Below are 115,343 nucleotides of genomic sequence, written 5' to 3'. Positions count from 1 at the left end.
AAATGCTCTACGGCCTGTTCACCCTGCCGATGATCGTGCCGTTGGTGATCATTGCGGTGGCGGTGTACGCGCTGTTTCTCAAACTCGGCTACACCGGGACGATGTTTGCCTTTGTGGTCAGCCACGTGATTGTTGCTTTGCCGTTCACCATCATCTCGATCATCAACTCGCTGAAGCTGTTCGATCAGTCGATTGAGGATGCCGCGGTGATCTGCGGCGCCTCACGCCTGCAAGCGGTATTCAAGGTGACCTTCCCGGCGATTCGTCCGGGCATGGTGGCCGGGGCCCTGTTTGCGTTCCTGGTGTCGTGGGACGAAGTGGTGCTGAGCGTGATGATGGCCAGCCCGACCCTGCAAACCCTTCCCGTGAAAATGTGGACCACCCTGCGCCAGGACCTGACGCCCGTGATCGCCGTCGCATCGACGCTGCTGATCGGCCTCTCGGTATTGGTCATGGTGATCGCCGCCGCCGTTCGCCGGCGCAATGAAATCAGCGCCTGAGCGCCAGGAGTACGACATGAGTGCCGTGATCAAAGATTCCGCCCAGCAGAACGACAAACCCCTGGTCAGCCTGCGCAACCTGAACAAGTACTACGGCGAATTTGCCGCCGTGGACAACATCTCGCTGGACATCAAGGACGGTGAATTCCTTACGTTCCTCGGCTCCAGCGGCTCCGGCAAAAGTACGACGCTGTCGATGCTCGCCGGCTTCGAAACCCCGAGCAGCGGCGAGATTCTCGTCAGCGGCCAATCGCTGGTCAACGTGCCGCCGCACAAGCGCGATATCGGCATGGTGTTCCAGCGCTACTCGCTGTTCCCGCACCTGTCGGTGCGCGACAACATCGCGTTCCCGTTGGCGATCCGCAAACTGGCGACCGCCGAGCGCGAACGCCGGGTCGATGCCATGCTCAAACTGGTGCAGCTTGAGCAGTTCGCTCATCGCCGCCCTTCGCAACTCTCCGGCGGCCAGCAACAGCGCGTCGCCATCGCACGAGCGCTGGTCTATGAGCCACGCATTCTGTTGATGGACGAGCCGCTTGGCGCCCTCGACAAGAAACTGCGTGAAGACTTGCAAGACGAACTGCGCCAGTTGCATCGGCGCCTCGGCATCACCATCGTCTACGTCACCCACGATCAGGAAGAAGCCATGCGTTTGTCTCAGCGCATTGCGATTTTCAGCCACGGCAAGATCGTCGGCCTGGGCAGCGGTTATGACCTGTATCAGAACCCGCCGAATGCGTTTGTCGCCTCGTTCCTGGGTAACTCGAACTTCCTCAAGCTCAAGGCTCAGGGCAATGCGGTGGCTTCGTTTGAAGGCCAGTCGCTGTCCATTCGACTGACCGCCGGCCTGCAAACCGATCAGGATGTGTTGCTGATGGTGCGCCCGGAAAAAGCCCTGGCGTTGAGTGTCGAGCAAGCCGCTCAGGAACCCTTGGCGGCCGGCTGGAATGAAGTGTCAGCCATCGTCGGCGAAGTGCTGTTCCTCGGTGAAAGCCAGACCTGCACCGTGAAAACCCTGGGCGGTACATCGATGACCGTCAAGGCACTCTCCGCCGCCGGCATGCCACTCAAGACGGGCGATCCGGTGCGCGTGCGCTGGGCAACTGCGGATGCGTGCGTGTACACGGAGTGGGCCGAAAGCGATCTGAACAAGGCCGCTGGCGCCCATTGATCCTCCATCGGCCGATGCCAGTGGGCCGCGAACCTCGAGTCACCCTCTGGTCGCTGCAGCGTCGGGCTGCGGCGGCCTTTTTTTGTCTTCGCGTTTCTTCGTTTATCTGAAACAGGCGCGTCAGTGAGGGCTCGGCGCGATGTAGCGCTAGACTCTGTCGACCTGATTCGTCGCAAACATTCCCGCGCTTGATTTGAGAGGAGACGCAACATGGACCGATTCACTGGCGGTTGCCTGTGCGGCAACGTCCGAATCGAGGCATCGGGCCTTCCCTACCGGGTAGGCCTTTGTCACTGTCTCGACTGTCGCAAGCACCACGGGGCGCTGTTTCACGCATCCGCGATATTCCCTCAGGATGCAGTGACGATCCAGGGCGAAACACGCGACTATGCCGGACGGTTTTTCTGCCCCCGCTGTGGCTCCTCCGTTTTTGCACGCACCGACGACGAGGTCGAAGTGAACCTCGGATCGCTGGATGCTCCCGACCAACTGATACCCACCTACGAAAGCTGGATCGTGCGTCGTGAGTCGTGGTTGCCGCCCTTCCCGCTCACCAGGCGATACGAGCACGATCGTGACGCCACGGGGCGCTCAGAGGAGTAAGTCGCATGAATCAGGTCAGGAGCCTTGCATGAAAGTCGGTGTGATCTCGGATACCCATGGCTTGCTGCGTGCCGAAGCCCTCGAGGCACTGCAGGGTTGTGAACGGATCATTCACGCTGGGGACATTGGCAAACCCGAGATTCTCGATCAACTGGCCGCCATTGCTCCGCTGCATGTGGTGCGCGGAAACAATGACCTGAACGTGCCCTGGCCAGCACCTCTCGCCGACCGCTTATGTTTCGACCTGAACGGATGGCAGACCTTGCTGGTACATGACATGGCCGATGTCCCGGCCGCGCTGGATGCCCGCATAAAACTGGTGATCACCGGCCATTCGCATAAGCCACGCATCGAATGGCGCGGCGACCAGCTGTTCCTCAATCCCGGCAGCGCGGGCCCGCGGCGCTTCAAGCTGCCGGTAACGCTGGCGCTGATCGAGGTGCTTGCGGGCTCGATCGAACCAAGGCTGGTCTCGCTACTGGAATGACCTGGTTACGTGACTGTCATAATTTGTCTCAGTTCAGCCCGATGAAGTGATTGAATTAGAGAGGGTCTGCCGGTATTGATAACTTTCAATCAACTACAAGGAAGTCATCATGTCAGGCGCAAAACAAAGCATTTTGTCCTCCGCCAGAGACATCAACTCCCGGTTCGGCAATCGCCTTATCGCTGTATCCGAGAAAATCCAACTGATTGCAGCCAGAGAGCGTAGTCCGGTCGACATATACCTTGAAGAAGAATCCAACAATCTTTCAAAGCACGCAAAACCAGCAAGAAATGACAAGTGAACGTGTAGGAGCAAGCTTGCTCGCGATGGATTTAAGGAGACCGCGTATAACCAGCAAACACGCGTTATCGTTGACGACCATCGTGAGCAAGCTCACTCCTACAATAGTTGCGGGTTAACTAATCAGCGTAACCAAGTCTGGTCGCCCTGCTCTCCTGCGCTTTGCCACGCGTAGCCAGGCAGTAATACAGCGGGCACGTCACCACCAGTCCGACCAGCCACGAAAGATCCGCGCCTTCCACCAGATTGGCATACGGCCCGACATATAACGACGTATTGGCAAACGGCAACTGCACGATGATGCCGATGAAGTACGCAACGATCGCATGCAGGTTGAATCGCCCGTAGATCCCGCCGTCAGCGCGAAAGATCGAGGCGATATCGTAATGGCCGTGCTTGATCACGTAGAAGTCGATCAGGTTGATTGAAGCCCATGGCACCAACACCAGCAACAGCGCCAGAATCAGGCCGATGAACTGCGAGATGAAGTCCGCCGAAGCGCTCAACGCGACCAGGCAGCAGCCCGCCAGGACGATGCTCGACAACACCACCCGCAGCCTGATGGTCGGCGTCCACTGGCTGGCGAACGTCTGGATCGAAGTGATGATCGACAGCACCGCACCATACAGATTCAACGCGTTGTGGCTGATGATGTTAAGCAAGAACAGCACCATCAGGATCGGCCCCAGCCAACCCGTCGATTGCTTCACCGCCGCCATCGCCTCGGTTCCTTCCGGGGTCGCCAACACCGCCACTGCGCCGAATGAGAACGACAGAATGGTGCCCAGCGTGGCGCCCAGGTACGTGGCGAAGAATGGCCGGGCAATGCCGATATCCGCCGGCAGGTAACGCGAGTAGTCCGACACGTACGGCGAGAAGCTGATCTGCCAGATGATGCCCAGCGATACCGTGGCCAGCCACCCGGACAGATTGAAGCCGCCGCGGGTAAAGAAGTCCGCCGGCAAGTCATGGGCAAAGATAAACAGGAAACCGGCGATCAGGGCGCTGCCCATGACCCACGTGCCGATACGGTTCAGCGTGTGAATGAATCGGTAACCGATCACCCCGATCGCGGTCGCGCTGAGGGCGCCGATGAGGATGCTTGCCGGCACTGGAACCGAAGGCGCGATGCCGACAATCGACTTGCCGGCGAGCACGATATTGGAAATGAAAAAGCCGATATAGATCAGTGCCGCAAAGAACACGATCAACAGCGCACCATAACGACCGAACTGACCACGACTCTGCACCATCTGCGGAATGCCCATGCGCGGCCCTTGGGCAGAGGCAAGCGCAATGACCAGACCGCCCACCATGTGCCCCAGCGCAATCGCCAACAAACCCCAGAACAGGCTGAGGTGAAACACCTGAACCACCATGGCTCCGGTGACGATGGGCAGCGGCGCAATGTTGGTGCTGAACCATAAGGTGAACAGATCACGGGCCTTCCCGTGGCGTTCCGCGAGTGGGACGTAATCGACCGTATGATTCTCGATCAGGGGGTCTTGCCGGGACATCTGGGACATGTGCATGAACTCGAGTTTGTCTGATCTTATAATTGTATGAAGCCAAACCGGGGGTGCGCTTGGCCTCCCCTCAGATGCCGATCATATTATGGTATTCCAGACATTTCACAAGACTGATCCGGCCTTTGAATGCCCATCTGATCCGTCATTTTGACCCATTAGCGCCCGTACTTTCTAGCCGAAAGCCCCGTAATCATTGAGCTAAAAACCAAATTCGTACGTTTATCGGGTGACTGAAAAAGCCCTTGCAAACGATGTATTACGGTATACCATCAGACCTACAAATTCATAAAAACCCGTTTCACCGCCAGAGGACCGTCCCATGATCGATGCCGCCATCTACAAACAAGTGATGGGTTCGTTTCCGTCCGGGGTCACTGTGATCACCACGCTCGATGACGACGGACAAATTGTCGGCCTGACCGCCAGCGCCTTCAGCTCGCTGTCCATGGACCCGGCCCTGGTGCTGTTCTGCCCCAACTACAGCTCCGACTCCTACCCCGTCCTGATCAAGAACAAACGTTTTGCCATTCACGTGTTGTCCGGCGGCCAGCAAAGTGAAGCCTATGCGTTCGCGCGCAAAGGCAAGGACAAGGCGCAAGGCATCGAATGGACGTTGAGCGAGCTGGGCAATCCGATTCTGGCCAATGCCACGGCGGTCATCGAATGCGAACTGTGGCGCGAATATGAAGGCGGCGACCACGCGATCATGGTCGGTGCGGTGAAGAACCTGATCGTGCCCCGCCAAGACGCCGGACCACTGGTGTATTGCCACGGCAAGATGGGCGCCCTGCCCGTTTTCGCCTGATTCGAAAACAAAAAAATCGCAGCCTTCGGCAGCTCCTCCAGGTGTACGCCGCCGGAATGTAGGAGCTGCCGCAGGCTGCGATCTTTTGATCTTTCAAAGACAAACATCTTGCAAATATGTCGTAATATGGCATACCAATAAAACAACAAAGCATTTCGAGGTAGCGTCATGAAGTTTTCACTGTTCGTGCACATGGAACGCTGGGACGAAAGCGTCAGCCACCGGCAGCTGTTCGAAGACTTGACCGAACTGACCCTGATGGCCGAGGCCGGCGGTTTCAGCACGGTCTGGATCGGTGAACACCACGCCATGGAATACACCATCTCGCCAAGTCCAATGCCGCTGCTGGCTTACCTGGCAGCCAAGACCACCACCATTCACCTCGGCGCCGGTACCATCATCGCGCCGTTCTGGCACCCGTTGCGGGTCGCCGGTGAATGCGCCTTGCTGGATGTGATCAGTAACGGCCGCATGGAAGTCGGCCTGGCGCGCGGCGCCTACCAGGTTGAATTTGACCGGATGGCCGGCGGCATGCCGGCCTCTTCCGGTGGCCAGGCGCTGCGGGAGATGGTTCCCGTGGTGCGTGCCCTGTGGCAAGGCGACTACGCCCACGACGGCGATATCTGGAAATTCCCCACCTCCACCAGCGTGCCGAAGCCGATCCAGAAGCCGAACCCGCCGATGTGGATCGCCGCTCGCGACCCGGACTCGCACAATTTCGCGGTCGCCAACGGCTGCAACGTGATGGTCACGCCACTGATGAAGGGCGACGAAGAAGTCCTCGACCTGAAAAACAAGTTCCAGACTGCGCTGGACAACAACCCGGACGTGCCGCGCCCGCAACTGATGGTGTTGCGTCACACCCACGTGCACGCCGTCGATGACCCTGAAGGCTGGAAAGTCGGGGCCAAGGCGATCTCGCGTTTCTATCGCACTTTCGACGCCTGGTTCGGCAACAAGGAAGTGCCGGTCAACGGCTTCCTGGCGCCTAGCCCGGAAGAGAAATTTGCCGCTCGCCCGGAGTTCGAACTGGAGAGCCTGCACAGGACCGCGATGATCGGCACCCCCGAAGAAATCATCCCGCGCATCAAGTATTACCAGGAACTGGGCGTCGACGAGTTCAGCTTCTGGTGCGATAACAGCCTGCCCCATGCGCAGAAGAAAAAATCCCTGGAGCTGTTTATCAAACACGTGGTGCCAGCGTTTCGCTGAGCCACACTTCCTGCCCCTTGGACTGTAGGAGCGGGCTTGCTCGCGATGGACGTTAACGATAACGCGTGACTATTCGTCAACGCGGCGTTCTTAAGTCCATCGCGAGCAAGCTCGCTCCTACAGTTTGGCGCCCGACATTGAACCCATTCACATCATCGGCGAGCTACTGACCACACGCAGCGCCAGGCCTTCGTAAGGGTCGAGCGTGATGGTGAACTCACCCTCGGCCGTCAGGTCTCCTTCGACCCGCTCATTGATGATGTCGACCACCGGCCCTGGCGCGATATCGGGCAGATGCAGCGTTTCGGTCAGCGGTTGCGCGCTGAAGTTCAGGGCGGTGATTTGCGTGCCTTTACCGGCGGGCAACTCGTGAACCATGATCAACAGGCCCGGGTGTTCGACGTCTGGAATCAAAATCTGCCGGCTGGCGGCGATATCGTAAGAACGGCGCACGGCCAGGATTTTTTTCAGTTGTGAGGCGAACGAGTCCGGGTCCTTCAATTGGCTGGGCAGACTGCCGTACAGAGATTTCGGGCGAGGCATACCGCCTGCGGACAGCGGCGCGTCGGGATTGAGGTCGACAAGGTCATAGGCGCCACGATGAATCCAGCGAGTATCGCCATCGAGCATCAGGTGCGCGACCTCCTCCGCCGGGAGCGGCAGCGCGCCCACCAGGTCCCACCCAGACAGCGCGAATACCCCGGGCTGCATGGCGTTGTACATGACCAGCAGCAAATGCACCTGGCGAATCTGCTGGATGTCCGCCGGCGTGATCGCTGCCAGATCGCGAATGCCCAACGCCGCGGTGATGATGCTCGCGGTGGTGCAGGACACGCCATTGGTCACGAATTTCAGGTTGTAGGGCGCGTGCTCTCCGGACAGACGCTCATACATCTGCTCGCGAATATGCTCGCGCAGGATGTTGCCGGGAAAAGTCTGGCCCTGATAAAGAAACGTGTCATGGGCATGCAGGGTCCAGAAATGCACCAGCTCCAACGTCAGTTCGTCATGGTTTTGCAGGGCGTGAATCAACGAAGCGGGATCGATGCCATAGTTGTGGACCTGACGCAGCATTAGCCGCAAAAACTCGGCATCGCCCATCAACAACGCATGCTGGTAGGCCGGCCGGGTGATGAAGTCGTAAGACAGGTCTGCACCGCCGTGGGACATCGAGGCGATGTCGTCGATGGTCAGGTTCAACTCCTGGAAGCTGAAACCGCCTGCCTTGCGGATCGCCCCGCCCAGCAACTGATTGCCGGTGATCGACAGCGGATGGCTTTCGGACCATGCCGTGCCGTCCAGTTTGCGCTCGACGCCCAGGAAGCCGTTGGCATCCAGGCGCAGGATTTTCGCGCCCATCACGTCAACCGCATGCAAGGCGTCGCCGATGATCATCTGCTGCGCCGCGAAACTCGGGTCGAGCCAGTTGAGCGAAGGCTGCCCTTCCTTGAAGTAATGCAAATACACCCAGCGTCGTGGCTTGCCGTCGACGCCGATCACTACCGGCGTCGCACTCCAGTCGGTTTCCTTCACGCCCGGCTCGAAGAAAATCACCCGCTGCAACTGGCCGACAATGTAGTGCTTGTCCCTCAGGGCATCGACCTGCAGTGGGCCGAGGTTCTGCGCGTCACGGCCTTCAAGGACCTCGGGCAGCAACGGCCAGTCTTCTTCGCGGATTTCCACCATGTGGTAGAGCCCCGGATAATCCTCATAGGCCATTTCAGCAAGACGAAAATCCGCGCCTTTGCCGGTGTGCGACGGAATCACATCGTCGATGATCACCGCATTGTGCGCCGCGGCCATTCTGCTCAAGCCTTGCAATTGCGCCTCGGTGCCCAGATCCGGATCAATGCCGAAACTGATGCGGTCGAAGTTGCCGTCAATGGTCGGCGTGCGTTCGCGGCCCTGCAAACCGCCGGAGGTTTTCAACGGTCCGTTATGAATGCCTTGAATACCGATTTCCGACAGTGCATGCCAAAGCGCTTCATCGCCCAGCGCCTGCAACACCGTCTCGCCTTCAGCGGTGATGATCGAGGCGGGATACGCGGTGAACCACACTGAGGCGAGCGCCGAGGCGTCACGCGGCCGGGTATGCGCATATGGCTGCTGCCACAGCCGCCCCTGTCCGGAATACAATTTTGCTCGCTGCCTGGCCGCGTTCAGCATCGATTGCTCAACCAGCCAGGCTACATAGTCCTTGTCCGCCATCGTCATAAGCACATTCACTCGCTGTCGCCATCCAACACATTGAACCGTCGTTTGCAGTGCCACACTGCGGCACGAACGGCGCGGGTAGTTTTCATATGAGCTCGCGAGCGGCCAATCGTTGCATACCGCCCTTCTGTGAGTGGACTTGGGATGGTAAAACCCATGGCGAAGTCTTCTGTTTGAATCGCCTCGAAAAAGGATCACATCGGTGAAGTCTCCCGCCACGCCAGGTTCCACCCTCTCAGCCGAGGCGCGGCTCAGCCTGCAGACACGTCTGATCGCGCTGGTGGTCGCGGTGACTTTTTTCATGGAAAACCTCGACGCGACAGTCATCGCGACAGCGCTGCCCACCATGGCGGCGGCATTCGGAATTACGCCGGTGGACATGAACGTGGGGATCACCGGCTACATTCTCGCGGTGGCGATCTTCATTCCGCTTTCCAGCTGGGTTGCCGACCGGTTTGGCGCTCGGCGGGTGTTTGCCGCTGCCATCGTCGTCTTCACCCTCGCCTCGCTCTTGTGCGGGCTTAGCCAGAATATCGAGATGTTCGTTCTGGCCCGCGTGCTCCAAGGCATCGGCGGCGCGCTGATGGTGCCGGTGGGACGCCTGGCGGTACTGCGCAACACCGACAAAAAAGACCTGGTGAAGATGATTGCGATCATTACCTGGCCCGGCCTGGTAGCACCCATCCTCGGGCCATTAGTCGGCGGCCTGATCGTGACCCACGCGTCATGGCCATGGATTTTTTACGTCAACTTGCCACTGGGTGTTTTGGCGTTGATTGCCGCGCTCTGGCTCGTGCCCGAAGGCCGTGAAGACAACGTACGCACGTTTGACGGCAAAGGTTTTGCCCTGCTGGCGGGCGCCTGCGCTTCGCTTCTTGGAGGTCTGGAATGGTTGGGTAGCCAGCACGGCAACGGGATGTTCTTGGGCTTCGGTGCCGTGCTTGCAGGTGTGCTGCTCGCGCTGTGGGCGGTGCATCACTGTCGGCATCACGCCAACCCGCTATTGCCCTTGCGCACCGTTGCGATCGACACGTTTCGAGTCAGCATCTTCGGCGGCTCGCTGTTTCGCCTGGCGATCAGTGCCTTGCCGTTTTTGCTCCCGCTGTTGTTCCAGGTCGGGTTCGGACTGTCCCCCGTCGACGCCGGTTTGCTGGTGTTAGCGGTGTTCGCCGGCAACCTCGCCATGAAACCGTTTACCACGGCAATCATGCAGCGCTACGGCTTTCGCAACGTGCTGCTCGTCAATGGCGTCATCGGTGTCCTGTCGATTGCGACCTGCGCGCTGTTCACGGCGCAAACGCCGTTTGCATTGATCGCCGTCGTGCTGTTCGCCGGTGGCCTGTCGCGATCCATGCAATTCACTTGCTACAACTCCATCGGCTTTGCCGACGTGCCCAAGGAGCGCATGAGCGAAGCCTCGGCGCTGTTCAGTATGTTTTTCCAACTGGCCATGGGCATGGGCGTGACAGTCGCCGCGCTGCTGTTACGCGCCTCCATGTCCGTGCAAAACCACGACCTGCAGGCCCAGGTCGCCGACTTTCGAGTGGCCTTCGTCGGCGTGGCGCTGTTCGGGTTATTGGCGTTGGTTGACGTGTACAGACTGCCCAACCATGCAGGGGAAAGCGTGTTGCAGCGCCCTTGATGGAGTGTGCCATTGACCTGTAGGAGCGAGCTTGCTCGCGATGGTCGTCAACGATCACGCGTGCTTGCTGGGTAAACACGGCGTTCTGCAGACCATCGCGAGCAAGCTCGCTCCTACAAACGGGGCCCTCTTCACGTCGGAGAGATCGTGGCCAGCGCACCGATCAAAATGGTCAGCACCAGAAATCCACCGAGAAAAATCGCCATCTTGCCCATTGAAGCCTCCTGACTGATGAGTTTGCAGTGCAGCGATTGCTGCGACTGCGGACTGTGCCGTCATTGTGAGCCGCAGGCTGGGTGCATTACAGAGGCAGATGACGCAGGAAAAACCATATCAGATGCGTTGCACTCAACAGTTATGGTTTGACTGCGTGACCATCGTCAATGTGAGGGGCGTCAGCTGTTTTCTTCTCCGGAACTATAAAACTCACTATCGTACTGGTAAGGATTTTGTGTGTCGGGTCGGCCACTTCAAGCAGAACTTTGTGAGTACCAGGTTCCAGTCCGACCAAGATAATCGGGTCTTCACTGGTATGCGCCCATGTACCCTTCCAGTTGTCGACGGTCACGTGAAGGTGACCGAGACGTGGTGATACATCAGCCGCCGCTTTACCAAATACCGGCATGATCCTAGCGTGCTCTGTTCGATATTGGATAATGACGACTCCGCGGGCGAGCGGCTCGGCAAGTGGCGGATAGGCAATGAGTTGTGGCACCGTCTCAGATTCCAATGGAAATATTGCCGGTGGGTGATTGGTGTCTGCTGCCCCTTGACCGCACGCTGCTGTGCAAAAGAAGACACCCAAAGCAAGGGCCAATAGATTTCTGAGAGCGAGGGACATGGAGTTTTTCTCCCGCGTGATTTCATATAAGCCTAGATCAAACCAGCATTAATTGAGCAAGGGTTATGGTGAAGTGGGGAATTCACAGAAAAAGTGGCCCGTCGCTTCCTGCGTTATCTTGGGTGCGCTTGGTTCGGGGCTACGCTAACTCCATGCGTGTCGTCGATCGACTGTGCCCCACTGCTCGCGCTGCATCCGCCCCTGGAGCGCCCAATGCCGCCCATCACCACGCGCCTGGTGGCGCTGTTTGTTCTTTGCCTGACACTTGAAGTGCCAGCCCAGACCAACGCCTGCCCCGCTGGCGAGAAACAAGTGTGCCTGGATGGCTGCATCTGCCTGCCAGACGTGGGTCCCCTGCTCGGCCCCCTGCCCGATGGCATCTACCAAATCGCGGCACCTGCCTTGGCTTTGTGGCTGACCCAAGCCCGCGCTGAAGCAGCCACCACCGGCGTCCAACCCATTCCACCGCACATCCGGGAGCAGCTGCTGCGCTGGTACGACCCCAGCGTCCTCGATACCGCGCGCTACAAAGTGAGCGACAACGGCCAATTCAGCGCCGCCACTGCCATGCTGCAAAACCCCGATGTCGGTGCCGTGACACTGATCGACATCATCCTCTTCCGGGACGCTCAAACCGCAGAACAAGACGTCGCACTCTGGGCTCACGAACTAAAGCATGTGCAGCAGTATCAGGAATGGGGGGTAGAAGGATTTGCCCAGCGGTATGCACAAGATTTCAATGCTGTGGAGGCGCCGGCTTATGCCTTACAGGTTGAGGTCAGGCGGTTGGTCCGGGGAGGGACTGACTAAAAGCTAACGAAACTGGCTGTCATTACAGGCACAAAACAGTGGAAAAATGGACACCCATTAATCATGGCGGTCTGCCGAAAATGCGAACGGAACCCGAGGCAATTCATTCAGATTGTTGGATTGCCCAGTGCCTCAACTCCTCGGCAATAAAGTGATTCACCAGGTCGCGGAACATGTTTTCGATTGCATCCGGCCTGGGTGCAGTTGCTGGGTCGCCGGGTCGGTGAAGCTCAGTTCCAATTCAGTGTGTCGCTGGATCTGCGATCTCGTCGAGCTCGGGCAACCGATGCACAAGCTCCGTGCTCTGGTGTCGATCGCTTCAGCCCTGCCTTTCACCACCTTCAGACTCCGTTAAGAAATGCCCTCGACACTCTTCCCAAACTGACTGGGGAGGCGTTTTTCAATGCCAAATTTCGACTGGCACATCCCATTACCGCTTCACTTTGGCCAAGCTGAAACCCCACAGATGAGTCTGGCCAGAGCCTTGCCGGACGACACTCGACGCCCCGTGTTCGAAACCTTTATTCAGCAACGCTTTCGCAAGGCCCACGGCGCCGACATTCGTCACTTCATGCCAGAACTGTTTGGCATGAGCAATGCGCTCGGCGAACTCTGCGCGGTAGCTGGCGTGCGTCTGGCCAGCACCGAACAACTGTTTCTGGAGCGTTACCTGGACGAGTCGATTGATCCGCTCATCAGTGCTGCGGCCGACCAACCGGTCGACCGCGCCTGCATCGTGGAGGTGGGTAATCTGGCCGCCAGTGATACCGGCAGTGCGCGCCTGAGCATCATTACCATCACATATCTACTGGCCATGGGCGGCCTGGAATGGGTGGCCTTTACTGGCAACATCGGGCTGGTCAATAGCTTCCACCGTCTCGGTTTGAAACCCGTGACCCTCTGCGCCGCCGACCCTGCGCGGCTGGGTGATGACCGGCACAGTTGGGGCAGTTACTACGACAGCAAGCCGTGGGTGCATGTCGGCAACATCCGCGCCGGCTTCATCCATTTGCACAACATCGGTTTGTTCAATCGCCTGGGGTTGCCAACGTCCATCGAGGAAGCCAGCCATGTCGCTTGAAATGGAGCGATTTAAAAAGGTCCTGCGCAGCCATGCCGAACGCAAGACCAACGCCATCGCCTTGTGGGGCGATCAGCTGAAAATCGACTACGCCACGCTCTACGCCGAGGTCATCTATCGCCAACAGCGACTGCACGGTGAGCGCGTCAAGGTGGTTGCACTGGCGTTGGACAATGGCGTTGAAGCGATGCTCTGGGACCTGGCCGCGTTGTTCGAAGGCCTGGCCTGCCTGACGCTGCCAGCGTTTTTCAGCCCGGCCCAACGCAAGCATTGCCTGGAACAGAGCCAGGCGGAACGGGTGATTGCAGGACCGGAACTGGAAGCAGAACTCCAAACGGCTGGGTACGAGAAACACGGCGAGTTCTGGTGCAAGACATTCAGCGGCCCGCCCCGAATGCCGGACGGTACCGCCAAACTGACGTTTACATCGGGAACTACGGGCACACCGAAAGGCGTATGCCTGAGCGCCGAGGGCATGTTGCGAGTCGCCCGCGAGCTGGATCAGGCCAGCCAACCCACCGAACCGCAGCATCACCTGGCGCTACTGCCGCTGTCGATCCTGCTCGAAAACCTCGGTTGTTATGCCGCGCTGTACGCCGGCGCAACCTTGAGCCTGCCGAGCCAGAAAACTCGCGGCATTCAGGGTGCCAGCGGCGTTGATGTGCCGAAATTGCTCGGTTGCCTGGCCACCCGCGCGCCCGAGAGTCTGATTCTTGTGCCGCAATTGCTGCTGATACTGGTCAGCGCTGCCGAACAGAAAGCCTTCAATCCGCAAACGTTGCGTTTTGCAGCCGTGGGCGGTGCACAGGTTTCAGAAGCATTGCTGCATCGCGCCCAGCGCATTGGCATCCCTGTTTATGAAGGTTACGGGCTGTCGGAGTGCGCGTCGGTGGTGTGCCTCAATCGACCAGGGGCACACCGCCCCGGCAGTGTCGGCAAACCACTGCCCCACGTGGAGATTCGCCTCGCTGACGACGGTGAAGTGCTGATCAAGGGGTCAACCTTGCTGGGCTATCTGGGAGCGCCGCCGCACATCATTGAATGGTGGCCCAGTGGCGATCTCGGCGAATTCGACCCCGAAGGTTTTCTGTACCTGAAGGGGCGCAAGAAGCATCAATTCATCACCAGTTTCGGTCGCAACGTGAACCCGGAATGGGTCGAAGCGCAATTGACCCAACGTCGTCATATCGCGCAGGCGTTCGTCTACGGCGAAGCCATGCCGAGCAACCATGCATTGCTCTGGCCCCACCGTCCGGACTGCACCGACGATGAATTGGCTGCCGCCGTGGCCGAGGCAAACGATGCGCTGCCCGATTACGCCCACATACATCACTGGACCCGTCTGGATCAACCCTTCACACCCGCCAATGGCCTGCTGACCGCCAATGGCCGGCCGCGTCGCGACGCTATCGTCGAGCGTTACCAGGTGCAGCTGACTGAATCGGCAATTTCCGAGGAATCCGCATCATGAGTTTTTTCGACACCCTTCAAGAAGCGACCCAGAAAGAACGCATCGCCTTGTTCAATCTTCCGGTCATCCGCGATGCACTCGAGGGCAAGGTCAGCCTGGAAAGCTACCGGGCCTTTCTGACTCAGGCCTACTACCACGTGCGTCACACCGTGCCATTGATGATGGCCTGCGGCGCTCGCCTGCCGTTGCGCCTGGAGTGGCTGCGTGAAGCGGTGTGCGAATACATCGAGGACGAATACGGTCACGAAAAATGGGTGCTCAACGACATCCAGGCCTGCGGCGGCGACAAGGATGCAGTGCGCGATGGTCGTCCGTCCTTGCCGATCGAACTGATGGTCAGTTTCCTCTACGACCTGATCGCCCGGGATAACCCGGTCGGCCTGTTCGGCATGGTCAACGTGCTGGAAGGCACCAGCATCGCTCTCGCCACCCACGCCGCTGCCAGCATTCGCGAACGCCTGGACCTGCCGGAAACTGCCTTCAGCTATCTCAGCTCGCATGGCTCACTGGATATCGAACACATGCAAACTTACCGGCGGTTGATGAACACGCTTGATGACCCGGCCGACCAGGCCGCCGTCATTCACGCCTCCAAGGTGGTGTACACACTTTACGCCGACATGTTCCGTAGCCTGCCGCGTGATGGGGAGAACCTGTATGCGCCTGTCTGAGGCTCGCGTGGTATTGACCGGGGCCAGCGGCGGCATCGGCCTGGCGATCACCGCCGCGCTGTGCGCCAGCGGTGCCCGCGTGCTGGCGGTGGCTCGGCATCGGGAGTTCCTGGAGCCGTTGCTCGAGCGCTATCCACAGCACCTGAGCTGGGTCGGTGCTGACCTGACGTTCCTCGCCGACCGGCGCAAAGTGCTGGCCGCCGCTGAAGCCATCGGCGGTATCAACTTGCTGATCAACGCCGCCGGGGTCAATCACTTCGCCATGCTGGAACAGCTGGATGACAGTGACATCGACGCGATGCTGGCAGTGAACATCAACGCCCCGATCTGCCTGACCAAAATATTGCTGCCGCTGCTCAAGCACGCCGAGAGCGCAATGGTGGTCAACGTCGGTTCGACTTACGGTTCGATCGGCTACCCCGGTTACGCCAGCTATTGCGCCACCAAGTTTGCCTTGCGCGGCTTTTCCGAAGCCCTGCGCCGGGAATTGGCGGACACCCGGGTCGGCGTTTTGTATGTTGCGCCTCGCGCCACCCGCACGAGCATGAACAGCCCGGCGGCGCAGGCCTTGAATGACGCGCTCAAATCCAGCGTCGACGACCCGCAAACCGTCGCCAGCGCTGTCATCCATGCGATTGCCGGCGACCGCCGTGACTTGTACCTGGGCTGGCCGGAGCGCTTTTTCGTGCGCCTCAACAGCCTGCTGCCCAATCTGGTGGACCGAGGCTTGCGCAAGCAATTGCCGCTGATCCGTCGCCTGAGTCGCAAGACCGACAACGAGAACCTCAAGCCATGAAAAAAATCGCCGCTTGCCTGCTACTGGGCGCCTTGAGCCAGAGCGTCTGGGCCTTGGATAACGCTGATCAGCAACGTCTCTCTGGCATCCAGCAAAGCTGGGCGCATATTCAATACGAACTGCCTGCGGATCAACGCACAACGGCATTCGAAAAACTCGCCAACCAGGCCTCGGCCTTCACTCAGGAACGCCAATCGGTGGCCGAAGCCTGGATCTGGTCCGGCATCGTCACCAGCAGCTGGGCGGGTGCACAGGGCGGGCTGGGTGCGCTGGGCAAGGCCAAGGAGGCGAAAACCGATCTGGAGAAAGCACTGGCCCTGGACCCCAAAGCCTTGCAAGGCTCGGCTTACACCAGCCTCGCCGCGCTGTACGACCGCGTACCCGGTTGGCCTATCGGCTTCGGCGACTCGGACAAAGCCGAGCAGTTACTTAAACAGGCCTTGCAACTCAACCCGAACGGCATCGATAGTCTGTACTTCTGGGGGGATCATCTCTACCGTCAAAAACGTTACGCCGAAGCTAAAACGGCGCTGCAAAAAGCACTGCAAGCCGCACCACGGCCAGGCCGGGAAACCGCCGACGCGGGACGGCGCAAAGAGATCGACGCGTTGCTGGTGGATGTGAACAAGAAACTCGACTGACAGGAGTCCGCGTGCGTTTATTACTGATCGAGGATGACGTGGCCCTTGGCGAAGGTATCCATCAGGCGCTTGGCCGCGAGGGTTACACGGTCGACTGGTTGCGCGATGGCCACAGTGCCCTGCATTCACTGCTTAGCGAAACCTTCGATTTGGCGGTGCTGGATCTTGGTCTGCCAAAAATGGACGGGCTCGAGGTGCTGCGCCGCCTGCGCGACAGCGGCTCGAATCTGCCGGTGCTGATTCTCACCGCCCGTGATGCCACGGAGGATCGTATCGCCGGACTGGATGCCGGGGCTGACGACTATCTGATCAAACCTTTCGACCTGGCTGAACTCAAGGCTCGCCTGCGCGCATTGTTGCGACGCAGCGCCGGCCGCGCCCAAGTGCTGATTGAGCATGCGGGCATCAGCTTGAACCCCAGTACGCAGCAAGTCAGCTATCAGGGCGAACCCGTCGCCCTGACACCCAAGGAGTATCAGCTGCTCCATGAGTTGCTTTCACCGCCGGGCCGCGTGATGACCCGCGATCATCTGATGCAGTTGCTCTACGGCTGGAGCGAAGAGGCGGAAAGCAACACCCTGGAAGTTCACATCCACCACTTGCGCAAAAAATTCTCGACCCAACTGATCCGAACGATCCGTGGTGTGGGTTACCTGGTGGAAGAGCGACCATGACCTCGATCAGACGCCGCACGCTAACGTTGATCCTGTGTCTTTTGTTCCTCGGGCTGTTGATCATGACGGCGTTCAATTTGTACGACAGCAATCATGAGATTGATGAAGTCTACGATGCTCAGCTGGCGCAAAACGCCCGTCTGTTGCAAGGCGTCATGCGCATGCCAATGGCCAGCAAGGAACACACCGAGTTGTATCGAGCGTTCAATCAGGCGTTGGGCCAAGCGGCACCGAAAGTCGATGGCCATCCGTATGAAAGCAAAATCGCTTTCCAGGTCTGGAACTCGCAAGGCAGTCTGTTGGTTCACACCACGAGTGCGCCGTCCTTAACTTCAGCACCGGTCAACCCTGGTTTCAGTGACGTTGTTGACCTCAACAATCGTAAATGGCGTGGTTTTTTGCTGGATGACACGCAGTATGGCCTGAGGATCTGGGTGGGTGAGCGCGACGATGTACGGGCCGATTTGGTGGGGCGCATCGTTCGTCATACCGTGGTGCCGAATCTGATCGGCAGCCTGTTGCTCGCCATCGTGATCTGGCTGGCGATCGGCTGGGGATTGAAGCCGCTGGTCAATATGGCTGAAACCCTGCGTGCACGGCATTCAGGCTCTCTCGATCCCCTGCAATTGACACCGCTGCCCACTGAACTCGAACCGATGCAGGCGGCCCTCAATCGTGTGTTGGCGCAGATTCAGGAGGTCATGGGCCGCGAGCGGCGCTTTATCGCGGACGCCGCCCATGAGATGCGCACGCCACTGGCGGTGCTCAGGGTACATGCACAGAACCTGATGGAGGCACGGAGCGAGGAGGATCGACGCGAATCGCTTGAATATCTAATCGTGGGTGTCGACCGTACCACTCGGCTGGTCAATCAACTGCTCACCATGGCCCGTATCGAACCGCAGCCCAAAACTCATGAGACTCCGAACATCGATCTGGTGGCCACGGTTCGAGAAAGTCTGGTGCAACTGACACCCTGGATATTGAACAAGGGACTTGAATTGGCGTTCGATACGGGCGACGACATCAGCCCGGTCAAAGTAGACGCGGGGGCTATCCATATTGCCGTGAACAATTTGGTGACCAATGCGGCAAACTTTTCCCCGCCTCACGGATTGATCAACGTGCGCCTGGTAAAAAAAGAAGAGCACTACGAATTAAGTATCGAAGACGAGGGGCCGGGAATTGACGAGACAGCGCGTGATCGCCTCTTCGAGCGATTCTACAGCCGTGGAAATGACCAGGGCGCGGGGTTGGGGTTGACCATCGTCCAGGCCATCGCCGCTCGCCTGGGTGGGCAAATTCGCTTGGAAAATCGTCAATCCGGCGGCTTGCGGGCCACTTTGGAGATTCGTCGTACTTAAGGCCCCCATCAAATTCCGAGTGACCGCCTTTGGCCTTCGGTGTAATAGATCCGAGGTCTCTGCTTCATCTGCAACACTCCTTCTGCTTACACAGAATTTAGTTGTGTTGCATCGACCGGTTGAATCCACAGCCGATAGCGGTCTCTTAGCTGTCCAGCGACATTGGCTTATCGCCACCTGGAGGTAAGCCAAACAACTTCCGTACCCCGTTAAGAAACGCTCCATAAGGTCGCCCCAGAAAGAGCATCATCAGGGCCGCGCCGAGAGTGCCGCGCACCAGGCCGCCTCCCGATGCACCACTGAAGGCAATGATCGCCGCATAGATCGGCACTTGGAAACTGACGAGGGCAATACTGTCCCATAGCAACAAGGAAACCCGGCTCTGACTGGCTCGCTTCATTAACCAATCCCGCCATATGCCGTAAGGTCTCGCGACTGGAATCATCAGGGTCGCTCCCAGAAGGCGAGCATGAAGGACCTGATCCCACGTCATGCCAGCAATGAAACGTTCATTGATGATGCCGGTGGCCGTGAAAAACAGGATCAGCGCCGTTGTGTCTGCAAAAAACGCAGTCCGACGCATTGGCTGTTGCAGGCGTTTAGGCAAATCACATCTCCTCTCATGGCTTGAACAAAAAACGCGTCCCGACCGAATGAAGGGCATAAAAATATAGCGTAATAGTGGTCTGCCCCACTGGCCATTTCTGGCCGATACCGGTCTGTGCCCGAGCGGCCACGAGTCAAATGCAAACCTATGGAGTTGAACGGTTCAAAGGAGCGAACAAAGGGGTAATGCCGATCAGTTAAGCCGTAATACGGTCCGTAGCAGCTGGCGAAGCCTGCGTCCGGCGGCGCAGCAGTCGTGAGATAAGGCAGTGTGCGGTTTGTCAGGTAATCCGTGTGCTCAGGTTTACGCCTGCTGCGCAGCCGGACGCAGGCTTCGCTGCTACATAAAGCGTGATTTGCCTGCTATTCCTTAACTGACTGGCATTTTAAGCAATGCACCCCTGCCAAATGGCCGACCACAGTGTCCAGGCAATGAACAGCAAATAGGCCATACCCGCCCACAAAAAAGCCCACTGACCGTCACCGGTGCAGTGGGCTTTGCGATGACGCTTCTACTTACAAAGCCATGTCACTGGCCGCATTAGCCTTCGGCGCCTTGGCCTTATCAGCATCAGCCGGAGCAGCAGCCGGAGCCGCCACCTGACCAATCACCGGCGGCGGAGTCAGCTGCAACACTTTGGCGGTATAGGCCCACTCTTCAGCCACTTTCGCTGGATCGTTGTTCAACTGAGTGCCATAGCTCGGCACGATCTGATGCAGCTTCTCCTGCCAGGCCGGACTGGCCACCTGATCCTTGAAGATCTTTTGCAGCACGGTCAGCATGATCGGCGCTGCAGTGGAGGCACCCGGCGATGCGCCCAGCAGGCCGGCGATGGTGCCGTCAGCCGAAGCAACGATTTCGGTACCCAGCTTCAGCACGCCACCGGCGGCTTCATCGCGCTTGATGATTTGCACGCGTTGGCCGGCTTGCCACAGGCGCCAGTCTTCGGCCTTGGCGTTCGGGAAGTATTCTTTCAGGGCGTTGAGGCGGTCTTCATCCGACAGCATCAGTTGGCCGGCAAGGTACTCGACCAGCGGGTATTCCTTGATGCCGACCTTGGTCATTGGCCACACGTTGTGCGTGGTGGTGGTGGTCAGCAGGTCCAGGTACGAGCCTTCCTTGAGGAACTTGGTGCTGAAGGTCGCGAATGGGCCAAACAGGATGACGCGCTTGCCGTCCAGGACGCGGGTGTCCAGGTGCGGAACCGACATTGGCGGTGCGCCGACGGAGGCTTTGCCGTAGGCCTTGGCCAGGTGTTGTTCGGCAATCGCCGGGTTTTCGGTGACCAGGAACGAGCCGCCTACCGGGAAGCCTGCGTATTCCTTGGCTTCAGGAATGCCGGACTTCTGCAGCAAATGCAGTGCACCGCCGCCTGCGCCGATGAACACGAACTTGGCGTCGGTGTCGGTTTTGCTGCCGTCTTTCAGGTTTTTGTAGCTGACGCGCCAGCTGCCGTCTTCGTTCTTGGTGATGTCCTGCACTTCGCTGGACAGTTTCAAGTCGAACTTCGGTGTGGTTTGCAGGTGCGCCACGAACTGGCGGGTGATCTCGCCGAAGTTGACGTCGGTGCCGATCGGCGTCCAGGTGGCCGCGATTTTCTGGTTCGGGTCACGCCCTTCCATCATCAGCGGAACCCACTTCTTGATCACAGCCGGATCTTCGGAATACTGCATGCCGGCGAACAGCGGGCTCGCTTGCAGGGCTTCGTAGCGCTTCTTCAGGAACTTGATGTTGTCATCGCCCCACACAAAGCTCATGTGCGGCGTGGAGTTGATGAACGAACGCGGATTCTTCAGCACGCCTTGCTGAACCTGCCAGGCCCAGAATTGGCGGGAGATCTGGAACGCTTCGTTGATTTCAACGGCTTTCGGGATCGAGACTTTGCCGTTCTCGTCTTCCGGGGTGTAGTTCAACTCGGCCAGGGCGGAGTGCCCGGTGCCGGCGTTGTTCCAGCCATTGGAGCTTTCCAGGGCGACGCCGTCGAGACGCTCGACCATTTCCATCGACAGGTCGGGTTGCAGCTCATTGAGCCAGACACCGAGGGTCGCGCTCATGATGCCGCCGCCGATCAGCAACACATCGACTTTCTTTGCCTCTTCCGAGTGAACGGACGTGATCCCCATCGACAAAGCTAGCCCCAACAGGGCCGTGTTCATTTTTTTAAACATCTGTAGCACCTTTGATAAAACGTCATCCGCCCTTCTCTCCTCACTCACGACGCCCCTTGGTTCACGACATTCAGGCTGCCTGTCGCGGGGTGTTCGCACATAAGGATTGCAGGGTGGGCACACAAGGCCGACGTGTCTCCATCGACCTCAGTTTAGTTGTCCCTTCTGAACTGACTTTTTATCTTTTTTGGCTTCAGCTACTTGAGCGACAGTGATTCTGTTGGCGCGTCTCGAGGACACGCAAACTGAATAGGTCAAACCAAGTTGTTGCGAAGAATATCACGACACGCTAAACCCGCGCGTCTGTTCCCGACTTGTCAGTCCGCCTGCGCCACTATACTCATCCTGCTTTTTATCGACGAGCCGCTGAGGAGACGTCATGACCGACAAAGATGATCTGCGCAAATATTCCTCCCAAGTGGTCGATGGCGTGGAGCGCGCGCCGGGACGCTCGATGCTGCGGGCCGTGGGTTTTACCGACGAAGACTTCAAGAAGCCGCAAATCGGCATCGCCTCGACCTGGGCGATGGTCACGCCGTGCAACATGCACATCGACAAGCTGGCCATTGAAGCCGAAAAAGGCGCGAATGCCGCCGGCGCCAAAGGCGTCATTTTCAACACCATTACCATTTCCGACGGCATCGCCAACGGCACCGAGGGCATGAAGTATTCGCTGGTGTCGCGGGAGGTGATCGCCGACTCCATCGAAGTGGTGGCCGGCTGCGAAGGCTTCGACGGCCTGGTGACGGTGGGCGGTTGTGACAAGAACATGCCGGGCTGCCTGATCGGCATGGCGCGGCTGAATCGGCCCTCAATCTTTGTGTATGGCGGCACCATCCGGCCCGGCGCCGGGCACACCGATATCATTTCCGTGTTCGAGGCCGTGGGCCAGCACGCACGGGGCGATATCAACGAGATTCAGGTCAAGCAGATCGAAGAAGTGGCGATTCCCGGCCCCGGCTCCTGCGGCGGCATGTACACCGCCAATACCATGGCGTCCGCCATCGAGGCGCTGGGCATGAGCCTGCCCGGTTCCAGCTCCCAGGACGCCGTCGGCAGCGACAAGGCTTCGGACAGTTTCCGTGCCGGCCAGCAGGTGATGGAGCTGCTGAAGCTGGACCTCAAACCGCGCGACATCATGACCCGCAAGGCTTTTGAAAATGCGATTCGGGTGGTGATCGCCCTCGCCGGCTCGACCAATGCCGTGTTGCACCTGCTGGCCATGGCGCATGCGGTGGATGTCGAGCTGACGCTGGATGATTTCGTCGAGCTGGGCAAGATTTCCCCGGTGGTCGCCGACCTGCGCCCCAGCGGCCGATACATGATGAGCGAGTTGGTCGCCATCGGTGGGATTCAACCGTTGATGAAGCGCATGCTGGCCGCTGGCATGTTGCATGGCGATGTGCTGACGGTCACGGGCAAGACGCTCGCGGAAAACCTGGCGGACGTGGCGGATTACCCCGCGGGTCAGGATGTGATTCTGCCGTTCGATCAGCCGATCAAAAAGGACTCGCACCTGGTGGTGCTGCGCGGCAACCTCTCGCCCACTGGCGCGGTGGCGAAGATCACGGGCAAGGAAGGCCTGCGTTTTGAAGGCACGGCCCGGGTCTATCACGGTGAAGAAGGTGCGCTGGCCGGCATTCTCAATGGCGAAGTCAAGGCCGGCGACGTGATTGTGATCCGCTACGAAGGCCCCAAGGGCGGCCCCGGCATGCGCGAAATGCTCTCGCCGACGTCGGCGGTCATGGGCAAAGGGTTGGGCAAGGAAGTGGCGTTGATCACCGATGGCCGATTCTCTGGCGGGTCCCATGGGTTTGTGGTGGGGCATATCACGCCCGAAGCCTTTGATGGCGGGCCGATTGCCCTCATTGAAGACGGCGACAAGATCACCATCGACGCGGAAACCCGGCAGATTTCGGTCGATATGTCCGATGCCGTGCTGGCTGAGCGCAAGACTCGCTGGGTGCGGCCACCCTCCAAATACAAGCGCGGGGTGTTGGCCAAGTACGCGAAGACCGTGTCCAGCGCCTCGGAAGGGGCTGTGACCGATAAGTATCTTTAGGGTCAAAAGATCGCAGCCTACGGCGGCTCCTACAAGGGTACGCATTCGAATGTAGGAGCTACCGAAGGCTGCGATCTTTTAGCGATACCTCAAAGCCTGAACCGATCCACCGATTGCGAGAGCTTCCCTGCCAGCGTCGACAACTCGTCGGTGGTCGAAGCCGTCTGGCCGATCACCTTGCTGTTGCCCTCGGACATACCGGCAATCATTTCCACCTGATGGGCGATTTCGTTACTGGCCAGGCTCTGCTCGCCGATGGTGCGGGTGATGTCATTCACCAGTTGTGTGGTGCTCAGCGTCGCTTCGAGGATTTCGCGGATGGCGCGCTCGACGTCGGCGGTCACGGCCATGCCTTTGTCGACCTGGGCCACGCCCGCCTCCATGCTGGTCACCGCCTCGCGGGTACTTTGCTGGATGCGCGAGACCATGTTGGCAATTTCCTGGGTGGAGGCGCTGGTACGCCCGGCCAGGCTGCGGACCTCGTCGGCCACCACGGCGAATCCACGCCCCTGCTCACCGGCGCGAGCCGCCTCGATGGCAGCGTTCAGCGCCAGCAGGTTGGTTTGATCGGCGATGCCCTTGATCACTTGAATGATGCTGAAAATCCCTTCGGATTCCTTGTCCAGCGTACGGATCACCTGCGCCGATTGCTGCGCCGAGCGGGCAATGCCGTCCATGTCGTTGACCACCTGATGGATCACCCGCCCACCATCCTTGGCCAGCGCCTCGGCCTGGTTCGCCATGTTCAGCGCACGCTCGGCGTGCCGGGTGATTTCTTCGATGCTCGCGGTCATTTCGCTGGCGGCCGCGGCCATGGTACTGGCGGCGGCGCTTTGCTGCTGGCTGCTGCCGGCGACTTCGTGGCAGCCATTGCTCAATTGCGCGCTCATGCCGCTCACGCCATGGGCGTTACTGCGCACCACCTCGATCATGCCGCGCAGGTCGCGCTGCATGGTCGCGAGGCTGCGAATCAACGCGCTGGCTTCGTCCTTGCGCGTGGGCTCGACAATCGGTTCGCTGAGGTTGCCATGGGCGATGCTCTCGGCGATACGGCTGGCGGTCTGCAACGGGCCCATGATGCTCAGAATCACCCAGCGTCCCTGGACAAGCAGCAATAACAGGCTGGCGATGAGCACGCCGCCAAGGGCGTAGTTAGCGTTGCTGATCGCTTGCTGAGTGCCGACGCTGGTTTGCTGAGTGTTGGTTTCGATCATTTCGCTGAGCGCGGCCATCTGGTCTTCCAGTTGGCTGAACGCGCTATTGAACGTGCCCAGTTCCTTTTGCGCGGCCTCCGGATTTTCCAGTGCCAGGCCGACAATGCGTTCGGCTGCGCTGATGTAGGTGTCGAGGCTCGGCTTGATCTTGTTCAACCCGGCCTTGATGGTGTCGTTGACCGGCAGCTTGAGGTTGTTACCCAGCACTTCGCGAAAATGCCCCGCATGCTCGTCGATAGAACTGCGCACCTCGGCTTTGCTGCTGGTGCTTTTGCCGAGCCCGACCAACATCGCCGACAACACATCGGCACGCAGGGCGTCGTGCATCATGTCGGCTTCGAGGTGATTGCGCAGCGCGGCCATGCTGACCTCGCTGTCATTCACGGCGTCGGCCATCCGGGTGTTTCCGACATAACTGACCAGGCTCATGATCAGTGCCGTCAGCAAACCGGTGCCTATCAGCAAGAGTAAACGTAATTTTATCGACACTCTGTGGATCCCCTGTCAGTTGGGTACAGCCACCCAGGGATGGCGTTGCTGAACAGGTTATCGACTGCACCCTTCGGGAATTTAAGGCTATTTTCCAGCAGACGGCTTTTTACGACATGCGGTAATTTTCGCCCAGCAGCGCCTGCAGGGTGAGTGCGTTCCCCACCGCAAAACCACTGGCGGTGTTATCAAAAATGCACCATGTGGTGATGCCCGCGTGCTGCGCACTCAGCACCTGCCGCGCCAGGGCATCGAGTTGGCTTCGGTCGTAATCACTGTAGTAAATGCGCGGCGAGCCGTGTAAGCGCCAGTAATGAATGCCCGGCCAGCCGCCCGGCGTTGATCCGTTGGTCATCGGCGATGGATCGGCAGCGACCCGCCCGATGCGCTGCTCGATCAACAAGGCGTCTGCGTCATGCCAGCTCTCATGCCGTGGTTCAAGCACTACCGGCCCGGGGTGACGTTTGCGCAACGCCATGAAAAATGCCGCAACAGTGCGTTCGTCGTATGCCAGCGACGGCGGCAATTGCACCAGAACGCACCCTAAACACTCACCTAGCGCGGTGCACTGGACCAGAAAATCGTCGAGCAGTGGTTCACAGTCCTTCAAGCGCTGAACATGGGTGATGAACTTGGGCATCTTCACCGAAAAACGAAACGACGCCGGCACCGATTGCGCCCAGCGCTGATACGTTTGCGGACGATGTGGCCGGTAAAACGAGCTGTTGATTTCAACGGCGGACAGTTGCGAGGCATAGCGCTGCAAGTGTGTGCCTTGGGCTGGAAACATCGGCCCATGTTCCCGAGGCAGGCTCCAGCCTGCGCAGCCAACGTGCGCGGCAGGCATTTGAATCAGCTCGTTCAAAAGAGACGACCGAGATCGCTGGCGCTGATTGTTTTGCTCATCTCAGGTTTCCTTCACTACCGGCGCGCGACCTCACGTCAAGCAAAGCCCGGCCTGCAAGTTAATACCATCAGTAAAGCCGCATCAGCAGCAACGCATACCTTGTAGCAGCTGGCGGAGCCTGCGTTCGGCTGCGCAGCAGTCGTAAACCCTGAGCACACGCTATTTCCTGACAAACCGCGTCGCCTGATTTCACGACTGCTGCGCAGCCGAACGCAGGCTTCGCCAGCTGCTACATACCGGATTACAGATTAATTGATCGGCATTTACGCCTGCGAGTTCGTTTTTTTCTCAACGCATGCTAGGTTGTACGACGACAGACGAGTCATTGTTTTACTGGCCAGTCCTTCCACCCACAACAACAAGGAAACACCCATGAAAAAAGTGAAATTGCTGATCGGTTTTCTGTGCCTGTTCAGCGGCTATGTAACAGCCACCGTCCCCTCCTCCGGGGATAAAGACGTCGCGCAAGCCGTCGACCATCTGACGCAAGCCATGCTCACCAAGAACATTCCTGAACTTCAGAAGTTGACCGCCGACAGCCTCACCTACGGCCATTCCAGCGGGAAGATCCAGGACAAAAAAGAATTCATCGCCGACATCGAAACCGGCAGAAGCGCCTTCAAAACCCTCGAGATGCAAAACCAGACCATCACCGTGTCAGGCGACGTCGCGCTGGTCCGCAATCACTTCTCGGCGCAGGCCCTCAAAGGCACCGAAGTGATTCCCACCGAAATCGAGAACTTCCAGATCTGGCAGAAACAGAAAGGCCAATGGCTGCTGGTAGGACGACAAGCGTTTAAATTCTGATTTTTACTCACCAAAAAAGGGCAGATTTTTTGGAGACGCCGTTCAGGCGTTTCTAAATAAATCTGCCCTTTTTTCATTGGTGTCTACCGTCGGGCCGGCTACCGGCGATCTTCCGATTGAGTCAACTTCAACGGCGCCAGGGAAAAAACCCCCGTGTCCGTCAACTTTTCCACCTCGATGCGATGCGGAAAAATCTTCTTTTCCACGAACAGATCGTCAACCTGCTGCAGCGCTTGAACATCACGCGGTTCAACCGGCAGCAGCGCCTCATCGCCCCAACTGCGCAGCCGCAGCGAGACATCGAGCGGGATATCGTTGACCTTGGCGAAGACCCGGGCGTACTCGCCGGGGTTTTGTCGGGCCCACTCGAACGCCTTGGCGAAGCGCCCCATCAGGTCGCTGAGGGCTTTGCGCTTGAGCGGGTCAGCCAGTGCTTCATCCGAAGCAGTGATAAACGTCAGCCCGGTATTGATTCCCTCGCCGCTGATCAGCACCCGTGCGCCCTGCTGTTCCGCGAACGCCTGATAGATACCGAACGTGGCCCACGCTTCGATCTTCCCGGCGTTGAATGCCGACAAGGCGTCGGTCGGCAGAACGAAGCCAACATTGACGTCCTTTTCATCGACCCCGGCGTTGGCCAATGCACGAATCAACAAGTACTGGGAAATGCTCCCTCGCGCTGAAGACACGACAACATTGCGACCTTTCAAATCCGCGACGCTATGAATAGCCGAATCGGCTGGAACCAGGATGGCAATGCCCCTCGATTGACTGCGCCGTACCGCGACGATGCGCAACGGCGTGCCACCGGTCGCCGCCGCAAGCACTGGCGTATCGCCGGCAGGCCCCAGATCGACGGCACCGGCGCGCAAGGCTTCAAACAGCGGCGCGGCGCCCTGAAAGTTTGCCCACTGAACCTTGTAATCAATCCCCTCCAAAGCGTTTGCCGCCTCGACCACCGTACGCAAACCCTTGGCTTGATCGCCGAGGATCAATGTCACGCCGGACACATCCGATCGGGCGGCGGACGAAGCCTTGCTCTCCACCGGTTCACCGCAGCCACTGAGCAGGAACGTGACGCCCGCCAGCAACATCGTCGCTTGCCAGGCACGTGTCGGACGGCTGACAACCCAGCCTGAATCAACCATGGGCAAACCGTCGGACGCTGCTGTTCAAGACCTGTCGCTGAACCACGGCAGCACTTTCCACCTCAACGCCTAACAAACTCAGCAAGCGCGCGCGGATGGCTTGAAAACCCTCCTGGCCAGTGTCGCGTGCGCGCGGCAGGTCGATCGTCAACTGTTCGGCGATTTTGCCGTCAGCCAGCACAATGACCCGATCGGCCAGCAGGATCGCTTCATCCACGTCATGGGTCACCAGCAATACGGCTGGCGTGTGTTTGCGCCAAAGCTCGATGATCAGTCGATGCATACGAATCCGGGTCAAAGCATCGAGTGCGGCAAACGGCTCGTCGAGCAGCAACAGCTTGGGCTCGCGGACCAGGCCACGGGCCAGCGCCACGCGCTGTGCTTCGCCGCCGGAGAGTGTGGCGGGATAAGCTTCAAGCCGATGCGCCAGCCCTACTTCCGTCAGGGCCTGCACCGCGCGCGCCTTGGCATCCGGGGTGTGCAGCCCGAGAATCACATTTTTCCAGGCGCGCTTCCACGGCATCAACCGAGGTTCCTGAAACACCGCCGCCCGTGCCTTGGGTACCAGCAGCTGGCCGCTGTCGATGCTGTCCAGTCCGGCCAGGCTGCGCAGCAACGTGGTTTTGCCTGAACCGCTGGCCCCCAGCAGCGCGACGAACTCGCCCGGCGCGATGTCCAGGTCCAGTCCATCGATGACCCGTTGCTGGCCAAACTGGCGCACGACATTGCGCAGTTGTACCGGCGCCGTTGAGTGTTGGGTTTTCTGTGCGTCCAAAAGATCGATGCTCGACATGTCAGTTCCTCACAAAAGATGGGCGCCAGGCCAGGGCAAAACGCTCCAGCGTGCGGATCAGTCCGTCGATCAATAAGCCGAGGACGCTGTAAATAAGCAGGCAGATCACGATCACATCGGTGCGCATGAAATCCCGCGCATCACTGGCCAGGAAACCGATGCCGGCGGTGGTGTTGATTTGCTCGACGAACACCAGTGCCAGCCAGGAAATCCCCAGGGAATAGCGCAAGCCGACAAAGAACGAAGGTAGGGAGCCGGGCAAAATCACGTGCCAGATCAGCTCGCGGCGATTCAGGCCCAGGGTGTTGGCGGCTTCGATCAGTTTGGGGTCGATGTTGCGAATGCCGGCGAACAGGTTCAGGTACACCGGGAACGTCGTGCCGGTGACGATCAGCGCGATCTTGGTGAACTCGCCGATGCCGAACCAGAGAATGAATAACGGCACGAGTGCCAGTGAAGGAATGGTGCGCAGCATCTGCATCGGCGAATCGAGTATCACCTCGCCCCGCTTCGACAGGCCGGTGATCAGGGCGGCGGCGACCCCGACGCTGACGCCAATACTCAAACCCAGCAACGCACGTTGCAGCGACACCAGCAAATGTTTGCCCAGTTCACCGGAAACGATCATGGCCCAGAGTGTGCCGCCGATCTGCGACGGCGCGGCGATGATCCGTTGCGGGATCAACCCGGCCTGCGACGCCAGTTCCCATAGCAGCAACAACGCGATCGGGCTGAGCAAACGCAGCAAGACTTCCGGTGTCCGCCAGTTTCGCAGCCAGTTGGGGATCAACCTCGATGCCCCCTGCAGATCACCGGTGTGGCGTGCAGCCTTGGTGACTGAAAACGAGCTACTGGCGCTCTGTGTATCGAGGGTCTTTTCGGTCATCAGGCTTCCTTCCTCATAAAGAACATGGCGAGAAGCGCCATGCGTCAGCTTCGGATTTCATGCTATTCGCATAAAAAACCTCAGTGAAATTCTTTTTAGGAATAACCTAATATGATTAGAAATAAGATATGAAAAGCAGCCTGATAAATTATTTGCATAATAAATACGCCGATGGCTGCTCGGCGCGGCCTGCATGGCAGCCACCGCTAAAAATGCACTTAGCTGATATTACTTAATATCAACATTCATTTATTTAATAATTAACTTAGAACCAAACGGCATTTCACAGGCGCCCCCGTTGCGCCTACTTTTGACCCCACAGACCGACCCCAACGCCAGGTGGAGGCTTTCATCACGCTTGTACAACGACAAGGAATCCACCATGAGTATTGAATTCATCGGCTACATCGGCGGTCACCATTCTTCAGAAATCCACCCTCGCAGCGGCCCCGTCTTGCAACCCGACTACGTGGAAAAAGTGGCTCGCGCGCATGACGAAGCCGGGTTTGACCGGGCCTTGGTGGCCTTCCACTCCAACAGCCCGGACAGCACCCTGATTGCCTCGCATGCCGCCAGCGTGACAAAAAACCTCAAGTTCCTGATTGCCCACCGACCGGGTTTTGCCGCACCGACCCTGGCCGCGCGCCAGTTCAATACCCTCGATGTGTTCAACGGCGGCCGCACCGCCGTGCACATCATTACCGGCGGTGATGATCGCGAGCTGCGGGCCGATGGCAGTTACATCGGCAAGGACGAGCGTTATGCCCGCACCGATGAATACCTCGATGTGCTGCGCCAGGAATGGACCAGTGAAAAACCCTTCGACTATGCAGGCACGTATTACCAGGTCGAAGGAGCGCATTCGGCGGTAAAGTCGCCGCAACAGCCGCACATTCCGCTGTACTTCGGCGGCTCGTCGACGGCGGCCATTGAAGTCGCGGGCAAGCATGCGGATGTGTACGCGCTGTGGGGCGAGACCTACGAGCAAGTGCGCGAAGTGGTTAAGCAGGTGCGTGCCGAGGCCGCCAAACATGGTCGTACTATTCGCTTCAGCTTGTCGTTGCGACCGATTCTGGCGGACACCGAAACGCAGGCCTGGGAACGTGCCGAGCGCATCCTCGAACAGGCGACCGCGCTGGCCGAGAAAAACGGCTTTGTGCGCCGAGAGCCACCGAACGAAGGCTCCCGGCGCCTGCTCGCCGCGGCGGCACAGGGTTCACGGCTGGACAAGCGCCTATGGACCGGCATCGCCGGCCTGCTGGGCGCACAAGGCAACTCGACCTCGCTGGTCGGCACCCCGGAACAAGTGGCCGAAGCCCTGCTCGACTACTACGACCTGGGCATCACCACCTTCCTGATCCGTGGCTTCGACCCACTCAACGACGCCATCGACTACGGCAAACGCCTGATCCCCCTGACCCGCCAACTGGTGGCAGAGCGTGAGCGGCAAGCGGCCGAAAAAGTCGCCTGACGCAAAAAAAATCGCAGGCTTCGGCAACCCCTGTAGGAGCTGCCGCAGGCTGCGATCTCTTGATCTTGCTCCCTATAACCCCGCATCACCGCGCTCTCGGTAAGCCTCAAAAGATCGCAGCCTTCGGCAGCTCCTACAGGGGAAAGCGTACTCTGTAGGAGCTGCCGCAGGCTGCGATCTTTTGATCTCGCTCCTCGTTACTCTTTGTAAGCCGTATCGGTCCGCTCCAACTGCCGGATCAGCGCATTCCAGTGCCGTGCAACACCCGGCCCGTCACCACTTTTAAACACTTCAGCCTGTTTCTCGACCTTGGCCACGACCTCGGCCGGCGGGAAGATCAACTCGGCGTTGCCACCGGCCTGTGCCGCGATTTGAATATTGCAGGCGCGTTCCAGGCCGTGCAGTTGCTGGAACGCATGTTCAACGCTGACGCCAGCGGTCAGCAGTCCGTGATTGCGCAGGATCAGCACGCTTTTATTCCCCAGATCCGCCACCAGTCGCTCACGCTCGTCGAGGTCCAGCGCCACGCCTTCGTAGCCGTGATACGCGACGCGACCGGAAAAACCGATGGAGTGTTGGGAAATCGGCAGCAATCCGTCGCGCTGCGCAGACACCGCAATGCCGTCACGTGTGTGAGTATGCAGGACCGCTTGCAGGTCGGGACGCGCACCGTGGATGGCGCTGTGGATCACATAACCGGCGTAGTTGATACCCAGCCCTGTCGGGTCATCGACGATAGTGCCGTCGATGTCGACTTTGACCAGGTTCGAGGCGGTGATTTCATCGAACAACAGGCCAAAGGCATTAATCAGGAAATGCTCATCCGGCCCCGGCACTCGCGCGGAAAAATGCGTGTAGATGTGATCGGTCCACTTGAACAAGGCCGCCAGCCGGTAGGCCGCGGCCAGTTTGACGCGCACCTCCCATTCTTCCGGGCTGACGCGCTGACGAACGTTTTTCGAGACGCTGGATAACGGACTGACGCTGCTCATGGCAAAACTTCCTGGATGGCCTTAAGGGTTCCAGCAAGCCTATGGCACAGCAAAAAATAATAAAAAGCACATTTTAATCTAAGCTAATTATCATATTTTTTTATGATAAATCTTCAGCTCATTACGCCGCACTCTTGATCTTCTGCAACGATCCGGCCACCAGTTCGCCAAAGGCGTCGACCGGCCCTTGCAGGTTGCCGAGAAAGCGCGGGTAGATCAGCCACAGGTCCATCACCGGTTTGAAATCCTTGAGCGGCATGACGGCCAACTGTTCGCGATGGGCGCTGCGTTCCAGCAGCGGTCGCGGCACCAGTCCGAGACCCAGACCATCGGCGACCAGCCCCAGTTGCAACTCGGTACCGAAGGTTTCCAGATTGATCCGAAGGGACAGGCCCTGGTCCGACAGGGTTCGCTGCAGTCCGGCGCGGAAGCCGCAACCATCGGGGTTGAGAATCCAGCCGCTCTGGTAACAATCGGCGAGGTTGCACGGGCGCTTGGGCAATTGCGCCTTGGCGCACACCACCACCAGTTCCATCTTGCCAATGGACTCACCGACAATGTTGTCCGGGAATATCTTGCCGGCCGGGAACAGCGCCGCCGCCGCGTCCAGTTCACCGCGCTCGATCTTGCCGACCAATTGACTGCCCCACCCCGTGGCGACCTGAGCGCGCAATTCAGGGTATTCGGTGCGCAAATGTTTGAGGGCATCGAGCAGCACCACGTCGCCGATGGTTTGCGGAACCCCCAGGCGCAACAGCCCCGTCGGTGGCGCATCGGTGGCAACCAGTTCGCGCAGCGCGTCCATTTCCCGCAGGATCAAACGGCACTGCTCATACACCCGCGTACCGATCAGCGTGGGCTTGAGCGGCTTGGTGTTGCGGTCGAACAACTCCACGCCCAACGCCTGCTCAAAGTTCTGCACGCGCCGCGTAATAGCCGGTTGGGTCAGCTGCAGCGATTCGGCGGCATGGCTGATGGACTGGCAACGAATCACTTCGACAAAGGCATCGATATCGTCAATTTTCATTTGGCCCGCACATAGAGAACAGTCAATAAGATGTCTGAAAAGCATAGTTCTATTGTTGGAATCTGGATAGCCCGAGACATATCAGATCACTCATCAATAGCGTCTAGCGCTATGAAGACGGGTTATAAATTCCTTTCAGCTATAACCTAACCATTAAACAATCGCATATTGATCTAAAACATTATGCTTAAATCAAAGGGTCAACTTTCACAACGAACGATGGAATCGCCATGACCCAGGCCCGACACCCGGAGAGACTCAGAGCATTCATAGGCGCCCTGGCGGAATTGATCGACAGCAACCCGCGCGAGGGTGACCTGTTGCATCGCGGTGGCAAGCTGCTCGGTCAGTTGGTCAGCCATGATGACTGGCTGCCAGAAGACTTTGCCCGCCCAGACCCGGAGCGCTATCAGCAATACCTGCTGCATGCCGATTCCCGGCAGCGTTTCAGTATCGTCAGTTTTGTCTGGGGGCCGGGGCAACGCACGCCGATCCATGATCATCGGGTCTGGGGGCTGATCGGCATGTTGCGCGGCGCCGAGTATTCGCAAGGTTTCGAGCGCAACACCGACGGCAGCTTGATCGCCGAGGGCAACCCGGTGCATCTGCAGCCCGGCCAGGTAGAAGCCGTGTCGCCAAAGGTCGGCGACATTCATCAGGTCAGCAACGCCTTTGCTGATCAGGTCTCGATCAGCATTCATGTCTATGGCGCCAACATCGGTGCCGTGCGCCGCGCGGTGTACCAGGCCGATGGCAGCGAAAAGCTGTTCATTTCCGGTTATTCCAACGCTTTTCTCCCCAATATCTGGGACCTGTCCAAAGAGAGCCAAGCCCTATGAGTACCGTACCGACTCGCTCTTTCGCCGAGATTCGCAAAGCACTGCTGAACCATGAAGAACTGGCGATCGTCGATGTGCGCGAAGAAGCGCCTTTCGCCGAATCGCATCCGCTGTTTGCGGCCAACATTGCGCTGTCCAAACTTGAGCTGGAGGTCTACTCGCGGATTCCACGGCGCGATACGCAGGTGACCGTCTACGACAATGGCGAAGGCCTGGCAGCTATCGCGGCGCAACGGCTGCAAGGCTTGGGCTACGTGAATGTCAGCCTGCTGGAAGGTGGCTTGGAGGGTTGGCGCCGGGCCGGTGGCGAACTGTTCATCGACGTCAATGTGCCGAGCAAAGCCTTTGGTGAACTGGTGGAAAGCCTGCGCCACACGCCGTCCCTCGCGGCGGAAGAAGTTCAGGCGTTGCTCGACAGCGAGGCCGACGTGGTGGTGCTCGATGCCCGGCGCTTCGATGAATACCAGACCATGAGCATTCCCACCGGCATCAGCGTGCCAGGCGCGGAACTGGTGCTGCGCGCCCGGGAGTTGGCACCGGATCCGGCCACGCGAATCATCGTCAACTGCGCGGGGCGCACCCGCAGCATTATCGGCACGCAGTCGCTGATCAACTCCGGCATCGCCAACCCCGTTTCAGCCTTGCGCAACGGCACCATCGGCTGGACCCTCGCCGGCCAGGCGTTGCAGCATGGCCAGGCGCGTCGGTTCGCCCCGACCAGCGAAGAGCATCGACAGATCGCTGCCCGCGATGCCCGTCGCGTTGCCGATAAGGCCCTGGTGGGCCGTGCGACCCTGGCGGATCTGACGCAATGGCAAGAGGAACCAGCGCGCAGCACGTACCTGTTCGATGTGCGCACGCCGGAAGAATTTGAAGCCGGTCACCTGCCCTCTGCGCGCTCGACGCCCGGCGGGCAACTGGTACAGGAAACCGACCACTTCGCCAGTGTGCGCGGTGCACGACTGGTGTTGCTCGACGACGATGGCGTGCGTGCCAACATGTCGGCTTCCTGGCTCGCGCAACTGGGCTGGGAAGTGCATGTGCTGGATGACCTGCAGCCTGCGCACTTCAGTGAAAAAGGCGCCTGGCAGGCGCCCGTCCCTGCGCCGCAGCAGGCCGAGGAAATCAGTCCTGACACGCTCGCCCAGTGGCTGGTCCATGGCGACACCGCCGTGCTGGATTTCACCAGCAGCGCCAACTACGTCAAGCGCCACATCCCCGGCGCGTGGTGGGCACTGCGCGGGCAACTGCGCGAAGCCCTGGCCAACGTGCCGTCGGCAGAGCGCTACGTGCTGACCTGTGGCAGCAGCCAGTTGGCGCGACTGGCCGTCGCCGAGGTCGAAGCGTTGACCGGCAAAACGGTATTCCTGCTGCGCGGCGGCACGGCCAGCTGGATCGCCGAACAACGGCCACTGGAGGAAGGCGACAGTCACCTGGCCTCGCCGCGAATCGACCGCTATCGCCGCCCTTACGAAGGCACCGACAACCCTCGCGAAGCCATGCAAGCCTATCTGGACTGGGAGTTCGGACTGGTGGACCAACTGGCCCGCGACGCAACACATGGCTTTTACGTGATCTAACAAGGCCCTGGCCCCGTGTAGGAGCTGCCGCAGGCTGCGATCTTTTGATCTTAAAAATCAAAATCAAAAGATCGCAGCCTGCGGCAGCTCCTACAGGGGGCCAGTGTTGGGCCACAAAAAATGCGTTGTGGTTGAAATTGGTTGACCCACTGAACATCCGACCCCTCTCCAGGCGGAGGCTGAACCCAATATCGAGAGGTTTTACATCATGTCCGCTGTCTTGCGCCCCACCGAAACACTGCACGTCACCCGCCTGGAACCGACCCTTGGTGCTGAAATTGCCGGCATCGATTTGCGCCAGCCGCTAACGCCAGCGCTGCGCGATGAACTGCGCAGCTTGTTGCTTGAGCACAAAGTGATTTTCTTCCGCGACCAGCTCATCAGCACCGAGCAACAGATTGCCTTCGCCCGCGAATTCGGCGAGCTCTATGTGCACCCGACTACCCAGCAAAACGACCCGGCACAACCGCAAGCGCACCTGATTCAAGCGCAGGACGAGCGCAAACTCTATGGCCCACGGATCAGCGGGCGTTGGCACACCGACACCAGTTGGCTGTTACAGCCAACCCTCGGCGCCGTCCTGCGCGCAGTCGACTTGCCTCCGGTTGGCGGCGATACCGTGTGGGCCGACACCGGCGCGGTCTATCGCGCCTTGCCCGACGAGCTGCGCGAAGAAATCGATAACCTGCATGTGGTCCATGACTTCAAGAAATCCCTGGATAAGGTCGGCTACGACTACCCGATTCTGGCTCACCCCCTGGTGCGCACTCACCCGGAAACCGGCGAGGACGGATTGTTCATCAACTTCTCGCAAAACCCGTCGGTCATCGGCTGGACGCCTGAGCGAAGCAAGCAACTGATTGACCGGCTGCTGCTGGAGTTCAACAAACCGGAACACCAGGTGCGCTTCAAATGGCGTAAACACTCGGTAGCGTTCTGGGACAACCGCTCGACGCTGCACTATCCGGTCTACAACTACGGCGATTATCCGCGCCGCATGGAGCGGGTGCTGATTGCGTATGACGACATTCCTCATCGGGTAAGGCGCGCAAACGCGGCCTGACCACCCTCCCCCCCCGTTTGCTGCCGTCCTTCAACCTGCCGGCGATCAACGGCGGCGGGACGTCCTGGTCAGTGCGCGGCGTGACCATGCGCGGTCTGTCGGGCGATCAGGTGCTGGTGCTGGTCAATGGCAAACGGCGGCACAACACCGCGCTGATCAACAACCTGGCACGCATCGGCACCGCCGCCGTGCCGGTCAACCTCGACCTGATACCCGTGTCGGCGATCGACCATATCGAAGTGCTGCGCGACGGTGCCTCGGCGCAGTATGGTTCGGACGCCATCGCCGGGGTGATCAACATCATCCTCAAGGAAAACGACAGTGGCGGCAGCGCCGAAACCTCGTTCGGCCGCTACGGCAGTGGTGACGGCGACACCGTGCACCAGACGTTCAACTACGGCCTGGCGCTGCCCAATGACGGCTTCGCCAACCTGTCACTGGACAGCAAGGAACAAGAACCTTTCGACCGCTCCGGCAGTGCCACGGGCAACCTTTACTCCTTGCCCGGTTTCCCTGACAGCCGCGACCAGACCGTCAATCGGCACGGCTGGAACCCCAGTTATGGCCTCGGTCGGGAGAAGGTCACCAACGCCAGCTACAACCTCGAGCTGCCGCTGCAGGACGACCTGACCTTCTATTCCTTTTCCACCGCCAGCTACATGGAAACCACCAAAGTTACCGGCAACTATCGACCCAACGACATCACGTCCCTGGCGGGCGATCCGAACACGCCCTACCCCGATGGTATCCATGCCCAGCGGCGCAACCGCACCAAAGACTTTCAGGTCGCGGGTGGCTTCAAGGGCGAAGTCGGTGGCTGGAACTATGACGCCAGCTCGACCTGGGGCGAAGACGACTCGACACTCAATGCCAACAACACACTCAATCCGTCCTGGGGACCGACCAGCCCCACTTCGTTCCACTTGGCCTCGCAGATTTTCGATCAGTGGACCAACAACCTCGACTTCAGCCGCGGCTACGACATCGGCCTGAAAAACCCGCTGCAAACCTCTTTCGGCTTTGAGTACCGCTGGGAGAAATATCAGATCGAACCCGGTGACTACGCTTCCTACACCCCGGGCACCTACGTCATTCCCAGCGGGCCGTATGCCGGCAGAACACCCCTTCCCGGCCTCGCCTCGTATAACGGCACCAGCCCTGCCGATTCCGGGGAAATCAGTCGCAGCAACGTCGCGAGCTATGTCGACCTGGGCCTGGACGTGACGGATAAATGGTATGTCGGCGCGGCGGCTCGCTACGAGCGCTACACCCAGGACATCGGCAGCACCTGGAGCGGCAAGTTTTCCACGCGCTATAAAATCACTGACGCCTTCGCCCTGCGTGGCACGGTCAACAACGGCTTCCGCGCACCGTCGCTGGCGCAGACCATTTATGCCTCGTCGACCTTCACCTCCGGTGGTGTGGTCAACGGCCAGCGTCTCGGTGCCGGTCAAGGTACTGCCGGTGGACACCCCAGAAGCCCAGGCCCTGGGCGCCGAAAAACTCAAGCCTGAAAAGTCCTTGAACTACAGCCTCGGCTTCACCTACGAACCGACGCAGAGCTATCGGCTGACCACCGACTTCTATCAAATCGGCATCCGCGACCGCATCGTTTCCACCAGCCTGCTGGGTGGCCCGGCCGTCTCGCAAATCCTCGTCGCCAATGGCTTGTCTCCCGGCCTGTTTGCCCAGTACTACACCAACGCGGTCGACACACGGACGCGCGGCGTCGACATCGTCAACGAGTTCCGCCAGCAACTGGAGGAGTACGGGCAAATCCGCTGGAGCGCGGCCTATAACTGGAACCAGACCAAGATTGAAAAAATCCAGGATAACCCGGCACAACTCACCAGCCTGGGCCCGAGCTACCAACTGTTCGACCGACGTTTGCAGAAGGACCTGACCGTCGCTACGCCGCAGTCGAAACTGATCCTTGCCGCGAACTGGAAAGTCACGGACTACAACCTGAACCTGGCGCTCACCCGCTTCGGCAGTTACATCGAGGGCGACAATAACCCGGTGAACGACCGCAAGTTCAGCGCCAAGTGGATCACCGACCTGGACGCCGCCTACGACCTGACCCAGCACCTGACCGTGGCACTCGGCGCGAACAACCTGTTCAACGTGTACCCCGACAAGAACGGTATCCAGGACTGGGCCGGCGGCTACAAATACGGCCAGTTCTCGCCGTTCGGTTTTGGCGGGGCCTATTACTACACGCGGTTGGCCTACAACTTCTGACGAACGCGGATCTGTAGGAGCGAGGCTTGCCCGCGAAGAACCATGACGCGGTTATTCAGATAATCCGCGTCGTCGTTCTTCGCGGGCAAGCCTCGCTCCTACTGGTTCTGCGTTGGTGTTGCAGATCTTACGCATCCTTTTAAATGCATTAACGTGATAATCATCAACATAATAATCAGCTTAATTAATAATTAGCATATAACCAAAAAGAACTTCACAGCGGCTTTTTATAGGAATAACTTTGATTCAAGGCCGACCCCTTTCTCCAGGCGGAGGTGAACCAACTTAGCAATAGCTGCCTGGAGCCTGCATTTCATGACAACCACCTCGGCACACGCCGCCTCCCGAACGACGCTCGATCTGGTCGCCGATGTGCTGGTCATCGGCGGCGGCCTGGCCGGCACGTGGGCAGCCGTTGCTGCCGCGCGTGAAGGCGCCCGGGTTATTCTGGTCGACAAAGGTTATTGCGGCACCAGCGGCGTGACCGCTACCGCCGGCCCTGGTCATTGGTGGGTGCCGCCCGTTCCCGGCGCGCGCGAAGCGGCCATCGACAAGCGTCTGGCCACGGCCCATGGCCTGGCCGATGCACGCTGGATGTCGCGCATCATCGACACCACCTGGCGCAGTCTGCCGACACTCGCCGGCTACTACGATTTCCCGCAGAACGAACAAGGCGTAACCCAATATCGCGGACTGCGCGGACCGGAATACCTGCGCGGCATGCGGCGTCTGGTGCTCGACAGTGGCGTGACCGTTCTCGATCACAGCCCGGCGCTGGAACTGCTGCGTAACGATCAAGGCGAAGTGGCCGGCGCCCGTGGCTGGCGTCGCCAAGCCGCCGGTGACTGGCAAGTTCGCGTGGGTGCGGTGGTGTTGGCCAGCGGCGGTTGTGCCTTCCTCTCGCGGTTGCTGGGTTGCCACACCAATACTGGCGACGGTTACCTGATGGCTGCCGAAGCGGGTGCCGAATTGTCCGGCATGGAGTTCTCGAGTTATTACTGCATTGCGGCGGCGGGCAGCAGCATGACCCGTTCGATGGTGTACAGCTTCGGCGAGTACTTCGACGCCGCCGACCGCCCGCTGAACATTTCCACCGGACCGGACTTCACCGATGCACTCGCCAAGGCATTGCTCAACGGTCCGGTGTACTGCCGCCTGAATCGCGTGCCGGCGCACATTCGCGCTCAGTTACCGACCATCCAGCCAAACCTGATGTTGCCGTTCGACCGACGCGGCATCGATCCCTATCGCGACAAATTCGCCGTCACGCTGCACGCCGAAGGCACCATCCGTGGCGTCGGCGGCCTGCGCGTGATTGACGACCACTGCCAGACCACCGTTCCCGGAGTCTTCGCCGCCGGTGATGCTGCCAGCCGTGAATTGATTGCCGGTGCCACCTCTGGTGGAGGCGCGCAGAACTCTGCCTGGGCTTTGTCTTCCGGCCAGTACGCCGGACGTGGCGCCGCTCGACTGGCCCATCTGCTCGGACAGTACCGCCGCGACTCGGGTTGGGATGAATGGGCGGCGGACCCGACATTCAACAATCAACACTGGCGCATGGACGGCATTTTTGCCTTGGCCCGCGGTGCTGTCGAGACCGCTGCCGTTCCCACCCAATCACAGTAAAAGGACGCCAACATGTCAACGCTACGACTGCCCTTCAAACGTCTGCTCTTAAGCGCCGTCCTCTCGCTGGGGCTGGGCGCGATGGCCCACGCTGCTGACCTTCAACCGCTGTTGGTGGCCAATCAAAAGTCCTCGATCAAGGTGCTGCTGGAGGTGTCCGGCGAACTGAAAAACGTGCCGTACGAGATCCAGTTCTCCGAGTTTCCGGCCGCCGCGCCTCTGGGTGAAGCGCTGAACGCCGGCGCCGTGGACATCGGCGCACTGGGCGATGCGCCCTACGTGTTCGCCCTCGGAGCCGGTGCGCCGATCAAAGTCGTCAGCATCATCCACGCCGAGGGTCGCTACACCACGGCCATCCTCGCGCCCAAGGATTCGCCGCTGAACACGGCCAGCGACCTCAAGGGCAAGCGCATCGTCACCACGCGCGGCTCCATCGGCCACTTCCTGGCGATCAAAGCCTTGCGCGATGCCGGCCTGACCACCCACGACGTGCAGTTCATCTACCTGCTGCCAAGCGAGTCACGAATCCTGCTGGATAACGGCAGCGCCGATGCCTGGTCGACCTGGGATCCCTACACCACCATTGCCACCAGCCAATATCAGGCCAAGGTACTGGCCAGCGGCGAAACCCTGCTGACCAACCATTTGTACCTGGCCGCCACCAGCCAGGCCATCGCCGGCAAACGCCAGCAACTGGACGATTTCGTCGCCCGGGTCGACCGCGCCTACCGCTGGACCAACGCGCATCCCGAGGACTTTGCCGCCGCCCAGGCCAAGGTCACCGGTTTGCCGCTGGCCGTGCACATCGCCGTCGCCAAAGGCACGCACATGGAACCCGTCGAGATTGACGACAAGGTAATCGCCGGCCTGCAAACCACCGCCGACATCTATCAGGAAGAAGCGATTCTCAGCAAACACATCGACGTCTCCCAAGGCTTCGACAAAAGCTTCAACGCCAAGCGCGCCCAACTCAACCAGGCATCCCGTTAACGATGCGACTGCTTCAGGAGTAGAACCATGAGCAAACAACGCCAACTGAAACTCGGTGCAATGGTCCACGGCGTCGGCCACGGATGGGGCGAATGGCGCCATCCGGATGCCGTGACCAACGCCAGCGTCAACTTCGATTTCTACAAGCAGCAGGCGCACCTGGCCGAAGCCGCGAAGTTCGATTTCGTGTTCATCGCCGACAGCCTGCACATCCATGAGAAGTCCAGCCCGCATTACCTCAACCGCTTCGAGCCGTTGACCATTCTCTCGGCCCTGGCTGCCACCACGCAGCACATTGGCCTGGTGGCGACCGTCACCGTCAGCTACACCGAACCGTTCCAGGTCGCTCGACAATTCGCCTCGCTGGACCACATCAGCGGCGGTCGCGCCGGATGGAACGTGGTGACCTCCTGGCTCAGCGGCACCGCCGATAATTTCGGTAAAACCGAACACCCGCCGCATGCCGTGCGCTACCGCATCGCCAAAGAGCATGTGGACGTGGTCAAGGGCCTGTGGGATTCCTGGGAGGACGACGCTTTCGCTTATGACAAGCAAAGCGGCGAGTTTTTCAGCCCCGGCAAGCTGCATGCACTGGAGCACAAGGGTGAGTTTTTCTCGGTGAAAGGTCCGCTCAATATCGCCCGTTCCGTGCAAGGTCAGCCGGTGATTTTCCAGGCCGGCACGTCTGAGGCCGGGCGCAATTTCGCCGCGGAAAATTCCGATGCGATTTTTGTCAGCCCCGAGAACTTCGAGGATGCACACGCCTACTATCAAGACTTGAAAAACCGCGCCAGCGCCTTCGGGCGCGATGCGCATCAGCTGTCCATTCTGCCGGGCATCCGCCCCATCGTGGGGCGCGATGAAGCCGAGGTGGAAAGTCGCTACGAGCAAGCCGTGGCGCTGGTGACCATTGAAGACGCGATTGTCGCCCTCGGCCGGCCGTTCAACGATCATGACTTCAGCCAGTACCCACTGGATGCACCGTTCCCCGAGTTGGGCGACCTGGGTGCCAACAGCCAGAAAGGCGGGTCGGACCGAATCAAGCAACTGGCCAAGGATCAAGGCCTGACCTTGCGCCAAGTGGCCCTGCGTTTCTCCCGTCCGCGTCGCGATTTCGTCGGCACGCCCGAGCAGGTCGCCGACGCGATTCAGACGTGGTTCGAAGAAGGTGCGGCGGACGGCTTCATCATCAACTCGCTGCTGCCGGACGGCCTGCAATATTTTACCGAGCTGGTGGTACCGGTGCTGCAACAGCGCGGGCTGTTTCGCGACGAGTACAGCGGCAAGACGCTGCGCGACAACCTCGGCCTGCAAGTCCCCGCCAATCGCCACACCGCGACCAAGGCCCAGGACAACATCGAGGAGCCAGCATGAGCGAACCCCTCAACCGATTGCTGGCCGATTTGCATGCGCAACGCGTGGCGACCTGGGAACCCGCGGCCCTGCAAGTCAACATCGATCAACGTCAACGCCTGGTGAATGAAGCCAGGACCGAAGACTTCGTCAGGGCCGGCGATTCACTGGAGCCCTTCACGTTGTTGAAGGTCGAAGGTGGCAGCCTGAGTCGCGACGAGTTGCTCGCCAACGGTCCCGCGGTGCTGATTTTCTTCCGCTTCGCCGGCTGCCCGGCCTGCAACATCGCCCTGCCCTATTACCAACGCCAGCTGTATCCACAATTGCACGCGCTGGGCGTGCCGCTGGTGGCGGTCAGCCCACAAGTGCCGGAACGCCTGGTGGAGATCAAGACGCGGCACACCCTTGAACTGCAAGTGGCCAGCGACCCGGACAACCAGCTTGGGCGACGCCTGGGCATTCTCTACAGTTTCGATGAAGCCTCGCGCAAAGCCGCACTGGCCAAGGGCAATGGCATCGGCGAAACCACCGGCACCGGTACTTGGGAATTGCCGCAGCCCACCATCGTGGTCATCGCCAGGGACGGCACAGTGGCCTTCGCCGAGGTCAGTCCCGACTGGCTGGTGCGCACCGAAGCCGAGCGGGTTTTATACGCCGTCGAACAATTGCTGGGGCAGACAGCCCTGCCAGTCGCCATCTGACAAGAGCCTGACCATGACGAAAAAGATCACACAGGGACAGTTCAATCGTCGCGGCTTCCTGACGGCCAGTTCGATCGCTCTCGGGGCGTTGGGGCTGTCCTCCCTGGGACTGGCCAGTCGCGCGTTCGCCCAGACCGGCAACCTCTCGGACCTGACCCTGGGCGTCGCCACCTACCGCGGCCAGGACTCGTACTTCACCCCTGACGCCGGCACCGCCAATACGCCGTACAAAGTCGACTATTCGGAATTCGCCGGCGGCAACCTGATTGTCGAAGCACTGGCCTCGGGCAGTCTGGACATTGGCGGGATGAGCGAAATTCCGCCGATTTTCTCGATTCAAAGCCATCGCCAGCCGCGATTGATCGCAGTGCTGCAAAGCGATGTGAACAATCAAGTGTTCCTGATTCCCAAAGAGTCGGACATCGAGTCGATCGGGCAGTTGCGCGGCAAACGGGTCGGCTACGTGCGCTCCACCACGTCGCACTACTTCCTGATCAAGGCGCTGAAGGAACAGGGCCTGACCCTGAAGGACATCACGCCGGTGGCGCTCACGCCGCAGGATGGCTTCACGGCTTTCCAGAGCGGACAGCTCGATGCCTGGGTCATTTATGGCGTGTTCATCCAACTGGCGAAATTCCGCAGTGGTGCCCGCGTACTGAAAACCGCGCTGGGTTATTTGTCCGGTAACTATTTGATCGCCGCCCGCCCCGCTGCACTGGAAGACCCGCTGCGCAAGCAAGCGATCCAGGATTACCTGCAACGCCAGGCGCGCACGCTCGAATGGATCAACAACAATCCCGAGCCGTGGGCCGACAAATCCGCACAGTTGCTGGGCGTGGACAAAGCGGTGTTTCTCGACATGCACAACAACCGCAGCCAGCCGTCGAAAATCATCCAGGTCAATGACCAGGCGATTGCTTCGCAGCAGGAAGTGGCCGACCTGTTCTTCGACGCAGGCGTGTTGAGCGAACGGCTCGATGTCAGCCCGTTGTGGGACAAAAACTTCCCGTTGTTGCCCCTGTAGGAGCTGCCGAAGGCTGCGATCTTTTGACGTTGATTTTTAAAAACAAGATCAAAAGATCGCAGCCTGCGGCAGCTCCTACAGGGATTGTCAGCGCTTACTTTTTCTGATCGAGTGAATTCACCATGAGTCTTTCTTCTCAACACCCGCCCGTGCTGCGCTCGGTCGAAGCGGCCAATTTCGAGGCGTTGCTTGAACGCATCGGTGCACAGTTGGGCGCCAGCGCCCACGTTTATGACGAAAGCGGCGCGTTCCCGCATGACAATTTCAAACTGTTGCATGAGCACGGCCTGGTCGCGCTGACGGTGCCCAAGGCCCTCGGCGGTGGCGGCGTGAACCTGGCCCAGGCGCGCAAGGCCATCAGCGCAATCGCCAAGGGCGAACCCTCGACGGCGTTGATTCTGGTGATGCAATACCTTCAGCATTCGCGCCTGCAAGACAGTAAAAACTGGCCGGAAGCGCTGCGTCTGCAGGTGGCCCGGGATGCCGTCGAGAACGGCGCGCTGATCAATGCGTTGCGCGTCGAGCCCGATCTTGGCACCCCGGCTCGCGGCGGTCTGCCGGCCACCATCGCCCGGCGCACCGCGGCCGGTTGGCGAATCAGCGGTCGCAAAATCTACTCCACCGGCAGTCATGGCCTGACGTGGTTCAGCGTCTGGGGGCGCAGCAATGACGAGGACCCGTTGGTGGGGACCTGGCTGGTGCACAAGGACACGTCCGGCATCAGCATCATCGACGATTGGGATCACCTGGGCATGCGCGCCACATGCAGTCATGAAGTGGTGTTCGACAATGTGCTGGTGCCGCTGGATCACGCGGTCAGCGTCAGCCCGTGGAGCGCGCCGCAAGCCGAACTCGATGGCGATGGCTTGCTGTGGATGTCGGTGTTGCTGTCAGCGGTCTACGACGGAGTCGCCCAAGCGGCCCGTGACTGGTTCGTCGGCTGGCTGGAACAACGCAAGCCATCCAACCTCGGCGCGTCGCTGTCGACCCTGCCGCGCTTTCAGGAAACCGTCGGCCACATCGACACCCTCCTGTTTGCCAACCGCAGCCTGCTGGACGCCGCCGCCGAGGGCAACACGCCGGCCAGTCATGCGGCGCAACTGAAATACCTGGTGACCGGCAATGCGATCCGCGCCGTCGAGCTGGCCATCGAAGCGTCTGGAAATCCTGGCCTGTCGCGCCACAATCCGCTGCAACGGCATTACCGCGACGTGTTGTGCAGTCGTGTCCATACACCGCAAAACGACGCCGTGCTGCAAGGCGTCGGCAGAGCCGTTTTCGCCCGACGCCAACAGAAGGACAGCCAATGAGCCAGCCCAACCATCCGCTGGTTATCGCCAGCCAACTGGATGAAGACTTCAACGAAGTCATCCGCCAGCGCCTAGCCCACACTCACCCCGGCGCCCAGGTGCTCAGCGTGCCGCCGGGGGTGCCCAGCGACTTGCCAGCGGAAGTCGGTATTTTGCTGGCGCGCCCGATCAATGTTCGCGGCTACCTGGCGCCGGATACTCCGCCTCCCGGCTGGCCCTATGGCTTGAAGTGGATTCAGGTGGTGTCCTCCGGCATCGACTTCTACCCCAAATGGCTGTTCAACGGCCCGCCGGTGAGTACCTCACGGGGCAGCGCCGCCGAAAACATCGCCGAATTCGCCCTGGCCGCCATTTTCGCGGCGGCCAAGCGCCTGCCAGACGTTTGGGTGCATGACTCGCAATGGAGTTTCACCGCGCTGACACCGCTCAAAGGTACGACCCTCGGCATCCTCGGTTTCGGCGCCATCGGCCGCAGCCTCGCGGCCAAGGCCCATGCGCTGGGCATTAACGTCCTCGCCCTGCGGCAGAGCCAGACACCGTTCGAGGTTGAAGGGGTGCAAGCGGCTCACGATATCCATGACTTGTTCGCCCGGTCCGATCATCTGGTGCTCGCCGCGCCCTTGACCGACGCGACCCGGCATATCGTCGACAGTGCTGTGCTCGGCAGCGCTAAACCCGGGCTGCACCTGATCAACATCGCCCGAGGTGGTTTGCTTGACCATGGCGCGCTGCTTGAAGCACTGGAAACCGGGCACATCGGCCTCGCCTCGCTCGACGTCACCGAGCCGGAACCGCTGCCGGACGGGCATCCGCTCTACGCTCATCCACGGGTGCGCCTGTCGCCCCATACCTCGGCGATCTCCAGCAACAGTCGCCACGAAATTGCTGACAGTTTCCTGGCCAACCTCGAACGTTTCCTCAACGGCCTGGCGCCGGAAAACCTGGCGAACGTACAGCGCGGGTATTGAAGCCCAGCACCACGCCCCTGCTGCTGCCGACGGCTCTGGCCGCGTTCGGACGTCCTGTAGCAGCTGCCGAGGCACGAGGCTGCGTTGCGTGTCCGCAGGACCGCCCTCGAGGGCCGCTGCGCAGCCCAACGCAGCCTCGTGCCTCGGCAGCTGCTACAGGTCGTTTGCGCCTGAAACTTATCTTATTAAATAATCAGCATTACGCATTTATTTCTCATATTAAATGTCTGTTTTTTTATAATTACCTTATAACTAATCGGACTTTTACAGTCGTCGCTTATATAAATATTGTTAGAACCATCACCGACCCCTGACCAGGTGGAGGCCCACGGAACCGCACGTTTTTCCGGCCGACACCACTCCACGGTCAACCGCTCCACCCAAACCTGAAACCGGCTCATGCCCATGCCGCCAAGGCTCTCAAACCCTGGCCCCGGCAACGCTTTGCCGAAAAAAACATAACGACGCCAACACAGCACTTACACACCCGGGGTCCACCATGCACAACATCTTCCATTCAAATCGCCTGACGCTGGCCATCTCGCTGGCACTGTTCGGCGTGTCGGCCCACGCCGAAGAAAGCACCACGGAGGGTGCCCTGCCTGTCGTGACCGTCACCGCTGAACACCACAGCGAAGACCTGCAAAAAACCCCGCTGGCCATTTCCGCGTTCGACGAAAAGGCCCTTGAAGACAAGCAGATCAAGAGCATTCGCGATCTCTCCGGGCAAGTGCCCAACCTGACGCTGAGTCGCCAGTCGATCTCCTACAGCGCTCAGACCTACGGGATTCGTGGCATCGGCGAGACCGATCCGATCCAGGAGTCGGCCGTCGCGGTCTACGCCGATGACCTGTACATCCCGCGGGCCATTTCCTCGATGCTCGACTTCAACGACGTCGAGCGCGTCGAAGTCCTGCGCGGCCCGCAAGGCACGTTGTACGGGCGTAACAGCAGCGCCGGCGCGATTCGCGTGATCACCCGTGATCCGACCCAGGAAACCCGCGGTTTCCTGGAGCTCGGTGCCGGCGACTACAACGCACAAAACGGCCGCCTGCTGATCAGTGGCCCGCTGGTGGACAATGCATTGTTTGGCAGTTTTTCGGCGATTCGCCTGACCCGTGACGGCACCGTTTCCGATCCGACGCGGGGCAAGGATGTGAACAACGTCGACATCCAGTCCTATCGCGGCAAGTTGCGCTACAACCCCGACGATTCGCCGTGGGATGTGCAACTGACCCTGGCCGGCACCTTCGACCGTGGCGACACCACCAGCTATACGCCGTTTGATGCCAACGGCCGCTACGACAAATTCAAGAGTTACAGCAGCCTCGATCCGAAAAACCGCCTGGACCAAGGCAGCTCGGTACTGCGCGCGATCTACGCCATCAACGACAACCTGAACTTCAAGTCGGTGACCGCCTATTCCGCGTTCAACCAGCCGGTGGACTATGACAACTCGGGTCAGGCCGCCCTGATCCAGAACAACCTGATCACCTACAAGCAGGACTATGCCACCCAGGAATTCCAGCTCAACGGCGACTACGAGGATTTCAGTTTCAGCACCGGCCTGTACCTGTACCGCGAAAAATTCGAAGCCGACCGCGACAACCTCACCTATTCCATCGCCCGCAACCGGGTCATCGGCCAAGGCCAATACAGCACCACCAACACCGAAAGCTACGCACTCTATGGCCAGGGCAGTTACAAGATCACGCCGCAGCTGTCGCTGATCGCCGGGCTGCGCTTTACCCGTGAACACAAGAACTTCGACTACACCAACTACGCCATCAACACCAACCGGCAGATCACCGGGACCAACTTCGTTGCCGAGTCGAGCAAGTCCTGGCAGTCCACCAGTCCGAAAATCGGCTTCGAATACGCCTGGACACCGCACCTCAACCAATACGCCTACGTGGCCAAAGGCTTCAAGGCCGGTGGCTACGACAACCGCGCGCCGACCCAGGCCGCCGCCGAACAGGCGTTCTCGCCAGAAGACGTGACCACCTGGGAAACCGGCTTCAAGGGTGACTTTTTCGACCGTCGCCTGCGGGCCAACGTGGCCGTGTTTTACAACGACTACAAAGACCTGCAGACCAACGCCTACGACCCGGCGCTGGGCGTCAGCCTGCGGACCAACGTTGGCCAGGCCCATACCTATGGCGTCGAGCTGGAAACCTTGACCGCAGTGACCAACGACCTGCAACTGACGGCCAACGTCGGGTACCTGCAAAGCCAGTACGACGACTTCGAAAACGCCAGCGGTCCCGGCGTCGATGCCAACGGCAAACAATTGGTGTTCTCGCCGCGCTGGAACGCCAGCGTCGGCCTCAACTACACCATCCCGGCGGGCTTGCCCGGCACCTGGCTGGCGGGCACCGATGCGCAGTTCCAGACCAAGTCCTACGCCAACGCGCTGAATGACGACATCCAGGAAATCCCTAAACAGACGTTCTGGAATGCCAACACCCGCTACATCTCCGGCGACGGCCACTGGACCACCACCCTCGCGGTGAAAAACCTGCTTGATCGCGCGTACCCGCAATCGGTCGGCTACGTGCCGTCCAGTGGCGCCCGTTATTACTCGATCAACGATCCACGCACCCTCTTGCTGTCCGTGCGCTACGACCTTTAACCGTCGCCACCGTCCCTGTAGGAGCTGCCGCAGGCTGCGATCTTTTGACTTTGGATTTTAAAAACAAGATCAAAAGATCGCAGCCTGCGGCAGCTCCTACAGGGGATCCAACACCTTTTGAACAACAGGGAGCAACACCATGGCTTTTACCCGCAGCCGCCGTCGGGGGCTATTCCGCCGCTGTCGGCGCCCTCGGCGCGCTGGGGCTGACGCCTCAGGCCGTGGCGTCGAGTTTCAATCCGTTGCAACTGGGCAGCAGTGGCAAAGGTAAACACGTGGTCGTGGTCGGCGCCGGGATCTCCGGTCTGGTCAGCGCCTATGAGCTGCGCAAGGCCGGCTTCAGCGTGACAATACTGGAGGCCCGCGAACGCGTTGGCGGGCGCAACTGGACGTTGCGTCGGGGCACTAAAGTCGACTTCGACGATGGCGTCAGCCAGACCGTCGACTTCGATGAAGGCCACTTTTTCAACGCCGGTCCTGCGCGCATTCCCAGCCATCACCAAGACCTCCCCCAGCAGCAAGATGATCTTTTCCGGCGACTGGGCGATCAATGACTTCAACGTCAACCTGCGGCTGACCCGTTATGGCACGTACACCGAGGTCAACAGTTCGAGCAATCCAGACCTGGACCGCGACTACTCGGCCAAGTGGATTACCGACCTCGACGTGGCGTATGCGCTCACCAAACAACTGACCGTGGCCGTCGGCGCACAAAACCTGTTCGACAAATACCCCGATCACATCGGCGTACCGAACTCCTCGTTCGGCGATAACTGGGGCAGCTACTCACCGTTCGGTTTCACCGGCGGTTACTACTACACCCGCGTGCAATACGCGTTCTGATCCCCAAGACAAAAGATCGCAGCCTGCGGCAGCTCCTACAGGATGTACGTCTGTAGGAGCTGCCGCAGGCTGCGATCTTTTGATCTTCTTAGGCGGCGACCACGTGCGCTTCGCGGGCCGCACTGTGGCGATTGACCGGCACCGGCAACCCCAGGTGACCACGCAAGGTGCTGTGGCTGTATTCGCTGCGGAACAAGCCGCGTTTACGCAGCAGTGGCAGGACTTCGTGGGTGAACCGAGCGAATTCGCCGGGCGCGCCGACGCGGATGTTGAAACCATCGACGGCGCCTTCCACAAACCCGTTGTTTGACGTCTTGATAGTAGGCGCGGGCGTCCTCTAAATTGTCGACGCCGGCAAAGATCCCTTCGGCAAAGTTCGCCGCCAAGTTGCGCCCGGATTCGGAAATTCCAGCCTGGAAAATCACCGGTTGGCCTTGCGCCGAACGCGCAATGTTCAGCGGCCCGGTCACCGAGAAGAACTCGCCCTGGTGGTCGAGACGGTGCTGACGCTGTCAATGTAGCCACCCTGTGGGAGCGAGCCTTTATGGCGAGGGGGCTTGCCCCCGTTGGACTGCGCAGCAGGCCCATTGTTTGGGGCCGCTTCGCGGTCCAACGGGGGCAAGCCCCCTCGCCACAAAAGCCCCCTCGCCACAGAGGCAAGCTCCTACAGGATTTGGTTCTACATCAGAGCTTGGCAATCGAGACTTCAGTGGATTTGACGAAGGCAATGACTTCGCTACCGATCTTCAATTCAAGATCGCGCACTGAACGCGTGGTAATCACCGAGGTGACGATGCCGGAGGCCGTTTGCACGTCGATTTCCGAGACCACTTCGCCTTCGAGAATTTCCTTGATGACGCCCTTGAACTGGTTGCGTACGTTGATCGCTTTGATGGTCATGATAAGGCTTCCTGTCTGGTGTGGGAGATGCGCACTGTTGTGCAGGTCTTCAAAGTGCGCCTCTTCAGACGACAACAAAAGGAATAAATAACGATTTGATTATTCTTTTATGGAATATATAAACCCCCTAAGCTAAGTCCTAAAAATTCTTTATGAATTATTTTTTAGAACAATATGATTGATGGCAGATAGCTCCTCTCCTTCGCTAACTGTCGAGCCTTGCATGCCCAAATCCATCAAAAACGCTGAAAATCCATTCCGTCGTCCGTTACTCGCCGGTCTGGCCGTTGCGCTGGCCCTGGCATTCGCACTCCCGGCTCAGGCCCGGGAAACCGTGCGCATCGGTTATCAGAAATCGTCGACCCTGATCACCGTGTTGAAAACCCAAGGCACGCTGGAGAAAACGCTCGCGCAGAAAGACATCGATGTGACCTGGCATGAGTTTTCAAGTGGCTTGCCGCTACTGGAAGCCCTGAATGTCGGCAACGTCGATATCAGCGCAGACGTGGCCGACACCGTGCCGATTTTCGCCCAGGCCGCGCAGGCCAAACTGACCTACTTTGCGCAAGAAGCGCCCTCGCCTTCGGCCCAGGCCATCGTGGTGCGCAAGGATTCGCCCCTGCTGCAATTATCGGATTTGAAAGGCAAGAAAGTGGCGGTCACCAAAGCGGCCGGCGCCCACTATTTGCTGATCGCCGCGCTGAAGAAAGCGGGCCTGGAGTTTTCCGACATCGAACCCGCCTACCTGTCGCCCGCCGATGGCCGCGCGGCCTTCGAGAACAACAAGGTCGACGCCTGGGTCACGTGGGAACCCTTCCTCACCAGCGTGCAACGTCAACTGCCGACGCGCACCCTGTCTGACGGCGCAGGATTGGCCAGTTACAAACGCTATTACCTGAGCAGCACGAGCTACGCCAAGGCGCACCCCGAAGTCCTGAAACTGGTTTACGAGCAACTGCAAAAGACCGGCAGCTGGGTCAAGCATAATCCGGCTGAAGCGGCACAGGTCCTCAGTCCGTTGTGGGGGAACCTCGATGTCGCAACGGTCGAGTCTGCCAACACGCATCGCAGTTATCTGGTTCAGCCGGTGAAAGGCGATCAGTTGGGCGAGCAACAGAAAATCGCCGATGCATTTTTTGCCGCGGGCTTGTTGCCCAAGGCGGTCGATGCCCAGGACGTCGATATCTGGAAACCTTGAAGCAAAAAAAACCCCGCGACCCAAATGGGGTGCGGGGCTAAAAAATTGGTTGGTTGCGGCCAACCAAAGGAGCGCTTGAAATCTTTATTGCCTGTTTAGATGCAGTCCTGTGCCGCCCGCTCGAAACTCGAAGGCAGGAAACTTGAGGCGAGCAATTGGCGTTCGTATAAGTACACTTTGCCGCCGCTCGAGGTCTTGTAGGCTTCCAGAACGTTGTCCGCTGAGACTTTGCTGGGCACCACAATCCGGTAACTGCGCTGGGTTTGCGAAACAGTCGGATTCAGCGCACTGCCCTGCAACCTGGGCACAACACACCCTGCGTATTCGGCGGGCGTTTTTTTCGTCTGCAGTGTCAGCGTCGGGTCATTCGGCGCAGAAGCGCAACCGGCTAGCAGCGCTGAGGCGAAGGCCATGGCAGGCACACATAAAAGACGCATGGGCGCGATCCTGAAATAAAATGCTTTGGTTTGTTACGCCACGATTCGGCGTTGATGGGGGGATTTTCCGCTATTCCCGGAAAAACAGAACTTGCGTTTCTTGATGGTGACTATTATCTGAAGCAATAGTTGTACGCCCCTGGCCGGGGGCGCCAACGCTACTGCGCTACAGCGATTTGATTGCGTCCCCGGGCCTTGGCTTGATACAGGGCTTTATCCGCATTGTTCATCAAACTGTGCAGATCTTTGTCACCGGCCTCCGTTGACGCCACGCCGAGGCTTGCCGTTATGCGGTGAACAGGTCCGGTCATCAACCCTTCGATAGCCTGGATGAGCTGTTCCGCCATTTTGACGGCGGCCTCGATCGAGGTGTCCGGGAGCAGGACCGCGAACTCCTCGCCACCCAGCCTGCCGTGCACATCCGTGTCACGAAAGGACGTACTGATGACCACGCCCATCTGACGCAGCACCTGATCCCCGACCTGATGACCATAGGTGTCGTTGATGTGTTTGAAGTGATCCATGTCCAGCATCACGGCGCACAGACCCAGTCGATTGCGTTTACAGTCTTTGAACAGTTGCTGGGCGTGCTCGAAAAACGCCCGGCGATTATTAAGTCCGGTGAGTTCATCTGTTTGTGCAGCACGCGCGGAGATATTGCGCGCTAACTCCATTTCACGGGTTAAACGAAAAGCGGTCTCCAGTGCCTCGGCCATTTTGCGTGTAGCCCTGGCCATAAAGCACGCGAACACAAACACCGCCAGCGCGATACCGACTTGAATCGTGGACGGTTGAAACAGCAGCCACGTGGCGCAAGGCAACAGCACCAGGCCGATGGACGTTAGCGTCATGTATCGATAGGCGGAGTAACAGGACACTGCGCTGACCGACATCCCGACGGTGAAGAGCATGACCAGCGCTTGCGACAAAAGATCGTCGGCGGGCATGACGGTTAATGCGCCCACACCCCAGATGCCGGCGGATAACACCAGCGTGCACCAGTATCGGCGCTCCCAGCGTTGTGGCGTGCGTTCGTGTTCGGGGCTGCGGAAATAGGTAGTGAACATCGAGAGACGCAACAGTGACGACGCCGTCAGTAGGGTCAGCCATCCGACAATGATGCTCTGGTCAAATCGATCCCAGCACAGCCAGCAGAGAATGACCGCCGCGAGAAAACTGCCAAATACCGCCGAGACTGACTGGCGGAACAGCTGGTGCAATCGGTCTGTGCGAACCTGCTCGTCTATGAACGGGTTCTGGTTATTTCGAGCTTCTGGGCCATCCATGTGATCCGCCTGATCATGATGCTGCGTCGGCCGCCATTGTGGCATCGTGCTAGCAACGCAAACAACCGATTCAGCAATGGCGGGGGTAACAACTTTGGCGCATCGAATATGCCATTGTTTTGTTGCTGTTCGTTGGGGATTGGGGATTGGGGATTGGGTGTATATCCGTTTTTTCGGTAACGGCCGCTATTGGTTTCGCTTTTACAGCGAGTCACTTGGAAAAGCCCCAAGTAACCAAGGGCTCCTGCCCCTTTCGTTCGGTGCCTCGCTGTGGCTCGGCATGCCCTCGCTCCGGTCCTGCTCCGTGGGCCCGCCGCGATCGGCCATCCATGGCCGTGCGCGGCTAACCCGGCATCCATGCCGGGTTGCCCACTGCGCAGAACCTGCGCTCGGCCTCACGAGGGGGCGGTGCGTCAAGATCAAATGCAGGCGAGCTAACGCTCGGCCTTGAGTGGTGAAAATCAAAAGCGGGTTGGGCTGCTTTTGCTTTATGTGGGAGCGAGCCTGCTCGCGAAGGGGCCGTGGCAGTCGACATCATTGGTGGAGGCCGGTCCGCTATCGCGAGCAGGCTCACTCCCACCCTCGATCTGGGTGAACACAGGCTGCGTGTCCACTGAAATTCCCTGTGGGAGCGGGCTTGCCCGCGAAGAGGTCGTATCAGTCGACATTGGCTGCCAGTCCGCCTTCGCCAGCAAGCTTGGCTCCTACAGTTGGATTATTTGCCGGGCATGGGATTAGTGTGCGCCGCCGATCCATTGTGGGAGTAAGCCTGCTCGCGAAGAGGCCGTATCAGTCGACATCAATGGCTGCCAGTCCGCCTTCGCCAGCAAGCTTGGCTCCTACAGTTGGATTATTTGCCGGGCATGGGATCGGTGTGCGTCGCGAGCAGGCTTGAAGGACAGGCCGGCCGGCAGGCCGCCTCGCTTTTGCTGTTGCCTTGGTTTTTGATCTTCTTGCCCCATCGGCAGGCCGTACGCCAGGGGCAAGAGCGCTTGGTTACTTGGCGCTTTTCCAAGTAACTCGCTGTAAGAGCGAAACCGCCAGCAGCAACACCCGAAGAAACGGATATGCCCCCAATCCCAATAAAAACCTACGTCACTTAGCCGTAATCACCGACAACTTGGTAATCCCCGCCCGCTCAATAGACGCCATCGCCCTGGCCACTTCGCCATAATTCACCCCGTTGTCCGCTTGCAATTGCACACGCACATCCGGGTTTTTCGCTTTGGCGGCCTGCAAGTTGAACTCAAGCAAATCCGCTTGCACCTCATCCTTGTTGATGAACACCTTGCCCTTGTCGTCGATGCTCACCACCAACGGATCTTTTTGTTCAACGGGCGCCACCGATTCAGTCTTCGGCAAGTTGATCGGTATCGCATTGGTCAGCAACGGCGCGGTGACGATGAACACCACCAACAACACCAACATCACATCCACCAGAGGCGTGACGTTGATTTCGCTAAGCACTTCATCGCTGTCTTGTGTGGAGAAGGCCATATCAGGACGCCTCCTTGACTTTCTGCCCGGCGACGCTGGCGCCAGACTTGCTCAGCACCGGATGCAGCAGCACACGGAACGAGTGTTTCTGCGCCAGGCTATAGAAGTCGTGAGCGAAGTCATCCAGGTCAGCGGAAGTCAGTTTCAACCGACGCAAAAGGTAGTTGTAGACCAGCACCGCCGGCACCGCGACCGCGATCCCGACACCGGTGGCGACCAGTGCCGCACCAATCGGCCCGGCCACGGTTTCCAGGCTCGCCGAGCCCGCCGCACTGATGCCTTTCAAGGCCGACATGATCCCCCAAACAGTCCCGAAAAGACCGATAAAGGGCGAGGTGCTGCCAATACTCGCAAGGATCGCCAGGCCGGTTTCCAGCGAGCGCCGTTCACGTACGATCTGCTGGCGCAAGGCGCGCTCGAGTCGGTCCTGATGGTTGATCGACTGGCTGAGGTCGGTGTTCTGGTGGTCACTGACCTGAATCGCCGCATAACCGGCCAACGCGACGCGCGCAGCAGCGCCGGGCAGGCTGTTGGCGAATTCGGCAGCCGAATCGAGGCTCGAAGCGGCCCAGAATTGCTTATGGAATTTTCGATCCTGTACCTTGAGCCGGGTGAACTGCAGCCCTTTGAGCAAGGCCAGGCCCCAGGTCGCCACGGAGAACAGGATCAATAGCCAGATGACGGCGTGTTCGATGGATTCAAAGGGGGATGCGAGTAGATTCATGGTCTGTGATCTCTGATGTTGAATGCTTGAGTGGCGGCGCTCCTTTTGTGGGGTGGCCCGCTGTTGCGGTTGGGTTTGCTATTTGATCTTGAAGTCGATGGGCACGCTGACCCAGCCGTCCTGAGCGACGTCGCCTTGCTTGGCCGGCACGAAACTCCAGCGTTTGACGGCGGCCAGTGCCGCGTCATCCAACTGATCGCGACCACTGCTCTTCTGGATCTGTATTTCGCCGGGCTTGCCGCTGGCCAGCACATGGACCCGCAACAACACCGTGCCTTCCCAGCCTCGGCGCATTGCCAGCGACGGGTATTCAGGTGCCGGGTTGTGCAAGTAACCGGCGTTGGCTGAAGCCGGCGTCACCGGTTTCGCAGCGGGTGGTGCAGGCGGTGCTGGCGCGGCGACCGGTTGTGGCGGCGCAGGCGGTGCGGGTGGCTGCTCCACGGGTTTGGCCACCGGTTTTGGCACCGGTTTGACCACGGGCTTCGGTTTGGGAATCGGCTTGGGTGGTGGTGGCTTCACGGCCAATTCGTCTTCCACCGGTGGTGGCGGCTCGACCACGGGTTGCGGAATTGGCTCGGGCGGTGGAGGTACCGCCACCGGTGGCGCTGGCTGCGAGAATTCGATGGTCATCGGCGGGATCTCCGGCGGCACCACCGGCAATTCCGGTGCCGGTAGCTGCCGAACCCAAAAAATCACCGCGCCGTGCAACACCACCGCGAGCACCACCAGCAAACTGACTTCGCGGCGACTCAACACCCGTTTGGGCGTGCTGTGCAGCCGTGACTGCGCCAACGGCTCTCGAAATACCCGGCCAAGGTTGAGCAATTCGCCACCGGGCCCCAGGTTCTGGAATACCTGCGGGAGACTGGCGGGGCTCTGGACGTTGCCCATTTATCTACTCCTGTAAACCTTCAGTTTTATTTCCAGGCTTCGACGAATCGGCGCCCTGAATCGACTTAAAAGTGCCAAGAGATCATCAACGAATCTTTATATTTCTTAAAAGAATATTTAATTAGAGAATTATGCAATTAGCGAATAACAAAACCCTCAGTTCAAAAACGACTGCGCGCCAGCGCTTTCGCCGAAGAGGCCGACGAAAGCGCTGGCGCAGGGCCGATTTTTCCAAGGGTTAGGTATTGGTTTTCAACTTGGTCCACAACCGTGTACTCAACCGCGCAATAGCCGCCGGCAGATCCTCGACGGTGAACAGCTTGTCCATCACGCTTTTCGGCGGGTAAATCGCCAGGTCCTGCTTGACCGCCGGAGTGACAAACGCATCGGCCGCGCTGTTGGGGTTGGCGTAATGGATGCTGTTGCTGATGTTGGCAATGACGTGCGGGTCCAGCAGGTAGTTCATGTAGGTGTACGCATTCTTTTCGTGGGGCGCGCTTTTGGGCATGACCACCATGTCGAGCCACAGGGTCGAGCCTTCGTCAGGAATCGAATAGGCGATGTCGATCCCGTTCTTGGCTTCCTTGGCGCTGGCGGCCGCTTGCACCACGTCGCCGTTGAAGCCAATCACCGCGCAGACGTTGCCATTGGCCAAATCGCTGATGTACTTGGAGGCGTGGAAATACTGGATATAAGGCCTGATCTTGAGCAGCGCCTGCTCGGCTTTCTTGTAATCCGCCGGCTCGTGGCTGTGCGGCGGCAGGCCCAGGTAATTGAGGGTGATCGGCAGGATCTGTGTCGGGTTGTCGATAATCGCGACGCCGCATTCGCTGAGCTTCTTGATGTTGGCTTCATCAAAAAACAGGCTCCAGGAATGGGTGACGTCGGTGTTGCCGAAGATCGCCTTGATTTTTTCGACGTTGTAGCCGATGCCCGCCGTGCCCCACATGTACGGATAGCCGTACTGGTTGCCCGGGTCATTGACCTCGAGTTTTTTCATCAACGCCGGATCAAGGTTTTTCCAGTTGGGCAGCTGGCTTTTATCCAGCTTCTGAATCGCCCCGGCCTTGATCAGTCGCGACAGGAAATGGTTCGACGGACTGACCACGTCGTAACCGGTATTGCCCGTCATCAGTTTTGATTCCAGGACTTCGTTGCTGTCGTGGATGTCGTAGGTCGCCTTGATCCCCGTTTCGTTGGTGAAATTGACCAAGGTGTCATCGGCGATGTAGCCGTTCCAGTTGGAAATGTTGACGACTTCGTCGGCATACGTGGCGGCCGACAATGTCGCCAGCACAACCATCAGCGGAATATTGTTGATGCGCATGTTCAATCACCTGTGTTTGATGAGCTTTTATTTTTTTGGGATCGCCGGTTTTCTAGATTTCTGTTCTGGCCCTGACCGCCTCCACACGCATGCGTAGCATGGCACCGATGTCGAGCAGGGGTTTGGGCGGGAGCCAGCCCGGCTGGGCCCGGCGCATCACCGATTCGAGGATGGGCGAGCTGGAACCCGATGCCATCTCCGCGAGCAGTCGGCCCCACAACGTGCCGCGCGCAACCCCCGAACCGTTGCAACCGGCCACCGCGTACACGCCCTCTTCGACCTTGGCGAAAAACGGTTGGCCAGAGCGCGAGGCACTCAAATGTCCGGTCCAGGTGTATTGAATATCCTGCTCGCCCAGGAACGGAAAACGCCGCTGCAAGCCCAGCACATGATGCTGTCGACGCAGCAGCAACTCATTGTTGGTCAAGTCGCGGGAGCGGTACTCCGCGGTGTTGCGGATCATCACGCGCCGGTCCGGCGTCAGGCGCACCGTGGCACCGAGTGGCCGGGTCGACAGCACGCCCCAGGGTTCCACGGCGCCAATGGCCTGAAACTCTTTATCGCTGAGGGGCCGCGTCAGGCTGGCGCTGAGTTCCATCGCGAACGTGCCGCTGTCGTCGATCCCCGATCGCGGAATGAAGGCGTTCAGGCACACCAGGACTTGCTTCGCCGAAATACTGCCGTCGATGCCATTGGCGCGAATAAGCCCTGTGCCCACTCGCTCCAGGCCAGTGATATCGGTGTTTTCGTAGAGGGTCACATTCTCTGGCAACGCATCGAGCAAGCCCCTCACGTATTTCGCCGGCTGGAGCAGCGCGTTGCCGTTGCCGCACCAGATCGCGGCCTGGTAGTGCCGGGTCCCCAGTTTTTTGAACAACTGCTCACCCTGCAGAAATTGGGCAGAGGCACCGACGGCGTTCAGCGTCGCCAGTTTTTCCTCGACGTGGGTCAGCTTGGCGGGGTCGCTCACTGCAAAGAAATAACCGCTATCCCGGAAGTCGCACTCGATGGCATGACGCGAAATGCGCTGGCGTACCTCTGCGCTCGCGACACGGGAAATCTCGGTGTCCACTGCATAACCGGCAAACCCTGCATGACCCGAAAGCTCATCCGTGGCCGGGTGCTCATGGCCCACCACAAATCCAGAGTTGCGCGCCGAAGCGCCTTGCGCGGCGCGCTGTCTGTCGACCACCACGATTCGCGCTTGAGGATGCATTTCAGCCAGCGTATGCGCCGCGCAAAGGCCCGTGATGCCGGCACCGATGACCAGCCAATCGGCCTTTTGCTTGCCGCTCAGGCGATCACGAACCGGAGAATTCCCGGCTTGCGCGATCCAGCCACATACATTTTCCATGCATCACCTCATTTGAATGTCGAACCGCCCCGGTCTCCTGTAGGAGCTGCCGAAGGCTGCGATCTTTTGACTTTGTTTTTTAAAATCCAGATCAAAAGATCGCAGCCTGCGGCAGCTCCTACAGTTGGCAACCTCATGCGGTATTTGCATGGGTGGTTTGAGATGACGGTCGCTAGAGCTAGAATCTATTAGCTCTTCAGTCATACACCCAACGTTATAAAATCATCGAGGCATTCTGAAAACGCATGGATAAGATTCGCCACGTCCCGTCTCTCCAGGCCTTGCAGGCACTGGTGGAAGTCGCTGATTGCGGCAGCTTCACCCAGGCGGCGCAAAAGCTCTGCCTGACCCAAAGCGCAGTGAGTCGGCAAATCCAGCAGTTGGAGGGTCACTTCGGCGTGCCGATGTTTGTGCGCAGCAGCCGCAGCATTCGCCTGACCCCGGAAGGCGAACAGGTGCTCGCCAGCGCGCGCACTATCCTCGAGCAATTGAAGACCCTCGAAGACCGTCTCTCCGGGCAGAAGCGGCCGTTTCGCATCCGCATGCACGTGTCGCTGGCGGTTCGTTGGTTGCTGCCCAAGCTCAGCGACTTCTACCGCTGTCACCCGGACATTTCGCTGGCGATCGAGACCGTCGCGACGGAGATCGTCGAGCCGGCCAGTGACAGCGACGCCTACATCCTCTATCTGCCGGAGCCGTCCGGCGATCCCGATTGCCTGACCTTGTTCGAAGAAGCGCTGGTGCCGGTGTGCGCGCCGGGTCTTGCCAGTACAACCCGGCCACTGGCGTCGGTGGAAGACCTGGTGAATGTCCCGCTGCTGCATCGTTCGGCAGACAAACAAGCCTGGATCGAATGGCTCGCCGCCAATGGCGGCAGATCCCTGGACGACTACCGGCACATCCCGTTCAACCTCGACGAATTGGCACTGGACGCCGCCGCGCGCGGCCTGGGTGTGGCGGTGACCGACTTGACCCTGGCCCGGGAATCCATCGACCGTGGGGTGCTCGTCGTCCCGTTCGGCCAGCCGTTGAAAACCCGAGGGGTATATTCGCTGTGCCCGCAACCGTCAGCCGCCGCGCATCCGGGGTGTTTGTCGATCATGCAATGGTTTGCACAGCAGGCCGAACCGGCAAACTGACGCGCCTTGCATTACACACTTGTCATTGAGTTGTCAGCGTAGCCAGCACCCTCGCTTCATACAGTGAAGTCGTCAGTCACCCACACCGGGTGACACGCCTCCCACCGATATGAAAAGGGTCGATACCATGAAACCATTGAGCAAACTCTGCCTGATCGCCGCCAGCCTGATGATGCTGGGCACCGGTTCCGCGATGGCCAGCAGCATCGCGCCGGTCAAGGCCAACAACGTCGTGCTGGTCCACGGTTCCTGGGCGGATGGTTCGAGCTGGTCTGAGGTAATCTCGCGGTTGCAGGCCGCCGGCTTGCACGTCACCGCCGTGCAAAACCCGCTGACCTCGGTCGCCGATGACGTGGCGGCCACCCAACGTGTGCTCGATCAACAAGACGGCCCGACTGTGCTGGTCGGCCACTCCTATGCCGGCACGGTAGTCAGTGAAGCCGGGGTCAACCCGCACGTCAGCTCACTGGTGTACGTCGCGGCCCGGGCACCGGACGCGGGTGAGGACTTCGTCGCGCTGTCCGGCCAGTATCCGACGATGCCGGTGCGCTCCGGCACCGAAGAACACGATGGCTATATCAGCCTCAAGCAGGACGCGTTCCTCAAGTATTTCGCCAGTGACGTGCCTCACGACAAGGCGATGCAACTGTTCGCCGTTCAGCAACCGATCGCGAAAACGCTGTTCACCGACCGCACCACCGCGGCGGCCTGGCACACCAAACCTTCGTGGTACGCGGTTTCCAGCCTCGACCAGACCATCAACCCGGACCTCGAGCGCTTCCTCGCCAAGCGCATGGGCGCGACCACCATCGAACTGCCGTCGAGCCACTTGTCCCTGGTCTCTCATTCCAAAGAAATCGCCGACCTGATCCTCGAAGCCTCCGGCCGCCAGCCCTGACGCCGAACCCGGTTTCATTACAACTTTGTCATCGAACTGTTGGTCGGCTGTCCGGGACGCCTGGTTAACCTGAACTCACTGCCCGGCTAACCGGCAGCCCCTGCAAAACCCGAATAGAGAGAACCGTCATGAAAATGCTAATCCTCGGTTTCACCGCCCTCCTCGCCACCGGCTCGGCGTTTGCCGATACCCAGCCCACTGCGCCGGTGATCCGCGACAAGCCCGGTTTTTTTGTGCACATGGACGTCGATAAAGTCCTGTTCAGCACCGACATCTCCCAGCAGTGCGGCGTGATCCCGGCCCGCCTCGATTACCTCGATCACCAGGGTCGCGAACACGTGCTGGATTACCAGGTCGACGGCAGTGGCTGCACCAATGATCATTGATCCGGCTACACTGGCGCCAACTGGCTGAGGCAACCCCCATGAACATCCTGGTAGTCGAAGACGAACCGAAGGCAGGTAACTATCTGCTCAATGGCCTGCAGGAACTCGGGTACACCGTCAGCCTGGCGCGGGACGGGGTCGATGGCTTGCACTTGGCGCTGGAGCACGAATTCGATGTCATCGTGCTGGACGTCATGATGCCGAAAATGGATGGCTGGGAAGTCCTGCGCCGCTTGCGCAAGGAAGCCGATACGCCGGTGCTGTTCCTGACCGCCCGCGATGACATTGCCGACCGCATCAAGGGCCTGGAACTGGGCGCCGACGATTACCTGATCAAGCCCTTTTCCTTTGCCGAACTGGTAGCGCGCCTGCGCACCCTGACCCGTCGCGGTCCGACACGTGAAGAAGAACATCTGCAGGTGGATGACTTGCAAATCGACGTGCTGAAACGCCGCATCACCCGCGCCGGCGTGCGGATCACCCTGACCAACAAGGAATTCGCCTTGCTGCACCTGTTCGCCACGCATCAGGGCGAAGTCTTGTCGCGCTCGATGATCGCCTCACGGGTCTGGGACATGAATTTCGACAGTGACACCAATGTCGTGGATGTCGCGGTGCGGCGCCTGCGGCTGAAAATCGACGACCCGTTCCAGCTCAAGCTGATCCACAGCGTGCGCGGTATCGGCTACCGCTTCGATACGCAACCATGATCCGCCTTCGCCATTCCCTGACGGTGCGCCTGGCGCTGGTGTTTGCCTTGCTCGCGTTTGTCTCGCTGACCCTGCTGGGCGTAGCGCTGTACCGCGACCTGGAACGCGAGCTGATCCGCCGCGACGACGCCGCACTGGTAACCCGCATCGATCAACTGCGCACCTTCCTCAACGACAGCAATACGCTGGAGCTGATCAAAACCAAACCGGCGCTGTTCCAGAACATGCTGGGCAACCGCGAATCCTTGCTGAGCATCGGCGCCCCCGGGCAAAAATCTGTGTTGGTGGTCAACCCCGGCAACCTGGCAATGCCGTCGCTGGCACCGGTGCCGATGGATCATCCCCTGAGCGTGGCCGACGTCCAGCATTTGCCGAGCGTGGAAGGCATTCCCTTCTCGGCACTGGCGGCGACCATCGATTCCGGCGACATGGGCAACCTGCAAGTGCTCACCGGGCGCCTGATGACCGAGCGGACTGCCGTGCTCGCCAACTACCGCCTGAACGTGTACCTGTTCGCCAGCGCGGCGGCGATCCTGTTGGCGCTCTCCGGCTGCCTGCTGGTCCATCGCGGGCTGTTGCCCTTGCGACGCCTGGCCCGACACGCGCACGGCATCGGCGTCGGCAACCTCACCGAACGCCTCGACAGCCAGGGGGCTCCGCAAGAATTGCTGCCGATGATCGAGGCTTTCAACGCCATGCTCGATCGCCTGGGCAAGGGCTTCGTGCAACTGGGACAGGTCTCGACCGACATGGCCCATGAACTGCGCACCCCGATCAACAACCTGCTTGGCGAAACCCAGGTCGCCCTGCAGCAAAACCGCAGCATTGAAGCCTATCAACAGTTACTCGCCTCAAATGTCGAAGAGCTTGAACGGTTGGCGCGCATGCTCGACAACATGCTGTTTCTGGCCCGCACCGATCCCGCCAGCGCCCTGCGCCAACGGCAGGAACTGGAGGCGGCCGAGGAAATGGAACGCATCGCCGACTACTTCGAAGGGCTCGCAGCGGAGGTCGGCATCGGCATCGATGCCCAGGGCACCGGACTGATCTGGGCGGAGCCGATGCTGCTGCGTCGTGCCCTGGCCAACTTGTGTGCCAACGCCATCAAGTACGGCGCGCCGAATTCCGAGCTGGTCATCCGCGCCACACCGGCGGCCGACGGCATCCGCCTGCAAGTGCGCAATCACGGCCAGACCATCCCGGCTGAGCATTTGCCGAGGTTGTTTGAACGTTTTTACCGTGTTGATCAGTCGCGCGAACGGTCGGCGCAGTCCAATGGACTGGGTTTGTCGATCGTGGCGACCATCATGCAGCTGCACAACGGCGCTTACAGTGTCAGCAGCAGCGAGGGGGTCACCTGCTTTGAGCTGTTTTTCCCTGCGCGGCGGCGGGGGGAGTGAGGGCGAAACGGATGTTGAATAGCGGTCGCGGTGGGTTGGGATTTGGATTGGGATTGGGATTGGGATTGGGATTGGGTACATATCCGTTTCTGCGGTAACGACCGCTAATGGTTTCGCTTTTACAGCGAGTCACTTGGAAAAGCCCCAAGTAACCAAGGGCTCTTGCCCCTGGCGTACGGCCCTTCGCTGAGGCTCAGGGTTCCCTCGCTCCGGTCCTGCTCCGTGGGCCCGCCGCCATCGGCCATCCATGGCCGGGGGCGGCTAACCCGGCATCCATGCCGGGTTGCCCACTGCGCAGAACCTCCACTCGGCCTTCCGATGGGGCAAGAAGATCAAAAGCCAAAGCGAGGCGGCCTACCGGCCGGCCTGTCCTTCAAGCCGTCGGCGGCGGACACCAATCTCCTGCCAGGCAAAATCCAACTGTAAGAGCCAAGCTTGCTGGCGAAGACGGACTGGCAGCCACCATGGATGTCGACTGACACGGCCTCTTCGCGAGCAGGCTCGCTCCTACAAGGGATCTTCAGTGGATACGTAGCCATTGTTCACACGGATCAAACTGTAGGAGCCAAGCTTGCTGACGAAGACGGACTGGCAGCCACCATGGATGTCGACTGACACGGTCCCTTCGCGAGCAAGCCCGCTCCCACAGGGATCTTCAGTGGACACACAGCCTGTGTTCAAACAGATCAAACTGTGGGAGCGGGCTTGCTCGCGAATGCGGACTGGCAGCCACCATTGATGTCGACTGACACGGCCTCTTCGCGAGCAGGCTCGCTCCTACAAGGGATCTTCAGTGGATACGTAGCCATTGTTCACACGGATCAAACTGTAGGAGCCAAGCTTGCTGGCGAAGACGGACTGGCAGCCACCATGGATGTCGACTGACACGGCCCCTTCGCGAGCAAGCCCGCTCCCACAGGGATCTTCAGTGGACACACAGCCTGTGTTCAAACAGATCAAATGCGGGAGTGAGCCTGCTCGCGAAGACGGATTAGCAGCCACCATCGATGTCGACTGGCATGGCCTCTTCGTGAGCAGGCTCGCTCCCACAAGGGATCTTCAGTGGATACGTAGCCATTGGTCACACAGATCAAACTGTGGGAGCGGGCTTGCTCGCGAATGCGGACTGGCAGCCACCATTGATGTCGACTGACACGGCCTCTTCGCGAGCAGGTTCGCTCCCACATAAAGCAAAAGCAGCCCAACCCGCTTTTGATTTTCACCACTCAAGGCCGAGCGTTAGCTCGCCTGCTCTTGATCTGGACGCACCGCCCCCTCGTGAGGCCGAGCGCAGGTTCTGCGCAGTGGGCAACCCGGCATGGATGCCGGGTTAGCCGCGCACGGCCATGGATGGCCGATCGCGGCGGGCCCACGGAGCAGGACCGGAGCGAGGGCATGCCGAGCCACAGCGAGGCACCGAACGAAAGGGGCAGAAGCGCTTGGTTACTTGGCGCTTTTCCAAGTGACCCGCCGTAAGGGCGGAACCAATACCCGCCATCACCAAAAAAACGGATACACCCCCAACCCCCAAGTCACACCGGCCAATTCAGTGCGCAATACACACCGATTTCAGCTCGGTATACGCCGAAATCACCGCCCGCCCAAACTCCCGCCCCATACCCGACTGCTTGACGCCACCAAACGGCATGGCCGGGTCAAGCAGCACATGAGCGTTAACCCACACAGTGCCCGCTTCACTACGCGGCACCAGGTTCATCGCTTTGCTCAAATCATTGGTCCACAGACTGGCCGCCAAGCCATAACGATTGTCGTTGGCCAGCGCAATGACCGCGTCTTCGTCATCAAATGGCATCACCCCCAACACCGGACCAAACACCTCTACACGGGCCACCGCCTTGTTTTTAAAAGACAAGATCAAAAGATCGCAGCCTTCGGCAGCTCCTACAAAAAAGCGTGTGTTTTTACGGAGGTGTTGTTATGCGTAGATTGCTCATCGTCGGTCTTGTCTGCGTCATGACCGCGCCACTCGTTTATGCCAGGGCCATTACCGACCCGGCGCAACGTCATGCACCCGGCAATGAAGAACTGCAAAAGCCCATCTCCCAGGCCGGTTATAGCGTCGGCGTAAAGTACCAGTTGCAATGCGCCGGTTGCCACTTGGGAAATGGCATGGGTTCCGCCGCCAATGACACCCCGCGGATGGCCGGGTTTGTCGGCAACTTTCTGAAAGTCTCGACTTGATCAACTGGCTGATGCGCAAAGACGGCATGGCGGGCAAAAGTACGCCGACGGATTATCAACCTTATAGTGCTGAAGAAGTGGCGACACTGCGCGCAAAACCCTGCTCAACCTCCCCGGCACCCGCGCCGGGCTGATCCAGCAAGTGCGTGCGCAAGGCATCGCCATTGAAGACGGGATGAACAACTGACTACGGCCTGAAAAAGCCATAGCCGCCAAAATGCCGGCGAAATCCCCCCTGTAGGAGCGAGCTTGCTCGCGATTCATTCAAGAGCGCCGCGCATATTCTGAAAACACGCGTCATCGTTTACGTCCATCGCGAGCGAGCTCGCTACTACAAGTATTAGGCCAAACCTCCCCCCGACCCATCCCGCCCGCTGATAGAGCACGACGAACCCACACGGGTGCGCTTCATTTTCGACAGGGATATGTGAAACTACAGCGGCCTAGTGAATGATTGCCCAGTACTGCTAAAGTGATAGCACACAGCGTCACATTCTCCCCCAGGTCGGCTAATTTAGGTGGTGGGTGGGTGGCTGAGCACGAGTATCTACACCAGTATGAGTAGCTTGCCGGTGACGCTGACGCTACCAAGCGAGGGCCGTTGTACTGAAATTTCGTCATCATCGAGCGCGAGGGAAAGCAAATGAGGTCTAAGCATGATTTTTGAGCCGAACAGTACTCGCTCCGTTCTCCAGCGAAGAAGCAGCACCAGTATCGTCATCCAGGCCGGTCTCGATGGTGTTGCTGTGACCGGTGTCGCGTGGTTTTTGATCAATTATCATATCGGCTACATCTCGCAGGCCTACGTCATCATGCTCCTGTTGCTACTTGGGGCATTGGCCGTCGTGTACGACCACTACGCTATTTACCGCAGCAACGTCGGGTTTGCCGTCAAAGCGTTCAAGCTTTTAAAGGCCTGGACGGCGACGTTCGGTTTTCTCGTGGCCATGGCCTTTCTGACCAAAACGAGCGAGCAGTATTCGCGCCTGTTGGTGGCTGAGTTATTTGTTCTTGGCTATTTCGCCCAACTGCTTCTGCACCTTGCGACGCGGGAAATGCAGAAGAAGTTTCTGGCTCACCCGACGCAATTGGAAAATGCTCTTATTATCGGTTCGGGCGAACTGGCCCGGTACCTTCACAAGAAAATAAGTAACAACCCATGGCTGGGTGAACGAATAGTCGGATGTGTATTGATTGGCACCGAAGATGACCACGGCAAGGATGGCGCAAAAAACGCGCAACAATTAACCATACTGGGCGATATAGCCGACCTTGATGAGTTGGTCGTACAACATTCCATCCGTACCGTGTACTTCGTTACACCTTTGGGCGGCTCAGAGGTTATCAAGGATGTTTACTTAAGGCTGTTTGACAAGCACATCTCTGTTAACTGGGTACCGGACATTTTCTCACTGCGCTTGATCAATCACAGTGTTCGCGAAATCGCCGGTATTCCCGTGCTGACCTTGTCCGAAACCCCGCTGATGGGCATGCGTCTATTCCTGAAGAATCTTGAAGACAAGGTCCTGACCTTTCTCATCTTGCTGTTCGCCGCGCCGGTGCTGGCGATCGTCGCCCTCGCCATCAAGATCGATAGCCCGGGACCGGTGTTCTTTCGCCAGGAACGCATGGGGTGGAGTGGAGAATCCTTTCGCATCTGGAAGTTCAGAAGCATGGTCGTCCATCAACCGTCTGATGGTGTCGTCCAACAGGCGCAAAAGAATGATCCACGCGTGACCAGGGTAGGTGCCTTTATTCGGCGAACCAGCCTGGACGAACTGCCGCAGCTGTTCAACGTGCTGATGGGGGAAATGTCGTTGGTCGGGCCTCGCCCCCACGCGATTCAGCACGATGTGCAGTACTCGCCCGACATCTCGGACTATTTTGCGCGCCACAACATCAAGCCAGGCATTACCGGCCTGGCCCAGGTGCGTGGCTATCGTGGTGAAACGAGAGATATAGAACAGATGATCCGGCGTGTTGACTCAGACATCGAGTACATCAACAACTGGTCGCTGTGGCTCGATTTCGTCATCCTTGTGCGAACGCTGACAGCCTTCTCCGGTAAGCAGGCCTACTAGTAGAAGCTGCCGCAGGCTGCGATCTTTTGACTTTGCTTTTAAAAGCGCAGATCAAAAGATCGTCCGAACGCGGCCCGAGCCTTCGGCAGCTCCTACAAGGACGTCGTGTCAGGCAGGAAACAAATCCAGCGTGCGCTCAACCTCATCGGGGTCGATGGTAAAACCATTACCCTCTGGCGTGCCGACCACAAAACCGAAGTTTTGGTGATCGCGATCCGTCAGGTATTTGAAAAAACACAGGAAACGATTAGGGGGTTGCAATACCAGCAGCGAACCACCTGGCTGGAGTACGTTAACGCCATGTATCAGATGACTGCCCTCGATTCCGATGACGGTTCTCGCCCCGGCACAGGTCGAGACGATGGTCGCGACATCGGACTTCGCAGGATCGATAATGCGAAACCCCCGGCGATCACGCAGACGCTCTGCCAGTTCCAGCTCATTGCGCAACAAGCGCAATTCACCCGTGCCACCTCGTAGAATGAACACACCCGGGTGAGAAACAACGTCGACGTGCGAGAGTAACTTCTGACCCATCGCGCGAAAGCGCAGGTGTTTATGTCGGTTTTGACTCAGATCGTCAAAAATCACCAGCTCACGGAAAAATGCATTGCGCAGACGAGCCGGCTTCATGCCCAGCCAGTCCTCGTATCCGGGAGCGTGAAGTATGCCGGTCTTTGCAGTGGAAACCAGGTTAGCCGAAAGTGCCGTAGTTACCGGAACGCCTTCGTCGCATGCCAATGGATAAGTTATACAATCATCCATTAACCACGAGCCAAACCACTTATTCCCCCCCGCCGTGCAAAACATCGCCCCACGATCGATTTCATGCTCTACGCGAATCTTTGGCAACCAACCAGATTTTGGTGACAACCATGATTTGGCATTGTCTTTGTAGAGCGCGCCATCGATTAGCCAGGCATCTTTTAGCAAGTAGCCTTTTGTTGGACCATGTTCAACACGACCGACACCTTCCATTGTGCGACGGGGATGTTCGAAGGGATAAAAAAGCTCGCCTTCCCATCCCGTTACTCGCTCTAGTTGGCCCGGCAGATAAAAAGCAGGCGGAGCAATCGACACTTCACCGGGAGCGATTTCCCACGTTTTCACCGCGAGACTTTGTAGCGTTAACGACGGCTTTCGTATAAGCCGTGTTTTAAGAATGTGTTTGTACGCAGCAAGACTCCACTTCGCTTGACCGCCATTCGTCAATGTAATGATTTCCGACATATGCCCCCCAGTCGTAATGTGGTTATGCAGAAATAGAGCCCACCGCACAAACTGTATTTCTTTAAAATCAGCAGCCTATTCAAGTCGATACAATAATTTCCAGGACAGGGGGCGACTTCAGATGAGTGTAGCGACTGCCCAAGGTGTCGAGAAGCGTCTCTCCCGGGTTTCTGGAACAATGGAGGTAGATTTTGAATAGCCCACCAAAACCCATTTCACGATAGCGGTTCGCGACCTCCTCGTCACTCGGCCCGTCCGGCACCCCCAGGTGAAGCGTCAGTTTTTTGCCTTCGACTGCAAATAGCGGCGTCTCCCACAGGAATTGCGCCGCCCCCACCTTGGGTAGCTGGACAAACATATAGCCATAGTTACCCAGCGTGTCGACATCGCCGCCACGCCTTCTTTTCCACTCAAGAAGCCCGTCGTCCGGACGCGCCAGGCAAGTCCCGATATCGTAATAGTCAAAGCCATTTTCTATGGCCCACTCAAGGGCCATGAACGTGGTAATTGAATTGATCTCACGTAACTTTTTAGCGTCTGAAAACACCGTGTCTGGATAGCCAAAACGGACCGTGCTCCAGTAGCGTTTTCCGCCTCGCGTAATGACGCACCCAAGATGACAGGCGACTATTTCATCTTCCAACAGCACGAGATCAAGCCGCCCTGCATTTTTGGCTACCCGTTGAACCTCGTGCGATTCAATTTGAGAGGCGGATGCACCATGCCTGGCGCTGGCATAAGGTTGAAGCATTTCCCGGTCCGCGACCTCGATCTCGTCATCGTTCAATGCCTGTTTCATACGGTAACGCAGGCGATTCTTGCGCAGGTTTCGACGTAACTCGGTGTTGTATCTCGCGGTGATCTCATCAATTGATCGGCTTAGCGGGACAACAGCACTCAAATAGTGAGGCACATACAATGCACCCAAGGTTGGCACTTCACTGACCACCACCGTCTGACTTGTTTTATCCAACTTTAACTTGCTTTCAACTGCTTTAGATTGAGCACCGAGGAGTACTTTTAAAAACTCCCGCTGTGATTTCCTGCCCACATAGAGAATGTCGTAAGGACTGTCTTCCCGCAGCCTGAACCTGACAATTTCCCAGCGCCAAAAACAGGCACGCGAACTAATATCGTGCAGCCAAGCGAGCGCCTTCCTTAGCTCGAAGCGCATTGATGGGGATACAAACTTACGTATCAGATTCGCTATATATTCTTTCATCTGGTTTTTAGCACAAGTCAAGGGAAGGTGATTTGAGTTTGCCAATCAATGAACCAAATACTGAACAGAGCGTAAGTAGTTAAGATTTTCTGACGCCATTTAGCTGTCTCCAACCTTAATCAACAAAATAATGTTAATGCATGCGCCCACTTGGCAATGCCAAGCAGAGTAAAGATGCTACATCGGCTATTTGCAAGGTAGTAGTGGCACGCGCCGTTTTTTTTATGCCGCGAGGACGTCCAGCCCGGTGGCAAACACCTGAGCCGTTTATTTGACGTCAGGCATCTTTGCAGATAAGTGTGCGCAGCATGAACATAGGATTACCCACCACATAGCGACGGAACAAACGCTTTGGCTCACTGATCAGCCTGAATACCCACTCACAACCGATACGACGCACCCAATGCGGAGCCCGCGTAACCTTGCCGCCAAGAAAATCCAGGATTGCCCCGCCGCATACGATCACGCAGGGCACACCGCTGGCGGCGAGCCTGGCAGCGACAGCTTCTTGCTTGGGCATGCCCATACCCAACACGACCAATTCCGGCTGCGACTGTCGGGCAAGATTGATATAGGCATCCACTTCGGCAAAACCATGGTGAGCAGACACGACATTGACCGCAAATACCGCTTCGCTGTGACGCACCGCATTGCTGAGATACGGCTCTTCAGTCCCCCAGAAAGCCACGCGTCGGCCCTTGAACGCCGCCAGTAACTTGGGAATGAAATCGGTGCCATTCATATTTATTCCCGGCACCAGGCCGAGTCGACGAAACAGGATCGCCATGCCGGAGCCGTCGCGCAATAACACGTCAGCAGCAGACAGCGCGTTATAGTAATCGGTGCTGCCCGCTACCAGGTTCATGGCATGGGCATTGACGAAACCAAGCACGGTCGCCACGTCAGCCCGGGATAAGGCATCGATCAACCCTTGTTCGTCAGCAGAATCGCTGACCACCCTGAGCTTCTGGATAATCGTTTGCCAGTGATGCTGCCAAGCCAAAGCGCGCATTAATTATCGTCTCGCTTCGAACGCACCCATTCAACCTGGCGCTTGAGCACAAAGCCTATGTACAGAGGGATTTTCTTCAGCGCGTAGAACGGCGCATACAACAAGGTCGAGAACGGGATGATTCCGCGACCGAATCGACTCCATGCCAGCAATATAGCCACGCCCAACATGACCATCCCGGCAGACGCTATCAAGGCTGGCGCCAATGTTGCGCCGAGCATGAATACCAGCCACGACAACACAAAGACCGCTGCCAATATCAACGTCAGCAAAGCCAACGGCGGGACTAACAAATCCAGGGTCATCGCCAGCAGGTTCCAGTTGCGCCGGCCAATCGACTCCACCAGCAACTTGGGCACATCACCGAGGATGACCCCTAGATGGCCATGCTCCCAACGCGTTCGCTGACTCGTTAAACCCTCTTCACTGCGCGGGAAGTAACTGGTCACCAAAGCGTCAGGACAAAACACAGGTGGCTTGCCGCTTCGACAGAAATCCAGCCCCATCTTCAAATCCTCGACGATGTGGCCACTGGCTAAATCGATCAGCGCCAGGTCTCGCCAAAGGAACGCCATGCCCGTGCCCATTAAAGGACACGGTAAACCGAGCCGCGCCCAACCCTGCGGCCGCACCCGATTTTTCACACACCAGGCAAACTCGGCCAGCCGCACTTTCAGTCCGGAACCCGCTGGAGCCAGCATCAAATTGAGTGACTGCGTCGGCCGCCCGGAGTCGATGCAACACATGGCCAGACGCTCGATAAAACCCTCACTCACCTGGCAATCGGCGTCGATAATAATCATGACATCCGGCGCGTCGCTCGCCAGATGACGCGCCCCAAAGTCGAGCGCATACCCCTTGCCGCGCTGCTGATCATTGCTGCGCTCCACCACTTGCGCGCCCGCCGTCCGGGCCTGCTCGGCGGTGTCGTCAGCACAGTTGTCCGCCACTACCAACAGGCGATCGCCTTCCAACAGCTGCGGCAGAACGCTCTTTATCGTCGCAACGATGCCCGAGGATTCATTGTGTGCCGGCACCAGCACCGCCACTCGCGGTCGCGGCCCTCGCGCCGATGGCAGCGGCCGCACAGGCAGGAAGGCCAGCAGCACTTGCACGAGCAGGACAAACACGGGCAGTACGATAAGTACCAGCAGTGCGCTGAACAGCCAACCGAGTAATGTGATCATGCTTGCGCCTTAAACAAATCAGCCAGCTTGGCCGCTTCGGTATCGATATCGTGTCGCTCCAGTACTTTCTGGTAGGCCGCCTCGCCCATCTGCTGCAGCGCCTCGACCGGTTGCGTGAAGCAGTCCGTCAGTGCCGTGACCAATTCTTCCACTGCGCCAGCGGGAAACAACCAACCGTTCTCACCCTGGCGCACCAACTCGGGAATGCCCGCCACGTAGGTGGTCAGTACGGGTCGGCGCAACGCCATGGCTTCCATGATGACTACCGGCAAGCCTTCGGCAAAGCTCGGCAACACCAAGGCGCGTGCCGCGAGAATTTCCTCACGCACTTGCTCGCTGCTGATCCAGCCCGTAATTCGAACATGCGCCTGCAAACCATGCCGTGCAATCAGGGCTTCGATTTCCGCACGCATCTCACCATCACCGGCCAGTACTATCTCGAACGCCACGCCATTTGTTGCCAGGATGCGAGCGGCCTCAAGCAACAACAATTGGCCTTTCTGTTCACACAAGCGACCCACGCAAACTACCCGCGGCACGGTTGGCACCGCAACCGCCGGTACATCATGAAACGCCCGCTCCAGCCCACAGTGCACGACCTTTACCTTGGCCCAGTGCGCATGATCGACCCAGCGAAACAGCTGGCTGCGCCCATAAGAGCTGATCGCCGCGACAAACGTTGCACGCCGGACTTTCTCGCCCAAATGAATGAACTGCGGTTTGTCGAATTCCTCCGGACCATGCACCGTAAAACTGTACGCCGGACCACCGAGCGCATTGGCCAGCATTACCACCTCGGTTGAGTTCGTGCCGAAATGCGCATGCACATGCTCGGCACCAAACTCGTTTAGCCAGGGCAGCATTCGGCACGCTTCAGCCAGATAAACCAAATGGTACGGCCAGGAACGATCGGCGCGCCGGCCCATACGTAGCGCCAGCCACAGCGCCGAAAAAAAACGCTGCGGCCGGGCGCGCAAAACCTGCAGCACTGGCATCAGCAACTCTTTCACTCCGCCCTGCAGCACATAGTGCGTTTTATCGCGCTCGGACACGTCTTCGGCATCCACCAATTCAGCATCCCAGCCACGCAGCGCAATGCGCTGTACCTCAAAGCCCTGGCGCTCCAGCGCCAAAATCTCGCGACGAATGAAACTATGGCTGACCTTGGGGTATTGATTGATGAAATAAGCGATGCGCATAAGAACCAGATTCAGATGTTGTTGTGATTTATAACTGCAGGAATTTCCAGCGCAGTACGGTTATCAGGTGCCTTGACCAGCACTGGGGCAGTGGCTGCAGTGTTGCCTTGCATCGCCCTGTCGATCTTTTGAAACGCATCACTTAGTAGCTCATAACGCCTGCGGTACATTGCGCGTTTTTTGGCAGCAATCGTGTCGAGCGGCTTGATGGACGGGGCCATGGGGATTTCAAAGAAGTCCACGCGGTCTGACGGCGTCGCTCCATGCTCCAGCCAGATCACATCATAATTCGCCGCCAACTCCTGGACCTTATGAGCGCTAAAATACGGATGACGATGATGGCGATACTCATCCCCTACCGCATAAATCTTTTTAACGCCGATATTGACTGCAATATGCTTGACCACTTCAATCAGGAAACTTCTAGGCCGAAGTCCTTCAAAACTTTTTGTCAGGTCCCGGTAAATATTCAGGGATCGTTCACTTTCTATCCCTTTGTGTATCCCTTGAACGGCACCGATAAACATACAAATTCCGGCGTTCTTACTGGTCAACGTGAAGGCTATGGACGCAATACGCAAATCGCCCTGAAACAAGTTCAGGACCAACTCCCCTTCACGCATGAACCATATCGGACGGTCCAGTACCAGGGAGCAATCAGCAGCGAACTCGGACAAATCACCTAAAACAAGACGTTCACTTCGACCAAACAGCAATAACTGCGGGAAGCTTTTTGTGACCACTTCATAGTGTGAAGCCAGAGCGTCTAGTTTATCCGCAGCGGTCCAGTTCTTACTGATGTAGGGCCATTGAACAACGCCCAAACAATCCGCACCCAACTTCTCTATACCGCCGCTGCCCAGAGCGTTCGACATGCGCCCCAGGAACAACTTCAGTTCAGCCCGGTGCTTGCCCATCAGGACCATGAGCTTAAGTTTGTTTTTCAATGCTCTTAAAGAATACCCGGCGTGTAAAGAAAACGCGTTTTTTACGATCAGCCAATTATTCATGTAAGTCTCACTTGTATTCGATCAACGCGGACTTGCCGGCGCCGAATCTGTTCAAAAGAAACTTCACTTGCCCGAGCATCTCGGGAAATTTCCCCAACACGAGAAAGAACGCCAGCAGCCAGTTTTCGCGCGCCGATCCTTTGCCCCGGCGGGCCAGGCGCACGACTTGCAACGGATAGATCAGCAGCAGAAGCAGCCCATACCCGCCCAGCAGCGTAGTCGTGAAAAGCGTCGCCAGCGGGATGCCCAATCCCCATAACCAGGCACGGCGTGACTCACGTAGCCAATGTTGTTCCGGCGCGGCCCCATGCAAAAATGCCCCCTCGGCAAAGGCATAGCCACCCCGCAAGGTTCGCCGCCACCATTGGCCGAACCGGGTCAGGGTCGCATCGTGCAAGGTCATCTCCTCAGGCAGACGCCAGACCTTCCAACCATTTGCTCGCAGACGCACACACAGCTCAGGCTCTTCCCCGGCAATAAGATCCGGTCGAAACCCGGACGCCGCCGCGAAGGCGTCGGCCCGCATCAACGCGTCGCCGCCACATGCCTTGGCCTCGCCTATCGGTGTGTCCCATTCGAGATCACACATCAAGTTGTAGATCGAGTGCTGCGGGAAGCGTTCACGACGCCGGCCACAGACCACCGCAACCGTCGGCTGCGCATCAAGAAAGGCCCGGGCCTGAGGCAGCCAGCTGCCAACCACCTCGCAATCACCATCGACAAACTGCACATAACGCATCGCTGGCAACAAACGGTGCACGCAGGCAAATCCTTCATTGCGCGCGCGTGCGGCCGTAAAGGGAATCGTCATGTCCAGCTCGACCACCTCGACCCCAAGCCGCCGTGCCATCTGTACTGAACCATCGGTTGATCCAGAGTCGACATAAACAACCTTCTGCGCCGCACCGGCCAGCGAAGCCAGGCAACGCTCGAGTCGCTGGCCTTCATTGCGGCCGATCACAACGACACCAATGCCCATCGCCATGGCCATGGCGTTCACGCAGCACCGCAATTGAAACAGTTCATGAGCATTCCCTGGCTTGTGCGGACTGCCTTTTCTTGATCGTCGCGGGCACGCCCACGGCCACCGAGTCGTCCGGTACGTCGGTCAGCACCACGGCATTGGCACCAATCACGACATTGTTGCCAATGCGGATATTGCCCAGCACCTTCGCCCCGGTACCGATATCGACATTGTTGCCGATCACGGGAGCAATCGGCTCGTTCACGTTCTTCAAACCCACGACCACGCCATTGCGGATCCGGCAATCATCGCCAAATTGCGCGTAGCCGCTGATGATGATTCCGCCAAAATGATCGATGACGAAATTGCGCCCGACCACCACTTCACACGGCAACTCGACACCGGTCACGATCTGCACCAGTTTGAAGAGCACTTTGTAGATAAAGGAGAACAATTTGCGTAACAACGCGGGACGCACGCCATAGCGCCAGCGCCCGAAGCGGTAAACCAGCATCACCCAGAACCCCTGAGCCCCCCAATCACCCGCGTATGCACGCAAGTCCGCACGTATGTTTTCGAACATCGACTGATCTACCGAGTTGGTTGGCTAGCGAGTTTGGTATCACGCAGCAGCGCCCAGGTAACACGGGCATGCTGCCAGCACGCGCCAATAGCGGCCCAGCCGCGGCCTTTCAATATAGCCTTGAGCGCCAGGATCAGATCCCCCACGCTCACCAGCAACATATGAAAGGCCAAACCCGCAAGACCGTGATGCTTGCGGAAGTACAGCAGCTCGCTTTCGATTTGCAATTTGGGTATTTGTCGACTGGCCATATTGAGCTCATCAACGGATTTGGCACTCTCACCGCCGATATGCACCACCGTGGTATGTGGGTAATAAACAACCTTCCAACCTGCCTGTTTAACCCGCTTGCAGTGATCAACCTCTTCGTAATAAAGGAAGTAGCGCGGGTCGAACAGGCCAACCTGGTCGATGACTTCCCGACGGATCAGGTAATAGCAGCCAGGCACCCAGTCGCACTCACGAACCGAGGCGTGATCCCACGTCATGTCATCGACCCGCTTCACCATGGGGAAAAAACGTTCGAGCCCGGTGCGCGAAAGAAAGACATTCAACGGCGTAGGGAAATAGCGACACGACGGTTGCAAATCGCCCTCTCGTCCAACAAGCCTGACGCCGAGGACACCGCACTCCGGGTGTGCCTCCATATAGTCGAGGGTCTTGTTCAACGTATCAGCGGCGACGAAAGCATCGGTATTGAGGAGCAAGGCGTACTTGCCCTGCAGGTGCTCAACCAATTGATTGTTGGCTCGGCCAAAGCCGACATTGTTTTCATTGGCGAGCAGCAATGCCTCCGGACAAATAATCGCCAGACGTTCCAGCGAATTATCGGCAGAGGCGTTGTCCACCACCAAATAGCGCGTTTGATCCGCACTGTCGGGTTGGCGCAACGCATTAAACATGGGTTGCAACAGGCCCGCGGTATTGTAGTTGACTACCAGTACATCAAGTGGAGCACTAACCATTGGGTTGATCGCCAAAAAAGTGCTGCTCTCTCAATGCTATAAGTGTTGGCTCGTAATTTGGGTCGTACAAACCGCTGCGCTTCATGATGATGTCCATCCATGGATAAGTGTTGCTACGTGCTTCGACGTTTTCCAACAGCTGTTCGAGTGTGCAGATAACCTTCGCTGGATTCCCCCCCACCACCACACCCGGCGGAACGTCTTTCGTGACGACGGCTCCCGCGGCCACAACTGAGTCCGGACCTATGGTTACACGAGGCATGATGATGGCGCCGTGCCCAATAAAACAGTTGTCGAGTATATCGACAGGGCCGACTGAATCGAGCTTTTTACCAAAGCAAATCTCGAGTAGTCCAATGACTCCATCGTGCCCGAACACGGTGCAGTCAGACAAACCTACGTTATTGCCGAGTCGTACAAGCGATGGGTCCGTTATGTTGCACCCGGAGTTGATCCACACATTTTTACCGATTGAGTGCAGCGATCCCCAGCGGACCAGATACTCAGCCCATTCAAACCCGTTCGGGTTACAAAAGCGTTTATAGAGCGAACGTGCCCGTCCGGTTTTTCTGGCGTAATAACTTACTGCAAGCTTTGTCAGTCCAATCATCCTTTTTGCCTCACAAATCCACCGATTGCGTCCGTACCAGGGCCTGATACACCTTGGTTTTTTTTATTGTAGTCTCAGGAATATCTGCCCACCGCGGGGCTTGCTTGATCATTCAGATGATTCGCCAACCTCAGGGCAAGCTGCAAAAGCGGCATGGTCGGGTTACTGGCGCCGCCCGTAGCAAAAACACTGCTGCCGGCCACGTAAAGATTGTCGGTACCGAACACTTTGCAGTTTTCGTCGACGACCCCGAATTCAGGTGACGTCGCCATCCGTGTGGTGCCCATATGATGAGCATGGGGATTCACCTTCGGCGGTAAAGACAGGTCATAAACACTATCGTCCAGTTTGACAAAACCCAGCCCTGCATCGGCAAAACACTTGGCCATTTCCAGCCCTATGCATTTAATGCTTTGCCTGTCTTCAGGGCTCAGGGCCCAATTGACGTTGGCCTTGCGCATGCCTAATGCATCGCGCTCTTCGAGCAACGATATACGGCTATCGCGGTTGGGAAATTGCTCGATCAAGGTGGTAATGACCCCATCCCCGGGACAATAGAACTTGGTAATGAAGTCGACCTTGTGCGCCATTCCTATTTCGCAGGTGAGATTTTCGAAGAAGCTCTTGATAGCCGCCGTGCGGCCATAGGATTTCACTTCCTGTAGCAGCGAAGCGGACACGTTCCCTTTGCCTGACCGATATTCGGCCACGAATGCATCGGTCGTGAAGTACTGTCGAGGCTCTGTACTCTGCCCGTCTCTCAGGATGAAGGTGCCCAGGCTCATATTCAGGTGTTCCATGAAACACCTTCCGGCGAAACCATCCTTGCTGATGATGCCGCCAGCCGCCAACGACTCGCTGTTGAGCAGTTGCCTGGCGTTTTCAATCGCGCCCGTTGCCAGAATGAAATTCCTTGCCACAACGCGCTCTCGGCTCAGCGCGTAATCAGACACGACCACGGCCGCTACGCGACCGGTATTGCGGTCAAATTCAATATCGACACAGTTGCAATTGAGAAAGACATCAAGCCCCTCTGTCTCCTGCAGGTCGCTGGCATATTTTTGCGCAAATCGTGTTGGCGCGCTGAGCAAGAAGCGGTCCGCTTCAAAATCATTGTCACCCATGGACGCGTTGATGGTCTTGAATCCGCTATCCGCTGGAAGATCGAGGATAGTCATGGCCTCTGGCAGATGAGCCTCGATCTCGGAAAACGCGATCGGCCAACCGGGCAAGCCCACGGGAGGAGCCACGGCAAAGTCAGACGGCTCGAACGGACGGCAACGCCCGGCCCAATGATTGGACGTTCCGCCGAGATAGCGCAGGCGTGTTTCCTCAACGTACGCATTGAGGCCTGACGAAGTGCACGTGTAGAGCGCTTGGGAGTTCTGCGAATACTCGTGCCCCCCTCCTTCGACGAGCAGCACGCGCCGACCAGAACTGGCCAGGCGCAATGCCAGTGTAATGCCGGCGGGCCCTGCCCCTACGATGCAAAAATCGTAGGCGTCGCGGAGTTCTTTCTGTGATTGGTAATCTTTGATCATGCTTGTGCTTGCCGGAAATGCTGGGCAGGCAATACCCACCCGTTGATCACGACAAATTCGGTTTTGCCAGCGGAAGGCCGAGCAAGCACCGAGGAAAATCCAAATGCCAGTCCCCCAAAACTCAATACGGCAACTCCCTGGAGGAAACCTCTGCGCCCCATCACAGAGGTATTCAAATCAAGTTCATTCATGATTCAAAGCGCCCCGACATTCAAATTGAAAACAGCAAGCATTTGGGTCACGTCAAAACCATTTGGCAATGCCCAATACTACCTCCCCACACAACGCCCCGACCACCAACATTGGCAGCACTACCAGCTCGCGCTTGATATCGAAAAGCCCCACACGACAATTGACATACACGATCAGTACAAGTGTAGGAAAGGTATGCAGGGCAACGGCCCAAATCCCATATTTCACCCCGCCAATAGCCAGCAGCAGAGGCAGCAGCACCCATAATGAGACGGCGCGAATAATGTTATCCATGGCTTGGTACTTTGAGAGCCCCAAGGCAAGCCAGGCTTGATGCGCCAGGGTGAAACGCAGGGTGAAAAAAGACAGTGAAAGGATGGCCATCATGTCGCCAGCCTCGGCATAACGATCATCGTATAGCACGTGGATGATGAGTGGACTGATGGTCCAGAGCAGCCCGCAGCTGAACAGCAACGCGATATCGATAATCAATCTGAAACGGTAATACAACGTGCGCAGCCGCACAGTGTCATTGGTTCGTGCAGCCTCGCTGAAGGCGGGCAAGGCGACGTAACCGGCCAACCGCTGCACGGCGAGTTGAAGGGCCCCCAGCAGCAACACGGCAATCGAGTAGACACCCAGTTCCGCGGCCGACATGCTGCCGCCGAACCAGATGCGATCGCCGTTCATGGCCAATACGCCCACGGCGGAAGACAACAGAATCCAACGACCGAAAACGACCAGTTCCTTGAGTGTGGAACTGTCCCAGTGCAGATGGTTTGCCGGGCCCTTGAACCAGAAATGCCCCAGCAGCGTGCTGACTAAAGCCGAGATCAGGCCTGCACCGACCAGCGCCCAAATCGACCGGGTGAAGTAACCGATGATCAGCATCACCACCAGGCCGGCGACCTGGGACGCAAACTCGGTGAGGACGACTTTTTTCTGCTCGAAGGCGCGAACGGCCACGTCGACTTTTGTCGACTGGAATCCATAGATGATCGCGGAAAAACCGGTCAAGGCCAGCACCAGCGGCAACTCCGGCGCCGCATAAGTGGAATGGGGCGACCACAAATTGATGACTTGCGCAAACCACGCGAAGCCGGCGATTGCCAGGGTGAAAGCAAAAAGAATAAAGCCGCGGATGATCTGCACGGTCCAGACGGTATTGAGAAACACGGGATCGTCGCCACGCGGGCTCTGGATAACGTTCTGGCGCAAGCCAACATCGGACAGCAAGTGCAGAATCACCGAAACGGTGGTGGCGATCACCATGATGCCGAACATTTCGGGCATCAATAAGCGGGCCATAATGAGGTTGCCGCCCAAACGAAAAATTTGAGATGTAATGATCGCCCCGAGGTTCCATGCCCCGGCAGATATCGCTCGCCTGCGCAGGCTCAACGGTGGCGATAAATTAACTGACCGCATAACATCAACCCCGGACTAAATGGCACGAAAGGTACTATAGTCGCATTTTGCCATTCCACTAGTAGCTGTCGTTCACCAATTGATAAGTCCAATCACCCATGCCTGAACACTTTCGCGCGTTAGTCGTCATTCTGATTCTTGCCGCTGTGGTTTTTGCGTTTGCACGCCGACCCGCGGAGGATCTGATCCCTCGCAACGACTTCACACGGCGTCGCAACCTGTGGTTTGCATTGACGCTGCTGGCCTTTATCTCACACAGCTTCTGGGTGTATGCGGGCGTCACCGCCATCGTCTTGACCGTGGCACGCAAACGCGAGCGCAATCCCTTGGCGCTGTTTTTCCTGCTGCTGTTTCTTGTCCCTCCGGCCTCGGCGCAGATTCCCGGCATGGGCCTGGTCAACTATTTTTTTGCGCTTAACCATGTTCGCCTGTTGGCATTGTGCATTTTGCTGCCGGCTTTTCTTTCGCTGCGCAGGCGATCGGACACGCTCTCTTTCGGGCGCACCTGGCCCGACAAACTGCTGGCAGCCAACCTCGTGCTGACGAGCCTGCTGTACCTGCGCGAAACCACGGTCACCGACACATTGCGCCAAACGCTCTACCTGTTCATCGAAGTGTTTTTGCCTTACTACGTTGCCAGCCGGGCGCTGAAGAACCTCAGCGACTTCAAGAACGCGCTGTTGGGTTTTGTGCTCGCTGCCATGGTGCTGTCACTGATTGGTCTCTTTGAATTTTCCAAGAACTGGCTGCTGTACAGTGCGCTGACCGACGCCATGGGCATGCAATGGGAGATGTCCAGCTACTTGAGTCGTGGTGGTTCCTTGCGCGCCAGCGTCACCACCGGCCAGGCCATTGCGCTGGGGTTCGTGATCAGCGTGGCCATCGGCTTTTACCTGTACTTGCAGGAGGACGTACGCAGCCGAATGCAAAGAACTCTCGGCGCGCTCCTGCTCGCCGGTGGCCTGTTCGCACCGCTGTCGCGCGGCCCCTGGATCGGTGCCGCCGCCATGATCGTCGTGTTCATCGGCGCCGGCCGCAAAGCGGTCAAACGCCTGATGCTGCTGGCGGTCGCCGGAATGCTTGCCCTGCCCCTGCTGGCCGTCGTACCGGGCGGACAAAAAGTGCTCGACCTGCTCCCGTTCATCGGTACGGTGGAAGTAGAGAACATCACCTACCGGCAGCGCCTGTTCGATAACGCTTTGATCGTTATCCAGCGCAATCCGTGGCTAGGCTCCTTCGATTACCGCAACACCCCGGAAATGCAGTCCTTGCTTCAGGGCCAGGGGATTATCGATATCGTGAACACCTATATCGGCGTAGCGCTGTCGGTCGGGTTGATTGGATTGGCTCTCTTCATGCTTTTTTTCGCCAGCATCCTGCAGGGCATCAACAAGGGCATGCGTTCGTTTCCCGACAAAGACAATGAGGTACGCCGACTCGGGCGTGCGCTCCTGGCGACGCTGGCCGGGGTCCTGATCACCATCGTTACCGTCAGCAGCATTACGGTCATCCCCGTGGTGTATTGGTCGGTGGCGGGACTGGGCGTTGCGTATGCCCAGATGGCGCGCAGGCTCAAGCAAACCTCACCTGCAGTCACTGCGAGTGCCCACCTTCAACTCCGGTAACCTCATGGCCACGTTTTTTCGCCGCACCCGTTTGCTGCTTCCAGTTGTTTTGTCTTTTGCTATTTGGCCATGCAGCACCTGGGCCACGGACTGGGTAGCCAGCGTCGATGACCAGAGCGGCCTGCCAATGCTGGCGAACGGCGGCAACCCTGCGATCGCTTCTTCATTCCTGTTCTTTGAAGGCAACTGGGGATGGACGGGCTTTCCGACCGAGTTCAAGGTGAACGGGCCCTTCAATTACTCGCTGACAGGCCAGAACAAAACGCTGGACTTCGACCTGGCAGCGAACATCCAGAAGGATGGCGAACAGAAGCTGACGTGGAATTTTGCCCTCGATGCGCACAGCACGAGGTCGGACGTCATGGGCGGCGGCGTCGTCTTCAAGTTCGACCCTGCGCTGTTCACCGCAGAAATGGGTGAGCCCGTGTTGCTCCCCGACAACAAAGGCTGGTCATGGGGGAACGCGCAAGGACGACGCATCGAGATGCGTTTTGAACCTGCGCTGGCGAGTGTGTACTTTGAACCGGGTGATAAATCCGAGGTGCGTGCTTTTTTCTACAAAGACACGATCAAGCCCGGCCGCCAGAACATCAAGGCCACCTTAAGCATTTCGGGTGATGTGGCACTCGGCCCCACCCCTTCCGAGCGCTTCGGCCTGGCGGATCCAAAGAGCTGGCCGAGCGACAAGCTCGACGTTAATACCTCGCCAGTCGACCTGTCCTTTCTTAACGCGGCCGAAAAACCTGCAGGCAAGCGCGGATTCGTCAAAGCATCCGGCGAGCAACTGCTATTCGCGGACAACACCCCCGCACGCTTTTGGGGGACCAACGTCACGTCGTATGCGCTGTTCCGCACGCCAGACGATGAAATCAAACTGCAGGCCAAACGCCTATCGGCACTCGGCTTCAATCTCGTGCGACTTCACCACCATGACTCCCCTTGGGTCAGCCCGAACATTTTCGGCGACCCGAGCCTCACGCGTGACACCCAACAACTCAGTCCGGAGTCACTGAAGAAAATCGACTGGTGGATCAAGTGCCTGAAAGACGAGGGCATTTATGTATGGCTGGATATGCACGTCGAGCGCGCCTTCACTGCAAAAGACAACATCTATGGCTTCGAGGAAATGCCGAAAAACAGCAGCGGGAACGCCGATCTCAAGGCCTATGCCTATGTGAACATCACCATTCAGCAGGCGATGAAGCGCTTCACCGCTGCCTATTTGAACCACGTAAATAGCTACACCGGCCTCGCTTACAAGGACGATCCAGCGGTCGCCGCTGTTTTGATCACCAACGAAAACGACGTCACCCATCACTATGGCAATGCCTTGCTGCCAGACAAGAACGTTCCCAAACACAGCAAGCTGTACATGCAAGCGGCCGAGGGCTTTGCCAAGCAACATGACTTGTCGTCCAGCAAAACCTGGCGCGCCTGGGAGCCTGGCCCTTCCAAGCTGTTCCTTAACGATCTGGAACGAAATTTCAACGTCGAGATGATTCAACACCTGCGCTCAATTGGCGTGAAGGTACCTATCGCGACGACCAGCAGTTGGGGCGGCAATGGCCTGAACTCCTTGCCGGCCCTGACCGTCGGCGACGTGGTCGACGTGCACAACTACGGTGGCCTTGGGCAGCTCGAGAAAAACCCACTGACCAGCGCCGGTTTGGTCGACTGGATTGCCGCCGGCCAAGTCACCGGCAAGCCCCTGACCGTCACCGAGTGGAACAACGAACCGTTCCCGACGTCCGACCGCCACTCGCTGCCTCTCTATGTAGCCGGCACCGCCAGCCACCAGGGCTGGGATGCACTGATGCAATACGCCTACAGCCAGGAACCGCTGACCGGCGAATGGATGACTGCCGGCAACTGGCACGCTTATAACGACCCGGCACTGTTGGCCACCCTGCCCGCCGCCGCCCTGCTTTATCGTCGTGCAGACGTTCGCGAAGCCAACACCACATACGTGTTCGCGCCAACGCCAGACACGCTGTTCAACCGGCAACTCACGGCGGCCAACTCTGTGCTGCTGCGCACCGCCATGGAGAAAAGCAAGCTGCAAATCGCCATGCCCCAGACGCCGGAACTCCCCTGGTTGCAGCCGGGCATTATCCCGAGCAATGCACAGGTGTTTCATGACCCTGAACAGTCGCTGCTGGACGCCAATGCCAGCGAGTCGACAACAGACACAGGTGAAATAAAGCGCAACTGGAAAAAAGGCGTCTACACCCTCGACACGCCACGCACCCAGGCCGCAACCGGCTGGATCGGTGGCGAGTCGATCAAGCTTGGCAGCATCCAGGTGCAAATGAAGACGGCTAATGCCAGTGTGGTCGTGCAAAGCCTGGACAACGCGCCAATCGGCCAGTCGCAGGATTTGCTGATCTCCCTGGGCGCCCGCGCCATCCCCAAAGACGGCGACAAGACACCTTTCTATGTCGAGCCTCTCGAAGGCACACTGTCGATCCAGGCAGCGCAAGGCCTGACGCTGTTCACCCACGGCATCCTTGCGCAAATGAAGGCGCTACCCGCGACCTACGCCGATGGACGCTACACGATCAAGTTCGACGGTAGACAAGCGACGAATTGGTTGTTTCTGAAAAAAAGCGTCGCTCGCTGACGCTTCAATCTGCAGTTGCACAGCAACAGTTTCCAGGAGGACAGGATGAAATTTTTGGTGGTTGGCGGTGCAGGTTATATCGGCTCGCACATGGTGCAGCATCTGCTGCGCGCGGGTCACGAACTGGTGGTGGCAGACAACTTTTCCACGGGCCACCGCAGCGCTCTGGTGGGCGGGAGACTCGTCGAACTGGACATCGCCGACGCGCAAGCCCTGGACAGCTTGTTTGCCGCCGAACAGTTTCATGCCGTGTTCCACTTCGCTTCGTTCATCCAGGTCGGTGAATCCGTTGTCGAACCGGCCAAGTATTACCAGAACAATTTGGCCGCCACCCTGACACTGCTGCAAGCCATGGTTCGCGCGGGGGTCAAACACTTCATTTTTTCCTCGACCGCCGCCGTCTATGGCGACCCGGTGTACGTACCCATCGACGAGGACCATCCCAAGGCCGCGATCAACCCTTATGGCCGCAGCAAGTGGATGGTGGAACAGATGCTTGAGGATTTCGACCGCGCCTATGGGTTGAAATCGGTTTGCCTGCGCTACTTCAACGCCGCTGGAGCAGACCCTGAAGGACAGCTGGGTGAACGCCATGAACCGGAAACCCACCTGCTGCCACTGATCCTGCAAGCCGCCTCCGGCCGGCGCGCCAACATTACCGTCTACGGCCGTGATTACGACACGCCTGACGGCACTTGCATCCGCGACTACGTCCACGTGACCGATCTCGTTGCCGCTCATGCACTGGCCGTGGATTATCTGCAGGCCGGTGGTGCGAGCACGGCTTTTAACCTCGGCAACGGGCAAGGGTTCTCAGTGCAGCAAGTGATAGAGACTGCGCGCCAGGTGACCGGCCAGGATATTTCCGTCAGTGAAGCGCCACGCCGTGCCGGTGATCCGCCGCGCCTGGTGGCTGACCCACGAAGGGCCTATACCTTATTGGGTTGGCAACCGCAGTTTGCCTCACTGGAGCAGATCGTGACGCACGCCTGGCGTTGGGAACAGAAGCACCCTTGGCACTGAGAATCGGCGCTGGCGTGAAAACGCCTGGCGCCTGAGGGTGACGCTCTAGTAGTAAGAGCGGTTTTGCGGTTCGCCCTTGTTCAGCACCGTGCCAATCAAGTTGGCGGTGCCCAGGTGATGCAGGCTTTCCTCGATCTCTTTCTTGCTGTTACTGCCATTGGCAACCACCAGCAGGACGCAGTCGAACTTGGGCAGGACGGTAATCACATCATCGGAACTCAACAACGGCGGCAGATCGAAAATCACGATTCGTTCGTTGTAGCGCTCGCGCAGTTCGGTAATCAAATGGCTCACCGCGGGCGAAGACAGCACCTCAGTGGAGTGCGGAATCGGCTCACGCGTCGGCAGGACCACAAAGCGCGGCAAGGTCGGGTTCACCAGCACCTCTTGCAGCTCTGCTTCATCGGCCAACAATTCGTTGAGCGACTTCTCCATCGGCAGGCCCAGGCACGCGCCCACGGTCGGACGACGCAAGTCGAAATCCACCAGCAAGGCCGTCTTCGTCGTGTGATGGGCGATGCTCATGGCCAGGTTGATCGCCAAAACTGTCTTGCCCGCCTCCGGCGTCGGCGAGGTAATGGCGAGCGTGCGCCAGCCATTTTCCTCCATGATTTTTAAAACTTGCGTACGCAGCAGGTCAAACGCCGCGCTCAGCGTCGAATTCTTGTTGTAAGCCACAATGCGGTTACGTTCGAGATGATCCAGCCGCAGCGGCACCACTCTTGTTTGCACATAACTGAGCGCATTCAGCCCCGCGGACTGCGCGGTCGCTGTCAGCGCCTTTGGCGTTGTCACGAGACCTGATGAAGGCTGTTGCCCGGAATTCTCGGTATCGGGCTTGATTATTTCCATGTCTATATTCCTTATGCAAACCGGCCCAGCGTTTTAAAGACTAGAAGGTCCAGAGGCATGTAGAGGAAGTGCAGTAGCACCAAAAAGATCGCAATCAGGACGAGCCCACCGACGATAACAAACGTTCGCCACTTCCTGCGACGTGCCAGTTCCGCCTTGGTGTGAATATAGGGGATGGAAGCCAATACGCGCCTGCCCACCACACTGCCCAGGGCTTCCGCACCACGCACGCGCTGACTCAACATTTCGAGGAGCATCACCAGTGCACCAGCGCCCACCGGGGCCAGGACAAAGCCCATGGCAACCACTTTCTTGCGGTTCGGTCTCACCGGTTTTTCGGGCATCAACGGCGACTCAAGCAGAACGAAACGCTCCGCTTTGTTTTCCTGCTCCAGGCTTTCGGAAATCTTCGCACCCATTTCCTTCGTGCGAATCTCCTCATATTTTTTACGTGCGTTGTCATGATCGCGCATTAGCGTGACCAGGCCACGCTCGACTTGCGGCGTCTCAAGGATCTGCGCCTCGTAGGCATCAATTTTGCCGAGTAGTTCGCGCTTTTGATCGGCCAGCGAGTTGATTCGTGCTTGCGAGGCAGCGACACGGGCCTGAGCCTTGGCAACGTCCAGACTGACCGGTGCCACTGAGCTGCCGCCTACACCCGGGGCAGACTCAAGCGCAGCAATCTTGCGCTTGACGGCGCGCACATCGGGGTGAGCTTGCGTATACAGCGACAACAACCTGGCGTACTCGGCCTTGAGGCTACCCAAGTCCTGTGGTTTATCAGCAACCGCACCTGTCGCCCCTGGCTTGGTAGCGACTCCGGCACTGGCTGCGGAAACCTCGAGTTCATTAAAACGCAACTCCTCGCGGGCCGCCTTGTAGTCGCGGTCGACCTCTTTTAGCTCGGTTTCGGCGCGCGACAACATGTTCATGCGCAATTCCTGATGCTCAGGCAGTGCGTTGGCGTGTGCCTGCTTGAAGTCCGCCAACCGGTTCTCCAGGGCTTCCAGTTCGACCCTGAGCTTGTCCGCCTCTTGCGTCAGGAACTCGGTGGTCTCGCTGGCGCGTTCGGTGCGTTGCTTGATGTTTTCATCCAGAAACAGCGTCACCAGCTCGTTGGCCACTTTGTTCGCAATTTCGGGCTCGCGGTGCTCAAAGCCTAACCGGAACGCGATTGTCACTTCTCCGCGGCCCTTGACTGCAGCGCTGACCAAAGAGACGGTAATCGCATTGCGCATTTCGTCGATTTTCTCGGTAAGGCTCAACGGCCTGCTTTGCGAAGAAAAAAGATTGTATTTGTTGATGATCACTTCCAGATGCTCACGGGTCATCACACGCTGGCGAATGACTTCGATGCGCTCATCGGCAAAGGTATTGTTGTTCGCCGCCACCAGGTCCGGTGAGATTTGCTGGGACTCGACCAGAATCGTGCCGGATGACTCATAGGTAGGCGGGAGAGAGACCGCGACCATGACGCACACGCCGAGGATGACCACAAAAGTCAGGATCAACAGCACGGCTCGGTGTTTGATGATGGCGATGTAGTCGTTGACCGACATTTCGTATTCAGAAGTCATAGTTTTCACAGAGCTGAATGTCAGAAATCCGGGTGACTATAGGTCAAGGTCAACCCGACGACGTTTGCGGTGGCATCCGGCAAGCCATCTTGCTGGCGTTCTTTGTACGTGTAGGATAGGCGCGCCACCCAAAAAGGCGAGAGCTCCTGGCTGAACCAGGCACCGGCATCGCGCAGGGTATTAGGCGTCAGCCCCTTGGTTTTTTGCCATGAAGTATCAAAACCGGCACGACGGGTCTCATCGAGGGCATAACTCCACAGGCCGTTCAGGCTATCAACCTCGACAAAACCGCCGTCGCCGCTGGCGACAGTACTTCGACTGGCGTCGAAGCTGGTATCGATACGCTCACCGGTATAGCGCAGCGAAAAACCGCCCTGGCCGGTGGGGCTGCTGTTCGTGCCTGAGACTTGATTGACACCTGCGTAAACCGAACCCTTGAGCCGGTCAGAGATGTCATAGTTCAAGCCGACAACGGGGGTATAACTGTTTGAGGATGCCACCGCAGATCCCTTCTCCGGTTCATAACGCTTCGCTCCAAAACGCGTGAATAACTCCACACGCTCGCTCCATGCATAGTTCAAGCTCAAGCGGTTCGCCAACTCATCATAGTTGGTCAGCGTGTCGACGTCGTAAGTGACGTGGGTGTAATCGGTTTCGTTAACAAGGGTCGTACGCTCACTGAGCGCCGTGCTCCAGTTGCCGCCGACCAAGGCCAGCTTTTGCGTACCATCGGGGGCAACCACGCCGGTTTCCTGAACCGCGGTAGAGAGCGTCGAGCTCTCGATATACTGCGCCTTGAGTCCAAAACCACCGGTTTCGGTCTCGCGCTGCCACCCGATCTTCAAATCGGGGTCTTCACGGTCCGAAACGATGGACGTATCGGACGACCGCACCAGGTTGACCCCAAGGCCGAAATTCCACTGATCCCGGTCGGAAGTACCGACGAGCGTGTAATCGGGGGCAATGATCGTACGCGTCACACCCTTCTTGTTGCTCGTAACGAGCACGGGGTTGCTGTCGTACTCGACAGTAGAGGGCACAACGATACCCGATTGCCAGGTGGCGGCATGGGCCACACCGGAATACGGCATGATTAGGATGGCCGTCGCAATTCCGGTCGTTCGCAGCACAGGCAAGGTAATCCTTATTGCATCACGCAAGACTAAGGCACGACCAGCGTATCGCCGGCCTGGAGTTGGATATTGGTCGACATGTCATCGCCGGAAATCAGGTCACTGTAGTGAACCGGCAGCACCACTTGCTTAGAGCCTGTGCGCCGAATGACCTTGATTTTGTCTGTGTTGGCGAACTTGTCGAAACCACCCGTATTGCTCAGTGTTTGCAGTACGTCAAGCGAGCCCGGCATCGGCACTGGACCTGGTTTCAACACTTTGCCCTGCACGTAGACGACGTTGCCTTCGGTGCTTTGGATAACAACGCTGACATTCGGATCGGGAATGTATTTTTCAAGCGCGGTAGCGATTTTCTTCGCGGCTTCAGTAGAGTCAAGCCCCTGAACCTCGACTTTCCCCGCCAACTGGTAGGTAATGCTGCCATCGGGAAGCACGCGCACTTCCTCGCGCATCTTGTCTTCGCCCCAGACGGAAATAGCAACTTTGTCGCCCGGTTTCAGCTTGTAATCCGTGGTGTTTTCATCAGCACTGGAAACGCCGGGCAAAATAGCCAGCGCGCACAGAACAGGAATTAGTGAACGCAACATTGGGATCCCTCCGCCTAAATGGCCATGCAAGGAGTTTCACATAAAAACGGGGCCAAATCACCTATCCCATTTCGCGTCAAAGAAGCGATCAAACATCGCCTCTGGCGACCCCTTTCCGCTGGCACGACACGCCAACTATCGGAAAAGCAGTCTATAAAATCAAAAATAGCGTTATTTAACAAAAGGTTGGAGTAATACATGCAATCTCCGGCACCCGACGTCAAAATTACATCTACCCAAGCACTTACTGCAACTTTGAAATTAACCGATTTCAATCATTGCAAATAAAGCACCCTCTAAAAACAACAACTCTTGCGCACTCAATCAAACTTAATCTGTTTCCGGCATTTAACTTACCCGTTCTCAATCCGAAAACTAATAAATCAATACCTATACCTTCCGCCGATTGGCAACCACGATAAAACCAAGCAGCGCGGAAGAAAACAACCAGGCCGCCGCAGGCAGCGGTACAGCATTGGATTGATTGGTAAAAGAGTCAGCCTCAACCGCCAGGCCTTTATCCTGGATAGACAAATCAACCACTAACGGGGCATTGGAAAGAGCCGCCATTAAACCGTCGCACGATAAAGTATTGACGGAAACACCAGTCCCCGATTGATTAGAGTTGCTGTTGAGCTTGGCCGGTTGGGCATCATCGAAGTATTTATCGGTGATAGAAGAAGGCCCGCCAAGAACGTTTCCAAAAGCATACAGTGCCCCACTCGGGTGCTCTTCCAGAGCCGCACCAAGTTGAGGCACTGAATCCCCGCAAGAATTACCTATGCGACTAATTTCATAGGCCAAACTGCTCGCGTGAGCACCAGAAATCGCTGCGCCATTCAGGAGCATCAACAACAAAACGTTTTTAATCACAAGTTTCGTATGCATAACACCGCCTCCCTGCGCAGAGGGTAGCTGCTGTGTGGATGAAGGAATTTCGTATCAGGTTAAGTGAAATGTATAAGCACATCGCCATTACGTCAATAGCTCGTCACAATAATAAATCAAAATATAAATTTTCACGAAATGGCGTCAATATAACGCCACATGATTGAGATCGTACCTCATTCAAACGCGCTATCCATATGAAAAAGCCTGAGGTTTTGCCGTTGCATCACAACCGCCGCCAGCGAGTTGGCGCTCGTCGGTCATACGCACGCTCCCGGCCAATTCCCTATGGGCAAACTTAATCACCGCGCTCTATGATTGAACCCAATGACGACCACTGCTCCGATCCGCCAACCCTGCCCGCCCGGCGCCTGCGACTGCGGGCGTGACCCGCTGCTGGAAACACCGGGGGCGGACGTGCGCATCCTGTTGCTCACCCGCATCGAGGAAAAGCGCCTGATCGAGCGCCTGGAAAACCTCCAGAGCCTGAGCGACCTGGAACGCCTGCAACAACGCATGTACGAACAGCTGGGTATCCGCGTGAATATTGCCCCCGGCTTCAATGAAGTACGGACCATGCGCGGCATCAGCATCAGCCTCGGCGAGCTGCCGGGATTGTGCCGCAAGACTCGTGCCGCAATCCCCGCCGCCATTCGTCGCTCGCTGGAGAAGCGCCCGGAGATCGCCTACGAACTGCTCAACGCCAACGACCTGTTGCGCGACGCTTGAGCACGGCCACCTTTTGTGCCCCAGAAAATGCCATGGATGATCAGTGGTCGTACGCCGAGTGCGCCGCGCTGCTATGCCTTCACATGGGAGATCTCGCTGTAAACCAGCCAGGACGGAACTGGAAACCCGAGTGCGCACCGGGTCCCGGCGCCAATCCGGTGTGCGAAGGCAACAGGTGCCCATCCGCAACAGGAGGTGGCCAATGTTATTCATAGTCAGTTGGTCGATCAGTCCGGACAACCGCAACGCTGTAATCGAACGTTTTCTGAAGACCGGGGGCGCCCCACCACCGGGCGTTACGATGAAGGGGCGTTGGCACGCCGTCGGCGGGTCGGCCGGCTTCGGGATTGCCGAGGCGAGTGATGTGGTGGCGATTCAGAAATGGGTGCTGGACTGGAACGACCTGATGAACATGGAAGTCCACGCCGCATTGACCGACGAACAAATGGCGCCGCTGCTGGCCGCCACGGTCGGCCAATAACACCCAAATCCCCTGTAGGAGCTGCCGCAGGCTGCGATCTGTTGATCTTGATCCTGGCAGCCAAAGATCAAGGTCAAAAGATCGCAGCCTGCGGCAGCTCCTACAAGGGTGGATTGCGCCAGTCAATTCGTGGTGCGCACGGGATCTGGGCGTCGGGGGCTACCGCACTTTGCGCAGCAGAAAGTGCGACAGCGCCGGGATCAGCACCAACGCCCCGACCATGTTCCATATAAACATGAACGTCAGCAGGATGCCCATGTCGGCCTGGAACTTGATCGGCGACCAGGCCCAGGTGATCACGCCGGCGGCCAGGGTGATGCCGACCAGCGCCACCACTTTCCCGGTGAACGCCACCGCATTGCGGTAAGCCTCGGTCAGCGATAACCCGGCACGTTGTTGGGCCAGTTGCACGCTGAGCAGGTACAACGCGTAATCCACGCCGATACCCACGCCGAGGGCGATCACCGGCAACGTGGCGACTTTCACCCCTATGCCGAGCCATACCATCAGCGCCTCACACAGGATCGACGTCAGCATCAACGGCACCACGGCCACCACCACCGCCCGCCAGCTGCGGAAGGTGATGAAACACAGCACGATGACGGCGCCATACACATACAGCAGCATGGTCCGGTTGGCGTCGCGCACCACAATATTGGTCGCCGCTTCGATCCCGGCACTGCCGGCCGCCAGCATGAACTGACGCTCGCCGTTGCTGTGCTCACGGGCGAAGGTTTCGGCTACCTGCACCACGCGATCAAGGGTTTCAGCCTTGTGGTCCGACAGATACGCCACGATCGGCATCATCGAGCAATCGTTGTTGAACAGGTCCGGACTGCTGACCGAGGCTCGCTGCGCGCCGTAATTCAGCACGTTCTGGTTACGGGCGATGGTCAGCCACTTCGGGTTGCCTTCGTAGGAACCGGCAGTGATTTGCCGAACGGCATTCACCAGCGACACCGTGGTCTGCACGCCCGGTTGCTGCTGCAGCAGCCAGCCCAGGCGGTCGGCCTCGACCAGGCTCTCGTACTTCAAACAGCCTTCGGCGGGCGTCTTGAGCATGATTGCGAACTGGTCGCTGGACAGCGAATAGTTGGCGGTGATGTAGGCATTGTCGCGGTTGTAACGCGAGTCGGAGCGCAGTTCCGGTGCGCCGGGATCAAGGTCGCCGATCTTCAGGTGATGGCTGACGACAATTCCGCCCACCGCCAAAAGTCCGGCGATGACCACCGCGACGGTGGCCCAGCGACGCTCGGTGAACTTGTCGAGAAAATTCCAGAATGCGCCCATGCCTTTACCGCGCAGCTCCTTGTTCTCTGCACGCAAACTGCGTTCGGCAGCCTTGCGACTCACGCCCCAGTACGACAGCAGCACCGGCAGCAGCACCAGGTTGGTAAAAATCAGCACCGCAACGCCAATGCTGGCGGTGATCGCCAGGTCCTGGATCACCGGGATATCGATCAGCATCAACACCGCAAAGCCCACCGCATCGGCGAGCAAAGCCGTAAGCCCGGCGAGAAACAAGCGGCGGAAGGTATAGCGCGCAGCGACCAACTGATGGGTGCCGCGCCCGACGTCTTGCATGATCCCGTTCATCTTCTGCGCGCCATGGGACACGCCAATGGCGAACACCAGGAACGGCACCAGAATCGAGAACGGGTCAAGCGCAAAGCCAAACACCGCGACCAGCCCCAATTGCCAGACGACCGCGATCACCGAACAGAAGATCACCAGCGCGGTGCTGCGCACGCAGCGGGTGAAGTAGAAGATGATCGCCGTTGCAATCAGTGCAGCGGCGCCGAAATACAGCATCACTTGCATCAGGCCATCGAGCAGGTCGCCGACCAGTTTGGCGAAACCGATCACGCGGATCTTGATCGGGCCCTTGCCTTCCTCGCCCGCAATACGCGCGTGTCCTTCGAACTCGTACTTGTCGCGCAGCTTCTCTTCCAGGGTTTTGGAGAACTGGTGGTAGTCGATGCCCTCCCCGGTGACAGGGTCCTTCTCCAGCAGCGGCACGAAGATCATGCTCGACTTGAAGTTGTTGCCGATCAGGCTGCCAACAATCCCCGAACGGGCGATGTTCTGCCGTAGCTGCTGCACGCTTTGCGCTGAGCCGTCATAGGAATCCGGCATGACCGGACCGCCCTGGAAACCTTCCTCGGTGACTTCGGTCCAGCGCACTGCCGGGGTCCACAGCGACTTCATCCAGGCACGGTCGACGCCCGGGGTCACGAACAGTTCGTCGTTGATCTCCTTCAAGGCGTCCAGATAGTGCGGATCGAAAATGTCACCGTTGCTGCTTTCCACCACCACCCGCACCGCGTTACCCAGCCCTCGCAAGGCCTGACGGTTTTCCAGGTAATTTTTGATGAAAGGCTGACTCTGCGGAATCATCTTTTCGAAGCTGGCATTGAGCGTCAGCCGCGTGGTCGCACAGTAGCCCAGCACAACCGTCACCAGCAGGCAGGCCAGCACCACCCACAAGCGGTTATTGAAAATCAGCCGTTCCAGGCCGTTGCCGGATCGCGCGTCGAAGCCCTTGAGCTCGCGGACGACCGGCATTGTTTCAAGTTCGTGATGACCCATCATGGTGTTCTCTGTGTAATGCCGGACTTATTCGAGGGGCAACTGCCGCAGGCCACGCGTGCCCGCAAGCACCAGTGAACCGCCGATGGCCACTTGCGCGGCGGCTACCGGAGCCAGTGCGGTGTGTGGTTGGATTTTAAAACTGGCACCGTCGTCGGTACTGACCAGCACATGGCCGGCCTGGCTGACCAGGACAATCCTGCCGTCGGCAGTGACGGTGCTGGCAGTAATGCTCAGTGGCAAGCCGAGGTCGATTTTGCTCCAGCTCGCCCCGCTGTCGGTGCTGCGGAAAACGTTGCCGCGCAGACCGTAGACCAGCGCGAAACCTGGCTTGCCGGTGATGCCGAAAAAGCTGCCGTTGTACGGAGTAGGGATGGCGTTAAAGCGACCGCTAATGCGGTCCAGTTTCATGACCAGGCCCTGCTCGCCAACGACGAACAAATCATCACCCACAGGCCGTAGCGCATAGAGGTTCAGGGCACCCGGGTTGTCGGTGTGTTCGAGCAACGGCGTCCAGTTGAGACCGCCGTTGTCGGTGCGAAAAATGAGGTTGAACGCGCCGACGATATAGCCGACCTGATCGTTTTCGAACCAGACATCGAGGAAAGGTTTGTCAGCGCCCTCCTCGACCATGCGTTGGGCTTCGCCGACCCGCGCTTGCAAGCCCGTGTCATCCGGTTGGCTGGCGAGTTGCTGCTGATAGTAGGCGAGCATGATCGGACCGACCTGACGCCCGTCCAGTTGTCGACTCCAGGTCTGGCCTGCATCGTTGCTGTGCAGGACCACGCCATCGTGCCCCACTGCCCAACCTTGTTGCGGGGTCGGGAAATGCACGGCGACCAGGTCGGAACTGACCGGCACCTGCGCCTGCTGCCAGTGTTGACCGGCATCATCGGAATACAGAATGTGCCCACGCTGGCCCACGGCGACCAGTCGTTCGCCGGCCCGGGTCAGCCCGGTCACCATCGATTGTGCAGCCAACTCGCTGCGCAAGGCTGGCGTGTCCAGCACATCGGCAAACTCGCCAGCAATCACCGGACGGGTAAACGGCACGGCCATCGCGCTCGCCAGTGCGGCGAGCAGAAACCACTTGATCATTGTCATTATTGTTATCTCGGGTACACACCGTGCCCTGTGTAGGAGCTGCCGCAGCCTGCGATCTTTTGATCCTGTTTTTTAAGAACAAAATCAAAAGATCGCAGCCTCGTTTCACTCGACAGCTCCTACAGTGGGGGCGTAGGTGTTACAGCGGGTCGCAGGGTTTAGCGGATACCGGTGCCAGCCAGCGACTCCGACCACTGGGCCTTGGACAGTGGATCGATGTACTTCAGGCCACCGTAAGGACCGTAGAAACCATTCACGTTGTAGGCACCGGAAACCAGGTCATAGAGCATGTGGTTGATGGTGTCCGGGGCCTGCACGTCGTAGCTGTAGGTCAGGTGCGAGAAGCCACCACGGTAGAGTTGGCCGCGAGCGTCGTACTCATCCGAGGCCAAGGCGATCCAGCTGTCCTCGTCGAGGTAGAAGGTGCGCTTGCTGTAGATGTGGCGCTTGCCCGGTTTGAGCGTGGCTTCAACCACCCACACGCGATGCAGCTCCCAGCGCAGCAAATCCGGGTTCACGTGGTTGGCCTTCATCACATCGGCCGCGTCCTTGTGGTAGCTCAACTTGTAGGTGTTGTAAGGCACGTAGAGTTCTTTCTTGCCGACCAGTTTGAAGTCGTAACGGTCCATCGCACCGTTGAACAGGAAGGCGTCGTCGTAGGTCGCGGCACCGACCGTGCCTGGGTTTGGCGTGTCGTACGCCAGGTCCGGAGCCAGTTTCACCCGGCGTTGTCCAGGCAAGTATTGCCAGGCGCGACGCGGTTGTTTCAACGGGTTGACCGAGTCCATCAGCAGCAACGCTTCACCGGCACGACGGGCCGGCCCGGTGTAAGTCAGCTTGATCTTGTAGAAAGGTTCATCGGGCGACACAGGTCCCGTTGCTCGCGCCGGCGCATAGAGCGGGTACTCAATGTTGAAAACGCCAGTGGAGCTCAACGATGCGGCGCCGGACGAGTCAACGTTCCAGGAATCGTACTTGTTGGTCATGGCCACGCCTTGATAACGCAGCAAGTGGTTCCACATCGCTTCGTTGCCGTCTGCCGGGATCGGGAACGGCACGCCTGGCAGGACGTTTTCCAGGCTCAGGCCACCGTCGGTGGTCTTGGCGGTCACGGCGTTTTTCGCCGTGTTGTCCAGCACGCCTTGCGGCAGTGCGACAGTACGGTGAGTCGGGTACACGTCGAGACGATAGGACGGATAACGGGTGAGCAACGCCTGCGCCGTGGCGGTCAGTTTGTCTTTCTGCTCGGCCAGGTTTTTGCCGGTGATCACCAGACGCGGCTTCTCGGCGTCGAACGGGTCCGGGCGAAACGAGTCGCCAGCTTTGAAGCCGGCCGGAATAGTGGTCAGGCCACCGGTGTACGCCGGGATGCTGCCATCGGCGTTGGCGGCTTTGTCAGCGCCGACGGAAGTCAGGCTGGTACCGAGTTTCGCAGCCTGGTCGGCGCTGACCGCCGCATGGGCGGAGCCTGCGACGGCCAGCGCGAGCGCGGTGGCCAATACTGATTTAATGAAATTCATGGGTGTCTCCTGTTAACGCACAGCTCATGGATCAGAGGGTGGTTTTAAAAGTGAAAGTGACCATGCCGCGATCCTTGAGCTGGGCCACGGTACCGGCAAACGCAGTGGTCTGGCCGGGAACGCAGTTGTATTGGCCGTTGGCGCCCGGAGCGGCACCATCGTTGGCAGAACCGCAGGTGTCGAAGTCGCCGAAGTTGTCGACGTACTTCAGGTCGAAACGGTACTGGCTGCGCACGTCCATGCCGACGCCGACGGAGTAGCTGCCGGTGCCTTTGTTACCGCCCAGTTGCACGGAGGATTGGCCCGCGAGACCGACGTTGTAGCTGACCGGCATGAACATATCGATGCCGGGGAAGACCTGGTACCAGGTCGGGTTGAAGTTCATGCCGAGGATGTAGTTGTCCTTGGACACCTTGTCGACGCCGTGATACCAATCCTCGCCCTTGAACAGTTGCTTGTTCTCGGTCACGTCCAGCCAGCGGCTATAGCCGAGTTCGACCAGCAACGAGGAAGAATCCCAGAGCGGGGTTTCACCAAAGGTGGTCAGACCGTTGAGCACGGCGTGCACGGTGTTACCGCGCGCCACACCGTTTTCGCCATTGAAGCTGCTGATGAATCCAGGAGCATTCGCCGCGCCCAAGGTCGGGTTGACGGTGGCCGGGACGCTGGACAGCGGCATGTTGTGGCGATAGTTGAGGTCGAAACCGACGCTCACGCCAGCGACGCTTTTCGCCAGGCTGAAGCCGTAGACATCGATGTCATCGACGTAGAATTGGTTGTAACTCCCGGCATTGCCCGAAATCAGCTGAGCTGGCCCGACGGCGGTCGGTTGCAGCACCAGGTTGGGCAGGATGTCCGAGGTTTTGCGGTAGTAGAGGCCGAGGGTGCCGTCGAGCCACGCCGGGCTCCACTTGGCCATCAGACCGAAGTCACCGTGGTTGTCAGGTGTATACGTGTGCCCGTTGGACAGACGCAAAAACTGATTGGCACCCAAGGGACCGGGCGTACCGAAACGAGGGTTCTGTGCAGCGATCAGCGACAGGTTGTGGCCGCCACTCTGGATGCCGTCATTGAAGCCCAGGTACGTGCCCGACTCCGGCAGCCGTGCAGCGTCCCAATCGAGGAAGTACTGCGCAGCGAGGGTCAGTTCCGAGTTGACAGTGAAGCTGGTGGACAGCTGGTTACGCGGGATGAACAGCTCTTTGGCTTCCGTGCCCGGTACGGCGAGGGCCTTGGATAAATCCAGCCCCGACTGGCCATAGCTGTTGCCGTGGGCGAAGGCGAGCACGCTTTCGCCCCAGTACAGGGTGTGCTTGCCGGCCTTGCCGCTCAACAGCGATTCATCGCCGATCTCGGTGCTGCCGAACACAAAGGCGTCGAGGATTTCCGAGGACGGGCCGTTGTAGTAACGGTCTGCATAGCCGCTCTCGTGCCGCGAATCAGGCTTGCCGTTATTCAGTTGGTTGGTCGATGCGTTATCGCTACCGATATCGTCGTAGGCATGGTCGTACCAGCTGTTGGCACTGACCCGGAAGCCCATCTGTTTTTTGTACACCACGTCCAGTTCCGACAGCACGTCGAGACGTTGGGCGACAGGACTTCCGGAGGAAAAGTTACGGTCGCCGTCGTTGTTGTTCCACGCGTTGGCGAGCTTGCTGTTCGGCGCTTCGACCCGCTGGGCATAGTTGAACTTCAAGGTGTTGTCGAAACGTACCGACAGATCCTCATTCCCCGTATCGAATTCGAACGCCTGCGCAGGCGACATTCCCAGCCCGGCGAGAATCGCCGATGCCAGAAGCCCGCGCCGCAGATTTGGATGGCAGATCTTATTGTTGTTATTCATCTAGCGTGCTCGCCTTCTCTGTGGATTCACGAAAAGTCATTCAAGAAAATTCCCGATCTGGCGTTGTTCCCTGCTCTAAGGGGCACAGGCCGAATCGGTCGAGACTGTTGTATCGCGAGGGGTGGGTAGGTCGCCGGTCAATTGGGCCAAATCATCGGTCAACACAACGAGAACGCGACAACATGCACCGCCCTGTAGGAGCTGCCGAAGGCTGCGATCTTTTGATCGTGATCTTTAAAAACAAGATCAAAAGATCGCAGCCTGCGGCAGCTCCTACAGGGGCGGGTTGAAACATGCCGAAAATGCTTAGTCATTCGGATGAGGGTATAGGCAGCTAATGTTCATCTGACGACACTTTTGGGAGGGCAATGGAATGCCTGTCGCTGCAAACGGACTTCATCTGCGCAAGGGACGGGTTTCTGAGTCGGGGCGGGTTTATTTGCTGACTGCGGTCACTGATCAGCGAAAGCCCGTGTTTGCGGATTGGCGGGTGGGACGCCTTTTGGTCGAACAACTGCGCAGCGCAGAGGAAACAACAATGGTTGCTTCAATGGCGTGGGTTGTAATGCCCGATCATTTGCATTGGCTGGTCGAGCTGCGACAAGGCTCGTTGGCCGAACTGATGCGCCGCATCAAATGCCGAAGCAGCCGCTCGATCAATCTCATGCGTGGTGAACAAGGTCATTTATGGCAACGGGGATATCACGATCGTGCTTTGCGCCGGGATGAAGACCTGAAGAACGCCGCACGCTACATCATCATGAATCCAATACGTGCAGGATTGGTCACCCGCATAGGCGATTACCCCCTATGGGACGCCATCTGGCTTTAACACACCCCCCTGTAGGAGCTGCCGAAGGCTGCGATCTTTTGATCTTGATTTTTAGAAACAAGATCAAAAGATCGCAGCCTTCGGCAGCTCCTACAGGGTTAGCCCTGCTGGCGAAAATCCGTTGGTGATAACCCGGTCCATCGTTTGAACGCGCGGGTGAAGTTGCTGGTGTCGCTGAAGCCCAGCAGAAAGGTGATTTCGGTTACCGGGCGCGATGCCTGGCTCAGATTTGGATTTAACGCACCCCCTGTAGGAGCTGCCGAAGGCTGCGATCTTTTGATCTTGATTTTTAGAAACAAGATCAAAAGATCGCAGCCTTCGGCAGCTCCTACAGGGGTCTTCAACCCTGCTGGCGAAAATCCGTTGGTGATAACCCGGTCCATCGTTTGAACGCGCGGGTGAAGTTGCTGGTGTCGCTGAAGCCCAGCAGAAAGGTGATTTCGGTTACCGGGCGCGATGCCTGGCTCAGGTAGCTGCAAGCCAGTTCCTTGCGGGTGTCGTCGAGCAATTGCTGAAAGTTTGTGCCGCGCTGGGACAATTTGAGTTGCAGCTTGGTCGGGCTCATGCACAAGGCGCTGGCCACTTTGTCCCGGGTGCAATCGCCGTCGGGAAGGAACTCGATGATTTTCTGGGTCACGCCAGTGATCACGTCACTTTTATCCAGGCGCGCCAGGTAACTGATGATGATGTTGTCATTGACCTGGGCCAGTTCCGGGCACGAGCCGCTGAGCGCCCGCATAAGGTCTGCCTTGTCGAAGACCAGCAATCCGCACGCCTGCCCGAACAGCACGGGCGCCCTGAACAACGCCTGATACGGCTCAGCGCCCTCGTGCGGCATGGGCCGGCACATTTCCACCCGTAAAGGCTTGAACTCCTGCTTGTAGAGCAAGCGCATGGTGCGAATCAGAAAGCCGAAGAAAGCATCTTCGGTCTCGCTGCTGAGTTCGAGCAGGTGGTCAAACCGCAGCAGGACCTGCCCGTCCGTCTGAGTGAGGCTGGCCTTGGCGACCTGCGACACCAACCGGAAATAACGCTCCAGTCGCCGACAGAAATCCATCAACGTGCCGCTAGCTGCCAGTGAATAGCCCAAGGCATGCAGGTGAGTCAGGTGAATATGCTTGGCGACGGTCAGACCGAAATACGGGTTGTTGGTCACGTCGACGCAGGCTCGATACAAACGCGTCATGGTCGCGGCCGGCAAACGGCTCATCGGATCGGTCGAGAGATCCAGCGGAACCCCCATCGCGGTGAAAATCCTTTTGCTGTCCACACCACTGGCGTCCAGCGCCCGGGCGATAGCCACGGTGTAGCTGCCTATGGTGGTGGGCTGTAACGCCTCTTCACGCAACGAGGTATCGTCGCCCGGCGTATCCGTATTCGAACCTGACATGTGCCTGCCTGTTGGGGATGCGAACGCCGATACTCGCTCTCGATCATGCATCGGTCAATGATCAGTCTAGGCCATGCCCCCAATGTTCCAGTGCTTGGCGCGATAGCCACCTGCCCGGCTGACCAGCGATTTCATTCAATTGACCAGTGACAAATCGGCCATATGCTCACAATGCGCTCAAGTTGTGCATCGAATAAAGAGAAGAACGCATGAACGAGATCACGCATTTCGATTACATCGTAGTAGGCGCAGGCGCTGCCGGCTGTGCAGTTGCCAGTCGACTGTCAGAGGACCCGACTGTTTCGGTGTGCTTGCTCGAAGCGGGCGGCCCTGACACTAACCCTTTGGTGCACATGCCGGCTGGCGTCGCGGCGATGGTGCCGACCTCGATCAATAACTGGCAGTACCAGACCGTACCGCAACCGGGCTTGAACGGCCGGGTCGGTTATCAGCCACGGGGCAAGACCCTGGGTGGCAGTTCTTCGATCAATGCCATGGCCTATCACCGCGGCCACCCGCAAGACTTCGACTGTTGGGCAGCCTTGGGCAACCCCGGCTGGAGCTATCAAGAGGTGTTGCCGTTTTTCAAGCGCGCCGAGCACAACGAACACTTCAAGGACCCGCTGCACGGCCAGAACGGCCCGCTGAACGTGCGTTTCCACTCCTCGCCGAATCCGTTTGGCGAAACCTTCGTCGAGGCCGGCGTGCAGGCGGGTTACCCGGCGTGCCCCGACCAGAATGGCGCGAGCATGGAAGGTTTCGGTCGTGTGCAGGTCATGCAAAAGGACGGACAGCGTTGCAGCGCGGCCAAAGCCTATCTGACGCCTAACCGCCATCGAAGTAATTTGCAGATCGAAACCCACGCTCACGCCACGCGCATTATTTTCGAGGGCAAGCGCGCCGTTGGCATTGAGTTCGTACAGAACGGTGTAAAGCGCAGACTGCACGTGCGCCATGAACTGATTCTGAGTTCCGGCGCCTTCAACTCGCCGCAGCTGCTGTTGCTGTCCGGCGTCGGCCCGTCCAGCGACCTGCTGAAGCTCGATATCCCGGTGGTCCATGAACTGCCAGGCGTGGGCCAGAACCTGGTGGATCACATCGATTACGTGCACTCCTACCGCGTCAAGTCGCGCCACCTGCTGGGCCTGTCGCTGGCGGGAGTGTGGGACATGACCAAAGCCGCCATCCGTTACTGGCGCCAGCGCAGCGGTCCGCTGACCAGCAATTTTGCCGAGGCGTGCGCCTTCGTCAAAACCACTCCCGAACTGCCTCAGGCCGACATCGAACTGGCGCTGACCATTGCGATGTTTGCCGACCATGGTCGCACCCTGTATCGCGGTCACGGCCTCAGCGTGCATGCGTGCCTGCTTCATCCAAAAAGTGTCGGCCAATTGAAACTGGCGAGTGCCGATCCGATGGTGCCACCGTTGATCGACCCGGCATTCCTGACCCACCCGGACGACATCAAGACGTTGATCCAGGGCTATCGGGTGATTCAAAAAGTCATGGCGACAAAAGCTTTCAAGGCCTTCAACCCACGTGACGTGATTGTAATGCCGATGGACACCGACGCCGAGATCGAACAGGTGCTGCGCAACCGTTCCGACACCCTGTACCACCCGGTGGGCACCTGCAAAATGGGCACAGATGCCATGGCAGTGGTCGACCCGACGCTGAAAGTTCACGGAATGCAGGGGCTGCGCGTGGTCGACGCCTCGATCATGCCAACTATCATTGGATGCAGCACCACGGCAGCCACCGTGATGATCGGCGAAAAAGCCGCCGAATTCATACGCCAGGATCGCTCGGCGATCTCATCGGAGGACGATCATGCACCCAGCACGCTTCATCACCCCGCATAAGCTGCTGTCGGTGGCGGCGGTTGTCGAAATCGCCACCGGACTGGCGCTGTTGGTCACGCCTGCGCTGGTCAGCAGCCTGCTATTGGGGATTGCGGCCACCGAGGAGATCAATCTGTTCGGGCGGTTCTTTGGCCTGGCGCTAATCGCGCTGGGCATTGCGTGTTGGCCCGCCGCGGCGACCACCGCGGCGGTTCGAGCGATGCTGGTCTACAACGCAGCGATTGCGTTGTACCTGGCCTACATCGGCGTGTTCGTCAGCAGCGGTTTGTTGTTGTGGCCGGCGGTTGTGTTTCACGGCGTGATGACTGCGCTGTTCCTTCGTCGTTAACGTCAAAAGATCGCAGCCTTCGGCAGCTCCTACAGGGGATTTGTGTAGGAGCTGCCGAAGGCTGCGATCTTTTGATCTTTTTCTATTGATCCTGAGGAGGACTTCGCATGGGAGTATTGGACGGCGTTCGCATCGTCGAAATCGCCGGCATCGGCCCGGGGCCTTTTTGCGGCATGTTGCTGGCCGACATGGGCGCCGAGGTGATTCTTGTGGAGCGCGCGGGCAGCAAGCCCGGCATGCTCGACTTGGGCAAACACGCCATCGTCAATCGAGGCAAACAGTCGATTGCCCTGGACCTTAAGGATCCGCAAGCCATCGAAGCGGTCCTGCGCCTGATCGAAGGCGCCGACGCGCTGATCGAAGGCATGCGCCCCGGCGTCATGGAGCGCCTGGGCCTGGGTCCTGAAGTCTGCCTGGCCCGCAACCCGAGACTGGTTTACGGACGCATGACTGGTTGGGGCCAGCAAGGCCCGCTGGCGCAGGCGGCCGGCCACGACCTCAATTACATCGCGCTGTCCGGCGCCTTGTGGTTCAGCGGTGAGGCCGGTCAACCGCCAATGGCACCGCCTACGCTGGTGGGCGATCTGGGCGGCGGTGCGCTGTACCTGGCGATGGGTATTCTGGCGGGGATCATCAACGCCAGCACCAACGGGGTCGGTCAGGTGGTGGACGCGGCGATTGTCGATGGCAGCGCCAACCTGATGAACCTGTTGCTCTCGGCGCATTCCGCCGGCCAACAGCCGCTTGAACGCGGTTGCGGGTTGCTCGATGGCGCGCACTGGTCCCGTACGTATGCCTGCGCCGATGGTTTGTTCATCAGCGTGCAAGCCCTCGAACCGCAGTTCAATGCGCTGCTGTTCAACAAACTTGGCCTGGGCGATGACGCGGATTTCAAGAACCCCTATGACCCACGTGTGTGGGGCACGTTGCGTGAACGACTGGCAGCCGTGTTTGCCAGCCAGCCGCGCCAGCATTGGGTCGACTTGCTGGAAGGCAGCGACGCCTGTTTCGCTCCGGTACTCACGCCGGCCGAAGCCCTGACGCACCCGCACATGGCCGAACGTGGCGTGTATTCGCGCAAGGATGGTGTGCTGCAGGCGGCGCCAGCGCCACGGTTTTCAGCGACGCCGTCTGGCGCTGGCAAAGTTCCGACCCGAGGCGAACACACCGCAGGCATTTTACGCAAAGCAGGCTTGAGCGAAGAGCAGATTCAACAATTGATCTAGCGTTCTGTAGCAGCTGGCGCAGCCTGCGTTCGGCTGCGCAGCAGTCGTGAGATCTGAACACGCGGTCTTCCTGTAACACCGCATTGCCTGATTCGCGACTGCTGCGCAGCCAAACGCAGGCTGCGCCAGCTGCTACAGGTTTCAGATGTTATTTTTTCAGGAAGACGGCCACGGGGCTGTTTTCGCGCAAGGCGTAACACGTGTTCAGGAGCTTGCCCGTGGCGTTGCGATACGCCTCGGCATCCTGTGCCGTGCGCGGTGCAACCATCGCCCGCGCCATGGGAATGGTTTGAAAGGCAGTGGTCGCGAGCGGCAGCAGCAGCTCGGTCAAATGCACGCAGCCGCCGATCCCGCCAAACAACTCTTTGATCCGTCGCGAAAACCCCGGGCCGATCCGCTCGCCGAGCAGCTTTTGATAAGCCGATGCCGCACCGCGACATTCGCTGGTGGGCACATCGGGCATGCCCACCTGCACCTCTTGCACGACAAACTCATCGTCCAGCGTCAGTCGAATAAACATGCCGTGATAGATCTGCCCCGCTTCCACCGTGCGCCCTTCAGCGAGCGTCACTGGATGGGTCTTGCTGTCACTCAAGCGGCCTTCGATATCCCACAACCCATCGGCCCGCAAAAAGCCCTGGCACTCGACCTTGCGCCGGTGAATCAGGCGTCGGCCCCATTCGTCCACTTCATCGATCATGATTTCGTTACCTTCTTGCTACGACGGCGCCACACCACCACGCCCACCAATACAACACAGATCGCCAGGACCGGCGGCGCCGCTGCCTTGAGTTTTGGCATCACCACATGCTTCAAGGCATACATCTGCCCTTGGTGCATGTAGTCATAACCGACGGGCATCGGCAGCACACCATTGGCGCGGGCGTACTCGGCGTAGTCGGCCTGCATGCTCTGGAAACGCTCCGGCATCTGTTGCTGCAAGTCGACCACCTCACCCGGATCGGTCGCGATGTTGTAGAGGTGCCATTGTTCGTTGCCGACCGGCTTGAGGCTCTTGACCAGTTTGTAATCGCCCTTGAACAGCGCCGCGCTGCCGGAGAGTTCATAACCGATGGCCTGATCCTCGGGATGCACACGTTCGACGTTGCCTTGCAACACCGGCACCAGGCTGCTGCCGATCATAGGCTCCACTGTGCGCCCCTGATACTCGCCGTTATGCGCGGGTACACCGGCCACGTCCAGCAACGTCGGGACAATATCGGTGACGTGGGTGAAGGTTTTGGCAATGTGATTGGCTTGAATGCCAGGTACACCTGAAACGATCAACGGGGTGCGCAAACCGCCCTCGCCCGCAAAGAACTTGTAGCCACTCAACGGAGACGCAGCGGCGCTGGCCCAGCTCGGGCCGATGCTGGTGAAAGCACCCTTGCTGCCCAAGCGGTCGAGCTGGCGGGTGTAATTCATTTCCAGCCATAAGCGGATCGCCGGGATCGCGTAAGGATCGGTGGGCTCACTGCCGTTATCGGACAAAAATACAAACACCGTGTTGTCGTACTCACCCGTGGCCTTGAGATGAGCGATCAGGCGACCGATTTCCTGGTCCATGGTTTCGCCCATGCCGGCATAGACCTCCATGCGCCGTGCTTCATAGCGTTTTTGTTGCTCATCCAGTGCATTCCAGTCCGCGGTACTGGCCATTGTCTGCATCCCGATGCCGGCGGGAATCAGCCCCAGTTCAATGGCCCGGTCGCGACGAGCCTTGCGCAATGCGGTCCAGCCTTCGTCATAGCGACCGCGGTATTTGTCGATGACGTCCTTGGGCGCCTGGACGGGAACGTGATTGGCCTGAAAGCCCAGATAGGCGAAAAACGGTTTGCCATCCTGCCGGTCGGCGCTGATGTAATCCATGGCCTTGTCGACGATAAAAGTCGATGAGTAATAGTCTTTTGGCAGGTGGGCTGGCTGACCGTTTTCAAACCAGGCGGCCTTGTCGTACAGCGGCGCGTACGGCCGCTCCTCCCAATTGTCCGAACCGCTGTCGGCCTGGATAAACGAACGATCGAACCCACGGTTGTTGGGCAAGGTGTCAGGGGTTTTGCCCAGATGCCATTTGCCGGTGATGTAGGTGTGATAACCGCCGTCCCTGAGCAGGCTGGCGACGGTGATCGCATTGTCGTTGAGCACACCGCTGTAACCGGGTTTGCCCAGATGCTCGTCGGGCATGGTTTCCGGCATGTTACCCACGCCGTTGCGGTGGTTGTCGACGCCGGTCAGCAGCATTGAACGGGTCGGCGAGCATGAGGCTGTGACGTGGAAGTCCGAGAAACGCACGCCTTCACGGGCCAGGGTGTCGATGTTCGGCGTGGCGATTTCGCTGCCGAAGGAGCCGACGTCGCTGAAGCCCCAATCGTCGGCTACCAGGACCACGATGTTCGGGCGTTTGGGCGCGGCATGGCTTTGAGTGGCGAACGCCAGGCAACAGATTGCCAGAACGAGCGGTTTTAGCGGGGTCATTCATGGTTTCCTGTGCGTGGTGGTGGGGAGCAAGATCAAAAGATCGCAGCCTGCGGCAGCTCCTACATTGATCGAGTACAGACAAAAAATCGCGGCATACACACCCCCTGTAGGAGCTGCCGCAGGCTGCGATCTTTTGATTTTCCAGGTTCAGGGCTTCAACAGCGCCCGAATCACTCGCCGAAACAACCTGCCGTAAGGCGGCCGCAACACACCCATGACGTCCCATCGCGGCGGCATGAACACCGAGCGTTCGAGGCTGAACGCCTTGAATCCATACCCGCCGCGGTAACGACCAAAACCGGAATGACCGCAGCCGCCAAAGGGCAGATCGTTCTGGAACAGGTGCTGCATCACTTCGTTGACACAGGCACCGCCCGAATGGGTGCGTTCCAGCACATGCCTGGCCTCGGCACGGTCATCACCGAAGTAATACAGCGCCAGCGGCCGCGGACGCGCATTGATGTAGTCGAGCGCTTCATTGATATGGCGATAACCGCGAATCGGCAGCAGCGGGCCGAACACTTCTTCCTGCATGACCAGCGTCGCGTCCGACGGATCAACCAGCAGCGTCGGTGCGATCTTGCGCGAAGCGCTCAAATCCTCGTTGGCCGGGTTGACCTCAACCATCCGGACACAGTGTTCACGGGCGTCTTGCAGGCAAGCTTGCATCCGCTGGTATTGCCCGGGCGTCGCCATCGCCGTGTAGTCCGGGTTGTTCAGCAGCGTTGGGAACAACCGCCGCAGTTCCACCTGCATGGATGTCAATAACCGCTCAAGATCGTCTTCGTGCACCAACACGTAATCCGGAGCGATACAGGCTTGCCCGCTGCTGACACCCTTCCCGCCCCAGATGCGCCGGGCGGCGTTTTCCAGGTCGGCGCCGCGACCGATGATGGTCGGCGATTTACCACCCAGCTCAAGGGTGAGCGGCGTCAGGTGCTGTGCCGCCGCGCGCATCACCAGCCGCCCGACCCGCGGGCTGCCGGTAAACACCAGGTGATCCAGCGGCATCGCGGAGAATGCCGCCCCCAGTTCAGCGCCGCCCATAAAGGCCGCCACCTCGTTTTCTGCGAACTGTTCGGCCAGCAACTTGATCAGCAGGCCTGCCGTTGCCGGTGACTGATCGGAGAACAAAATGATCGCGCGGTTACCCGCTGCCAGTGCTTCGGCCAGCGGCCCCAACGCAATGGCAATCGGAAAATTCCACGGCGAAATGATGCCGATGGTGCCCAGCGGCTGGTAATGAATGGCCGCCCTGGCACCCAGCCAGCCACTGCCCAACTCGGCCCGTCGACGCTCCGGGCGCATCCAGCGGCGCACATGGTCACGGGCATATTTGAGCCCCTGGATCGGCAGCAGGACATCCGCCATCAGCGACTGGTCATGACTGCGCCAGGTAAAGTCACGGGACAATGCCTCACATAGCGGCTGCTGATTGTTCAGCAGCAGGTTGATGACCCGGTTGATCCGCTCGATGCGCAACTCAGCCGAAGGCGGCCCCTCGGCTAAAGAGGCGGCCTGCTGACTGGCGAGAACCGCCGCGACCCGCTCGGGGGCCGACAGCGCATCCGCCTGCACAGCGTGATTCACGTTCGATTCGTGTAGCGACGAGTGCATGGTCGTCATCCTATTTCGCAGGTGCATTGGGCCCGACCAGCTCAAAGTCCGGAGAGAATTTGTCCAGCGAACCAAGCACGTCATAGACGGCCATTTTGCTACCATCGATTTTCAGGTCACCTTTGAACACCGCCTCGATCGGCGACACTTTCTCCGCCAGAATGGCGTTGAGCGTCTCGCGTGTCAGGGTCAGCGTAGCGTCGGCCTTGTCGGCGTTGTAATCGGCGACATAGGTTAACGCCGAGTTCTCCAGGTTGAGCATGTAGCGCCTGCCCGAGGTGCCGATGTCGGTGAAATTCCAGTTGAGGACAATGTGCTTGCCCTCGACATCCGGTGCCTTCAGGCGCACGCCCAGGTAATCGAAAATATTGTCGATGGTCAGTGCCCGCAGCATGTCGGGGCTGGCGGTGCGCAGGGGTGAGGCGATTTTCTTGCCGCCACTGCGATGTTCCATGGCCGCCGCCAGGTAGCTGTTGCGCTCGACGGCTGACTCAGCCTGGTAACCCAACTGCTCCAGGGCATCGGCCGCCAACTCGCGCGCCGCGCTGTTGTTTGGTTCTGCATACACCAAATGGCTCATGGCTTGCGCTACCCAACGGTACTGGCCGTTGGCAAAATCAGTGCGTGCATGGGCCAGAACCGCATCGGCACCGCCGCCATACTCAACAAATTTCTTGCCGTAATCACCGTCGGACAACGCATCCATATTGGCCGGATTGGCGTCGTACCAACCCATGTATTGCTGATAAACAGCCTTCGAATTGCGCTGCACCGAACCGTAGAAACCATGGGTGAAGGTTTCGCTGGCCAGGCTTGCCGGCACGTGGTCACGCATGTATTCGGCAATCTCGACCGGCTTGTAGCCCTTGTTGATCAGGCGCAATGACTGGTCGTGCAGCCACTTGTACATGTCGCGTTGCTTGGACAAATAGTTGACCACGCGCTCATGCCCGAACACCGGCCAGCCGTGCTGCCCCACCAGGATGTCGGAACCTGGAGCGAACTGATGCAGCGCCTCGTTGAGGTACTTCGACCAGGCCAGGCCATCGCGGATGGTCGCCCCGCGCAACGTCAGCAGCTGGTGCTGGGTGGGCAGCGCCAGCTCGCCGGTATCCAGCACCTTGAACTGCGGGAAGTAGTGGATGAACTCGGCAGGCGCCTCGGTGCCGGGAGCGAGCATGTTGACGATCTCGACGCCATCGATGGTCAGCGTTTGTACCGGCTGATTGAGCTCGATGGTCGGCGGGATCATGGTGATGGTGCCGTTGGACAATGCCTTGGCGCCACCGAGGTCGAGCTGCCCCTGGGCACTGCGAGGCAAGGTCGTGCCGAACTGATACTCGGCGCGTCGGCTCATGGCGTTACCGGCCATCACGTTCTCGGCCACTGCCGTTTCCATGAAGCCGGCCGGGGCGATGATCTGCACCTTGCCCGCCTTGACGTCCGCTTCATCGACGATGCCACGGATACCCGCGAAGTGATCGACGTGGCTGTGGTTGTAAAGCACCGCCACCACCGGTTTTCTCGGTCGATGCTGGTAATACAGCTCAAGTGAGGCGTGCGCCACCTCAGTGGCCAGGTTGCAGTCGACAATGATCAGGCCGGTCTTGCCTTCGATGATGGTCATGTTGGTCAGGTCAAGACCGCGCACCTGATAGAAACCGTCGGTGACCTTGAACAGCCCGTTGGCCATGCTTTTGCGGGCTTGCTGCCACAGGCTTGGATTGACCGTTGCCGGTGCATCGGCGCTGCCGAGAAATTCGTAGCCCTTGAGGCTGTACACCAGATGACCATCGGCCGCCGTGGTTTCGGCGTCAGGGATGCTGGCGATAAAACCTCGCTGGATGTCGGCTTCGACATCGGGGTCCACCGCCGGCATGGCGTGCGCCGTGGCCGCGTTGACCGCAATGGTCGTCGCCGTCGCCGCTTTCTGGCCACCCTGCCCCGCGCTGTTTTCGACCGATTGTCCAGGGACGCCAGTTTGACCTCGCGACCACTGGATCGCCCCGACAATGCTGGCGGCTAACACTGACACCGTCAGCACTACGCGGATTTTTTTCATCGCACGGTCTCTCTCTGATTGTTATTTGAGTTCCATTGCGATGGTGCAAGCAAGCACCCGTGACTTGCCGGTCTTCTCGATCAATTCATCAGTCTTCACAGGCGCACACCCGCTTGCTCGCACATCCCCTGTAGGAGCTGCCGCAGGCTGCGATCTTTTGATGTTAAAGATCAAGACCAAGATCAAAAGATCGCAGCCTTCGGCAGCTCCTACAGGGACCACCGCTTTCGTTGCAATGACCTGCGACGCTCCCCCGCGCATTCCTACTATCGGCCTCATCAACGACGCCATCAGAGCGCTAACAATAAACGGGAGTTGTCATGAGTGAAGATGTCTTGCTGTTTGAAATCGTCGGCCCGGTGGCGCGCCTGACGCTCAACCGGCCTCGGGCCATGAACGCGCTGAACCTGGCGACCCTCGCCGAACTCGAACGCAGCCTCGACGACATCGCGAGCAATGACGAATTGCGGGTGGTGATCCTCACCGGCAATGGCCCGGCCTTCTGCGCCGGCGCCGACCTGAAAGAGGTCCTGGCTGGCTCCAGCCTGCCTGCGGGCGAAGCGGATTTCCTCGACCGCGCCAATCAAGTCTTCGGTCAACTGCGTAATTTCCCTAAACCGGTGATCGCCGCCCTCAACGGCGTGACCATGGCCGGAGGCCTGGAACTGGCGATGTGTGCCGACATCGTGGTCGCCGCGCAAAGCGCCACCCTCGCCGATGCCCACGCCAACTTCGGCGTCTACCCCGGCGCTGGCGGTGCGGCAGTCCTGCCACGCCTGATCCCGTTGAACATGGCGATGTACCTGCTGATGACCGGCAAATCCCTCTCGGCCACCGAAATGAAAGGTTACGGCCTGGTGTGTGAAGTCCACGCGGACGACGAGCTGGCCGACGCGGCCCTGGCACTGGCCAGCCAAATCGCCAAAAAGAGCCCGATTGCCCTGCGCCGCATGAAAGAAGTGGCCCGCGCCTCCTCCGACAAATCCCGCGACGACGCCTTGCAGCACGAGCAAGTGATGTTGCGCCAACACCTGCGCACTGCGGATTTCCAGGAAGGCTTGCAGGCCTTTGGCGAAAAGCGCGCACCGAACTTCAAGGGCCGCTAGGCCGCCCCGCCCAAAGACATCAGCAGGAACAGACAATGAACGATATCTACGTAGTTGGCGTTGGCATGACACCGTTTGGACGCTTGCTGGAGCGCAGCGTCTACGACATGGTCGACGAAGCCGTCGGCCTGGCGTTGAAGGACGCCGGCGCGACCACCGCCGACGTCGGTTCGGTGTATTACAGCACCATGACCAATGGCATGCTGCAGGGCCAGACCGGTATTCCGGGCCCGATCGCCATGCGCCGCATCGGCATCGAAGGCGTACCGGTATTCTCCGTGGAAAACGCCTGCGCCTCCGGCTCTTCGGCGTTTAACCTGGCTACGCTGGCGCTGCGTGCCGGTCAGTGCGACATCGCCCTCGCCGTCGGCGCCGAGAAGATGAATATCCCCGACAAAGCGAAGATGTTCGCCGTGTTCGATGGTGGCTGGGACGTGTCCACGGTCGAGCAGAACAAACACACCTTGCTGGCCATGGGCGAAGGCGTCGTGCCGCCGCCGGGTACCGTTTCCGAGCGTCCGTACAGCGTGTTCATGGACGTCTATGCCGCCATCGCCCGCAACCACATGCTGCGTTACGGCACCACTCAGCGGCAGATCGCAGCGGTCGCGGCGAAGAACCACCAACACTCGGTGCACAACCCGCTGTCGCAGTTCCAACAGCCTTTCAGCATCGACGAAGTGCTGGCCTCGCCACCGATCTGCTACCCGTTGACCACCCTCATGTGCTCGCCGATCAGCGACGGCGCCGCGGCCGTGGTGCTGTGCACCGCCGAAGGCTTGAAGCGCTTGAAAAACGCCGGCGACCGCGCCGTTCGCGTGCTGGCCAGCGTGGTGCAAACCGGTACTAACCGTGGCCTGGATGAGCCGGAAAAAATCGTCGCGCACCTCGCCGCGCAAAAAGCCTACGCCCAGGCCGGTGTCAATCCATCCGACGTCAACGTCGCGGAAGTCCATGACGCCTCGGCCATCGGTGAAATCCTCAACGCCGAATCGCTGATGCTGGTGCCGTTCGGCGAAGGCGGCCCGGCCGCCGAGCGCGGTGACTTCACCGTCGGCGGCCGCATGCCGATCAACCCGTCCGGCGGCCTCGAATCCAAGGGCCACCCGATCGGCGCCACCGGTCTGGGGCAAATCCACGAACTGGTCACGCAACTGCGCGGTGAAGCCGGCAAGCGCCAGGTCGAAGGCGCTCGCATTGCCATTCAGGAAAACGGTGGTGGCCTGTTCGGCATCGAAGAAGCCGTGGTCGCCGTCACCCTTCTCGCCAACAAAAATATCTAAGGAGACCCCTCATGGGACACGTCATGCGCACCCCGGAACAACTCGAAGCGGTCGAGAGTTTCCGTCGTTTCCTGGCCGACAAGATCGACCCGGTGTTCAACAAGGAATACCGCGACAAGTTCGTGCCTAAAGAGAAAATGGCCGAGATGATGCGCCAGCTCTCCGAGTTCGGCATGGTCAGCGGCGCGGTCAGCGAAGCCAACGGTGGTCTGGGCCTGGACTGGCCGACCATGACCATGTTGTTCGAAGAAGTGGCCGCCTGTTCGGTGGACCTGTCGACGCCAGTGGTCATCAACTCCTTCGGCGCACAGATGCTGGAGAAGCTTGCGCCAGAGCATCTGCGCGAGCGTTACCTGCCGGGCCTGATCAGCGGCGATTCGTTTGTCAGCGTCGGGATCTCGGAACCGGACGTCGGCTCCAACGTGCTGGAAATCAAGACCCGCGCCCGCCGCGACGGTGACG

The 115,343-nt window shown here is 58.8% G+C and carries 98 protein-coding genes and 8 pseudogenes (2 of these 106 running past the window's edge); 54 read left to right on the top strand and 52 right to left on the bottom strand.

Going from position 1 to position 115,343, the window contains the following annotated elements:
* The 5 genes from ACA052_RS10950 to ACA052_RS10930 all read left to right on the top strand — a co-directional run.
* Window positions 1-500, top strand: the 3' portion of a protein-coding gene (locus ACA052_RS10950; RefSeq protein WP_162439841.1) for an ABC transporter permease. The gene continues 310 nt to the left of window position 1, outside the view; only the last 500 of its 810 coding nucleotides appear in the window; its start codon lies off the left edge, out of view; the stop codon is at window positions 498-500.
* A 16-nt stretch (window positions 501-516) separates the two neighbouring features.
* Complete coding sequence (locus tag ACA052_RS10945) at window positions 517-1,671, top strand: ABC transporter ATP-binding protein (protein WP_497649671.1); 1,155 nt, start codon at window positions 517-519, stop codon at window positions 1,669-1,671.
* A gap of 210 nt (window positions 1,672-1,881) precedes the next feature.
* Entirely contained in the window at window positions 1,882-2,274 is a 393-nt protein-coding gene (locus tag ACA052_RS10940; protein ID WP_497649670.1) for a GFA family protein, read from the top strand.
* Between the two features lie 28 nt (window positions 2,275-2,302).
* Window positions 2,303-2,761: a metallophosphoesterase family protein gene (locus ACA052_RS10935; protein WP_497649669.1), complete on the top strand. Its 459-nt coding sequence runs from the start codon at window positions 2,303-2,305 to the stop codon at window positions 2,759-2,761.
* A gap of 109 nt (window positions 2,762-2,870) precedes the next feature.
* Complete coding sequence (locus ACA052_RS10930; protein WP_497649668.1) at window positions 2,871-3,062, top strand: hypothetical protein; 192 nt, start codon at window positions 2,871-2,873, stop codon at window positions 3,060-3,062.
* A gap of 118 nt (window positions 3,063-3,180) precedes the next feature.
* On the opposite strand, the gene ACA052_RS10925 is transcribed toward ACA052_RS10930, so the two are convergent.
* On the bottom strand, window positions 3,181-4,587 hold the full coding sequence (locus tag ACA052_RS10925; protein WP_497649667.1) for a purine-cytosine permease family protein: 1,407 nt from the start codon (window positions 4,585-4,587) through the stop codon (window positions 3,181-3,183).
* Window positions 4,588-4,909: 322 nt separating this feature from the next.
* Here ACA052_RS10925 and ACA052_RS10920 point away from each other — a divergent pair, with 322 nt between their 5' ends.
* On the top strand, window positions 4,910-5,395 hold the full coding sequence (locus ACA052_RS10920) for a flavin reductase family protein (RefSeq protein WP_497649666.1): 486 nt from the start codon (window positions 4,910-4,912) through the stop codon (window positions 5,393-5,395).
* 168 nt (window positions 5,396-5,563) lie between these two features.
* Window positions 5,564-6,607: an LLM class flavin-dependent oxidoreductase gene (locus ACA052_RS10915; RefSeq protein WP_497649665.1), complete on the top strand. Its 1,044-nt coding sequence runs from the start codon at window positions 5,564-5,566 to the stop codon at window positions 6,605-6,607.
* Window positions 6,608-6,754: 147 nt separating this feature from the next.
* Here the strand turns inward: ACA052_RS10915 and treS are convergent, their stop codons facing one another.
* Window positions 6,755-8,821, bottom strand: coding sequence for a maltose alpha-D-glucosyltransferase (gene treS, locus ACA052_RS10910; protein WP_497650303.1), 2,067 nt, complete (start codon window positions 8,819-8,821; stop codon window positions 6,755-6,757).
* A gap of 202 nt (window positions 8,822-9,023) precedes the next feature.
* On the opposite strand from treS, the gene ACA052_RS10905 reads away from it, so the two are divergent.
* The gene (locus tag ACA052_RS10905; RefSeq protein ID WP_497649664.1) at window positions 9,024-10,463 is read left to right on the top strand and encodes a DHA2 family efflux MFS transporter permease subunit; all 1,440 of its coding nucleotides are present in this window, start codon (window positions 9,024-9,026) and stop codon (window positions 10,461-10,463) included.
* A gap of 355 nt (window positions 10,464-10,818) precedes the next feature.
* Here the strand turns inward: ACA052_RS10905 and ACA052_RS10900 are convergent, their stop codons facing one another.
* Window positions 10,819-11,304 carry a DUF6130 family protein gene (locus ACA052_RS10900; RefSeq protein WP_497649663.1) on the bottom strand — a complete coding sequence of 162 codons (486 nt, stop codon included), beginning with the start codon at window positions 11,302-11,304 and terminating at the stop codon, window positions 10,819-10,821.
* Window positions 11,305-11,517: 213 nt separating this feature from the next.
* Here ACA052_RS10900 and ACA052_RS10895 point away from each other — a divergent pair, with 213 nt between their 5' ends.
* The gene (locus ACA052_RS10895; RefSeq protein WP_497649662.1) at window positions 11,518-12,114 is read left to right on the top strand and encodes an eCIS core domain-containing protein; all 597 of its coding nucleotides are present in this window, start codon (window positions 11,518-11,520) and stop codon (window positions 12,112-12,114) included.
* A 103-nt stretch (window positions 12,115-12,217) separates the two neighbouring features.
* Here ACA052_RS10895 and ACA052_RS10890 read toward each other — a convergent pair.
* A pseudogene (locus ACA052_RS10890) lies at window positions 12,218-12,307 on the bottom strand (isochorismate-pyruvate lyase); the annotation flags it as partial.
* A 210-nt stretch (window positions 12,308-12,517) separates the two neighbouring features.
* Here ACA052_RS10890 and ACA052_RS10885 point away from each other — a divergent pair.
* The 7 genes from ACA052_RS10885 to ACA052_RS10855 are packed head-to-tail and all read left to right on the top strand — an operon-like array spanning window position 12,518 to window position 18,812.
* Window positions 12,518-13,195 (top strand): thermostable hemolysin, encoded by a 678-nt coding sequence (locus ACA052_RS10885; RefSeq protein ID WP_497649661.1) that lies wholly within the window; start codon window positions 12,518-12,520, stop codon window positions 13,193-13,195.
* On the top strand, window positions 13,185-14,666 hold the full coding sequence (locus ACA052_RS10880; protein WP_497649660.1) for an AMP-binding protein: 1,482 nt from the start codon (window positions 13,185-13,187) through the stop codon (window positions 14,664-14,666). The genes ACA052_RS10885 and ACA052_RS10880 overlap by 11 nt, the downstream gene beginning before the upstream one ends.
* Entirely contained in the window at window positions 14,663-15,337 is a 675-nt protein-coding gene (locus ACA052_RS10875; protein WP_497649659.1) for an iron-containing redox enzyme family protein, read from the top strand. Before ACA052_RS10880 ends, ACA052_RS10875 begins: the two co-directional genes overlap by 4 nt.
* Entirely contained in the window at window positions 15,324-16,133 is an 810-nt protein-coding gene (locus ACA052_RS10870) for an SDR family oxidoreductase (RefSeq protein ID WP_497649658.1), read from the top strand. Before ACA052_RS10875 ends, ACA052_RS10870 begins: the two co-directional genes overlap by 14 nt.
* On the top strand, window positions 16,130-16,774 hold the full coding sequence (locus ACA052_RS10865) for a tetratricopeptide repeat protein (protein ID WP_497649657.1): 645 nt from the start codon (window positions 16,130-16,132) through the stop codon (window positions 16,772-16,774). Before ACA052_RS10870 ends, ACA052_RS10865 begins: the two co-directional genes overlap by 4 nt.
* An 11-nt stretch (window positions 16,775-16,785) precedes the next feature.
* Window positions 16,786-17,448 carry a response regulator gene (locus tag ACA052_RS10860; RefSeq protein ID WP_497649656.1) on the top strand — a complete coding sequence of 221 codons (663 nt, stop codon included), beginning with the start codon at window positions 16,786-16,788 and terminating at the stop codon, window positions 17,446-17,448.
* The gene (locus ACA052_RS10855) at window positions 17,445-18,812 is read left to right on the top strand and encodes a sensor histidine kinase (RefSeq protein WP_497649655.1); all 1,368 of its coding nucleotides are present in this window, start codon (window positions 17,445-17,447) and stop codon (window positions 18,810-18,812) included. The genes ACA052_RS10860 and ACA052_RS10855 overlap by 4 nt, the downstream gene beginning before the upstream one ends.
* 145 nt (window positions 18,813-18,957) lie before the next feature.
* Here the strand turns inward: ACA052_RS10855 and alaE are convergent, their stop codons facing one another.
* Entirely contained in the window at window positions 18,958-19,419 is a 462-nt protein-coding gene (gene alaE / locus ACA052_RS10850) for an L-alanine exporter AlaE (protein WP_497649654.1), read from the bottom strand.
* A gap of 515 nt (window positions 19,420-19,934) precedes the next feature.
* Window positions 19,935-21,587, bottom strand: a complete 1,653-nt coding sequence (gene mqo, locus ACA052_RS10845) for a malate dehydrogenase (quinone) (RefSeq protein WP_497649653.1) — start codon at window positions 21,585-21,587, stop codon at window positions 19,935-19,937.
* Between the two features lie 379 nt (window positions 21,588-21,966).
* On the opposite strand from mqo, the gene ilvD reads away from it, so the two are divergent.
* On the top strand, window positions 21,967-23,649 hold the full coding sequence (ilvD, locus tag ACA052_RS10840) for a dihydroxy-acid dehydratase (RefSeq protein WP_497649652.1): 1,683 nt from the start codon (window positions 21,967-21,969) through the stop codon (window positions 23,647-23,649).
* A gap of 89 nt (window positions 23,650-23,738) precedes the next feature.
* Here the strand turns inward: ilvD and ACA052_RS10835 are convergent, their stop codons facing one another.
* The 3 genes and pseudogenes from ACA052_RS10835 to ACA052_RS10825 form a co-directional block, all read right to left on the bottom strand.
* Window positions 23,739-24,464 carry a methyl-accepting chemotaxis protein gene (locus ACA052_RS10835; RefSeq protein ID WP_497650302.1) on the bottom strand — a complete coding sequence of 242 codons (726 nt, stop codon included), beginning with the start codon at window positions 24,462-24,464 and terminating at the stop codon, window positions 23,739-23,741.
* 132 nt (window positions 24,465-24,596) lie between these two features.
* Window positions 24,597-25,352, bottom strand: a pseudogene (locus ACA052_RS10830) (MCP four helix bundle domain-containing protein); the annotation flags it as partial.
* 109 nt (window positions 25,353-25,461) lie between these two features.
* Window positions 25,462-26,199: a DUF72 domain-containing protein gene (locus ACA052_RS10825; protein WP_497649651.1), complete on the bottom strand. Its 738-nt coding sequence runs from the start codon at window positions 26,197-26,199 to the stop codon at window positions 25,462-25,464.
* A 432-nt stretch (window positions 26,200-26,631) separates the two neighbouring features.
* Here ACA052_RS10825 and ACA052_RS10820 point away from each other — a divergent pair, with 432 nt between their 5' ends.
* Entirely contained in the window at window positions 26,632-27,066 is a 435-nt protein-coding gene (locus ACA052_RS10820) for a nuclear transport factor 2 family protein (protein ID WP_497649650.1), read from the top strand.
* A gap of 98 nt (window positions 27,067-27,164) precedes the next feature.
* Here the strand turns inward: ACA052_RS10820 and ACA052_RS10815 are convergent, their stop codons facing one another.
* Genes ACA052_RS10815 through ACA052_RS10805 form a run of 3 tightly spaced genes read right to left on the bottom strand, consistent with a single transcriptional unit; the run spans window position 27,165 to window position 29,893 of the window.
* Window positions 27,165-28,160 (bottom strand): ABC transporter substrate-binding protein, encoded by a 996-nt coding sequence (locus ACA052_RS10815; RefSeq protein WP_497650301.1) that lies wholly within the window; start codon window positions 28,158-28,160, stop codon window positions 27,165-27,167.
* A 46-nt stretch (window positions 28,161-28,206) separates the two neighbouring features.
* Entirely contained in the window at window positions 28,207-29,007 is an 801-nt protein-coding gene (locus ACA052_RS10810) for an ABC transporter ATP-binding protein (protein WP_497649649.1), read from the bottom strand.
* Between the two features lies 1 nt (window position 29,008).
* A complete protein-coding gene (locus tag ACA052_RS10805) occupies window positions 29,009-29,893 on the bottom strand; it encodes an ABC transporter permease (protein WP_497649648.1) in 885 nt (294 codons plus the stop codon).
* A gap of 382 nt (window positions 29,894-30,275) precedes the next feature.
* Between ACA052_RS10805 and ACA052_RS10800 the strand changes: the two genes are divergently transcribed.
* A complete protein-coding gene (locus ACA052_RS10800; protein WP_497649647.1) occupies window positions 30,276-31,364 on the top strand; it encodes an LLM class flavin-dependent oxidoreductase in 1,089 nt (362 codons plus the stop codon).
* Window positions 31,365-31,561: 197 nt separating this feature from the next.
* Here ACA052_RS10800 and ACA052_RS10795 read toward each other — a convergent pair whose 3' ends face one another.
* The gene (locus ACA052_RS10795) at window positions 31,562-32,356 is read right to left on the bottom strand and encodes a class II aldolase/adducin family protein (RefSeq protein ID WP_497649646.1); all 795 of its coding nucleotides are present in this window, start codon (window positions 32,354-32,356) and stop codon (window positions 31,562-31,564) included.
* A gap of 121 nt (window positions 32,357-32,477) precedes the next feature.
* Window positions 32,478-33,383 (bottom strand): LysR family transcriptional regulator, encoded by a 906-nt coding sequence (locus ACA052_RS10790; protein WP_497649645.1) that lies wholly within the window; start codon window positions 33,381-33,383, stop codon window positions 32,478-32,480.
* 230 nt (window positions 33,384-33,613) lie between these two features.
* Here ACA052_RS10790 and ACA052_RS10785 point away from each other — a divergent pair, with 230 nt between their 5' ends.
* From ACA052_RS10785 to ACA052_RS10715, 15 genes and pseudogenes are all read left to right on the top strand, one after another.
* Entirely contained in the window at window positions 33,614-34,222 is a 609-nt protein-coding gene (locus tag ACA052_RS10785; protein ID WP_497649644.1) for a cysteine dioxygenase family protein, read from the top strand.
* The gene (locus tag ACA052_RS10780; RefSeq protein WP_497649643.1) at window positions 34,219-35,802 is read left to right on the top strand and encodes a rhodanese homology domain-containing protein; all 1,584 of its coding nucleotides are present in this window, start codon (window positions 34,219-34,221) and stop codon (window positions 35,800-35,802) included. Before ACA052_RS10785 ends, ACA052_RS10780 begins: the two co-directional genes overlap by 4 nt.
* Window positions 35,803-36,010: 208 nt before the next feature.
* Entirely contained in the window at window positions 36,011-36,865 is an 855-nt protein-coding gene (locus ACA052_RS10775; RefSeq protein ID WP_497649642.1) for a TauD/TfdA dioxygenase family protein, read from the top strand.
* A 17-nt stretch (window positions 36,866-36,882) separates the two neighbouring features.
* Window positions 36,883-38,379 carry a TonB-dependent receptor plug domain-containing protein gene (locus ACA052_RS10770; protein ID WP_497649641.1) on the top strand — a complete coding sequence of 499 codons (1,497 nt, stop codon included), beginning with the start codon at window positions 36,883-36,885 and terminating at the stop codon, window positions 38,377-38,379.
* Complete coding sequence (locus ACA052_RS10765) at window positions 38,330-39,106, top strand: TonB-dependent receptor domain-containing protein (RefSeq protein WP_497649640.1); 777 nt, start codon at window positions 38,330-38,332, stop codon at window positions 39,104-39,106. Before ACA052_RS10770 ends, ACA052_RS10765 begins: the two co-directional genes overlap by 50 nt.
* Window positions 39,107-39,421: 315 nt before the next feature.
* Window positions 39,422-40,732, top strand: coding sequence for an FAD-dependent oxidoreductase (locus ACA052_RS10760; RefSeq protein WP_497649639.1), 1,311 nt, complete (start codon window positions 39,422-39,424; stop codon window positions 40,730-40,732).
* 12 nt (window positions 40,733-40,744) lie between these two features.
* Window positions 40,745-41,722 (top strand): ABC transporter substrate-binding protein, encoded by a 978-nt coding sequence (locus ACA052_RS10755; protein WP_497649638.1) that lies wholly within the window; start codon window positions 40,745-40,747, stop codon window positions 41,720-41,722.
* 27 nt (window positions 41,723-41,749) lie between these two features.
* A complete protein-coding gene (locus tag ACA052_RS10750) occupies window positions 41,750-43,096 on the top strand; it encodes an LLM class flavin-dependent oxidoreductase (RefSeq protein ID WP_497649637.1) in 1,347 nt (448 codons plus the stop codon).
* Window positions 43,093-43,776: a peroxiredoxin-like family protein gene (locus ACA052_RS10745; protein ID WP_497649636.1), complete on the top strand. Its 684-nt coding sequence runs from the start codon at window positions 43,093-43,095 to the stop codon at window positions 43,774-43,776. The genes ACA052_RS10750 and ACA052_RS10745 overlap by 4 nt, the downstream gene beginning before the upstream one ends.
* 13 nt (window positions 43,777-43,789) lie before the next feature.
* The gene (locus ACA052_RS10740; RefSeq protein ID WP_497649635.1) at window positions 43,790-44,800 is read left to right on the top strand and encodes an ABC transporter substrate-binding protein; all 1,011 of its coding nucleotides are present in this window, start codon (window positions 43,790-43,792) and stop codon (window positions 44,798-44,800) included.
* 122 nt (window positions 44,801-44,922) lie between these two features.
* Entirely contained in the window at window positions 44,923-46,110 is a 1,188-nt protein-coding gene (locus ACA052_RS10735; protein WP_497649634.1) for an acyl-CoA dehydrogenase family protein, read from the top strand.
* Window positions 46,107-47,078, top strand: coding sequence for a D-isomer specific 2-hydroxyacid dehydrogenase family protein (locus tag ACA052_RS10730; RefSeq protein WP_497649633.1), 972 nt, complete (start codon window positions 46,107-46,109; stop codon window positions 47,076-47,078). The genes ACA052_RS10735 and ACA052_RS10730 overlap by 4 nt, the downstream gene beginning before the upstream one ends.
* A 499-nt stretch (window positions 47,079-47,577) precedes the next feature.
* Complete coding sequence (locus ACA052_RS10725) at window positions 47,578-49,710, top strand: TonB-dependent receptor (protein WP_497649632.1); 2,133 nt, start codon at window positions 47,578-47,580, stop codon at window positions 49,708-49,710.
* 200 nt (window positions 49,711-49,910) lie between these two features.
* Window positions 49,911-50,219 (top strand): annotated as a pseudogene (locus tag ACA052_RS10720) (flavin monoamine oxidase family protein); the annotation flags it as partial.
* Window positions 50,206-50,553 (top strand): annotated as a pseudogene (locus tag ACA052_RS10715) (TonB-dependent receptor plug domain-containing protein); the annotation flags it as partial. The pseudogenes ACA052_RS10720 and ACA052_RS10715, both read left to right, overlap by 14 nt.
* An 88-nt stretch (window positions 50,554-50,641) precedes the next feature.
* On the opposite strand, the pseudogene ACA052_RS10710 reads toward ACA052_RS10715, so the two are convergent.
* Together ACA052_RS10710 and ACA052_RS10705 are read right to left on the bottom strand one after the other, a co-directional pair.
* Window positions 50,642-51,062, bottom strand: a pseudogene (locus ACA052_RS10710) (LLM class flavin-dependent oxidoreductase); the annotation flags it as partial.
* A 175-nt stretch (window positions 51,063-51,237) separates the two neighbouring features.
* The gene (locus tag ACA052_RS10705) at window positions 51,238-51,453 is read right to left on the bottom strand and encodes a TOBE domain-containing protein (RefSeq protein ID WP_034150404.1); all 216 of its coding nucleotides are present in this window, start codon (window positions 51,451-51,453) and stop codon (window positions 51,238-51,240) included.
* 223 nt (window positions 51,454-51,676) lie between these two features.
* Here ACA052_RS10705 and ACA052_RS10700 point away from each other — a divergent pair, with 223 nt between their 5' ends.
* A complete protein-coding gene (locus tag ACA052_RS10700) occupies window positions 51,677-52,651 on the top strand; it encodes an aliphatic sulfonate ABC transporter substrate-binding protein (protein WP_497649631.1) in 975 nt (324 codons plus the stop codon).
* 95 nt (window positions 52,652-52,746) lie between these two features.
* On the opposite strand, the gene ACA052_RS10695 is transcribed toward ACA052_RS10700, so the two are convergent.
* The 7 genes from ACA052_RS10695 to ACA052_RS10665 form a co-directional block, all read right to left on the bottom strand.
* Complete coding sequence (locus tag ACA052_RS10695; protein ID WP_497649630.1) at window positions 52,747-53,088, bottom strand: hypothetical protein; 342 nt, start codon at window positions 53,086-53,088, stop codon at window positions 52,747-52,749.
* Between the two features lie 158 nt (window positions 53,089-53,246).
* Window positions 53,247-54,374: a GGDEF domain-containing protein gene (locus tag ACA052_RS10690; RefSeq protein ID WP_497649629.1), complete on the bottom strand. Its 1,128-nt coding sequence runs from the start codon at window positions 54,372-54,374 to the stop codon at window positions 53,247-53,249.
* 1,095 nt (window positions 54,375-55,469) lie between these two features.
* The gene (locus ACA052_RS10685; protein WP_497649628.1) at window positions 55,470-55,871 is read right to left on the bottom strand and encodes an ExbD/TolR family protein; all 402 of its coding nucleotides are present in this window, start codon (window positions 55,869-55,871) and stop codon (window positions 55,470-55,472) included.
* Between the two features lies 1 nt (window position 55,872).
* Window positions 55,873-56,595 carry a MotA/TolQ/ExbB proton channel family protein gene (locus tag ACA052_RS10680; RefSeq protein WP_497649627.1) on the bottom strand — a complete coding sequence of 241 codons (723 nt, stop codon included), beginning with the start codon at window positions 56,593-56,595 and terminating at the stop codon, window positions 55,873-55,875.
* Between the two features lie 78 nt (window positions 56,596-56,673).
* Entirely contained in the window at window positions 56,674-57,486 is an 813-nt protein-coding gene (locus ACA052_RS10675) for an energy transducer TonB (protein ID WP_497649626.1), read from the bottom strand.
* Between the two features lie 238 nt (window positions 57,487-57,724).
* Entirely contained in the window at window positions 57,725-58,813 is a 1,089-nt protein-coding gene (locus ACA052_RS10670) for a polyamine ABC transporter substrate-binding protein (RefSeq protein WP_497649625.1), read from the bottom strand.
* A 52-nt stretch (window positions 58,814-58,865) separates the two neighbouring features.
* On the bottom strand, window positions 58,866-60,167 hold the full coding sequence (locus ACA052_RS10665; protein ID WP_497649624.1) for an NAD(P)/FAD-dependent oxidoreductase: 1,302 nt from the start codon (window positions 60,165-60,167) through the stop codon (window positions 58,866-58,868).
* Window positions 60,168-60,412: 245 nt separating this feature from the next.
* Here ACA052_RS10665 and ACA052_RS10660 point away from each other — a divergent pair, with 245 nt between their 5' ends.
* The 5 genes from ACA052_RS10660 (at window position 60,413) to ACA052_RS10640 (ending at window position 64,700) form a co-directional block, all read left to right on the top strand.
* Window positions 60,413-61,306, top strand: a complete 894-nt coding sequence (locus ACA052_RS10660; protein WP_497649623.1) for a LysR family transcriptional regulator — start codon at window positions 60,413-60,415, stop codon at window positions 61,304-61,306.
* A 127-nt stretch (window positions 61,307-61,433) separates the two neighbouring features.
* Complete coding sequence (locus tag ACA052_RS10655; protein ID WP_497649622.1) at window positions 61,434-62,204, top strand: alpha/beta hydrolase; 771 nt, start codon at window positions 61,434-61,436, stop codon at window positions 62,202-62,204.
* A gap of 128 nt (window positions 62,205-62,332) precedes the next feature.
* Window positions 62,333-62,590 carry a DUF2790 domain-containing protein gene (locus ACA052_RS10650; RefSeq protein WP_497649621.1) on the top strand — a complete coding sequence of 86 codons (258 nt, stop codon included), beginning with the start codon at window positions 62,333-62,335 and terminating at the stop codon, window positions 62,588-62,590.
* A gap of 38 nt (window positions 62,591-62,628) precedes the next feature.
* On the top strand, window positions 62,629-63,300 hold the full coding sequence (locus ACA052_RS10645; protein ID WP_497649620.1) for a heavy metal response regulator transcription factor: 672 nt from the start codon (window positions 62,629-62,631) through the stop codon (window positions 63,298-63,300).
* Window positions 63,297-64,700, top strand: a complete 1,404-nt coding sequence (locus ACA052_RS10640; protein ID WP_497649619.1) for a heavy metal sensor histidine kinase — start codon at window positions 63,297-63,299, stop codon at window positions 64,698-64,700. The genes ACA052_RS10645 and ACA052_RS10640 overlap by 4 nt, the downstream gene beginning before the upstream one ends.
* Before the next feature lie 1,546 nt (window positions 64,701-66,246).
* Here ACA052_RS10640 and ACA052_RS10635 read toward each other — a convergent pair.
* A pseudogene (locus ACA052_RS10635) lies at window positions 66,247-66,555 on the bottom strand (aldehyde dehydrogenase family protein); the annotation flags it as partial.
* An 83-nt stretch (window positions 66,556-66,638) separates the two neighbouring features.
* Here ACA052_RS10635 and ACA052_RS10630 point away from each other — a divergent pair.
* Window positions 66,639-67,089 (top strand): annotated as a pseudogene (locus tag ACA052_RS10630) (cytochrome C).
* 469 nt (window positions 67,090-67,558) lie between these two features.
* Window positions 67,559-68,983 (top strand): undecaprenyl-phosphate glucose phosphotransferase, encoded by a 1,425-nt coding sequence (locus ACA052_RS10625; protein WP_497649618.1) that lies wholly within the window; start codon window positions 67,559-67,561, stop codon window positions 68,981-68,983.
* 108 nt (window positions 68,984-69,091) lie between these two features.
* Here the strand turns inward: ACA052_RS10625 and ACA052_RS10620 are convergent, their stop codons facing one another.
* The 13 genes from ACA052_RS10620 to ACA052_RS10560 all read right to left on the bottom strand — a co-directional run bounded on the left by ACA052_RS10620 (window position 69,092) and on the right by ACA052_RS10560 (window position 82,126).
* Entirely contained in the window at window positions 69,092-70,213 is a 1,122-nt protein-coding gene (locus tag ACA052_RS10620; protein WP_497649617.1) for a glycosyltransferase 61 family protein, read from the bottom strand.
* A gap of 79 nt (window positions 70,214-70,292) precedes the next feature.
* The gene (locus ACA052_RS10615; protein ID WP_497650300.1) at window positions 70,293-71,435 is read right to left on the bottom strand and encodes a GNAT family N-acetyltransferase; all 1,143 of its coding nucleotides are present in this window, start codon (window positions 71,433-71,435) and stop codon (window positions 70,293-70,295) included.
* Between the two features lie 277 nt (window positions 71,436-71,712).
* A complete protein-coding gene (locus ACA052_RS10610; protein ID WP_497649616.1) occupies window positions 71,713-72,447 on the bottom strand; it encodes a WecB/TagA/CpsF family glycosyltransferase in 735 nt (244 codons plus the stop codon).
* Window positions 72,447-73,634, bottom strand: coding sequence for a glycosyltransferase family 2 protein (locus ACA052_RS10605; RefSeq protein ID WP_497649615.1), 1,188 nt, complete (start codon window positions 73,632-73,634; stop codon window positions 72,447-72,449). Before ACA052_RS10605 ends, ACA052_RS10610 begins: the two co-directional genes overlap by 1 nt.
* Window positions 73,631-74,833: a glycosyltransferase gene (locus tag ACA052_RS10600; RefSeq protein WP_497649614.1), complete on the bottom strand. Its 1,203-nt coding sequence runs from the start codon at window positions 74,831-74,833 to the stop codon at window positions 73,631-73,633. Before ACA052_RS10600 ends, ACA052_RS10605 begins: the two co-directional genes overlap by 4 nt.
* Window positions 74,834-74,844: 11 nt before the next feature.
* Window positions 74,845-75,843 (bottom strand): DUF535 family protein, encoded by a 999-nt coding sequence (locus tag ACA052_RS10595; protein ID WP_497649613.1) that lies wholly within the window; start codon window positions 75,841-75,843, stop codon window positions 74,845-74,847.
* Between the two features lie 7 nt (window positions 75,844-75,850).
* Entirely contained in the window at window positions 75,851-76,828 is a 978-nt protein-coding gene (locus ACA052_RS10590) for a glycosyltransferase family 2 protein (RefSeq protein ID WP_497650299.1), read from the bottom strand.
* Window positions 76,829-76,865: 37 nt separating this feature from the next.
* Window positions 76,866-77,390, bottom strand: coding sequence for a serine O-acetyltransferase (locus ACA052_RS10585; RefSeq protein WP_497649612.1), 525 nt, complete (start codon window positions 77,388-77,390; stop codon window positions 76,866-76,868).
* A gap of 8 nt (window positions 77,391-77,398) precedes the next feature.
* Entirely contained in the window at window positions 77,399-78,355 is a 957-nt protein-coding gene (locus ACA052_RS10580) for a glycosyltransferase family 2 protein (RefSeq protein ID WP_497650298.1), read from the bottom strand.
* The gene (locus ACA052_RS10575) at window positions 78,348-78,965 is read right to left on the bottom strand and encodes an acyltransferase (protein WP_497649611.1); all 618 of its coding nucleotides are present in this window, start codon (window positions 78,963-78,965) and stop codon (window positions 78,348-78,350) included. The genes ACA052_RS10580 and ACA052_RS10575 overlap by 8 nt, the downstream gene beginning before the upstream one ends.
* Window positions 78,966-79,039: 74 nt before the next feature.
* Window positions 79,040-80,506: a GMC oxidoreductase gene (locus tag ACA052_RS10570; protein ID WP_497649610.1), complete on the bottom strand. Its 1,467-nt coding sequence runs from the start codon at window positions 80,504-80,506 to the stop codon at window positions 79,040-79,042.
* Window positions 80,503-80,697 (bottom strand): hypothetical protein, encoded by a 195-nt coding sequence (locus tag ACA052_RS10565; RefSeq protein ID WP_497649609.1) that lies wholly within the window; start codon window positions 80,695-80,697, stop codon window positions 80,503-80,505. Before ACA052_RS10565 ends, ACA052_RS10570 begins: the two co-directional genes overlap by 4 nt.
* Before the next feature lie 52 nt (window positions 80,698-80,749).
* Entirely contained in the window at window positions 80,750-82,126 is a 1,377-nt protein-coding gene (locus ACA052_RS10560; RefSeq protein WP_497649608.1) for an oligosaccharide flippase family protein, read from the bottom strand.
* Window positions 82,127-82,224: 98 nt separating this feature from the next.
* Between ACA052_RS10560 and ACA052_RS10555 the strand changes: the two genes are divergently transcribed.
* Genes ACA052_RS10555 through galE form a run of 3 tightly spaced genes read left to right on the top strand, consistent with a single transcriptional unit; the run spans window position 82,225 to window position 87,394 of the window.
* Window positions 82,225-83,751: an O-antigen ligase family protein gene (locus ACA052_RS10555; protein WP_497649607.1), complete on the top strand. Its 1,527-nt coding sequence runs from the start codon at window positions 82,225-82,227 to the stop codon at window positions 83,749-83,751.
* Window positions 83,752-83,755: 4 nt separating this feature from the next.
* Window positions 83,756-86,371, top strand: coding sequence for a glycosyl hydrolase family 5 (locus ACA052_RS10550; RefSeq protein ID WP_497649606.1), 2,616 nt, complete (start codon window positions 83,756-83,758; stop codon window positions 86,369-86,371).
* A gap of 45 nt (window positions 86,372-86,416) precedes the next feature.
* Window positions 86,417-87,394 (top strand): UDP-glucose 4-epimerase GalE, encoded by a 978-nt coding sequence (gene galE, locus ACA052_RS10545; protein WP_497649605.1) that lies wholly within the window; start codon window positions 86,417-86,419, stop codon window positions 87,392-87,394.
* A 45-nt stretch (window positions 87,395-87,439) separates the two neighbouring features.
* On the opposite strand, the gene ACA052_RS10540 is transcribed toward galE, so the two are convergent.
* The 5 genes from ACA052_RS10540 to ACA052_RS10520 form a co-directional block, all read right to left on the bottom strand.
* Complete coding sequence (locus tag ACA052_RS10540) at window positions 87,440-88,246, bottom strand: CpsD/CapB family tyrosine-protein kinase (protein ID WP_497649604.1); 807 nt, start codon at window positions 88,244-88,246, stop codon at window positions 87,440-87,442.
* A gap of 11 nt (window positions 88,247-88,257) precedes the next feature.
* The gene (locus ACA052_RS10535) at window positions 88,258-89,823 is read right to left on the bottom strand and encodes a GumC family protein (RefSeq protein ID WP_497650297.1); all 1,566 of its coding nucleotides are present in this window, start codon (window positions 89,821-89,823) and stop codon (window positions 88,258-88,260) included.
* Between the two features lie 20 nt (window positions 89,824-89,843).
* A complete protein-coding gene (locus tag ACA052_RS10530) occupies window positions 89,844-90,959 on the bottom strand; it encodes a hypothetical protein (protein WP_497649603.1) in 1,116 nt (371 codons plus the stop codon).
* Window positions 90,960-90,985: 26 nt separating this feature from the next.
* Complete coding sequence (locus ACA052_RS10525) at window positions 90,986-91,543, bottom strand: polysaccharide biosynthesis/export family protein (protein WP_497649602.1); 558 nt, start codon at window positions 91,541-91,543, stop codon at window positions 90,986-90,988.
* A gap of 390 nt (window positions 91,544-91,933) precedes the next feature.
* Complete coding sequence (locus tag ACA052_RS10520) at window positions 91,934-92,431, bottom strand: hypothetical protein (RefSeq protein ID WP_497649601.1); 498 nt, start codon at window positions 92,429-92,431, stop codon at window positions 91,934-91,936.
* A 327-nt stretch (window positions 92,432-92,758) separates the two neighbouring features.
* Here ACA052_RS10520 and ACA052_RS10515 point away from each other — a divergent pair, with 327 nt between their 5' ends.
* Together ACA052_RS10515 and ACA052_RS10510 are read left to right on the top strand one after the other, a co-directional pair.
* Window positions 92,759-93,160: a hypothetical protein gene (locus ACA052_RS10515; RefSeq protein WP_497649600.1), complete on the top strand. Its 402-nt coding sequence runs from the start codon at window positions 92,759-92,761 to the stop codon at window positions 93,158-93,160.
* A 202-nt stretch (window positions 93,161-93,362) separates the two neighbouring features.
* Window positions 93,363-93,641, top strand: coding sequence for a DUF3303 domain-containing protein (locus ACA052_RS10510; RefSeq protein ID WP_497649599.1), 279 nt, complete (start codon window positions 93,363-93,365; stop codon window positions 93,639-93,641).
* A gap of 159 nt (window positions 93,642-93,800) precedes the next feature.
* Here ACA052_RS10510 and ACA052_RS10505 read toward each other — a convergent pair whose 3' ends face one another.
* The 4 genes from ACA052_RS10505 to ACA052_RS10490 form a co-directional block, all read right to left on the bottom strand.
* Entirely contained in the window at window positions 93,801-96,230 is a 2,430-nt protein-coding gene (locus ACA052_RS10505) for an efflux RND transporter permease subunit (protein WP_497650296.1), read from the bottom strand.
* 27 nt (window positions 96,231-96,257) lie between these two features.
* Window positions 96,258-97,334, bottom strand: coding sequence for a WD40/YVTN/BNR-like repeat-containing protein (locus ACA052_RS10500; protein WP_497649598.1), 1,077 nt, complete (start codon window positions 97,332-97,334; stop codon window positions 96,258-96,260).
* 158 nt (window positions 97,335-97,492) lie between these two features.
* Window positions 97,493-98,854 carry a DUF1329 domain-containing protein gene (locus ACA052_RS10495; protein ID WP_497649597.1) on the bottom strand — a complete coding sequence of 454 codons (1,362 nt, stop codon included), beginning with the start codon at window positions 98,852-98,854 and terminating at the stop codon, window positions 97,493-97,495.
* A 31-nt stretch (window positions 98,855-98,885) separates the two neighbouring features.
* On the bottom strand, window positions 98,886-100,697 hold the full coding sequence (locus ACA052_RS10490) for a DUF1302 domain-containing protein (protein ID WP_497649596.1): 1,812 nt from the start codon (window positions 100,695-100,697) through the stop codon (window positions 98,886-98,888).
* 373 nt (window positions 100,698-101,070) lie between these two features.
* Between ACA052_RS10490 and ACA052_RS10485 the strand changes: the two genes are divergently transcribed.
* Window positions 101,071-101,529 (top strand): REP-associated tyrosine transposase, encoded by a 459-nt coding sequence (locus ACA052_RS10485; RefSeq protein ID WP_497649595.1) that lies wholly within the window; start codon window positions 101,071-101,073, stop codon window positions 101,527-101,529.
* Window positions 101,530-101,627: 98 nt separating this feature from the next.
* Here ACA052_RS10485 and ACA052_RS10480 read toward each other — a convergent pair.
* Window positions 101,628-101,756: pseudogene (locus ACA052_RS10480) on the bottom strand (helix-turn-helix domain-containing protein); the annotation flags it as partial.
* Window positions 101,757-101,869: 113 nt separating this feature from the next.
* Window positions 101,870-102,919: an AraC family transcriptional regulator gene (locus tag ACA052_RS10475; protein ID WP_497649594.1), complete on the bottom strand. Its 1,050-nt coding sequence runs from the start codon at window positions 102,917-102,919 to the stop codon at window positions 101,870-101,872.
* 209 nt (window positions 102,920-103,128) lie between these two features.
* On the opposite strand from ACA052_RS10475, the gene ACA052_RS10470 reads away from it, so the two are divergent.
* From ACA052_RS10470 to ACA052_RS10460, 3 genes are all read left to right on the top strand, one after another.
* A complete protein-coding gene (locus ACA052_RS10470; protein ID WP_497649593.1) occupies window positions 103,129-104,781 on the top strand; it encodes a GMC family oxidoreductase in 1,653 nt (550 codons plus the stop codon).
* Entirely contained in the window at window positions 104,750-105,109 is a 360-nt protein-coding gene (locus tag ACA052_RS10465; RefSeq protein WP_497649592.1) for a hypothetical protein, read from the top strand. Before ACA052_RS10470 ends, ACA052_RS10465 begins: the two co-directional genes overlap by 32 nt.
* A gap of 107 nt (window positions 105,110-105,216) precedes the next feature.
* Entirely contained in the window at window positions 105,217-106,335 is a 1,119-nt protein-coding gene (locus tag ACA052_RS10460) for a CaiB/BaiF CoA transferase family protein (RefSeq protein ID WP_497649591.1), read from the top strand.
* Between the two features lie 148 nt (window positions 106,336-106,483).
* Here the strand turns inward: ACA052_RS10460 and ACA052_RS10455 are convergent, their stop codons facing one another.
* The 4 genes from ACA052_RS10455 to ACA052_RS10440 form a co-directional block, all read right to left on the bottom strand.
* On the bottom strand, window positions 106,484-107,035 hold the full coding sequence (locus tag ACA052_RS10455) for a DUF2889 domain-containing protein (RefSeq protein WP_497649590.1): 552 nt from the start codon (window positions 107,033-107,035) through the stop codon (window positions 106,484-106,486).
* Window positions 107,032-108,810 (bottom strand): arylsulfatase, encoded by a 1,779-nt coding sequence (locus tag ACA052_RS10450; protein ID WP_497649589.1) that lies wholly within the window; start codon window positions 108,808-108,810, stop codon window positions 107,032-107,034. Before ACA052_RS10450 ends, ACA052_RS10455 begins: the two co-directional genes overlap by 4 nt.
* 150 nt (window positions 108,811-108,960) lie before the next feature.
* Window positions 108,961-110,430: an aldehyde dehydrogenase family protein gene (locus tag ACA052_RS10445; RefSeq protein WP_497649588.1), complete on the bottom strand. Its 1,470-nt coding sequence runs from the start codon at window positions 110,428-110,430 to the stop codon at window positions 108,961-108,963.
* A gap of 10 nt (window positions 110,431-110,440) precedes the next feature.
* Window positions 110,441-112,492: an alkyl/aryl-sulfatase gene (locus tag ACA052_RS10440; RefSeq protein WP_497649587.1), complete on the bottom strand. Its 2,052-nt coding sequence runs from the start codon at window positions 112,490-112,492 to the stop codon at window positions 110,441-110,443.
* 320 nt (window positions 112,493-112,812) lie between these two features.
* Between ACA052_RS10440 and ACA052_RS10435 the strand changes: the two genes are divergently transcribed.
* The 3 genes in view from ACA052_RS10435 to ACA052_RS10425 are tightly spaced (at most 35 nt apart) and all read left to right on the top strand, a layout consistent with a single transcriptional unit that may run on beyond the window.
* Complete coding sequence (locus ACA052_RS10435; protein ID WP_497649586.1) at window positions 112,813-113,598, top strand: enoyl-CoA hydratase/isomerase family protein; 786 nt, start codon at window positions 112,813-112,815, stop codon at window positions 113,596-113,598.
* 35 nt (window positions 113,599-113,633) lie between these two features.
* The gene (locus ACA052_RS10430; protein WP_497649585.1) at window positions 113,634-114,881 is read left to right on the top strand and encodes a thiolase family protein; all 1,248 of its coding nucleotides are present in this window, start codon (window positions 113,634-113,636) and stop codon (window positions 114,879-114,881) included.
* A gap of 11 nt (window positions 114,882-114,892) precedes the next feature.
* Window positions 114,893-115,343, top strand: partial view of an acyl-CoA dehydrogenase family protein gene (locus ACA052_RS10425; RefSeq protein ID WP_497649584.1) — the 5' end (the start) only. 707 nt of this gene lie beyond the right edge of the window; the window shows 451 of its 1,158 coding nt (coding positions 1-451); its start codon is at window positions 114,893-114,895; its stop codon lies off the right edge, out of view.

This window comes from Pseudomonas sp. LBUM1644 (assembly GCF_059716195.1).
The sequence above is the reverse complement of the archived record's forward strand: the minus strand, read 5'-3'. Positions and strand labels throughout refer to the sequence as shown.

Bases quoted from the DNA above. Each gene is read 5' to 3' on its own strand.
- ACA052_RS10945 (WP_497649671.1), top strand. From the start codon at position 517: ATGAGTGCCGTGATCAAAGATTCCGCCCAGCAGAACGACAAACCCCTG.
- ACA052_RS10940 (WP_497649670.1), top strand. From the start codon at position 1,882: ATGGACCGATTCACTGGCGGTTGCCTGTGCGGCAACGTCCGAATCGAG.
- ACA052_RS10935 (WP_497649669.1), top strand. From the start codon at position 2,303: ATGAAAGTCGGTGTGATCTCGGATACCCATGGCTTGCTGCGTGCCGAA.
- ACA052_RS10930 (WP_497649668.1), top strand. From the start codon at position 2,871: ATGTCAGGCGCAAAACAAAGCATTTTGTCCTCCGCCAGAGACATCAAC.
- ACA052_RS10925 (WP_497649667.1), bottom strand. From the start codon at position 4,587: ATGTCCCAGATGTCCCGGCAAGACCCCCTGATCGAGAATCATACGGTC.
- ACA052_RS10920 (WP_497649666.1), top strand. From the start codon at position 4,910: ATGATCGATGCCGCCATCTACAAACAAGTGATGGGTTCGTTTCCGTCC.
- ACA052_RS10915 (WP_497649665.1), top strand. From the start codon at position 5,564: ATGAAGTTTTCACTGTTCGTGCACATGGAACGCTGGGACGAAAGCGTC.
- treS (WP_497650303.1), bottom strand. From the start codon at position 8,821: ATGACGATGGCGGACAAGGACTATGTAGCCTGGCTGGTTGAGCAATCG.
- ACA052_RS10900 (WP_497649663.1), bottom strand. From the start codon at position 11,304: ATGTCCCTCGCTCTCAGAAATCTATTGGCCCTTGCTTTGGGTGTCTTC.
- ACA052_RS10895 (WP_497649662.1), top strand. From the start codon at position 11,518: ATGCCGCCCATCACCACGCGCCTGGTGGCGCTGTTTGTTCTTTGCCTG.
- ACA052_RS10885 (WP_497649661.1), top strand. From the start codon at position 12,518: ATGCCAAATTTCGACTGGCACATCCCATTACCGCTTCACTTTGGCCAA.
- ACA052_RS10880 (WP_497649660.1), top strand. From the start codon at position 13,185: ATGTCGCTTGAAATGGAGCGATTTAAAAAGGTCCTGCGCAGCCATGCC.
- ACA052_RS10875 (WP_497649659.1), top strand. From the start codon at position 14,663: ATGAGTTTTTTCGACACCCTTCAAGAAGCGACCCAGAAAGAACGCATC.
- ACA052_RS10870 (WP_497649658.1), top strand. From the start codon at position 15,324: ATGCGCCTGTCTGAGGCTCGCGTGGTATTGACCGGGGCCAGCGGCGGC.
- ACA052_RS10865 (WP_497649657.1), top strand. From the start codon at position 16,130: ATGAAAAAAATCGCCGCTTGCCTGCTACTGGGCGCCTTGAGCCAGAGC.
- ACA052_RS10855 (WP_497649655.1), top strand. From the start codon at position 17,445: ATGACCTCGATCAGACGCCGCACGCTAACGTTGATCCTGTGTCTTTTG.
- mqo (WP_497649653.1), bottom strand. From the start codon at position 21,587: ATGTTTAAAAAAATGAACACGGCCCTGTTGGGGCTAGCTTTGTCGATG.
- ilvD (WP_497649652.1), top strand. From the start codon at position 21,967: ATGACCGACAAAGATGATCTGCGCAAATATTCCTCCCAAGTGGTCGAT.
- ACA052_RS10835 (WP_497650302.1), bottom strand. From the start codon at position 24,464: ATGGCCGCGGCCGCCAGCGAAATGACCGCGAGCATCGAAGAAATCACC.
- ACA052_RS10825 (WP_497649651.1), bottom strand. From the start codon at position 26,199: ATGCCTGCCGCGCACGTTGGCTGCGCAGGCTGGAGCCTGCCTCGGGAA.
- ACA052_RS10820 (WP_497649650.1), top strand. From the start codon at position 26,632: ATGAAAAAAGTGAAATTGCTGATCGGTTTTCTGTGCCTGTTCAGCGGC.
- ACA052_RS10815 (WP_497650301.1), bottom strand. From the start codon at position 28,160: ATGTTGCTGGCGGGCGTCACGTTCCTGCTCAGTGGCTGCGGTGAACCG.
- ACA052_RS10810 (WP_497649649.1), bottom strand. From the start codon at position 29,007: ATGTCGAGCATCGATCTTTTGGACGCACAGAAAACCCAACACTCAACG.
- ACA052_RS10805 (WP_497649648.1), bottom strand. From the start codon at position 29,893: ATGACCGAAAAGACCCTCGATACACAGAGCGCCAGTAGCTCGTTTTCA.
- ACA052_RS10800 (WP_497649647.1), top strand. From the start codon at position 30,276: ATGAGTATTGAATTCATCGGCTACATCGGCGGTCACCATTCTTCAGAA.
- ACA052_RS10795 (WP_497649646.1), bottom strand. From the start codon at position 32,356: ATGAGCAGCGTCAGTCCGTTATCCAGCGTCTCGAAAAACGTTCGTCAG.
- ACA052_RS10790 (WP_497649645.1), bottom strand. From the start codon at position 33,383: ATGAAAATTGACGATATCGATGCCTTTGTCGAAGTGATTCGTTGCCAG.
- ACA052_RS10785 (WP_497649644.1), top strand. From the start codon at position 33,614: ATGACCCAGGCCCGACACCCGGAGAGACTCAGAGCATTCATAGGCGCC.
- ACA052_RS10780 (WP_497649643.1), top strand. From the start codon at position 34,219: ATGAGTACCGTACCGACTCGCTCTTTCGCCGAGATTCGCAAAGCACTG.
- ACA052_RS10775 (WP_497649642.1), top strand. From the start codon at position 36,011: ATGTCCGCTGTCTTGCGCCCCACCGAAACACTGCACGTCACCCGCCTG.
- ACA052_RS10760 (WP_497649639.1), top strand. From the start codon at position 39,422: ATGACAACCACCTCGGCACACGCCGCCTCCCGAACGACGCTCGATCTG.
- ACA052_RS10755 (WP_497649638.1), top strand. From the start codon at position 40,745: ATGTCAACGCTACGACTGCCCTTCAAACGTCTGCTCTTAAGCGCCGTC.
- ACA052_RS10750 (WP_497649637.1), top strand. From the start codon at position 41,750: ATGAGCAAACAACGCCAACTGAAACTCGGTGCAATGGTCCACGGCGTC.
- ACA052_RS10745 (WP_497649636.1), top strand. From the start codon at position 43,093: ATGAGCGAACCCCTCAACCGATTGCTGGCCGATTTGCATGCGCAACGC.
- ACA052_RS10740 (WP_497649635.1), top strand. From the start codon at position 43,790: ATGACGAAAAAGATCACACAGGGACAGTTCAATCGTCGCGGCTTCCTG.
- ACA052_RS10735 (WP_497649634.1), top strand. From the start codon at position 44,923: ATGAGTCTTTCTTCTCAACACCCGCCCGTGCTGCGCTCGGTCGAAGCG.
- ACA052_RS10730 (WP_497649633.1), top strand. From the start codon at position 46,107: ATGAGCCAGCCCAACCATCCGCTGGTTATCGCCAGCCAACTGGATGAA.
- ACA052_RS10725 (WP_497649632.1), top strand. From the start codon at position 47,578: ATGCACAACATCTTCCATTCAAATCGCCTGACGCTGGCCATCTCGCTG.
- ACA052_RS10705 (WP_034150404.1), bottom strand. From the start codon at position 51,453: ATGACCATCAAAGCGATCAACGTACGCAACCAGTTCAAGGGCGTCATC.
- ACA052_RS10700 (WP_497649631.1), top strand. From the start codon at position 51,677: ATGCCCAAATCCATCAAAAACGCTGAAAATCCATTCCGTCGTCCGTTA.
- ACA052_RS10695 (WP_497649630.1), bottom strand. From the start codon at position 53,088: ATGCGTCTTTTATGTGTGCCTGCCATGGCCTTCGCCTCAGCGCTGCTA.
- ACA052_RS10690 (WP_497649629.1), bottom strand. From the start codon at position 54,374: ATGGATGGCCCAGAAGCTCGAAATAACCAGAACCCGTTCATAGACGAG.
- ACA052_RS10685 (WP_497649628.1), bottom strand. From the start codon at position 55,871: ATGGCCTTCTCCACACAAGACAGCGATGAAGTGCTTAGCGAAATCAAC.
- ACA052_RS10680 (WP_497649627.1), bottom strand. From the start codon at position 56,595: ATGAATCTACTCGCATCCCCCTTTGAATCCATCGAACACGCCGTCATC.
- ACA052_RS10675 (WP_497649626.1), bottom strand. From the start codon at position 57,486: ATGGGCAACGTCCAGAGCCCCGCCAGTCTCCCGCAGGTATTCCAGAAC.
- ACA052_RS10670 (WP_497649625.1), bottom strand. From the start codon at position 58,813: ATGCGCATCAACAATATTCCGCTGATGGTTGTGCTGGCGACATTGTCG.
- ACA052_RS10665 (WP_497649624.1), bottom strand. From the start codon at position 60,167: ATGGAAAATGTATGTGGCTGGATCGCGCAAGCCGGGAATTCTCCGGTT.
- ACA052_RS10660 (WP_497649623.1), top strand. From the start codon at position 60,413: ATGGATAAGATTCGCCACGTCCCGTCTCTCCAGGCCTTGCAGGCACTG.
- ACA052_RS10655 (WP_497649622.1), top strand. From the start codon at position 61,434: ATGAAACCATTGAGCAAACTCTGCCTGATCGCCGCCAGCCTGATGATG.
- ACA052_RS10650 (WP_497649621.1), top strand. From the start codon at position 62,333: ATGAAAATGCTAATCCTCGGTTTCACCGCCCTCCTCGCCACCGGCTCG.
- ACA052_RS10645 (WP_497649620.1), top strand. From the start codon at position 62,629: ATGAACATCCTGGTAGTCGAAGACGAACCGAAGGCAGGTAACTATCTG.
- ACA052_RS10640 (WP_497649619.1), top strand. From the start codon at position 63,297: ATGATCCGCCTTCGCCATTCCCTGACGGTGCGCCTGGCGCTGGTGTTT.
- ACA052_RS10625 (WP_497649618.1), top strand. From the start codon at position 67,559: ATGATTTTTGAGCCGAACAGTACTCGCTCCGTTCTCCAGCGAAGAAGC.
- ACA052_RS10620 (WP_497649617.1), bottom strand. From the start codon at position 70,213: ATGTCGGAAATCATTACATTGACGAATGGCGGTCAAGCGAAGTGGAGT.
- ACA052_RS10615 (WP_497650300.1), bottom strand. From the start codon at position 71,435: ATGAAAGAATATATAGCGAATCTGATACGTAAGTTTGTATCCCCATCA.
- ACA052_RS10610 (WP_497649616.1), bottom strand. From the start codon at position 72,447: ATGCGCGCTTTGGCTTGGCAGCATCACTGGCAAACGATTATCCAGAAG.
- ACA052_RS10605 (WP_497649615.1), bottom strand. From the start codon at position 73,634: ATGATCACATTACTCGGTTGGCTGTTCAGCGCACTGCTGGTACTTATC.
- ACA052_RS10600 (WP_497649614.1), bottom strand. From the start codon at position 74,833: ATGCGCATCGCTTATTTCATCAATCAATACCCCAAGGTCAGCCATAGT.
- ACA052_RS10595 (WP_497649613.1), bottom strand. From the start codon at position 75,843: ATGAATAATTGGCTGATCGTAAAAAACGCGTTTTCTTTACACGCCGGG.
- ACA052_RS10590 (WP_497650299.1), bottom strand. From the start codon at position 76,828: ATGGCGATGGGCATTGGTGTCGTTGTGATCGGCCGCAATGAAGGCCAG.
- ACA052_RS10585 (WP_497649612.1), bottom strand. From the start codon at position 77,390: ATGTTCGAAAACATACGTGCGGACTTGCGTGCATACGCGGGTGATTGG.
- ACA052_RS10580 (WP_497650298.1), bottom strand. From the start codon at position 78,355: ATGGTTAGTGCTCCACTTGATGTACTGGTAGTCAACTACAATACCGCG.
- ACA052_RS10575 (WP_497649611.1), bottom strand. From the start codon at position 78,965: ATGATTGGACTGACAAAGCTTGCAGTAAGTTATTACGCCAGAAAAACC.
- ACA052_RS10570 (WP_497649610.1), bottom strand. From the start codon at position 80,506: ATGATCAAAGATTACCAATCACAGAAAGAACTCCGCGACGCCTACGAT.
- ACA052_RS10565 (WP_497649609.1), bottom strand. From the start codon at position 80,697: ATGAATGAACTTGATTTGAATACCTCTGTGATGGGGCGCAGAGGTTTC.
- ACA052_RS10560 (WP_497649608.1), bottom strand. From the start codon at position 82,126: ATGCGGTCAGTTAATTTATCGCCACCGTTGAGCCTGCGCAGGCGAGCG.
- ACA052_RS10555 (WP_497649607.1), top strand. From the start codon at position 82,225: ATGCCTGAACACTTTCGCGCGTTAGTCGTCATTCTGATTCTTGCCGCT.
- ACA052_RS10550 (WP_497649606.1), top strand. From the start codon at position 83,756: ATGGCCACGTTTTTTCGCCGCACCCGTTTGCTGCTTCCAGTTGTTTTG.
- galE (WP_497649605.1), top strand. From the start codon at position 86,417: ATGAAATTTTTGGTGGTTGGCGGTGCAGGTTATATCGGCTCGCACATG.
- ACA052_RS10540 (WP_497649604.1), bottom strand. From the start codon at position 88,246: ATGGAAATAATCAAGCCCGATACCGAGAATTCCGGGCAACAGCCTTCA.
- ACA052_RS10535 (WP_497650297.1), bottom strand. From the start codon at position 89,823: ATGACTTCTGAATACGAAATGTCGGTCAACGACTACATCGCCATCATC.
- ACA052_RS10525 (WP_497649602.1), bottom strand. From the start codon at position 91,543: ATGTTGCGTTCACTAATTCCTGTTCTGTGCGCGCTGGCTATTTTGCCC.
- ACA052_RS10520 (WP_497649601.1), bottom strand. From the start codon at position 92,431: ATGCATACGAAACTTGTGATTAAAAACGTTTTGTTGTTGATGCTCCTG.
- ACA052_RS10515 (WP_497649600.1), top strand. From the start codon at position 92,759: ATGACGACCACTGCTCCGATCCGCCAACCCTGCCCGCCCGGCGCCTGC.
- ACA052_RS10510 (WP_497649599.1), top strand. From the start codon at position 93,363: ATGTTATTCATAGTCAGTTGGTCGATCAGTCCGGACAACCGCAACGCT.
- ACA052_RS10505 (WP_497650296.1), bottom strand. From the start codon at position 96,230: ATGGGTCATCACGAACTTGAAACAATGCCGGTCGTCCGCGAGCTCAAG.
- ACA052_RS10500 (WP_497649598.1), bottom strand. From the start codon at position 97,334: ATGACAATGATCAAGTGGTTTCTGCTCGCCGCACTGGCGAGCGCGATG.
- ACA052_RS10495 (WP_497649597.1), bottom strand. From the start codon at position 98,854: ATGAATTTCATTAAATCAGTATTGGCCACCGCGCTCGCGCTGGCCGTC.
- ACA052_RS10490 (WP_497649596.1), bottom strand. From the start codon at position 100,697: ATGAATAACAACAATAAGATCTGCCATCCAAATCTGCGGCGCGGGCTT.
- ACA052_RS10485 (WP_497649595.1), top strand. From the start codon at position 101,071: ATGCCTGTCGCTGCAAACGGACTTCATCTGCGCAAGGGACGGGTTTCT.
- ACA052_RS10475 (WP_497649594.1), bottom strand. From the start codon at position 102,919: ATGTCAGGTTCGAATACGGATACGCCGGGCGACGATACCTCGTTGCGT.
- ACA052_RS10470 (WP_497649593.1), top strand. From the start codon at position 103,129: ATGAACGAGATCACGCATTTCGATTACATCGTAGTAGGCGCAGGCGCT.
- ACA052_RS10465 (WP_497649592.1), top strand. From the start codon at position 104,750: ATGCACCCAGCACGCTTCATCACCCCGCATAAGCTGCTGTCGGTGGCG.
- ACA052_RS10460 (WP_497649591.1), top strand. From the start codon at position 105,217: ATGGGAGTATTGGACGGCGTTCGCATCGTCGAAATCGCCGGCATCGGC.
- ACA052_RS10455 (WP_497649590.1), bottom strand. From the start codon at position 107,035: ATGATCGATGAAGTGGACGAATGGGGCCGACGCCTGATTCACCGGCGC.
- ACA052_RS10450 (WP_497649589.1), bottom strand. From the start codon at position 108,810: ATGACCCCGCTAAAACCGCTCGTTCTGGCAATCTGTTGCCTGGCGTTC.
- ACA052_RS10445 (WP_497649588.1), bottom strand. From the start codon at position 110,430: ATGCACTCGTCGCTACACGAATCGAACGTGAATCACGCTGTGCAGGCG.
- ACA052_RS10440 (WP_497649587.1), bottom strand. From the start codon at position 112,492: ATGAAAAAAATCCGCGTAGTGCTGACGGTGTCAGTGTTAGCCGCCAGC.
- ACA052_RS10435 (WP_497649586.1), top strand. From the start codon at position 112,813: ATGAGTGAAGATGTCTTGCTGTTTGAAATCGTCGGCCCGGTGGCGCGC.
- ACA052_RS10430 (WP_497649585.1), top strand. From the start codon at position 113,634: ATGAACGATATCTACGTAGTTGGCGTTGGCATGACACCGTTTGGACGC.